General features: G+C 66.6%; 100 protein-coding genes, 2 pseudogenes and 1 riboswitch (2 of these 103 running past the window's edge). Of the genes and pseudogenes, 36 read left to right on the top strand and 66 right to left on the bottom strand.

Translation table 11 applies throughout. The annotated features are described in order from the left end of the window. The 13 genes from SB764_RS21710 to SB764_RS21770 form a co-directional block, all read right to left on the bottom strand. A protein-coding gene (locus tag SB764_RS21710; protein ID WP_183716523.1) for an NAD(P)/FAD-dependent oxidoreductase crosses the window boundary here: on the bottom strand, positions 1-767 show its 5' portion. It extends 475 nt beyond the left edge of the window; only the first 767 of its 1,242 coding nucleotides appear in the window; its start codon is at positions 765-767; its stop codon lies beyond the left edge, outside the window. After that, a complete protein-coding gene (locus SB764_RS21715) occupies positions 764-1,726 on the bottom strand; it encodes a VOC family protein (RefSeq protein ID WP_410864832.1) in 963 nt (320 codons plus the stop codon). The genes SB764_RS21710 and SB764_RS21715 overlap by 4 nt, the downstream gene beginning before the upstream one ends. 23 nt (positions 1,727-1,749) lie before the next feature. After that, positions 1,750-3,243 carry an aldehyde dehydrogenase gene (locus SB764_RS21720; protein WP_065057810.1) on the bottom strand — a complete coding sequence of 498 codons (1,494 nt, stop codon included), beginning with the start codon at positions 3,241-3,243 and terminating at the stop codon, positions 1,750-1,752. An 89-nt stretch (positions 3,244-3,332) separates the two neighbouring features. Next, positions 3,333-4,166: an aspartate dehydrogenase gene (locus tag SB764_RS21725; protein ID WP_410864834.1), complete on the bottom strand. Its 834-nt coding sequence runs from the start codon at positions 4,164-4,166 to the stop codon at positions 3,333-3,335. Continuing rightward, on the bottom strand, positions 4,159-5,817 hold the full coding sequence (locus tag SB764_RS21730) for a thiamine pyrophosphate-binding protein (RefSeq protein WP_410864836.1): 1,659 nt from the start codon (positions 5,815-5,817) through the stop codon (positions 4,159-4,161). Before SB764_RS21730 ends, SB764_RS21725 begins: the two co-directional genes overlap by 8 nt. After that, positions 5,810-6,628 carry an SDR family oxidoreductase gene (locus tag SB764_RS21735; protein ID WP_065057807.1) on the bottom strand — a complete coding sequence of 273 codons (819 nt, stop codon included), beginning with the start codon at positions 6,626-6,628 and terminating at the stop codon, positions 5,810-5,812. The genes SB764_RS21730 and SB764_RS21735 overlap by 8 nt, the downstream gene beginning before the upstream one ends. After that, complete coding sequence (locus SB764_RS21740; protein WP_065057806.1) at positions 6,625-7,509, bottom strand: IclR family transcriptional regulator; 885 nt, start codon at positions 7,507-7,509, stop codon at positions 6,625-6,627. Before SB764_RS21740 ends, SB764_RS21735 begins: the two co-directional genes overlap by 4 nt. Before the next feature lie 14 nt (positions 7,510-7,523). Further along, a complete protein-coding gene (locus SB764_RS21745; RefSeq protein WP_321854698.1) occupies positions 7,524-8,420 on the bottom strand; it encodes an alpha/beta hydrolase in 897 nt (298 codons plus the stop codon). Between the two features lie 51 nt (positions 8,421-8,471). Beyond that, the gene (locus SB764_RS21750; protein ID WP_176081643.1) at positions 8,472-9,008 is read right to left on the bottom strand and encodes a cupin domain-containing protein; all 537 of its coding nucleotides are present in this window, start codon (positions 9,006-9,008) and stop codon (positions 8,472-8,474) included. A gap of 58 nt (positions 9,009-9,066) precedes the next feature. Beyond that, positions 9,067-9,822, bottom strand: coding sequence for an SDR family oxidoreductase (locus tag SB764_RS21755; RefSeq protein ID WP_410864924.1), 756 nt, complete (start codon positions 9,820-9,822; stop codon positions 9,067-9,069). 37 nt (positions 9,823-9,859) lie between these two features. Next, on the bottom strand, positions 9,860-10,945 hold the full coding sequence (locus tag SB764_RS21760; protein WP_065057804.1) for an aromatic ring-hydroxylating oxygenase subunit alpha: 1,086 nt from the start codon (positions 10,943-10,945) through the stop codon (positions 9,860-9,862). Between the two features lie 37 nt (positions 10,946-10,982). Further along, on the bottom strand, positions 10,983-11,294 hold the full coding sequence (locus SB764_RS21765; RefSeq protein ID WP_065057803.1) for a recombinase-like helix-turn-helix domain-containing protein: 312 nt from the start codon (positions 11,292-11,294) through the stop codon (positions 10,983-10,985). A 1-nt stretch (position 11,295) separates the two neighbouring features. After that, a complete protein-coding gene (locus SB764_RS21770) occupies positions 11,296-11,610 on the bottom strand; it encodes a non-heme iron oxygenase ferredoxin subunit (protein WP_065057802.1) in 315 nt (104 codons plus the stop codon). Between the two features lie 452 nt (positions 11,611-12,062). On the opposite strand from SB764_RS21770, the gene SB764_RS21775 reads away from it, so the two are divergent. Beyond that, on the top strand, positions 12,063-13,136 hold the full coding sequence (locus tag SB764_RS21775; RefSeq protein ID WP_410864840.1) for a porin: 1,074 nt from the start codon (positions 12,063-12,065) through the stop codon (positions 13,134-13,136). Positions 13,137-13,204: 68 nt separating this feature from the next. Here SB764_RS21775 and SB764_RS21780 read toward each other — a convergent pair whose 3' ends face one another. Both SB764_RS21780 and SB764_RS21785 read right to left on the bottom strand, forming a co-directional pair. Further along, a complete protein-coding gene (locus SB764_RS21780) occupies positions 13,205-14,164 on the bottom strand; it encodes an IclR family transcriptional regulator (RefSeq protein WP_410864842.1) in 960 nt (319 codons plus the stop codon). A 202-nt stretch (positions 14,165-14,366) separates the two neighbouring features. Continuing rightward, on the bottom strand, positions 14,367-15,920 hold the full coding sequence (locus tag SB764_RS21785) for a methyl-accepting chemotaxis protein (protein WP_124261585.1): 1,554 nt from the start codon (positions 15,918-15,920) through the stop codon (positions 14,367-14,369). 435 nt (positions 15,921-16,355) lie between these two features. On the opposite strand from SB764_RS21785, the gene sbcD reads away from it, so the two are divergent. Then, positions 16,356-17,600: an exonuclease subunit SbcD gene (gene sbcD, locus SB764_RS21790; protein ID WP_321891184.1), complete on the top strand. Its 1,245-nt coding sequence runs from the start codon at positions 16,356-16,358 to the stop codon at positions 17,598-17,600. Beyond that, entirely contained in the window at positions 17,597-21,115 is a 3,519-nt protein-coding gene (locus tag SB764_RS21795) for an AAA family ATPase (protein WP_410864844.1), read from the top strand. The genes sbcD and SB764_RS21795 overlap by 4 nt, the downstream gene beginning before the upstream one ends. Positions 21,116-21,159: 44 nt before the next feature. Here SB764_RS21795 and SB764_RS21800 read toward each other — a convergent pair whose 3' ends face one another. Continuing rightward, positions 21,160-21,804 carry an FMN-binding negative transcriptional regulator gene (locus SB764_RS21800; RefSeq protein ID WP_410864846.1) on the bottom strand — a complete coding sequence of 215 codons (645 nt, stop codon included), beginning with the start codon at positions 21,802-21,804 and terminating at the stop codon, positions 21,160-21,162. A gap of 303 nt (positions 21,805-22,107) precedes the next feature. Between SB764_RS21800 and SB764_RS21805 the strand changes: the two genes are divergently transcribed. Further along, positions 22,108-22,476 (top strand): nuclear transport factor 2 family protein, encoded by a 369-nt coding sequence (locus tag SB764_RS21805; RefSeq protein ID WP_410864848.1) that lies wholly within the window; start codon positions 22,108-22,110, stop codon positions 22,474-22,476. Positions 22,477-22,479: 3 nt separating this feature from the next. Here the strand turns inward: SB764_RS21805 and SB764_RS21810 are convergent, their stop codons facing one another. From SB764_RS21810 to SB764_RS21825, 4 genes are all read right to left on the bottom strand, one after another. After that, a complete protein-coding gene (locus SB764_RS21810; protein ID WP_065057794.1) occupies positions 22,480-23,277 on the bottom strand; it encodes a DeoR/GlpR family DNA-binding transcription regulator in 798 nt (265 codons plus the stop codon). Positions 23,278-23,401: 124 nt separating this feature from the next. Continuing rightward, positions 23,402-24,400, bottom strand: coding sequence for a 4-hydroxythreonine-4-phosphate dehydrogenase PdxA (gene pdxA / locus SB764_RS21815; protein ID WP_065057793.1), 999 nt, complete (start codon positions 24,398-24,400; stop codon positions 23,402-23,404). Beyond that, entirely contained in the window at positions 24,397-25,869 is a 1,473-nt protein-coding gene (locus SB764_RS21820) for a four-carbon acid sugar kinase family protein (RefSeq protein WP_183040560.1), read from the bottom strand. The genes pdxA and SB764_RS21820 overlap by 4 nt, the downstream gene beginning before the upstream one ends. Continuing rightward, on the bottom strand, positions 25,866-26,891 hold the full coding sequence (locus tag SB764_RS21825; RefSeq protein WP_065057791.1) for a 2-keto-3-deoxygluconate permease: 1,026 nt from the start codon (positions 26,889-26,891) through the stop codon (positions 25,866-25,868). Before SB764_RS21825 ends, SB764_RS21820 begins: the two co-directional genes overlap by 4 nt. Before the next feature lie 33 nt (positions 26,892-26,924). On the opposite strand from SB764_RS21825, the gene SB764_RS21830 reads away from it, so the two are divergent. Then, positions 26,925-27,233: a hypothetical protein gene (locus tag SB764_RS21830; RefSeq protein ID WP_410864851.1), complete on the top strand. Its 309-nt coding sequence runs from the start codon at positions 26,925-26,927 to the stop codon at positions 27,231-27,233. Positions 27,234-27,293: 60 nt separating this feature from the next. Here SB764_RS21830 and SB764_RS21835 read toward each other — a convergent pair whose 3' ends face one another. After that, a complete protein-coding gene (locus SB764_RS21835) occupies positions 27,294-27,692 on the bottom strand; it encodes a hypothetical protein (RefSeq protein ID WP_322055742.1) in 399 nt (132 codons plus the stop codon). A gap of 265 nt (positions 27,693-27,957) precedes the next feature. Here SB764_RS21835 and SB764_RS21840 point away from each other — a divergent pair, with 265 nt between their 5' ends. Beyond that, positions 27,958-28,986: a helix-turn-helix transcriptional regulator gene (locus SB764_RS21840; RefSeq protein ID WP_065057789.1), complete on the top strand. Its 1,029-nt coding sequence runs from the start codon at positions 27,958-27,960 to the stop codon at positions 28,984-28,986. Positions 28,987-29,101: 115 nt separating this feature from the next. Here SB764_RS21840 and SB764_RS21845 read toward each other — a convergent pair whose 3' ends face one another. From SB764_RS21845 to SB764_RS21880, 8 genes are all read right to left on the bottom strand, one after another. Then, on the bottom strand, positions 29,102-29,794 hold the full coding sequence (locus SB764_RS21845; RefSeq protein WP_231957416.1) for a M24 family metallopeptidase: 693 nt from the start codon (positions 29,792-29,794) through the stop codon (positions 29,102-29,104). Between the two features lie 104 nt (positions 29,795-29,898). Then, positions 29,899-30,600, bottom strand: a complete 702-nt coding sequence (locus tag SB764_RS21850) for an ABC transporter ATP-binding protein (RefSeq protein WP_065057787.1) — start codon at positions 30,598-30,600, stop codon at positions 29,899-29,901. Between the two features lies 1 nt (position 30,601). Next, positions 30,602-31,330 (bottom strand): ABC transporter ATP-binding protein, encoded by a 729-nt coding sequence (locus SB764_RS21855; protein ID WP_065057786.1) that lies wholly within the window; start codon positions 31,328-31,330, stop codon positions 30,602-30,604. Beyond that, complete coding sequence (locus tag SB764_RS21860; RefSeq protein WP_110326557.1) at positions 31,317-32,345, bottom strand: branched-chain amino acid ABC transporter permease; 1,029 nt, start codon at positions 32,343-32,345, stop codon at positions 31,317-31,319. Before SB764_RS21860 ends, SB764_RS21855 begins: the two co-directional genes overlap by 14 nt. Before the next feature lie 13 nt (positions 32,346-32,358). Next, positions 32,359-33,231 (bottom strand): branched-chain amino acid ABC transporter permease, encoded by an 873-nt coding sequence (locus SB764_RS21865; RefSeq protein ID WP_065057785.1) that lies wholly within the window; start codon positions 33,229-33,231, stop codon positions 32,359-32,361. Positions 33,232-33,289: 58 nt separating this feature from the next. Then, on the bottom strand, positions 33,290-34,525 hold the full coding sequence (locus tag SB764_RS21870; RefSeq protein ID WP_183707258.1) for an ABC transporter substrate-binding protein: 1,236 nt from the start codon (positions 34,523-34,525) through the stop codon (positions 33,290-33,292). Positions 34,526-34,683: 158 nt separating this feature from the next. After that, a complete protein-coding gene (locus SB764_RS21875) occupies positions 34,684-35,904 on the bottom strand; it encodes an ABC transporter substrate-binding protein (protein WP_234774832.1) in 1,221 nt (406 codons plus the stop codon). A gap of 299 nt (positions 35,905-36,203) precedes the next feature. After that, on the bottom strand, positions 36,204-36,815 hold the full coding sequence (locus SB764_RS21880; protein ID WP_231957414.1) for a hypothetical protein: 612 nt from the start codon (positions 36,813-36,815) through the stop codon (positions 36,204-36,206). A gap of 720 nt (positions 36,816-37,535) precedes the next feature. On the opposite strand from SB764_RS21880, the gene SB764_RS21885 reads away from it, so the two are divergent. Then, the gene (locus tag SB764_RS21885) at positions 37,536-38,717 is read left to right on the top strand and encodes an acyl-CoA dehydrogenase family protein (RefSeq protein WP_065057782.1); all 1,182 of its coding nucleotides are present in this window, start codon (positions 37,536-37,538) and stop codon (positions 38,715-38,717) included. A gap of 184 nt (positions 38,718-38,901) precedes the next feature. Here the strand turns inward: SB764_RS21885 and SB764_RS21890 are convergent, their stop codons facing one another. The 4 genes from SB764_RS21890 to SB764_RS21905 form a co-directional block, all read right to left on the bottom strand. Beyond that, entirely contained in the window at positions 38,902-39,444 is a 543-nt protein-coding gene (locus SB764_RS21890; protein WP_410864856.1) for a cysteine hydrolase family protein, read from the bottom strand. Positions 39,445-39,673: 229 nt separating this feature from the next. Next, complete coding sequence (locus SB764_RS21895) at positions 39,674-40,441, bottom strand: SDR family NAD(P)-dependent oxidoreductase (protein WP_065057781.1); 768 nt, start codon at positions 40,439-40,441, stop codon at positions 39,674-39,676. Between the two features lie 82 nt (positions 40,442-40,523). Then, on the bottom strand, positions 40,524-41,714 hold the full coding sequence (locus SB764_RS21900) for a thiolase family protein (protein ID WP_183040664.1): 1,191 nt from the start codon (positions 41,712-41,714) through the stop codon (positions 40,524-40,526). A 131-nt stretch (positions 41,715-41,845) separates the two neighbouring features. Then, positions 41,846-42,106 carry a hypothetical protein gene (locus SB764_RS21905; RefSeq protein WP_124261577.1) on the bottom strand — a complete coding sequence of 87 codons (261 nt, stop codon included), beginning with the start codon at positions 42,104-42,106 and terminating at the stop codon, positions 41,846-41,848. Between SB764_RS21905 and SB764_RS21910 the strand changes: the two genes are divergently transcribed. Genes SB764_RS21910 through SB764_RS21925 form a run of 4 tightly spaced genes read left to right on the top strand, consistent with a single transcriptional unit; the run spans position 42,105 to position 46,754 of the window. Next, a complete protein-coding gene (locus SB764_RS21910; RefSeq protein ID WP_080180320.1) occupies positions 42,105-43,001 on the top strand; it encodes an IclR family transcriptional regulator in 897 nt (298 codons plus the stop codon). The genes SB764_RS21905 and SB764_RS21910 overlap by 2 nt on opposite strands. Next, the gene (locus tag SB764_RS21915) at positions 42,980-44,539 is read left to right on the top strand and encodes an acyl-CoA synthetase (protein ID WP_410864858.1); all 1,560 of its coding nucleotides are present in this window, start codon (positions 42,980-42,982) and stop codon (positions 44,537-44,539) included. Before SB764_RS21910 ends, SB764_RS21915 begins: the two co-directional genes overlap by 22 nt. Positions 44,540-44,581: 42 nt before the next feature. Then, complete coding sequence (locus tag SB764_RS21920) at positions 44,582-45,712, top strand: acyl-CoA dehydrogenase family protein (protein WP_176081656.1); 1,131 nt, start codon at positions 44,582-44,584, stop codon at positions 45,710-45,712. A 31-nt stretch (positions 45,713-45,743) separates the two neighbouring features. Next, complete coding sequence (locus tag SB764_RS21925) at positions 45,744-46,754, top strand: CaiB/BaiF CoA transferase family protein (RefSeq protein ID WP_410864860.1); 1,011 nt, start codon at positions 45,744-45,746, stop codon at positions 46,752-46,754. A 60-nt stretch (positions 46,755-46,814) separates the two neighbouring features. Here SB764_RS21925 and SB764_RS21930 read toward each other — a convergent pair whose 3' ends face one another. After that, positions 46,815-48,929, bottom strand: a complete 2,115-nt coding sequence (locus SB764_RS21930) for a putative bifunctional diguanylate cyclase/phosphodiesterase (RefSeq protein ID WP_065057777.1) — start codon at positions 48,927-48,929, stop codon at positions 46,815-46,817. Positions 48,930-49,325: 396 nt separating this feature from the next. Beyond that, positions 49,326-50,267, bottom strand: coding sequence for a LysR family transcriptional regulator (locus tag SB764_RS21935; protein ID WP_410864862.1), 942 nt, complete (start codon positions 50,265-50,267; stop codon positions 49,326-49,328). 159 nt (positions 50,268-50,426) lie between these two features. On the opposite strand from SB764_RS21935, the gene SB764_RS21940 reads away from it, so the two are divergent. Both SB764_RS21940 and SB764_RS21945 read left to right on the top strand, forming a co-directional pair. Further along, positions 50,427-52,277, top strand: coding sequence for an acyl-CoA dehydrogenase (locus SB764_RS21940; protein WP_124261574.1), 1,851 nt, complete (start codon positions 50,427-50,429; stop codon positions 52,275-52,277). A 647-nt stretch (positions 52,278-52,924) separates the two neighbouring features. After that, positions 52,925-53,041 (top strand): annotated as a pseudogene (locus tag SB764_RS21945) (ESPR domain-containing protein); the annotation flags it as partial. 131 nt (positions 53,042-53,172) lie between these two features. On the opposite strand, the pseudogene SB764_RS21950 reads toward SB764_RS21945, so the two are convergent. The 5 genes and pseudogenes from SB764_RS21950 to SB764_RS21970 all read right to left on the bottom strand — a co-directional run. Next, positions 53,173-53,313 (bottom strand): annotated as a pseudogene (locus SB764_RS21950) (filamentous hemagglutinin N-terminal domain-containing protein); the annotation flags it as partial. Positions 53,314-53,464: 151 nt separating this feature from the next. Beyond that, positions 53,465-55,009, bottom strand: coding sequence for a methyl-accepting chemotaxis protein (locus SB764_RS21955; RefSeq protein WP_110330039.1), 1,545 nt, complete (start codon positions 55,007-55,009; stop codon positions 53,465-53,467). A gap of 311 nt (positions 55,010-55,320) precedes the next feature. Continuing rightward, complete coding sequence (locus SB764_RS21960; RefSeq protein WP_167371438.1) at positions 55,321-55,476, bottom strand: hypothetical protein; 156 nt, start codon at positions 55,474-55,476, stop codon at positions 55,321-55,323. A gap of 101 nt (positions 55,477-55,577) precedes the next feature. Next, complete coding sequence (locus SB764_RS21965) at positions 55,578-55,826, bottom strand: DUF4148 domain-containing protein (protein WP_110330040.1); 249 nt, start codon at positions 55,824-55,826, stop codon at positions 55,578-55,580. Positions 55,827-56,087: 261 nt separating this feature from the next. Continuing rightward, the gene (locus SB764_RS21970; RefSeq protein WP_410864865.1) at positions 56,088-56,408 is read right to left on the bottom strand and encodes a hypothetical protein; all 321 of its coding nucleotides are present in this window, start codon (positions 56,406-56,408) and stop codon (positions 56,088-56,090) included. 44 nt (positions 56,409-56,452) lie between these two features. On the opposite strand from SB764_RS21970, the gene SB764_RS21975 reads away from it, so the two are divergent. Beyond that, on the top strand, positions 56,453-57,625 hold the full coding sequence (locus tag SB764_RS21975; protein WP_065057510.1) for a porin: 1,173 nt from the start codon (positions 56,453-56,455) through the stop codon (positions 57,623-57,625). A 139-nt stretch (positions 57,626-57,764) separates the two neighbouring features. Continuing rightward, a riboswitch (yybP-ykoY riboswitch) is annotated at positions 57,765-57,950 on the top strand. Between the two features lie 94 nt (positions 57,951-58,044). Continuing rightward, on the top strand, positions 58,045-59,052 hold the full coding sequence (locus SB764_RS21980; RefSeq protein WP_065057509.1) for a sodium:calcium antiporter: 1,008 nt from the start codon (positions 58,045-58,047) through the stop codon (positions 59,050-59,052). A 40-nt stretch (positions 59,053-59,092) separates the two neighbouring features. Here the strand turns inward: SB764_RS21980 and SB764_RS21985 are convergent, their stop codons facing one another. Next, complete coding sequence (locus SB764_RS21985; RefSeq protein ID WP_110330042.1) at positions 59,093-60,514, bottom strand: sensor histidine kinase; 1,422 nt, start codon at positions 60,512-60,514, stop codon at positions 59,093-59,095. Positions 60,515-60,841: 327 nt separating this feature from the next. Here SB764_RS21985 and SB764_RS21990 point away from each other — a divergent pair, with 327 nt between their 5' ends. From SB764_RS21990 to SB764_RS22010, 5 genes are all read left to right on the top strand, one after another. Further along, positions 60,842-61,132: a hypothetical protein gene (locus SB764_RS21990; protein WP_124262198.1), complete on the top strand. Its 291-nt coding sequence runs from the start codon at positions 60,842-60,844 to the stop codon at positions 61,130-61,132. 254 nt (positions 61,133-61,386) lie between these two features. Further along, complete coding sequence (locus tag SB764_RS21995) at positions 61,387-62,457, top strand: iron ABC transporter permease (RefSeq protein ID WP_321871815.1); 1,071 nt, start codon at positions 61,387-61,389, stop codon at positions 62,455-62,457. Between the two features lie 15 nt (positions 62,458-62,472). After that, positions 62,473-63,357, top strand: coding sequence for an ABC transporter ATP-binding protein (locus SB764_RS22000; protein WP_410864868.1), 885 nt, complete (start codon positions 62,473-62,475; stop codon positions 63,355-63,357). 170 nt (positions 63,358-63,527) lie between these two features. Continuing rightward, the gene (locus SB764_RS22005) at positions 63,528-65,549 is read left to right on the top strand and encodes a TonB-dependent receptor (protein ID WP_202035054.1); all 2,022 of its coding nucleotides are present in this window, start codon (positions 63,528-63,530) and stop codon (positions 65,547-65,549) included. Further along, on the top strand, positions 65,549-66,574 hold the full coding sequence (locus SB764_RS22010) for an ABC transporter substrate-binding protein (protein WP_410864870.1): 1,026 nt from the start codon (positions 65,549-65,551) through the stop codon (positions 66,572-66,574). Before SB764_RS22005 ends, SB764_RS22010 begins: the two co-directional genes overlap by 1 nt. An 80-nt stretch (positions 66,575-66,654) precedes the next feature. Here the strand turns inward: SB764_RS22010 and SB764_RS22015 are convergent, their stop codons facing one another. From SB764_RS22015 to SB764_RS22030, 4 genes are all read right to left on the bottom strand, one after another. Further along, positions 66,655-67,371, bottom strand: a complete 717-nt coding sequence (locus tag SB764_RS22015) for an MIP/aquaporin family protein (protein ID WP_065057506.1) — start codon at positions 67,369-67,371, stop codon at positions 66,655-66,657. 110 nt (positions 67,372-67,481) lie between these two features. Continuing rightward, the gene (glpK, locus tag SB764_RS22020) at positions 67,482-68,987 is read right to left on the bottom strand and encodes a glycerol kinase GlpK (protein ID WP_065057505.1); all 1,506 of its coding nucleotides are present in this window, start codon (positions 68,985-68,987) and stop codon (positions 67,482-67,484) included. A 114-nt stretch (positions 68,988-69,101) separates the two neighbouring features. Then, positions 69,102-70,673, bottom strand: coding sequence for a glycerol-3-phosphate dehydrogenase (glpD, locus tag SB764_RS22025; RefSeq protein WP_410864872.1), 1,572 nt, complete (start codon positions 70,671-70,673; stop codon positions 69,102-69,104). 450 nt (positions 70,674-71,123) lie between these two features. Beyond that, positions 71,124-72,545, bottom strand: coding sequence for a DHA2 family efflux MFS transporter permease subunit (locus SB764_RS22030; protein WP_074987809.1), 1,422 nt, complete (start codon positions 72,543-72,545; stop codon positions 71,124-71,126). Positions 72,546-73,105: 560 nt separating this feature from the next. Here SB764_RS22030 and SB764_RS22035 point away from each other — a divergent pair. After that, positions 73,106-74,026, top strand: coding sequence for a helix-turn-helix domain-containing protein (locus SB764_RS22035; protein ID WP_082991640.1), 921 nt, complete (start codon positions 73,106-73,108; stop codon positions 74,024-74,026). Positions 74,027-74,069: 43 nt separating this feature from the next. Here SB764_RS22035 and SB764_RS22040 read toward each other — a convergent pair whose 3' ends face one another. The 14 genes from SB764_RS22040 to SB764_RS22105 form a co-directional block, all read right to left on the bottom strand. Next, a complete protein-coding gene (locus SB764_RS22040; RefSeq protein WP_410864875.1) occupies positions 74,070-75,602 on the bottom strand; it encodes a methyl-accepting chemotaxis protein in 1,533 nt (510 codons plus the stop codon). Between the two features lie 82 nt (positions 75,603-75,684). Further along, positions 75,685-76,710, bottom strand: coding sequence for an amidohydrolase family protein (locus tag SB764_RS22045; RefSeq protein WP_074986271.1), 1,026 nt, complete (start codon positions 76,708-76,710; stop codon positions 75,685-75,687). A gap of 62 nt (positions 76,711-76,772) precedes the next feature. After that, a complete protein-coding gene (locus SB764_RS22050) occupies positions 76,773-77,753 on the bottom strand; it encodes a LysR substrate-binding domain-containing protein (RefSeq protein WP_074987495.1) in 981 nt (326 codons plus the stop codon). Between the two features lie 199 nt (positions 77,754-77,952). After that, positions 77,953-79,035 (bottom strand): hypothetical protein, encoded by a 1,083-nt coding sequence (locus tag SB764_RS22055; protein ID WP_260183909.1) that lies wholly within the window; start codon positions 79,033-79,035, stop codon positions 77,953-77,955. Positions 79,036-79,405: 370 nt separating this feature from the next. Next, positions 79,406-81,325, bottom strand: a complete 1,920-nt coding sequence (locus SB764_RS22060) for a hypothetical protein (protein WP_322008233.1) — start codon at positions 81,323-81,325, stop codon at positions 79,406-79,408. A gap of 276 nt (positions 81,326-81,601) precedes the next feature. Next, entirely contained in the window at positions 81,602-83,680 is a 2,079-nt protein-coding gene (gene scpA, locus SB764_RS22065) for a methylmalonyl-CoA mutase (RefSeq protein ID WP_410864878.1), read from the bottom strand. A 19-nt stretch (positions 83,681-83,699) separates the two neighbouring features. After that, a complete protein-coding gene (locus SB764_RS22070) occupies positions 83,700-84,575 on the bottom strand; it encodes a Pnap_2097 family protein (RefSeq protein WP_065059868.1) in 876 nt (291 codons plus the stop codon). After that, positions 84,559-85,857 carry an MSMEG_0569 family flavin-dependent oxidoreductase gene (locus SB764_RS22075; RefSeq protein WP_321893579.1) on the bottom strand — a complete coding sequence of 433 codons (1,299 nt, stop codon included), beginning with the start codon at positions 85,855-85,857 and terminating at the stop codon, positions 84,559-84,561. Before SB764_RS22075 ends, SB764_RS22070 begins: the two co-directional genes overlap by 17 nt. 20 nt (positions 85,858-85,877) lie before the next feature. Then, positions 85,878-86,159, bottom strand: coding sequence for an MSMEG_0570 family nitrogen starvation response protein (locus tag SB764_RS22080; RefSeq protein WP_065059870.1), 282 nt, complete (start codon positions 86,157-86,159; stop codon positions 85,878-85,880). Positions 86,160-86,209: 50 nt separating this feature from the next. Further along, on the bottom strand, positions 86,210-87,241 hold the full coding sequence (locus SB764_RS22085) for a sll0787 family AIR synthase-like protein (protein ID WP_410864880.1): 1,032 nt from the start codon (positions 87,239-87,241) through the stop codon (positions 86,210-86,212). Next, entirely contained in the window at positions 87,241-87,780 is a 540-nt protein-coding gene (locus tag SB764_RS22090) for an MSMEG_0567/Sll0786 family nitrogen starvation N-acetyltransferase (protein ID WP_260183912.1), read from the bottom strand. The genes SB764_RS22085 and SB764_RS22090 overlap by 1 nt, the downstream gene beginning before the upstream one ends. Beyond that, positions 87,777-88,928 (bottom strand): MSMEG_0568 family radical SAM protein, encoded by a 1,152-nt coding sequence (locus SB764_RS22095; RefSeq protein WP_410864883.1) that lies wholly within the window; start codon positions 88,926-88,928, stop codon positions 87,777-87,779. The genes SB764_RS22090 and SB764_RS22095 overlap by 4 nt, the downstream gene beginning before the upstream one ends. Further along, entirely contained in the window at positions 88,849-89,904 is a 1,056-nt protein-coding gene (locus tag SB764_RS22100; RefSeq protein WP_074987489.1) for a Nit6803 family nitrilase, read from the bottom strand. Before SB764_RS22100 ends, SB764_RS22095 begins: the two co-directional genes overlap by 80 nt. An 18-nt stretch (positions 89,905-89,922) precedes the next feature. Next, a complete protein-coding gene (locus SB764_RS22105; RefSeq protein WP_065059874.1) occupies positions 89,923-90,405 on the bottom strand; it encodes an MSMEG_0572/Sll0783 family nitrogen starvation response protein in 483 nt (160 codons plus the stop codon). 366 nt (positions 90,406-90,771) lie between these two features. Here SB764_RS22105 and SB764_RS22110 point away from each other — a divergent pair, with 366 nt between their 5' ends. Continuing rightward, positions 90,772-92,163: a PLP-dependent aminotransferase family protein gene (locus tag SB764_RS22110; RefSeq protein WP_321858606.1), complete on the top strand. Its 1,392-nt coding sequence runs from the start codon at positions 90,772-90,774 to the stop codon at positions 92,161-92,163. Between the two features lie 26 nt (positions 92,164-92,189). On the opposite strand, the gene SB764_RS22115 is transcribed toward SB764_RS22110, so the two are convergent. Then, a complete protein-coding gene (locus tag SB764_RS22115) occupies positions 92,190-92,606 on the bottom strand; it encodes a DUF934 domain-containing protein (protein WP_410864885.1) in 417 nt (138 codons plus the stop codon). Further along, the gene (locus SB764_RS22120) at positions 92,603-94,411 is read right to left on the bottom strand and encodes a nitrite/sulfite reductase (RefSeq protein ID WP_410864887.1); all 1,809 of its coding nucleotides are present in this window, start codon (positions 94,409-94,411) and stop codon (positions 92,603-92,605) included. The genes SB764_RS22115 and SB764_RS22120 overlap by 4 nt, the downstream gene beginning before the upstream one ends. A 383-nt stretch (positions 94,412-94,794) precedes the next feature. Here SB764_RS22120 and SB764_RS22125 point away from each other — a divergent pair, with 383 nt between their 5' ends. Continuing rightward, complete coding sequence (locus tag SB764_RS22125; protein WP_110329694.1) at positions 94,795-96,216, top strand: PLP-dependent aminotransferase family protein; 1,422 nt, start codon at positions 94,795-94,797, stop codon at positions 96,214-96,216. Between the two features lie 7 nt (positions 96,217-96,223). On the opposite strand, the gene SB764_RS22130 is transcribed toward SB764_RS22125, so the two are convergent. Both SB764_RS22130 and SB764_RS22135 read right to left on the bottom strand, forming a co-directional pair. Next, entirely contained in the window at positions 96,224-96,835 is a 612-nt protein-coding gene (locus SB764_RS22130) for a hypothetical protein (protein WP_124262190.1), read from the bottom strand. Between the two features lie 29 nt (positions 96,836-96,864). Further along, a complete protein-coding gene (locus SB764_RS22135) occupies positions 96,865-97,644 on the bottom strand; it encodes a DeoR/GlpR family DNA-binding transcription regulator (RefSeq protein ID WP_065059880.1) in 780 nt (259 codons plus the stop codon). Between the two features lie 167 nt (positions 97,645-97,811). On the opposite strand from SB764_RS22135, the gene SB764_RS22140 reads away from it, so the two are divergent. From SB764_RS22140 to SB764_RS22175, 8 genes are all read left to right on the top strand, one after another. Further along, entirely contained in the window at positions 97,812-99,848 is a 2,037-nt protein-coding gene (locus SB764_RS22140) for an arylsulfatase (protein WP_080180665.1), read from the top strand. A 10-nt stretch (positions 99,849-99,858) separates the two neighbouring features. Then, a complete protein-coding gene (locus SB764_RS22145; protein WP_065059881.1) occupies positions 99,859-100,902 on the top strand; it encodes a formylglycine-generating enzyme family protein in 1,044 nt (347 codons plus the stop codon). Between the two features lie 26 nt (positions 100,903-100,928). After that, the gene (locus SB764_RS22150; RefSeq protein WP_322008243.1) at positions 100,929-101,735 is read left to right on the top strand and encodes a MetQ/NlpA family lipoprotein; all 807 of its coding nucleotides are present in this window, start codon (positions 100,929-100,931) and stop codon (positions 101,733-101,735) included. Then, positions 101,732-102,670, top strand: coding sequence for a flagellin N-methylase (locus tag SB764_RS22155; protein WP_410864927.1), 939 nt, complete (start codon positions 101,732-101,734; stop codon positions 102,668-102,670). Before SB764_RS22150 ends, SB764_RS22155 begins: the two co-directional genes overlap by 4 nt. A 212-nt stretch (positions 102,671-102,882) precedes the next feature. Beyond that, positions 102,883-103,938, top strand: a complete 1,056-nt coding sequence (locus SB764_RS22160) for an ABC transporter substrate-binding protein (protein WP_321893591.1) — start codon at positions 102,883-102,885, stop codon at positions 103,936-103,938. A gap of 221 nt (positions 103,939-104,159) precedes the next feature. Further along, positions 104,160-105,491: an MFS transporter gene (locus SB764_RS22165; protein ID WP_065059884.1), complete on the top strand. Its 1,332-nt coding sequence runs from the start codon at positions 104,160-104,162 to the stop codon at positions 105,489-105,491. Positions 105,492-105,524: 33 nt separating this feature from the next. Then, a complete protein-coding gene (locus SB764_RS22170) occupies positions 105,525-106,202 on the top strand; it encodes a response regulator transcription factor (protein ID WP_065059885.1) in 678 nt (225 codons plus the stop codon). 32 nt (positions 106,203-106,234) lie between these two features. Then, complete coding sequence (locus SB764_RS22175) at positions 106,235-107,599, top strand: sensor histidine kinase (protein ID WP_065059886.1); 1,365 nt, start codon at positions 106,235-106,237, stop codon at positions 107,597-107,599. A 20-nt stretch (positions 107,600-107,619) separates the two neighbouring features. Here SB764_RS22175 and SB764_RS22180 read toward each other — a convergent pair whose 3' ends face one another. The 3 genes from SB764_RS22180 to SB764_RS22190 all read right to left on the bottom strand — a co-directional run bounded on the left by SB764_RS22180 (position 107,620) and on the right by SB764_RS22190 (position 110,017). Next, complete coding sequence (locus SB764_RS22180; protein ID WP_156773739.1) at positions 107,620-107,760, bottom strand: hypothetical protein; 141 nt, start codon at positions 107,758-107,760, stop codon at positions 107,620-107,622. Then, positions 107,757-108,998 (bottom strand): MFS transporter, encoded by a 1,242-nt coding sequence (locus SB764_RS22185; RefSeq protein WP_124262188.1) that lies wholly within the window; start codon positions 108,996-108,998, stop codon positions 107,757-107,759. Before SB764_RS22185 ends, SB764_RS22180 begins: the two co-directional genes overlap by 4 nt. 110 nt (positions 108,999-109,108) lie before the next feature. After that, on the bottom strand, positions 109,109-110,017 hold the full coding sequence (locus tag SB764_RS22190; protein ID WP_410864891.1) for a LysR substrate-binding domain-containing protein: 909 nt from the start codon (positions 110,015-110,017) through the stop codon (positions 109,109-109,111). 93 nt (positions 110,018-110,110) lie between these two features. On the opposite strand from SB764_RS22190, the gene SB764_RS22195 reads away from it, so the two are divergent. The 5 genes from SB764_RS22195 to SB764_RS22215 form a co-directional block, all read left to right on the top strand. Then, positions 110,111-111,142, top strand: a complete 1,032-nt coding sequence (locus tag SB764_RS22195) for an alpha/beta fold hydrolase (protein WP_410864893.1) — start codon at positions 110,111-110,113, stop codon at positions 111,140-111,142. A gap of 165 nt (positions 111,143-111,307) precedes the next feature. Next, complete coding sequence (locus SB764_RS22200) at positions 111,308-112,303, top strand: alpha/beta fold hydrolase (RefSeq protein WP_410864895.1); 996 nt, start codon at positions 111,308-111,310, stop codon at positions 112,301-112,303. A 231-nt stretch (positions 112,304-112,534) separates the two neighbouring features. Further along, positions 112,535-113,050: a sigma-70 family RNA polymerase sigma factor gene (locus tag SB764_RS22205; RefSeq protein WP_410864897.1), complete on the top strand. Its 516-nt coding sequence runs from the start codon at positions 112,535-112,537 to the stop codon at positions 113,048-113,050. Then, complete coding sequence (locus tag SB764_RS22210) at positions 113,047-114,240, top strand: FecR domain-containing protein (RefSeq protein ID WP_234774978.1); 1,194 nt, start codon at positions 113,047-113,049, stop codon at positions 114,238-114,240. Before SB764_RS22205 ends, SB764_RS22210 begins: the two co-directional genes overlap by 4 nt. A 205-nt stretch (positions 114,241-114,445) precedes the next feature. Further along, on the top strand, positions 114,446-115,343 hold the start of the coding sequence (locus SB764_RS22215) for a TonB-dependent siderophore receptor (protein WP_321905943.1). 1,613 nt of this gene lie beyond the right edge of the window; 898 of the gene's 2,511 nt are visible here — the first part of the coding sequence; its start codon is at positions 114,446-114,448; the stop codon falls past the right edge of the window.

Here is a 115,343-nt window from a genome sequence, read left to right on the forward strand (position 1 = left end):
GTGTGCGGTGCGAGGCCGATGCCCGCGACCGCGAAGTCGGCGTCGAGCGTGCTGCCGTCCGCGAAGGTCGCGCGCACGCCGCCGTCGGCGTTGTCGTCGAGCGAGACAAGCGCCGCGTTCAGACGCACATCCACGCCGTTCGCGCGATGCAGTTCGAGCAGGAAGTCCGAGACTTCATGGGGCAGCGAACGCGCGCACAGACGCGGCGCGCCTTCGATCACCGTCGCCGCCACGCCGAGCTTGCGTGCCGTGGCCGCGACTTCGAGGCCGATCCAGCCGCCGCCCACTACCAGCACACGCTCGCTGCGGCGCAGGCGTTCGCCCAGCGCCATCGCTTCGTCGAGCGTGCGCAGATACGTCACGTGCGCGCTCTTCGCCACGCTCGCGGGCAGCTTGCGCGCCGCGCCGCCCGTGGCGATCACGAGCTTGTCGTACTTCACCGTGCGGCCCGAGCGCGTCGTGACCGTGTGCGCCGCGCGATCGATCGCGCTCGCGCAATCCGGTTGCCACGCTTCGATGTCGAGCGCCGCGAACTCGTCGGGCTTCGCGATGCGCACCGTTTCGATATCGGCCTCGCCTGCGAGCACCGCCTTCGACAGCGGCGGGCGCTCGTAGGGCAGATGCGTTTCGTCGGCAATCATCACGAGACGGCCCGCAAAGCCTTCCTTGCGCAGCGTCTTGACGACCCAGCCCGCGGCCTGGCCGCCGCCGATCACGACGACCGTGCGCGGCGCGGCGTGTTCGCCGGATTCGATTGCGTCGCTCATGATTTCTGCTCCGTCATGAACTTGCCCTTCGGCGCTTCGGCGTTCTTCTGGCGGCGCGTATTGCCGTCGAGACCGCCGTCGATGGCCCATTCGGCGAACACGGTCGGGCCCGGTTCGAAGTCGCGCGGCTCCCAGTCGGGCGTCAGCACGTCTTCGTCGGCGTAATACTCGATCAGGCCGCCGGCCGGATTCTTGAAGTACCAGAAGTACGCCGACGACACCGGATGGCGGCCTGGCCCGAGTTGCGTGGTCCAGCCGCAGCGGCTGATATGCAGGCCGCCGCCGAACACTTCGTGAATGTCGCGCACCGTGAACGCCACGTGATTCAGGCCCTTCTTGCCGTCGGGCAGCGCGAGCAGGAACAGATCGTGGTGGCCGCCGTGCGGCGCGCAGCGCATGAACGCGCCGCGATTCGGATAGCGGTCCGAGGTCTCGAAGCCGAGCAGTTCGTGATAGAACGCTTCCTGCTCGGCGAGGCAGTTCGTGAAGAACACCACGTGGCCGACTTCCACCGGCTCCGCGCGTTCGTAGACCGGCGACGGCGTATCCACGCGCAACGTTTGGCCCCAGACGTTCGACGGCGAACCGGCGACGTCGAGTTCGCGCTTGCGCGTCACTTCCACGCGAATCGCCATGCCGGCCGGGTCGAAACACCCGACGCCGTTTTCATCGCTGTGATAGCCGGGCTGGCCTTTGAGGCGTTCGCGCAGCGCGTCGAGTTCTTCGCACGTCGCCACGCCCCACACCACTTCGCGCAGCGTCGGGCCTTCCTCGAAGGCGGCGGGCAGCGACGCGTCGTTCGCGTCGACGGCCAGCACGGTGCAGCCGTTGAGCGTTTCGAAGCGCGCGCGCGTTTCGTCGTGCGCGGTTTCCTTCAGGCCCCAGTCCGCGAAAAAGCGGCGGCAGGTGGCGAGATCCGTCACGCCGTAGGTAATCTGTTCGATGCCGAGAATCGTCATGTTCATTGCTCCGTTGCGCGCGCTCAGGCGTTGGCCCAGGGCAGCGGCGCGTCATTCAAGCCCCAGTAAAGGCTCTTTTGCTGCATGTATTCGCGAATGCCGAGCCGCCCTTTTTCGCGGCCCATGCCGCTTTCCTTCCAGCCCGAGAACGGCGTGGAAATCGAAAACAGCTTGTACGTATTGATCCAGACGGTGCCCGCCTCGATCTTGCGCGCCACGCGCCAGGCGCGTTTGTAGTCGCGCGTCCAGATGCCGGCGGCGAGACCGAACACGCTGTCGTTGGCTTCCTCGATGAGCGCCGCTTCGTCGTCGAAGGGCATGGCCACCAGCACCGGTCCGAAAATCTCTTCCTGGCAGATGCGCGCGCGATTGGTCAGACCTTCGAGAATCGTCGGCTGATAGAAGCAGCCCTGTTCGCGGCCGTCGCCGACCGGACGCTCGCCGCCGCACAGCAAGCGGCCGCCTTCTTCCAGGCCGATCGCCACGTAGCGCTCGACCGATTCGCGATGCTTCGGCGTGATCAGCGGACCCATCTGCGTTTTCTCGTTCGACGGATCGCCCACGCGCAATTCGCGCGCGGCCGCGACGAGGCGCTTCATGAACGTGTCGTAGATCGAGCGCTGCACGAACAGACGCGAACCCGCGATGCACGCCTCGCCCGACGAGCTGAAGATCCCGTATAGCACGCCATTAATCGCATGATCGATGTCGGCATCCTCGAACACGATGGTCGGCGACTTGCCGCCCAGTTCGAGCGAGACCGGCATGAGCTTGTCCGCCGCGATGCGCGCGATGCCGCGGCCCACTTCGGTGCCGCCCGTGAACGAAACCTTGCGCACGAGCGGATGGCGCACCAGCACGTCGCCGATCACCGAGCCCTTGCCCGGCAGCACGCTCAGAATGCCCTTCGGCACGCCGGCTTCCTCGCAGATGCGCGCGAGCGCGAGCGAGATCAGCGGCGTGACTTCGGCGGGCTTGAGCACCACCGCGTTGCCGCCTGCGAGCGCGGGCGCGAGCTTCTGCGCGTCGGAAGCGATCGGCGAATTCCACGGCGTGATCGCGGCGACCACGCCAATCGGTTCGTACACGCTCATCGTCAGATAGTCGCCGCGCGAAGGCGTGACTTCCTCGTCGAGCGTTTCGAGGCAGGCCGCGAAATAGCGGAACGTGTTCGCGGCGCTCGCCACCAGCACGCGCGTCTCGCCGATCGGCTTGCCGTTGTCGCGGCGCTGCAATTGCGCGAGCGCTTCGTGGCGCTGCATGATGAGGTCGGCGATGCGGTACAGCACGAGCGCGCGCAGATGCGGCTTCATGCCCGACCACGCGCCCTGCTTCCACGCGGCGTGCGCCTTTTCCACGGCTTCGGCGGCGTCTTCGGCGCTCGCCGTCGAGACCTCCATGTTGAGCGACTGGTCGGCCGGGTAAAGGCTCGCGAAGGGCGCGGCGCGGCCCTGGCGCCATTCGCCGCCGACGAAGATGTCGCCGTTGGGAACGAGGCTCGTATCGAAGGGAGTCATGTCAGAGGTCTCTTTGTTTCATTGCGGGCGATACCTGTGCATCTGCACACGTATCGCCTTTCATCACAGCTTGTGCGCGAGGCGCGCCATCAGATCACGCAACGCGCGGCACGGTTGCGCAGCGCGCGAATCGCGCTGTACGCCGTGAGCGCCGAGGTTTTCGGATTGTCGGGCAGCGGCTTGCCGCTCATTTCCAGCGACATCTCGCCGAACACGCCGCGCGCCACGATGCGATGCACGTTGCGCTCGACCGCCGGATCGGCGATCAGGCGCACCGTCGTGTGGTCGAGGCCGAGGCCCGCGAGCGCGATGGTCGCCGCCACGTTGGCGTTCTTCGGAAAGAGCCGCGCCGCTTCGCGCGCGCTGCCTTCGAAGATCACCTGCTCTTGCGTGAGCGTACGCAGATCGCAGACCTTTTCCGCCGGCGTGTCGAGCCAGCCGAGCGGCGGCTTGCGGCCCGTGTACAGCACTTCGTCGAGGCCGCCGAGCTTGGCCGCCGAGAGCGCGTCGATGCCGCCGATCGCGCCCGACAGCAGCGTGACCGTCGCGTCGCCTTCGTCCGCCGCGAGCGACAGACGTTCGAGCAGATCGACGTCGGACAGCGCGCCGATCGACGCCACCGCGCAATCGGTGCCGCTTTGCAGCAGCGGCACGACGTGATCGAGCAGCGCGGCGTGACCCGCGCATTCGAGCGCGAAATGCGGCTTCGTCGACAGACGATCCACCGACGACACCACTTCCACCGCGCCGTCCACCTGGGCGCGCACGGCGTCGGCGTGATGCTCGGGCACGATCACATGCGAGACGTGTACGAGCGGATCGGCCGCGACCGCGCGATAGACGGTCTGACCGATCGCGCCGAAGCCGATCATCGCGATGTCGATCGGCGCGTGAGCGGCGTGGCCGCCATGACCGTTAAGCATGTTGCGGCTCCTCCTTGCGCACCGGCGGGCCGGCGAACACGGCTTCGAAGCTGCCGACCGACTTCATGTCGACTTCGAGCAGCACGGGGCCGTCGAACGCGATGCCTTCGCGGATCACGTCGTCGGCGTTGTCGAGCGACGAGAGGCGGAAATGCTTGAGGCCGAGGCTCGCGCAGAACTGCGAGAATTCCGGCTGGTGCAGATCGACGAACATGCGGCGGCCGCCGTACTGCGCGTCCTGAATGTTGCGGATCACGCCGTAGCACTGGTCGTTCATCAGCACGATCATGACGTTGGCCTTTTCCTGCACGGCCGTCGCGAGTTCGCCGACGTTCACCATCAGACCGCCGTCGCCGACGAGGCAGACCGTCTTCGCGGCCGCGTTCGCAAGCGCCGCGCCGATCGCCATCTGCATGCCCTGGCCGATGCCGCCGCCCAGCGCGTGCACGCCCGCGCGCGGCGTGAAGATCTTCAGCAGGCGGTTGCCCCACGTGCTGTTCGAAATCGTGACGTCGCGCACCCAGTTGTAGTCGCGGCCCACGGCGCGTTGCAGCGCTTCCACGAGGCGGCGATACGGGCCGAGACCCTTGGCCGTTTCACTCACGGCGGTTTCGCGCGCGGCGGCGAGATCGGCGGCGAATTGCGGATCGACCTTGAGCTTGCCTTCGAGGCGCGTGGCGAGTGCGTCGAGCACGCGCGCGGCGTCGCCGTGCACGAAGAGTTCGTTGCGATAGCCGCGGTTATCGGCGAGCGCGTCGGCGTCGATACGATAAAGCGGCTGCGGCAGACCGAGCTTGTACTTGAGCGTTTCGTTGCCGCGCAGACGCGAGCCGACCACCAGCATCGCATCGCAGGTCTTGTAGAAGCGCTCGACCGAACCGCTCACGTTGAACGCACCGAGCGTCGCCGGATGATCTTCGGGCAGCACGCCGCGGCCCTGCACGCTCGTCACCACGCCGAAGCCCAGCGCCACCAGACGCTCGACCGCGCTGCGCGCGTGGCGCGTGCCGCCGCCGAGCCACAGCAGCGGACGCTTCGCCTTCGTGAGCGCGTTCGCGAGTTGTTCGACGCGCGCTTCATCGTGCGTGAGCGTCGTGAGATGCGGCGCGGCCAGATCGGCGGGCCATTCGGTCAGCGCGGCCTGAATATCGATGGGAATCTCGACGCTGACCGGACCGCTCGGCGCGGTCTGCGCGACGCGCACGGCTTCGCGGATCGTCGGCAGCGCGGTTTCGACCGAACGCACGCGGAACGCGGCCTTCGAGATCGACGAGAGCATCGACAGTTGATCGGGCGCTTCGTGGATGTACGCGAGGTCCTGATCGAGATATTCGGTTTCGATCTGGCCGGTGATGTGCAGCAGCGCCGTGCCTGCCGTGCGCGCTTCGACCATCGCGCCCGCTGCGTTGCCCGCCGCCGTGCCCGTGCTCGTGAACGCCACGCCGAGGCCGCCCGAGACGCGCGCGAGGCCGTCGGCCATGTTGACCGCGCCCGCTTCGCCGCGCGCGCCCACATAGCGGATGTTGCCGCGCACGCCGATGGCGTCGAGGATCGGCATGTTGTGAATCGAAATCACGCCGAACGCGGTTTGAACGCCGCATTGTTCGAGGAAGGCGGCGATCAGTTCGCCGACGGTGGTTTTATTAGACATGACGTGCTACGCCTCCAGATACATCGATATGACTGCCCGTCGTATAGGACGACAGGGACGTGGCCAGATAAAACAGGGCTTGCGCGGCTTCTTCGGGCAAACCGAAGCGGCCGAGCGGAATGTGCTTCTTGCGGGCGAGTTCGCCGGTCCAGTCCTGCCAGCTTTGACCGGCGGCCTGCGCGGCGGCGTCGTTGTCATAGCGGCGGCGCCACTGACCCGACTCGACGATGCCGATCAGGATCGAGTTCACGCGGATGTGCTCGGGCGCGAGTTCGACCGCGAGCGACTTGATGAGGCTCAGCACGCCCGCGCGCGCCGACGACGTCGCGACCATATGCGGCTCCGGTTGGATCGCGAGCAGCGAGTTCACGCAGACGATCGACGCGTTTTTCCCTTGTTTTGCGGTGCTTTTCAGCATCGGCAGGAAGGCGCGCGTGGGGCGGATGATGCTGAAATACTTGAGGTCCAGTTCTTCGCGCCACGCTTCGTCGGTGGTGTCGGCGAAGGTGGAGACGCGGCCCTGGCCCGCGTTGTTCACGAGCATGTCGGCGCGGCCGAAGCGCTGCTCGACGGCGCTCGCGAAAGCGGCCACGTCGGTTGCGTCGAGCACGTCGCAACGCGCGGCCAGCAGTTGCGCCTGCGGATGACGCTCGCGCAGTTCGCGTTCGGCGCGTGCGAGGCGGTCGCTGTCACGGCCGCAGATCGCGACCGAGGCGCCCGCCTGCAAAAAGAGTTCGGCGGTGGCGAGGCCGATGCCGGACGAACCGCCCGTGACCACCGCGACCTGGCCGCGCAAATCGAGTTGAATCATTTGATCCCCAGTGCCTTCATGTACGACGTTTTCTTGCTGCCCGCGGCCTGCGAAGATTGACCGCGGTAATTGAGGCGCTTCGACAGTTCATCGGCTGCGTGGCGCACCTTGTCGATCAGCCCGCCGTCGAGCAGCGAGGTGTCGATGCCCGGACGCGGAATGGTGGTCGTCACCACGGCGGCGATGCGGCCCGTGTCGTTGCGCACGGGCGCCGACACCACCGAAATGCCGCGCTCGAACGACGATTCGCTCACGGCATAGCCGCGCTCGGCGTCTTCGCGAATGCGCGCGAAGAGTTCTTCGACCGTGTCCGGCGTCGAGGGCGTGAAGCGTTCGAGAGCCGGCTCCGGATAAAGCGCGCGCAGTTCGTCGAGCGTGAGATCGCCCATCAGCACCTGGCCGTGCGTGGTGGCGTGCGCGGGCAGACGCGTGCCCACGTTGACCTTCACCGAGCTGAAGATCGGCGCGTGGCTTTGCGCCTTCGCCACGAACACGATGTCGCGTCCGTCGCGAATCACGATGTGCGTCGTGAGGCCGGTGGCGTCACGCAGCGCTTCGATCAGCGGCAAGCCGAGGTCGGTCAGTTCGAGCGAACTCAGATATTCGAAGCCGAGGCGCAGCACGGCCACGCCCAGGCGGTAATTGCGGTCGCGGTCGGCGCGTTCGAGAAAGCCGAGCGATTCGAGCGTCTGCAACAGACGGAACACCGTCGTGCGCGGAATGCCGAGGCGGCGCGACAGTTCGGGTGCATCGAGCACCGGCTCGCGCGGCGAGAATTCGGTGAGAATGCGCAGCCCCCTTTCCAGACCCGGCACGCGATAGCTGGTGTCGTTGCGGTCTTCGTCGGCGTCGGGGGACGCGCTGGCGAGGTCGGGTGTCATTCTTTAAGGGTTCCTTAATGTGCGCGGCAAAAGGCGTCGAGCAGTGCGCTGTACGCCGCCGGTTGCTCGATGTAGCCCGCGTGGCCCGCGTGCGGCACGATCTGAAACGGCGCCTGTGCGACTTGCGCGAGACGTTCGCAGGCTTGCGGCGGCGTGATGGTGTCGTCGGCGCCGACGGCCACGGCCATCGGTACGCGGTTCACGCAGCGCGCGAGGTCGGCGGCGAGGTCGGCGTTCGCGAGCAGATGCGTGGCCTGCGCGTAACCGTGCGGCAGCACGCGCGCCATGTTCCAGCGCACCCACGCGCGCGACGCGTCGTCGGCGTGTGCGGAAAGCATGTTGGCACTGCGTTTTTCGGCGAGACCTTGCGGACCGAGATCGGCGAGCATGGCCAGACGCGCGTCGCGCTTGTCGGCGCGCACTTGCGGGTCCGCCGCGCCATAACCGGCCGCAGGAGAAATCAGCAGCAGACCGCTCACGCGCTGCGGATGCGCGGCGGCAAATGCGCCCGCGATGATCGCGCCGAGCGAATGGCCGACCAGCACGCAGCGTTGAATATCGAGCGCGTCGAGCCAGTCCGCCAGCACGCGCGCGTAGTCGGCGGCGAGCGGCGAGGCGTTCGCGACCGGCGTGGACGCGCCATAACCGGGCGCGTCCCAGGCGATCACGCGACGGCTCGCGCCGAGCGTTTCCATCTGTTGCACCCACGAAGCCGCACCCGAACCGATGCCATGCAGCAGGACGAGCGGCAGCGCCTCATTGCCGTCCTCGCTGCCCGCGCCGGGCGCTGCGCGATAGCTCACGACGGCCTCGCCCGCTTGCACGTGGCGCGGCGCAAAGCGCGCGAGCCGCGTATCGAGCGTGTCAAGCGTGGCGGCTGATGAGGCGTCGGTGAGCATCGCGTCGTTCATGGCTTCGGTGTTCGTGTGCAACTTCGTCGGGTGTTCAGATGAATGACAGTCTTACTTCTGTTCGCGCTTGATCTTCGCGAGCGGCGAATCGGGCGGATACGTCGGCGTGATCGGCTTGGACGAACCGAGCATCACGCACATCAGCGCGTCTTCTTCGCCGATGTTGATTTCCGTGCGATACACGCCCGGCGGCACCGAGATCAGATCGCGCTCGCCGAGCACGGCTTCCCACGTTTCACCGTCCTTTTCGCAGATCACTTTCATCTTGCCGCGCAGCACGAAGAAGATTTCTTCGACGTCGATATGGATGTGGCTCGGGCCGATGTTGCCGGCCGGAATCACCATCGTCGAGAACGTGAAGCCGCCCGACGGCACGGTGTTGCTGTCCTTCGCCACGCCGGTGCCGCCCGTGCCCACGTAGCGCATTTGCGCGCGGCGGTACTTCGGGTCGTAGTCGGCCTGGAACTTCAGCGCGTCCCAGTCGTAGCGGCGCGTTTCATAGCGCGCGACGCGGCTGTTCATCCAGTCTTCAAAGCTCGCTTCGGCGGGACGGTCCCACGACTTGCGTTCGAGATCGGCATCGGCCATCGTTTTCTCCTTGTGTTCTTTCAAACGTTCTCGCGAACGGATAGTCCATTCGTCGACATCAATTCATCACGAAGCCGCCGTTCACGGGCAGCAATTGCCCGGTCACGAAACGCGCGGCGTCGGTCAGCAGAAACAGCACGGGGCCGGTCACGTCCTCGGGCACCTGGGCGCGTTGCAGCGCGCGGCCGTCGAGGTAGAACGCGTGGCGCTCGGCCGGCACGTAAGCGGTGGCTTCCACTTCCGTGAGGCCCGGCGCGATGGCGTTGACGGTGATGCCCTGCGCGCCGAACTCGCGCGCGAGCGAATGCGTCATCGCGATCACGGCGCCCTTGCTGGCCACGTAGGCGAGCAGCTTGGGCGCGCCCCACAGCGCGGTGTCCGAGGCGATGTTGACGATCGCGCCGCGGCCCGAATCGGCCAGGAAACGCTGCGCCGCCGTGCACATGAGCCAGGTGCCGCGCACGTTCACGTCCATCACGGCGTCCCACGTCGGCACGCTGATCTCGTGCGCGAACTTGCCGCCCGAATTGGTGATGGCCGCGTTGTTGATGAGCGCGTCGATGCCGCCCATGCGTTGCGCCGCGTGTTCGACAAAGGCCGCGATGCTGTCGGGCTGCGCGAGATCGAGCGCCGCGAACGCCACGTCGTGACCTTGCGCCGCGAGCGATTGCGCGAGCGCCTCGCCCGCTTCGTGCAGCACGTCGCCGAACACGACGCGCGCACCGGCTGCCGCGAGCGTCGTGACGAAGTCGGCGCCAAGTCCACGCGCGCCGCCCGTGACGATCACGCGACGGCCCTCGAGCGCGCCTTGCATCGCGCCTTGTGCCGCGCTTTGTGCCGATGCTGCGGACTCACGCATGGCTGTGGCTCTCGGCTTGCGCTTGCGCGCCTTGCTGCGCGCGGAACGCGTCGAGATCGGCGAAATGCTGTTGCGCGCGCTGGCGCAGCATGCGGCGCACGCGCGTCATGCCGACGTCGTGCTGATAGAGGAATTCCTGATCGCGTGCATTCGGCGCCATGCTTTCGAGCACGTAGCGGTCTTGCTCGAGCACGGCCCAATGCAGACCTTCGAGGCGGTTGCGGTACATGAAGCGCCATGCGTCGCGCTGCCAGCCCTGCACCTTGCGCGTGCGCCAGAAGTAGACCTGGCAGTTGTCCGCGTCGACGGGCACCGCGAAGCCGATGATGCCGAAGTTGCCGCCGGGGCCGAACTTCTTCTTGTACGGAATTTCCAGACGCATCCACAGGCAGCCGGTTTCGCCGAGTTCGACCCAGTCGAAGTTGACGTCGCGCTGGCCGACCTTTTCGAACACGAGGCCCGAGTCGGTTTTACGCACGCGCATGTCGGCCTGCTTGTCGCCTTCGGCCATCGAGTGCGACGTCGCGTGCAGATACGCGCCGTGCATCGGGTCCATGACGTTGTCGATCGCGTACTGGTAATTGCACTTCCAGTTCGACATGCACAGGAAGCTCGCGTACTCCTCGCCCACGAGTTCTTGCGGCAGTTGCAGCGGCGCGGGTTCCTTGTGCGCTTCGTCGCCGAACCACAGGAACACGGCGCCCGCATGCTCTTGCGCCGGGTACGACTTCACGCACTTCTGGCCTTCGAGCGGGCATGCCGACACGGCCGGCACGCTCTGCACGGTGCCGCTGCCGTCGACTTCGATGCCGTGATACCAGCACGCCACGCGGTTGCCCAGATTCCAGCCGAGCGAGAGGCGCGCGCCGCGGTGCGGGCAGCGGTCTTCGAGCGCGTGGACCTGGCCGTCCTGATCGCGCCACAGCACGATCTGTTCGCCAAGGCGCGTGATGCCGATGGGCGCGTTGCCGACTTGCCAGCTCGGCGCGACGGGATACCAGTAGTTTTTGATGCCGCGGTCGAGATAGGCGCGGATCGGGTCGGCGCTCGCCGGGGTTTCGGTCGTGGGGGACGTCATGATGAGGACTCCGTATTCTTGTGGGCCCGACGCGCGCTTATTCGGCGAGCAGACGGAATTCGGCGGCGAGGCGCTCCGCGTTCCAGGCCGCGCCTTCGGGCGTGCGAAAGCCGATGCGGTTCAAACCGGCGACCACGTCGTCGAGTTCGGCGGCGCCCGCTTCGAACACTTGTTCGAGCGCGTCGCCGAAGTCGTTTTCGTATTGCGTCGGCTCGGCCTTGCGGTTTTGCCAGATCATGTTTTCGCTCTGGCCCGGCTGCTCGATCACGCCTTTACCGGCGACGTTGTTGGGTTGCGGCGCGACCCAGGGCTTGAGCATCGGATTGAAATTCACAGGGACTTCACGCATGTCATTCCACCTTGATCTGGATTTCTTCACCGGCGAGACGCACGGCGTATTGCTTCAGCGCGCGGCCGCCCGGGCCTTTGATGCACTCGCCGCTCTTGATGTCGAACACCGCTTCGTGCAGCGGGCATTCCACCGTGCCTTCGTCGACGAAACCTTGCGTCAGCAGCGCGTACGCGTGCGGGCAGACGTTCTCGAGCGCGTAGACCTCGTCGCCCACCTTGTAGATGCCGATTTCGGTGCCGTCGAGCTTGTACTCGATCGGCGCGTCTTCGGTCAGATCGCCGGCATGCCCGGCACAGCGCCATTGTTCAGCCATTTCTCACCTTTCCTGGAGCAACTGTGTTCCATACGCGGAACAGTAGTTTATGTATGGTCATTATAGGAGTCTGGCGCGGAGGACAAAATAAAAATCCAGCGCTCCTGGGGAAAACACCGAGCCTGTCTTCAAAAGGATCGGCAAGGCGCTCGTGGAGGATGCCGAAGCAGTTGCCAAAACGCTTACGGTCCAAGTGCTTAGGTAGCCATGACCGGTTTGCCCGCGCTTGCCCACCCAGGGGAACCACTCTCCTGAAAAAGTATTTTGGCGTCTCGTGCAAGTCTCTATACTTTCCATAGGCAGCACGTTTGTCCATAGGTGAAACATACGACGGACAAAAAAGAAAAGCAAAGCCGCCATCGCATCGAGGGGTTGGGTCTAGCGGTTCCGGACGGGCTTTCAAGGCCATCTCACCGGAACCGGTCATTCGTCATACGATCAGGAGTCCAAAGTTGAAGCACTTCATTGCCGCGGGGTTGACGGGTCTGTGCGCCGTCACGTCTGCATGGGCGCAAAGCAGCGTCACGCTATACGGCAGCCTGGATGCCGGGGTAGCCTACGTCAGCAACGTGGGCGGACATTCGAAGTGGATGGAAGAACAGGGCAACATGCAGCCCGACCGCTGGGGCCTGCGTGGTCAGGAAGATCTGGGCGACGGCCTGAAGGCGATCTTCCAGCTTGAAAACGGCTTCTATACGAACACGGGCGCGATGGCGAAGGCCAACACGCTGTTCAACCGCCAGGCGTATGTGGGTCTGAGTTCGGACCGTTTCGGCACGCTCACACTCGGCAATCAGACGCCGTTCTCGTTCGACACGCTCGGCCCGCTCAGCACCGCGTATCTCGCGGCGAGCTGGTACGCGTTCCATCCGGGCAATATCGATCAGCTCGCCGATACGGGCGTGGTGCCGTACAACAATTCGGTGAAGTACCGCTCGCCGAACTGGTATGGCTTCACGGCAGGCGCGATGTTCGGCTTCGGCAACAGCACGAACTTCTCGAATGGCCGCACGATGGGCTTTTCGATCAGTTATGCGAACGGTCCGTTCAAGGCCGGCGCGACGTGGTCGAACGAGCACAACCGCACGGTGTCGATGTCGACCACGGGCATCACCACGTTCCAGGGCCAGGCCGCCGCGAGCTATATCGCCGACAAGGTCGAGAACATGGGGATCGGCGCGTCGTACTCGTTCGGCAAGGTGCTGGTGCACGGTCTGTATACGCGCACGAAGCTGCAATCGAACGGCTATTCGGACACGTTCCAGAGCTACGACGCGGGCGCGAACTATCAGTTGACCAGCGCGAACTCGATCGTCGGCGGCGCGGCCACCACGTCGCTGTCGGGCCGACGCTGGACGCAGTTGATGATCGGCGACGTCTATGCGCTGTCGAAGAGCACGCAGGTCTACGTGAACGCGCTCTACGAGCACGCGAATTCCGATGCACAAGCGGCGTTCTTTACGGCGGGCGTGTCGAGCGGACGCAATCAGACGATCGTGCTCACGGGCATTCATCACTCGTTCTGATCGCACAGAAGAAAAAAGCGCGCCGCATGACGCGGCGCGCTTTTTTTATTCAGGCTGGCGAAGCGGACTCAGCTCGCGTGCACGCTGCCGCCATGCGCGGCTTGAGCCGCCGTGGGATCGCCGGGCAGCGGCCGGTAATTCAGACGCGCCGACAAATCCAGCGCCGCCGCGCACACCGCCGTGACGAGCGGCGCGCGCTCGGCTTCGCTGCCGATATCGGAGCGCGGCACCGTGGCCGTGAGCGCCGCGACGATGCGGCCCGACTGGTCGCGCACAGGCGCGCTCACCACCGAAATTCCCGTTTCGAACGACGCCTCGCTGAGCGCATAGCCCTGCTCCGCGAATTCGCGCACGCGCGCGTAGAGATCCGCGACCGTGGCGGGCGTGCGGTCCGTATAGCGTTCGAGCTGCTTCTCGGGATAGAGCGCGCGCAGTTCCGTGAGCGAGAGATCGCCCATCAGCACCTGGCCGTGCACCGTGGCGTGCGCGGGCAGGCGCGTGCCCACATGCACCTTCACCGAGCTGAACATCGGCTCGCGCGTTTGCGCCTTGGCGACGAACACCACGTCGCGCCCGTCGCGGATCAGCAGATGCGTGCTCAGGCCGGTCGCGTCGCGCAGACGTTCGAGCACCGGCGTGCCGAAATCGGTCAGTTCGAGCGAGCTCAGATACTCGAAGCCGAGCCGCAGCACCGCCACGCTCAGCCGATATTGACGGTCGCCGTTCGCGCGTTCGATGAAGCCGAGCGCTTCCAGCGTCTGCAGCAGACGAAACGTCGTAGTGCGCGGAATGCCGATGCGGCGCGACAGTTCGGGCGCGCCCAGCACGGGCTCGCGCGCGGAAAATTCGGTGAGGATGCGCAGGCCGCGTTCGAGGCCCGGCACGAGATAGGTCGAGGCGTCAGCGGCGTCGGCGAGATCGGCAGGGTCGGCGCTCTGCGCGGCGTCGCGGGTCTCCTCGGGCGGCGCGGCGCGCTTGCCCGGCGCCGGGCTGCGTCGGGCGGCGCCTGTCGTGTTCTTGGTGGCCATGGCGGCTGGAATCTGCTGAAGTCGGTCGATAAGTGGAGGCAATGATAACGCGAAGCGCCGTCCGGACTTAAAGATCGCGGGTCGGGGCGACATGCTGCCGCCCCGCTCGACCGCCCGCTTCCGCCCGATTCGCCTCCCGGCCGGGCGCAAAACGCGCGCGCCGGCGCCGCTGACGCCCCGTCTCTACGCGACGACCCGCGCCTCAGGTGCGGAACACCGCCACCGCCGTGGCGAGCCGCCGCGCCTGATCCTCAAGCGACGCCGCGGCCGCGGCCGCCTGCTCGACGAGCGCGGCATTCTGCTGCGTGACCTGATCCATCTGCGCGACCGCGAGATTCACCTGATCGATGCCGGTGCTCTGCTCGGTCGCCGCCGACGCAATCTCGCCCATGATCGCGCTCACGCGCCCGATTGCGCCGACGATCTCCTCCATCGTCGTGCCCGAGCGCTCGACCAGCGTCGCGCCGGTTTCCACGCGCGCCGTCGAGGCGTCGATCAGCGACTTGATCTCCTTGGCCGCGCCAGCGCTGCGCTGCGCGAGCGAGCGCACCTCGCCCGCCACGACCGCGAAGCCGCGCCCTTCCTCGCCCGCGCGCGCCGCTTCGACCGCCGCGTTGAGCGCCAGAATATTGGTCTGGAACGCGATGCCCTCGATCACGCCGACGATCTCGGCAATGCGCCGCGAGTCGTCGACGATGTTCTGCATCGTGCCCACCACTTCGCGCGCGAGTTCGCCGCCGCGCGCCGCCAGGCCGGACGCACCGTGCGCCAGCGAACTCGCCTCCTGCGCGTTACCCGCCGTCTGCTTGACCGTCGACGTCAATTGTTCGATGCTCGCCGCCGTTTCTTCGAGCGAGGCGGCCTGCTCCTCGGTGCGCTGCGACAGATCGGTGTTGCCCGCGGCGATTTCGCTCACGCCCGTATCGATCGATTCCGCGCCCGCGCGCACCGTGCTCACCATCGTCACGAGCGCGGCCTGCATGCGTTGCAGGGCGGCCGAGAGCTTGCCCATTTCGTTGCGGCTCGCCACGGCCACCGCCGCGCTCAGGTCGCCCGCCGCGATGCGCTCGAACTGCGCGACGGCGGCGTCCACCGGATGCACGATCGCGCGCATCAGCGCCGCGCGGCCGAGCCACGCGCACAGCAGCGCGAACACCATGCCCACGGCCACCGCGACGCTCACCGCCTTGAAGCGCGTCTGCGCGTCGCGATAGCGCTGCGCGCCGTGGTCGATCTGACGCTGTTCGAGCGCGAGCATCGCCTTTTCGAAACCGTTGTAGAGCGCGGGCAGCTTGTGCGCCTGCAATTCCTGGAAGCCGTTGCGGTCGCCGCTCTTGAGCGCCGCGAGCGCCGGATCGACGCCCGCGTGCAGGAAATTGTTGCGCTTGTCCTGCATGTCGGCGATCAGGCGGCGATCCTCGTCGTCGTTGCTGGCGAGCGAGAGATAGTGATCGAGCCGATCGTTGGAAATCTTGAGGTAGGTGTCGAAGCGCTTGAGGACGGCGTCGGCGCCGGTCTGATCGCCGAGATCGGCGAGCGACGCATAGGTGGCGAGCGCGAGCCGCAGCCGCAAGAGCTGGCCGGCGCTGCCTTCGAGGTCGGCCACGGCGGGGGTGTCCACCGTGTACATGTCCTGCATCGCGTCGTTGCCCGCGCGCATCGACAGTAGCCCCGCCGCGGCGCCGATCACCAGCACCACGCCGAAAAACGCCACCATCAGGGTCAAACTCGCGCGTATCGAAAGCTTGTTGAGCATTCTGGTCTCCTGGAACGCGGCGCGAAAGCGCGATGCGCAGCGTTCCCTCTGTTCAGCCGGCGCCGGTGCAGGGCGTCGGACGTATCGTCCGCCCTGTCGCGAAGCGTGCGCGGGCGGCTCTATTCGGGTTGGTGTAGTCTCGATGCGGCTTTTTTGGGGCTTCAAACCGGGTCAACGGCAGCGCGGCGCAAAAACTTTAGGCACGTGCTTAATGCATCGCGGCGCGCGGCTTGACGTGAAGCATGGCGCGATGCCGAACGCGTGCCAGCCTTGCGCGAACCTTTCGCCGACGTTACACCGCTCCCGGCGCGCGCCGCCCCTGCTCTACAATCGTCCACTTGCGCCCGCCGCCTCGACATCCGCGCGGCCAGGCTGCCTTCGAACCCAACTCGCGACGTTCGCCGCATGCGCGAACGCCGCCACCATCACGCCCCCATGCGCCTCCTCCACACCTCAGACTGGCATCTGGGCCAGAACTTCATGGGCAAGAGCCGCCAGGCCGAGCATCAGCAGCTCATCGACTGGCTTGTTACCCAGCTCGACGCCCATGCGGTCGACGCCGTCCTGATCGCCGGCGATATTTTCGATACCGGCACGCCGCCGAGCTACGCGCGCGAGCTGTACAGCCAGCTCGTCGTGCGCCTGCACGCCGCGGGCGTGACGCTGCTCCTGCTCGGCGGCAATCACGATTCCGTGGCGACGCTGCGCGAAAGCAGCGCGCTGCTCGAACGCCTGTCGGCCCAGGTCGTGCCGCACGCGGACGCCGCGCCCAACCAGGTTCGCGTGCTGCCGCTGCGCGGCAAGCCCGACGAAGCGGGCTGCGTGGTCTGCGCGATTCCGTTCATCCGCGCGCGCGACGTGATGCAGGGCGAAACCGGCCAGAGCGCCGAACAGAAGCAGCAGTCGCTGCAACAGGCGATTCAGGCCTACTACCAGGCCGTGTTCGCCGCCGCCGAGGCGCGCCGCGCGCAACTGTCCGCCGAACTCGGCCGCCCGGTCCCGCTGATCGCCACCGGCCATCTGACCACCGTGGGCGCGAGTGCGAGCGAATCGGTACGCGAGATCTACGTGGGCGCGCTCGACGCGTTCCCCACCAGCGCATTTCCGCCGGCCGACTACATCGCGCTCGGGCATATTCATCGTCCGCAGAAAGTGGGCGGCCTGGAGCACATCCGCTATAGCGGCTCGCCGATCGCGCTGAGCTTCGACGAAGCCACGCAGCGCAAGGAAATGCTGCTCGTCGATGTCGGCGCGAACGGGCTGGACGCCGTCACGCCACTCGCCGTGCCCGCGTTCCAGACGCTCGCCGCGCTGCGCGGCAATCTGAAGACGCTGCCCGCCGCCTTTGCCGAGATCGCGCGCGACGCCACGCCCGAGCGCCCCGCGTGGCTCGAAGTAACCGTCGCCGAGGACGACTATCTCGCCGACCTGCCCGCGCGCATCCAGGCGATGACCGAGGATCTGCCGCTCGACGTGCTGCGCATTCGCCGCGAGCGCGGCAACGCCGCCGCGCAACTTTCCGCCGACTCGGGCGTGACGCTCGACGAACTCGATCCGCTCGACGTGTTCGCGCGCCGCCTCGCGCACGAAACGCTCGACGACGACGTGCGCGGCGCACTCACCGACCGCTACAAGAACGTACTCGCCGCCATGCAGGCCACGCCGGAGGACGACGCATGAAAATCCGCAGCCTGCGCCTCAAGAATCTCAACTCGCTGAAGGGCGAGTGGCGCATCGACTTCACGCAGCCGCCGTTTTCGGAGAACGGCCTGTTCGCGATCACCGGCCCGACCGGCGCGGGCAAGTCGACGCTGCTCGACGCGATCTGCCTCGCGCTCTATCACGAGACGCCGCGTCTCAAGACGGTGTCGGCGTCGGCGAACGACATCATGACGCGCCATACCGCCGACTGCCTCGCCGAAGTCGTGTTCGAAGTGAAGGGCGCGGTCTATCGCGCGTTCTGGAGCCAGCGCCGCTCGCGCGACAAGGTGGACGGCGCGTTGCAGCAGCCGCGCGTCGAACTCGCCACGGTCGAGCACGACGACGGCAGCGGCACGATCCTCACGCAGCACATCAACGAGAAATTGCGGCGCGTCGAGGAGATCACGCGGCTCGATTTCCCGCGCTTCACGCGTTCGATGCTGCTCGCGCAAGGCGGCTTCGCGGCGTTCCTGAACGCGAGCGCGAACGACCGCGCCGAACTGCTCGAAGAACTCACGGGCACGGAAATCTACGGCGAAATCTCGCGTCAGGTCTACGAGCGCGCGGGCGCGGCGCGCGATGCGCTCAAGCAGTTGCGCGCCCGCGCGGACGGCATGGAATTGCTGACGCCCGAGCAACGCACGGCGATGGAGCAGGACATCGCCGCGCTCGCCGACCAGTCGAACGCGCTCGCCACGCGCACGAAAACGCTGCACGCGCAGCGCCAATGGCGGCGCGATCTGAGCCAGGCGCAAGCCGACGCGCAAACCGCGCACACGCGGCTCGCGAGCGCGAGCGCCGCGTACGAGGCCGCCGCGCCCGAGCTTGCGCGCCTCGCCGCGAGCGAGCCCGCCGAAGCGCTGCGCGCGGCGCATCAGCACGCGCAGCAAATGGACGCTGCCTGCAAACAGACCGATGCCGATCTCGCCGCGTCGCGTCATCGCCGCACGGGGCAAGTCGCGGCGCAGCGTCGTCAAACCGGCGCGGCCGCCGCGCTGGCCGCGCGCATCGTGCGCGACGCCGAGCGTCGTCTCGCGCAACTCGACGCGGAGAAGCAGCAACTCGATCGCTACTGCACCGCGCACGCGGCGCACGCGCAACTGGGCGAACGCATCGGCGCGTGGCGCGAGCAGTTCGAGCAGCGCGCGCGCCGTCATGCGGATAGTCGCGCGCGCGAAACGCAGCAGACGGCCCTGCAAAAGCAACTCGCCGACGCCCACGCGCAGCGCGAACAGCACGGCAAAACGCTCGCGGATTGCACGCGCGCGCAAGCTGAATCGGACTCGCAACTGCGCACGTTGAGCGCCGCGCAGACCACGCGTCTCGCGGGCCAGACGCTCGCGCAGCTACGCGACGCCGCGCAGGCGGCGCAACGCGCGGTCGAGCGCTGGGCGCAGTTGCAGACGCTCGCCGCCCGCCGCCGCCAGCTCGCGACGGAAACCGCGACGCTCGCGGCCAGTCTCGCGCGCAGCGACAGCGAGATCGCCGCGCAAGATAGCGCGCTCGTCACGCTGCAACGCGCGCACGCCGAACTCCAGGCGCGCGCCGCCGACAAGCAGACGCTGCTCGAACAGGAACAGGTAATTCGCAGTCTCGCGCAGCATCGCGATGCGTTGCAGCCCGGCGAAGCGTGTCCGTTGTGCGGCTCGCACGATCATCCGGCTATCGCTGCGTATCGCGCGCTCGATGTGTCGGCGACGCAAGGCGCGCTTCAGGCGATCCGCACCGATCTTCAGGTATCCGAACAAACGTTGCGCGGCGCGGCTGAGAAACTGTCCGCGTTGCGCGCGACGCAGGCGCAGCAGCGCGCGCAACACGATCAGCTCGCCGCACGCGACACGCAGGATCGCGCGGACTGGCAGGCGTTGTCGGCGTCGCTCGCTTCGTCGCTGGTTGCGTCGCTCAGGCTCGACGCCGACGCATGGCAGGACGCCGATGCGCTCGCACAAGCAAGCGAGGCCGCCGCGCAATCGGCGCAGCAAATCCGCCAGCATCTGACCGAGACCGAACGCGCCGAGGAAGCGCTCGCTCAAGCACGCGAAGCGAATACGCGCTGCGCCCAGGCGCTACAAGCGGCACAGGCGCGCGGCGAGTTGCTCGAACAGTCGATCGCGAGCGTGCAGGAGCGCCGAGCGGAAACCGAACGCGAACTCGCGGCATTGCGCGTGCGTATCGAAGAAGAAGCGCAGGCTTTGCTCGCCTCGATGCAGACCGGCACGCAAGCCGACAGCGCGCCGCTCGCGGCGCTGCCCGACGATCCGCGCGCGTGGCTGCACACGCGCGACGGCGAATGGCGCAAGTGGCAGGAGACGCAGCGCCGCCTTCACACGCTCGCGGAATCGCTCGCGCACGAACGCGCCCAGGCCGACGTCGCGCGCGCGCAACTTCAGGCGTGGCGCGAACGGTGCGCATCGATTGGCGCGGAAGTCGCGCAAGCGGCGCAGAGCGTGCCGATGGATTCGCTATTCGACGACGAAGACGACGCGCCCGGCGAAGACTTCGCCACGGCCGCCGCACGCGCCGACGCGCTCACGCGCGAACTCGCGGCGCTCGACGGCCAGATCGCGCAACTCGAACGCTCGCTCGCGCATCAACGCGACGCCGCCAGCCAGGCCGCGCAAACGTGGAGCGCGGCGCTCGCGGCGAGTCCGTTCGCGCAGCAGGACGATTTCCTCGCCGCGCTCCTGCCCGCCGAGGTACGCCAGCGCCTGCAAGCGCTCAAGCAGCAGCGCGAACAGGAACGCGACACGGCCACCGCACTGCTGAACAGCGCGCGCGAGAAGCTCGCACGACTCGAAGCGATGGTGGAAGCGACGGCGCAGACCGAAGCCACACTCGCCGAACTCGACGCGCAGATCGACAGCGCGGAAAGAGATAACGCGACGCTCAACGAACGGCTCGGCCATCAACGCGGCCTGCTCGCGCGCGACGCGCAGCAGCGCGACAGCCAGCGCGCGCTGTTCGCGCAGATCGATGCGCAGACGCAGGACGCCGATCTCTGGCAACGTCTCGACGCGCTGATCGGCTCCGCGAAGGGCGACAAGTTCAGCCGCTTCGCGCAGGGTCTCACGCTCGATCATCTGCTCGCGCTCGCCAATCGCCATCTCGACCGTCTGCATGCGCGCTATCTGCTGCGCCGCAAATCGACGGGCGAACTCGAACTGGAAATCGTCGACGGCTGGCAGGCGGACGTCACGCGCGACACGCGCACGCTCTCGGGCGGCGAGAGCTTCCTCGTGAGTCTCGCGCTGGCGCTCGCGCTCTCCGACCTCGTGAGCCACAAGACCTCGATCGACTCGCTGTTCCTCGACGAAGGCTTCGGCACGCTCGACGGCGACACGCTGGAAATCGCGCTCGACGCGCTCGACACGCTCAACGCGAGCGGCAAGATGATCGGCGTGATCAGCCACGTCGACAGTCTCAAGGAGCGCATCGCCACGCAGATCCGCGTGGAAAAAGGCGGCGGCATCGGCCACTCGCGGCTGGTGATCTAGCCGCGCAACGCACGCGCGCAACACAAAAGAACGCGCCGCGCGCCTCAGCCCTGTTCGGTCTTGCGCGCGGCGATCTCCAGCATCGGTTCGCCGATCTCGCGTTCGCCGCGCGCGACGAGCGCCTCGCCCGCGCCGCGAATATCGCGTGCGTCCTTGTTCTGCGAAAGTTTGCGCTTGCCCGTGAGCCGCGTCATCTCGATCTCGATGCCGACGATGGCCTTGAGCATCGTGTCGAGATAGTCGACGGGCGCATCGCCCATCTTCCACGGCTGCGGCTCGCTTGCTTCGTGCGTGCGCGTGAGCCGCGCGACCACGCCACGCACGAACTTCTCGTCGTCGCGCACGCGAATGCGGCCATGTGCGTGCACGACCGCGTAATTCCAGGTGGGCACCTGCTTGTGGTGTTCGTGCTTGCTCGGATACCACGTCGGCGAAATATAGGCGTCGCCGGCGCGGAAGATCGCGAGCACCTCGTCGCCGTCCGCGACGTCCTGCCAGAGCGGATTCGCGCGCGCGACGTGCGCGTGCAGCGTGCCGAACGCGCCCTCGCCCGCGAGCAGTTCGAACGGAATGTGATTGGCGTCGAGTCCGCTCGCGCCGTGCGTGACCAGCGTGCCGAACGGGTGCTGCGCGATGAAGGCGTGCAGCGCCTCGGGGCGGGATTCGTCGAAATGGGCAGGGACGTACATGGGGGCTCCGCGTGGCGCTCTCGGCTCAAGGCGCGCGCATCGAACGTCAAAAAACCTATTGTCACGCCAAAACGGCCAACGCTGTAGAGCCAGCGGGAACGGCATTCGGGGAACCAGGCCCGCGTGCAAAAGCGGCGCAATCCGCTCGACGCGTTGCGCGTGCCTGCGACGAGCACCTCGCAATTTCAACCTTACGATTGCTTGACTTCGCGGGGCCGCCTTCTATGCTTGAACGATCGCCCATTCACGGCGCATCGCCGCGAGGCCTGGCAGACCTCGCGGCGTTCGAACAGGGAGGCGGACATGGAAGCCGGCGACGCGTTCGCGCAAATCGCGGCGACGATCGAGCGTTTTTTCATCGGCATGCACAACGGCGACGCGCGGCGTCTGCGTTCGGCATTCGATCCGCACGCCCAGCTTTGGGGCTATTACCACGGCGACTTCTATCGCCAGTCGCTCGACGAGTGGATCGCGGAAATCGAAGACATGGACAAGCCCTCGGAAAGCGGCGAGCCGTTCGACATGCGCATCGTTGCGGTGGACGTGACGGGCCGCAGCGCGGCGGTCAAAACGGCCACGCTGTATCAGGGCTTGCGTTTCACGGATTATCTGACGCTGGTGGAATTCGACGCCGGCTGGAAAATCGTCAACAAGACTTACCACCACGATTGACGATCAAAGCGCTCGCGTATCGGGCGCATCGAGCGCGTCCACCACTTCCACCTGCACGCCGAGCAGCGCGCGAAACGGTTCGAGCGCCGCTTCGCCCGCGCTCGCGGCGGTAATCAGACGCCACTCGCGCTCGATCGGCGTCCAGTGCTGCTGGCGCGCGCGGCCGAGCTTGTCCGAGTCCGCCAGCACGATCACCTGCGCCGCGCGCCGGATCATGCAGTCCTTGAGCGACGCCTGCTGCGCGCTCGCTTCGCACAGACCGAATCCGGCCACTACGCCGTCCGCGCCGAGAAACGCCGTATCGACGCTCACGCGCGTGAGCAGCAGTTCCGCGAGCGGGCCGAGCGTGCTCATGCTGGAGCTGCGCAGATCGCCGCCGAGCAGCGTGACCTGAATGCCGGGCGCGTTCGCGAGCGTGGCGACCGCGAGCAGATTGTTGGTGACGACATGCAGATCGCTGCGCGCCAGCAGATGACGCGCGAGCGCGGCGCAGGTGGTGCCGCCGTCGAGCATGACGGTGTCGCCGTCGCGCACGTGAGCCGCGGCCGCCAGCGCGATGCGCTCCTTCTGCTCGCGCTGCGCCGCCTTGCGTTCCTCGAGCGAGGCCTCGGGTTCGTGCACGCCGACCAGCGCGGTCGCGCCGCCATACGTGCGCACGAGCCGGCGCTGCTTGTGCAGCACCGCGAGATCGCGGCGGATCGTGGCTTCCGACACGCCCAGCGCCTCCGTCAACTGTTCGACGTTGGCCTCGCGCGTCTGCACGAGTTCGAGAATGGCGCGGTGACGGTCGGACGCTTTCATTGCTAAAAAGTGAGCTGCGGGAACCCGGCGATCTTACACGATGGCACGTGCGCGCCGGGCCGCGCGGCCCATGACGGCGGCTTGGCGTTTAGCGGCGCGCCTCGTGTCGCGCCGGGTGTCAAACTTAACGGCGCGTCGCCAGCTCCGCGCCCTGACGCAGCGCTTCGAGCATGCTGCCTTCGTCCACGACGCCCTTGCCCGCGATATCGAACGCCGTGCCGTGATCGACCGACGTGCGGATCACTTCGAGACCCACGGTGACGTTCACGCCCGCTTCGAGGCCGAGCACCTTCACGGGGCCGTGGCCCTGATCGTGATACATCGCCACGACGAGGTCGAAGTCGCCGCGGCCCGCACGGAAGAACAGCGTGTCGGCGGGTAGCGGGCCGGTCACGTCGAGACCGCGTTCCTGCAGCAGCTTGACCGCCGGAATGATCTTCTCTTCCTCTTCGCCATAGCCGAACAGACCGTTTTCGCCCGCATGCGGATTGATCCCGCACACGCCGATGCGCGGCTTCGCGATGCCCGCCTTCACGAGCGTGGCGTTGCCGCGCTCGATCGTGCGCTGCACGAGGCCCGGCTCGATCTTGCGGATCGCGTCGATGATGCCGATGTGCGTCGTCACGTGAATCACGCGCAGTTGCGGCGCGACCAGCATCATCGAGACTTCGTCGACGCCCGTGAGGTGCGCGAGCATTTCCGTGTGGCCCGGATACTTGTGGCCGCCCGCGTGCAGCGCTTCCTTGTTCAGCGGCGCGGTGCAGATCGCGTCGATCTGCTTCGCCTGCGCCAGTTCGACGGCGCGCGCGATATAGCGGTAGGCGGCGTCGCCCGCGAGCGGCGACAGTTCGCCGAACGGCAGATCTTCGGGAATCAGTTCGAGGTCGATCACGTCGATCGTGCCTCGTTCGTAGCGCGCCTGCGACGGATCGGCGATGCGGCGCACGTCCATGTCGAGCTGGCAGATGACGATCGCGTGCTCGAGCCGGCGCGCGTCGCCGATCACGAGCGGACGGCATTGTTCGTAGACCTGCGCGTGCGTCAGGCTCTTGACGACGACTTCGGGGCCGACGCCGGCGGCGTCGCCCATCGTGATGCCGATGACAGGGATATAGGTGCTCATACGTTCCTCGATGGTGCGGTGGGCGCAACGGCGTCCGGCGCCGTTGGCTCGTGTTTTGTGCTGTTGTGTTGCGTGCTGTCCGGTTCGCCCGGTGTGCGAGCTTGCGTCTCTTCGTGCGGCGTGCCGCGCAGGTGCAGCCAGGCCGCGTACAGCGCCTGTTCGGTGCCGAACGCGCCCGCCTTCGTGACGACGGCGGGCCGGTGCGCGCGCGCGGGCGCATGCGGACGCGCGACCGCCACGCCCGCTTCGATTTCGGCGATCAGACGCAGGCTGCCGATGCCGGCCGCGTCGAGCATCGCGCGCGCGGTCTCGCCGCCCGTCGCGATCAGGCCCGCGGTCTGCGTGAAATGCGGTGCGACGAGCGCCGCGAGCCGCGCGGACAGGCGTGCGCCCTCGGCGGGATCGAAGGCGTCGTCGCGACCGATGCGCAGCAGCAGATCCGCGCCCGCCGCCAGCGTCGCGCCGATGCGCGCGTCCCACTGCGGCCAGTGCGCGTGCGTGTCGCCCGCGCGCAGCACGGCGGGCGGCACGATCAGTTCGGCAAGTCCCGCGCGCTCGCGCAGGACCGCGCATTGGCGCTCGCCGACCGCCGAGAGGCTGCCGACCAGCACCAGAATCGGGCCGGGTCCGCTACCGCCGAGGTCGGGCGCCGAAGGCTTGAGTGCGCTGGCATCGTCCGCTTGAGTTGCGGTCTGAGTGGCGGCTTGCGCTGCATCCAGCGTCGCCAGTTCGCGCGCGAGACCGCCCGAGCCGACCCAGAAAAACGCGCTGTCGAGCGCGAGCGTGGCGCGCGCGAGTGCGCGCAACTCGTCGGCGCTCTGGGCATCGACGATCAGCGCCCGCGCGCCGTCTTCGCCTTCCGCCGCAATCAGCGCCACGCGGCGCGCGAGCGCGCGCGGGTCGGCGTGCAGCGTCGCTGCGTCGAAACGCTCGCTGCGCAGGCCGGCCGCCGCCAGCATGACGGCCATGTCGGCGGGACGATCGGCGTGTTCGAGACGCCACGTCTCGGTCTGCGCGAGCGGCACGCCATGCACGAGCAGCGCGCCGTCGCGCACCGTGCGACCGGTCGCGGGAAACGCGGGCGCGACGATCGCGAGACCGGCGCGCGCCTGCAAGGCCGCGACTTCGGCGGCCCAGTTGCCGCGCAGCGTCGAATCGATTTTCTTGTAGAGCTTGCGCTGCGGCGCGGACGGTTCGCCCGCGCCGCGCAGCGCCTCGAACGCCTGCGCCGTGCGCGCCGCCGCGTCGGCAGGCGTGAGACGGCGCGTGTCGGTGTCGGCGGCGATCACGTCGGCGGCGAGTGGCGTGTCGTCGTGCGGCACGTCATCCTGCGCGGTCGCGACGTTGGCCGCACCTTCGTCCGCGCGCGACGCGTCGAGCGTCACCAGCGTGCGATGGCCCGCGTTGGCGAAACCAATCGCGCAATCGGCGGCGCCAGACAGATCGTCGGCAATGATCAGCAGCTTCATTGCGCGACCCGTTTCGCGTCCGGTGCGTCAGCCTGATTCTGGACTTGCGCCTCGCCGCGGCGCGCGAGGCGCGCATTGGCGCGCTTCGCGACCCACGCGGTCAGCACGGGCGAGACGATCGCCGAGACCACCACGGCCGCCGCCACCAGCAGCGTCGCGCTCTGCGCGGCCGGTTCGTAGACCGGATTGGCCGCGGCCACCAGCGCCGGAACCGCCGCCGCGTTGCCCGCGGTGTTGGCCGCCGCCACGCCGGCCACGCCCGTGCCGCCGGTCGCGCGATCGGCGAAATAGAGCGGAATACCCGTCACGACCACCACGCCGATGCCAAGCCCGATGCCCAGCAGGCCCGCCTGCCAGACCTTGTGCAGATCGAGGCCCGCGCCGAGCGCCAGCGCGAAGAACGGAATCATCACCGGCACGGCGCGCGCGAGGAAAGCGCGCATTTCGCGGTCGAGATTGCCGAGCAGCATGCCCGCGCACAGCGGCAGGATGCTGCCGACCAGCGTCTGCCACGGAAACGCCGAGAGGCCCGCCACGCCGAGCGTGACCATCGTGAGAAACGGGCCCGATTCGAGCGACATGATCGTGTACGCGCCCACGTCTTCCGAGCGGCCGTACTGGCCCATCAGCGCCATATAGAGGCCGCCGTTGGTGTCGTTCATCGCGGCGATCACGGCCAGCGTGGAGAGACCCGCGAACAGACCCGAGGCGATCGGCGCCTCGCCGAGCAGATGCCCCATCACGATGCCGACCAGGATCGCCGCGCCCACCTTGGTCGCGAACAGCGCGCCGCCCTTCTTGAGCAGATAGGGCGTGGCCTTCACGTCGATGCTCGCGCCCATGCACACGTAGAACACGGCGAGGATCGGCAGCGAGCCGGTGAACAGCGCATTCGTGAACGAGCCGAAGAATTTCGGCAGACCGGGCGCAAAGGTCGCGACGAGCGAACCGAGCAGCAGCGGCACGATCATCATGCCGCCGGGAACGCGCTCGATCGAACGCTTGATGGGAATCTGAGCCATGGGGAGTCTCCTCAATGATGATCCGATCGGCGCATGACCCGGGACGACGCGCCCGGTTTGAGCGTTTTGATCGGTTTGATCACATTTTTGATTGAAACGATCATGGCGGAGTGTAAACGCGCGCTACGTTTTGCGCAATTCGATCAAACGAATGATCGAAACGATCAAATTGGGGACGATAGACCGCGCGACGCGCACGCGCGAGCGCGCCCGGCCGCGGGGTGCGGCGTGCAGGATAAAACGAAGGGAGCGGCGTTGCTGCCGGCGTTACGCGCGCGGGTGTTGATCGACGTGGGCGGCGTGGGCGGCGTGGGCGAAGTGGGCGGCGTGGGGCGGTGCTGAAAGGCGCGGGGCGGCGTGTGCGGACGCCGTCCGCGTGCTGACGGGATCAGGCAGACCGCGTCAGGCCGCGAATTCGCCGCGCGGCGCGACGAAGCGCGCAGCCGGATCGACCTCGGAACGCGTGAGAGCGTGCTCGAGCGTCGTCGAGCCGACGCGCTCCAGCAGATGCAGCAGCTTGGCGATACGCGACCGCTGGCTGGCGACGAGATCGTGCGTCTGCTCCAGCGTCTGCAGCCGCTTGCGGCAGTATTCGCGGTCGATGCCGCGCGTCGCATTGGCCACCGTCGCGAAGCTGAGAAACTGCACCATGCGCTCGACGTGATCGAGTTGCGCATCGGCGAGCCGCGCGGGCAGCAGGCCGGCGTTTTTTGCCGACGTCGCTGCCGGCTCGTTAGTTGATTTTTTTGCCGGTACGGCCGACGGCTGCGGCGGTTTTCGGCGGGTCTCACTCGTACTCATTAAAGGCCCCTGGTCGTTTCTGTCCTGCGTCCCGGCTTCGCTGGAAAGCGCCGCGGCAGGCCGACTTCCCCGGACCGGCCGTCTCGACGCCACGCTGCTCCCGCCCGGCCGGACGCCATTGCCCGAACACAGTGCGAAACCCGACTATTTGTCGTACGACAATACCTGGTAATGTTTGGTAGGCTTGACCGTCCGTCTCAAACGCATCCGTTGACCGAGATCGACACTGATCGACACCGAATCGACACTCAACCGCCGCCACGCCGTGAACGCACCTCCCGCCCCGGGCGAACTCGCCCGCGAACCCGCCAGCGGCGCCGTCCTTGCGGCGAGCCGGTTCAGCACGCACGCGCAGGCGCGCGGCGAGCAGCTGATCGCGTGGCGCGAGCGCGTCGGGCATGTCGTGGACGTGGTGCCGTCGCGCGGCCAGATCGAAGGCGGCTTTCGCGGCCAGATCGACCGCTACGCGGCGGCCGGCTTCTCGTTCACCGATTGCACGACCGACGCGCTGGTGCTGGAACGCCCGGTCGCGCGTGTCTCGACCGACCGGCGGCGCGACTTCGCGTTCCATCTCTACGCGCAGGGCGACTCGGGCCTCACCACCGGCATGCGCCGCAAACGCAGCGCCGACGAGACGCCCACGCGCATCATCGCGATGGACATGAACCAGCCGTTCCGCGTGGAACGGCCGGCCTGCCGCGTACTCAGCGTGTTCGTGCCGCAGGAAACCGTCGACGCCAACCTGCCCTACGCCGAGTCGATCCACGGTCAGGGCCTCGCGCCGCACACGCCGCTCGCGCAATTGAGTCTCGCGCACGCGCTCGCGCTGGCCGACACCCTGCCGCAACTCGACGCCGCCCAGGCCGCCGAAGCCATGCAGGTTGCCGCGCAGTTGCTGCTGGCCGCGTATCGCGGCGAGGCGCGCCTCGGCGAACGCGGGCGCGCCGCCGCGCAAGCCGCCGTGATGAACCAGGTGCGCCGTTACGTCGATGCGAACCTGCATCATGCCGATCTCACGCCGAGCACGGTGGTCGCGGCGCTGCAACTGAAACGCGCCACGATCTATCGCTGGTTCGAGCAGGAAGGCGGGCTGGGCGCGTATATCCGCCATCGACGGCTGCGCGAGGCCGCCGACGACCTGGTGCGCTTTCCGCATCTGCTCGTCACCGAGATCGCGTACGGGCTGGGCTTCAACAGCGCGTCCGATTTCACGCGCGCGTTCCGGCGCGCATTCGGCATGAGCCCGCTCGACATGCGCGCGCGGGCGCTGGAGCTGCGGCGCGCGACGGCGTGACAGACGTAAAGCGCGCGCGAGGCGCAGGCTATGACGGCGGCAAGCTGATGGTGGCCGGCGACGCGCTGAGGGGGTGAAGTGAAAGCGCGGGCTCAACGGACCGCGCTATCAAGGTTCAATACAACAGATCCTCGTAGAACGCGCCGAACGGCTTCGTCGGATGCGCGATCTGGATTTCGAGAATCCACAAGCCGGCGTTGGGGCACGCGTCGAAATCGCCGAGATCGCCTGCGCGATAGATCGCATGCGGAAAGTCCGAGACGCGATGGCCCTTGATGTCGAGATTCAGACGCCAGCCCAGCGCTTGCGCGCGCTCGTCGGCATAGGCATAGAGCGCCGTGCCCGCCGCGCCCGTTTTACGCCAGTGCTGCTCGACGTCGTCGAACAGTGTTTTCGCGGCCGCGGCGCAGGCCTGCATTTCCGCATCGTCGCCGACGACGAAGGTCGCGCCCGCATCGCCCTCGTGCGCGCCCCAGACCACGCCGAGATCGAGAAAGAAGATGTCGTTGGCCCGCAGCACCGGATCGCCGACTGAGCGCTCCTTGAACATGCGCAGCGTGTTCTCGCCGAAACGCACGATCGTCGGATGCCAGATGCGATCCATGCCGAGCGCTTCCATCTCCGCCTTGCACAGCGCCGCCGCTTCCGACTCGCGCATGCCCGGCACGACGCGCGGCGCCACGCGCTCGATCACCTGCCAGGTGCGCTCGCGCGCCGTCTGCATCTGTTCCTTTACATACTTGCTGCCTACCGCTTCCTTCGCCGCTTGGGTTGCCTGTGCTGTCTGGGGACTTGTTGTCGTGCTCACCGTGGTCTCTCCGCTTCGATATATCTTTTTGAATATATCGCGCGAGACCGCGCATGTCCATTCGACGCGCGGCCTCGCGGCAGGCAGCGGGAGACGCCCGAAAGTCAGCGCGCGAAGTACATGTCGTGCAGTTCGTCGACGTTCACGTCCTTCGCGCGCGCCTCGAACGTCACCTTGCCGCCCTGCATCAGATAGACCTGATCGGCGAGCCGCAGCGCCATGTGCGTGTTCTGCTCGACGAGTACGATGGTGCGCCCCGCCGCCTTGAGCCGTTCGAGAATCGCGAACACTTCCTGCACCATCACCGGCGCGAGACCCAGCGACGGCTCGTCGATCAGCATCAGTTGCGGCGACGACATCAGCCCGCGCCCCAGCGCAAGCATCTGCGCCTGGCCGCCCGACAAGGTGCCGGCGGGCAGCGCGCGGCGCTCCTTGAGCAGCGGAAAGAGCCCGTAGACTTCTTCGAGTTGCCGCGCCGCGCCCGCGCGCCGCGACTTCGCGAACGCGCCGAGCATGAGGTTTTCTTCGATCGACATGTCGCGGAAAATCATACGCCCCTCCGGCACCATCGCAATGCCGCGCTGCGCCATGGCCCACGTCGGCACACCGGCGAGCGGCGCGCCGTCGAACGCGATCTCGCCGTGCGCGAGCGGCACGAGGCCCATGATCGCGCGCAGCAGCGTGGTCTTGCCCGCGCCGTTCGGCCCGACGATCGTCGTCACCTCGCCCTTCGCCACCGCGAGCGAGACGTCCCAGAGCACGTTGATCGCGCCGTAACCCGCGCGCGCGTGGCGAATCTCGAGCATCTCAGGCATGAGCGGCCTCCCCCGTATAACTGCGCACGACTTCCGGATCGCGGAACACGTCGGCAGGCGGACCATCCGCGATCAGCTTGCCGAAATTGAGCACCGCCACGCGGCGGCACAGGTTCATCACCGTTTCGATATCGTGCTCGATAATCAGGATCCCTACGCGATAACGTTCGTGCACGTCGAGGAGCGTCTTCATGAAGCGGCGCTTGGTGGCCGTCTCCAGGCCGCCGAGCACTTCGTCGAGCAGCAGCAGTTTCGGGCCGGTCGCCAGCGCCTTCGCCACTTCAAGCGCCTTGAGTTCGGTGAGCGCGAGTTCGGTGGCCGCGTCGCGCTGCGCCTTGCCCGCGAGCCCCATGAAGTCGAGAATCTCGTCGATGCGCGCCTCGTCCACGCGGCCCGCGCCGAAGCGTTGCGCGACGATCAGGTTCTCGCGCACCGTGAGTTCGTGCAGCGGTTGCGGCACCTGGAACGTGCGCCCGATGCCAAGGCGCGCGCGCCGGTACAGCGGCGTCTTAAGCAGGTCGACGCCCTCGAAGCGGATCGCGCCGCTCGTCGGCCGCACGAGTCCCGAGATCGCGTTGAACAGCGTGGTCTTGCCCGCGCCGTTCGGCCCGACGAGACCCACCACGTCGTGTGTGCCGAGCGTGAGCGAGACGCCGCTCACCGCCGTGAGTCCGCCGAAACGGATCGACACATCCTTGAGTTCCAGTTCAGCCTGCTGCATGGACACCTCGCCCGGTACGTTTGAAGCGCAGCGCGGTCAGCCCCGCGGGACTCACGATGATCATCGCCACCAGCAGCATGCCGAGCACGATCTGATGCCCCGTCGGCAGCAGGCTCTTGAGCACGAGCTGATCGATCAGATAGACCGATACCGCGCCCACCAGCGGCCCGAGTATCGTGCGATAGCCGCCGCAGATCGCCGCGATGATCGGCACCACGGCCCAGCTCGCGTTGAACGCGTAATCGGGTTCGAGAAAGTTGATGTAGTGCGCGTTGAAGGCGCCGACCAGCCCCGTCATGAGCGCGGAGAGCATCAGCATCGCGAGCTTGAGAATCACGCTGTTGACGCCTACGACACGCGTGGCGTCCTCCGATTCGTGCATCGCGCGCAGCGCGAGCCCCACGTTCGAGCCGCGCAGCTTCGCATAGAGCAGCGCGAAGGCGAGCACGAGCGTGAGGATCACAACGTAGCCGCCGCTCTTGCTGCCGAAGTCCACACCGAGCAGCTTCGGCAGCGCCGGAATGCTGGACAGGCCGCTCGCGCCGCCTGTGAGCCCGGACCATTCCGTCGCAACGATGCGGAAGATCTGCGCATACGCGAGAATCGCCAGCGCGAAATACGGGCCTTTCAGACGCAGCGCGGGCGCCATCGCGAGCGAGGCGACGCTCGCGCCCACGCCGCCCGCAAGCATCGCGGGAAACACCGGCCAGCCCGCCTTGAGCGTGAGCAGCGCGGAGATATACGAGCCCACGCCGAAGAACGCGCTGTGCCCGAAGCTGACCATGCCGCCGAGATTGCCGAGCAGCGCCCAGGCGAGCGCGATGCCCGCGATCGTCAGCGACGCGACCGCGAGACTCATCAGATAGAGGTTCTGCCCGAGCGCGAGCGGCACGGCCGCATAGAGCACGACGAGCGTGGCAACGAGCCCGGCGATGCGTTGCGCGGACCAGACCGGCTTCGCGCGCGCGTCGGCGCTCGTCGCGGCGGCGGGCGTGTGAGTGGTGGTGGTGTTCATCGAGTTTCCCCCGTCATCCTCGTCTTTTCGCCACGCCGAACAGGCCGTTGGGCAGCACGTACAGCACGATCAGGAACAGCAGCATGCCGGCCAGTTCCTGCAACGCCGAACTCGCGAGCGTGACGGTGAGCGCCTCGGCCACGCCGAGCAGCAGCGCGCCCGCGAGCACGCCCGGAATCGACCCCACGCCCGCCAGCACGGTGATGATGAAGGCTTTGACCGTCAGCGCCTCGCCGATCGCGGGCTGCACCGCGCTCGACGCATAGATCGACACGCCCGCGCACGACGCCAGCACGCCCGCGACCACGAACGACACCAGTTCCACCTTGCGCGGATCGATGCCCATCAGGCGCGCCGCGTCGCGATTGCTCGAAATCGCCCGCACCGCGCGCCCGTACCACGAGCGCGTCAGCCACCACCAGAGCGCGAGCATCAGCAGCACGCTGATGCCGAACGACATCACTTCGCTGCGCATCGACAGCAGATCGCCGAGCATCACGCTGTCCTGCAGCCAGGCGTCGTTGGTCGAGCGCACGTCGGCGCCCCAGCCGAGCAGCACGGCGTTCGTCAGCACGATGCCGATGCCGTAAGTGAGGATCAGCGAATTCAGCTCGCGGTCGCGCTTGATGCGGCTCACCAGATACCACGCGAGCGCGGCCGCCGCGCACACGACCGGAATCGCCACGGGAATCGCGAACACCGGATTGATGCCCAGCCGCGTTTCGAACGTATAGGCGATATACGCGGCCAGCAGCACGAGTTCGCCGTGCGCGAGGTTGATGATGCGCATCGAGCCGAACACCAGCGCGAGCCCGAGCGCGACGAGCGCATACGCGCCGCCCACCAGCACGCCCGAATACAGCGACTGCAACACGAGTTCGCTCATCGCGATCTCCCTATCGATAACAGCGTCGAAAACAGCGCACGAAGCGCGCAGCGCGCGATCACCACGGCAGCGCCGGGAAGTTGAGCTTGCCGGTCGCGCGTTCCTTCGGCCACACGAGCACGATGCGGTCGCCCTGGATCTGCGCCATGTTGTTGAGGAACGACGGGTTGTCGCCGTTGGCCGCGAAGCTGACCTTGCCGATCAGCGTGTCCTGCGGCTTCGCGCGCAGTTCGGCGGCGATGCCGTCCTTCTTGAGCGTGCCCGCGTCGGCGGCGCGCGCCATCGCGTTGAACAGCAGCACCGACTGCACGAAGGCGAACTCGGCGACGTAATCGGGCTCCTTCTTGTAGGCCGCGACGTAGGCGTCGACGAAAGCCTTGCCCTCGGCCGTGCCGAACTGCGCCGGATGCGGCAGCATCGCGCAACCGATCACGTTGTTGACGAGGTCCGGAAACTCGCTGGCCATCTTCGGCGTGGCGAGCGACCACGCGCCCATCACCGCCTTCAGTTGCGGCTTGAGCACCTTGGCCGCGCGCAGGATGCCGATGTAGTCGTTCTCGTAGCCGATCATCAGCATCACGTCGGGCTTGTCCTGCAGGCGGATCTTGTTGACGACCGGCTTGAAGTCGGTCATCGACGGCTCGAACATATGCACCGTCACTTTCACGCCCTGCGCGCGCAGCTTGTTGGCGACGTCGCTGCTCACGTCGGCGGTCGCCTGTCTCGTGGACGCGACGATGGAGACCGACTTCGCGCCCATCGCGTCGAGCTGGCCGAGCATCGCCTTCGAATAGCCCGATGCGGGCCCGACGCGGAAGAAGCGCTTGAGCCCGCGCGAGGTGATGCCGCTGTCCACTGCGCCCGAGGTGATGTAGACGAGACCGGCCTTGTCGGCGGCCTCCGAGGCGGGGCTGACCGAGTTCGAGCCGTAGCCGCCCGTGATCGCGAGCACGCCTTGCGAAGCGAGCTTTTCGACGGCGGAGACGGCCTTGGCCGGTTGCGCCTCGTCGTCGATCACGGTGAGCGCGACCTTGTGCTTGCCGGTGCCGCCGAAGTTGCCGCTGTTGAACAGGTCGGCCGCCACCTTGATGCCTTCGAGCTGCGCGGTGCCCGCGCGCGCCATCGAACCGGTGAGCGGCAGTTCGACGCCCACCGGCAGGACTTCCGCGAACGCGGCGGGCGTCGCGCCCAGCAGCGCGAGCGCGCTCACGCTCAGGTTGACGAAATAACGGATCGCGGCGCGCGACCCGGCGCGCCGCTGGCGAGAAGCGTTATGTGCAGTGCTGCGATCCATCGTGCCTCCAAACCGGCTTTTATGGTTTCATGCGCGCCCTGGCCGCGGGCGCGTCGTTCGTTGCGCGTCGTTCGTTGCGCGTCGTTCGTTGCGCGTCGTTGTGCGCGTTTTTTATTTAATTCGGATACCGTATTGTTTTTATTTCGCTTGCAGGCCGCTCACCACGGCACGCCCGGATAGGCGGGTTTTGCAGTGGCCACCTGCTGCGGCCAGACCAGCGCGAGCTTGCCGTCGCGCGCGAACTGCCCCATGTGCGCGACGTAGTGCGGATTGTCGCCGCGCGCATCGAAACTCACCTTGCCGAGGAAGGTGTCGTCGCGCTGCGTGGCGCGCAGCGTATCGGCGAGACCGCCCTTGTCGAGCGTCCCGGTCTTCTGCGCCTGCGCGATGGCGTCGAACAGCACCTGCGCGTAGACGAACGAAGTCTGCGACTGATAGTTCGACACGGTCTTGAAGAGACGCTGATACGTCTCGGAGAAGTCACGCTGATCCGCCGAGCGGTAATCGGCCGGCGACGCCAGCACCGTCGCGCCATACACGTTGGGTACGAGGTCCGGGAAGGACTGCGCCATCTTCGGGCTCGCGAACGCCCACGGCGCGGCGATCGCCTTGAGGTCGGGCTTGAGCACGCGCGCGGCGCGCAGAATGCCCACGTAGTCGTTCTCGTAGCCGAGCATCGCGAGCGCGTCGGGCTTGTCCTGCAACTTGACCTTGTTGACGAGCGGCTTGAAGTCGCTGATCGACGGATCGTAGGCATGCAGATACGTCTTCACGCCCTTGGCCTTGAGCGCGGCGTCGAGCTGGCGCGCGAGGTCGCTGGTGGCGTCTTTCGTCGAATAGAGAATGGCCACCGACTTCACGCCGAGCGAGTCGAACAGGCCCGTCATGCCGCGGGTGTAGCCCGGCGTGTTGCTCACGCGAAAAAAGTTCTTGAGGCCGCGCGACACCATGTCGTCGCTGGTGCCGCCCGACGTCATGTAGACGATGCCCGCCTTGCTCGCCGCTTCCGAGGCCGGGCCCGCGCAATTCGAGTTGGCCGCGCCCGCGATCGCCACCACGTGCTGCGAGGCGAGCTGTTCGACGGCGGCGACGGCCTTGGCGGGATTCGATTCGTCGTCCACCGTCACCAGCGTGATCTTGTCTTGCGGATGACGGCGGTTATACAGGTCGGCGGCCACCTGAATGCCGCGATACATCTCCGTGCCGGCTTGCGCGAGCGGGCCGGTGAGCGGCAGCTCGACGCCGACTTTCCATTCAGCCGCGTGCGCCATGGCGGGTGCGAACGCGCCGCTTAACGTCAATGCCAGCGCCCAGCCCAGCGCGCAAGATGCGCGGGACGTGCGCGATGCACGCCCCATCCGCGTGGTGATGCGAATCATGTCTCCTCCGTGGCCTTCAGGCTTTTTACGAGGTCTTTCTTGTACGCCGCAGTGCGCCGCTCACAATGCTTCGGATGACGAATCAATGAAGCGCGATCGACCGCGGTCCGGCGCGTGAACGGATGAGCGCCGTGGCGAATCGATCGAACTTATCGGGCAGGTGCCAGTGTGGGTGAGCGCCGCGAACCTAACAATTTGTTTTCGGAGAAGTCGGCGTTCGGCGCGGTGGAAGTCGGCATTTGTCCCTATGGAACGCGGGGACGGCAGGAGACCGTGGCGCTATGGGAAAACCCGCGCGCTCAAGGCTCGCGCGGACGCCACTCCGAAAACGTGACGGGCCGCTTCGAATCGCTGTCGGTCACGGTGGCGGGATCGGCGATCAGCGCGTCGCCGTCGGGCTTGTCGTTCAGACGCCAGGCCTGCGAGATCTCCTTGTGAAAGACCCAGTCCTGACGTTTCGGATCGAAGCGGAAGGTGATGTAGTCGGTCCAGTGCGCGCCGCACGCCACTTCGTTCTGCACCGTGAAGTAGCGGTTCTTGATGACGAGGCCGTCGGCGCTGTCGTTGAAGGGATCGCACTGGCCGCCGTCGTCGGCGCGCATGACCACGAGGTCGTTGCGTGCCGCCAGCCGGTAATGGCCATCGGGCTTCTGCACGAAGATCAGCAGCGGACGCGGCGTCGGCTGCTCGCGCGTGTCGCCCGCGCCGTGCACGGCGACGAGATAATCGGTGCGCGGCGAATCGGTGAGCTGTCCGGCCGCATAGGTGATGACCACGTCGCCCTTGGGCAACTGGCGCGCGATCTCGTCGGGCAGCGGCGGCGCGGCGCTCCCGGACGACTCCTGCGCCCAGGCGGGGGCGTGCGACAGACTGGCCGAAACCAGCAGCGACAGAACGGTAATGCGTTTCAACGGGCGGCCTCTCGATGCGTGAAGCCCTGCAGGGTAACACCGGATCATGCCGAAACGGCTGTGACCAGGCGCGACTCGGGGACCGAACACCACCGGTGAAACGCCTCGTCGATACCCCGGCGCGCGCATGTTCGCCGCTCAATGCTTGCATACGCAACCTTTATTCCGTGACAGCGGCGCGGACGCTGCGTTCGCCGGGATCGCCGACGCAATCGCGACACGCCTTCGTGCCCGGTTGGCCCGACTCGCGCCGTCATTGCTGTTCCGGCAATGAACTGATTCGCCAATCGGAACAACCCGACGACGCGCGCGGTACGGCCTGGCGCGCTGCCTGGCGTATACCCCCAAGCCTTAGCGGCAAGCCCCGGCGGACGGGCGATTTCCCGTTTCGAATCAACGCGGCGATACACGAAAAAAAAGCCGTAAAAAAATACTCACGCGAATAAAGGCCTGAATGTCGGGTTTTTTTCGGGTTGCCTCACCTGGGAGGCGCTTCTAGAATCAGAGCGGATTTCGAGCGCGTCTTCGCCATCGGCGCGAAACCGCTCTGCGCAGCCCGCGCTCGCTCGCGTGGCGCGAGACAAAGACTTCAGGAGGACGACACATGATCATTGCGCACCACGATGCGCCGCTGCCGGGCCGCAGCGCGAAGGGACACGCAACGGAACACGATGCGGAACACAGCGCGGGACACGAGGCCGGCGCGGGCCAGGGCCGCTCATGACGCGCCCCGGCCATTCGTCGGGCGGCTTCGATGCGGCGCGCTGCGGCAGCGCGAGCGCACGCACCTCGCGCGCCGCTTCGCCCGGCGCGTCGAACACGCCTGAACGCAGCCGTCACGAACGCCCGCGTTCGCGCCTCGCGCCGGTCGGCGCGCTCCATGCCGAGGGAAACATCATGAACGACACGCTCACTCGCGCGGCGCAGTCCGTGCTGGCCGATCTCTGCACGCCGCAATTCGTGCGCGGCGTGGAAACGGCCCACGACCGCCGCGCGGGCCACGCGCTCTGGTGCCAGCTCGACGAACGCGGTCTGCTCGACGCGCTCGTGCCGCGCGCGCAAGGCGGCGCCGATCTGCCGCTCGCCGCCGCTGCGGGCGTGCTGTTCGCGTTCGGTCAGCATGCGTTGCCGCTACCCGCCGCCCACACGATGATCGCGCGCCACCTGCTCGCGGCCGCGCAGCTCGACGCGCCGCGCGGCCCGATCGCGCTGGCCATCGCCGACGCCTCGCAGTGCACGGCCTTCGTGCCCTACGGCCAGGTCGCCGACGCGGTCGTGGTCGAAACCGCCAAGGGTGTCTGGCTGGTGCCGCTCGACACCGCGCGCGTGGAAAAGCACGGCGACGGTCTCGACGCCACCGTCTGCTTCAGCACCCGGACGGCGCGCGCGCTGCCCGCCTGCAGCATCGCCGAACTGGGCGCGATGATCACGGCCGCCACGATGGCGGGCGCGATGCAGCGCGTGCTCGACGTGACCACCGCGTGGGTGCGCGAGAGCACGCAGTCGGCCGCTTCGCAGGCCGGACGCGACACCACGCAGCGCCAGCTCGACGCCATCGCGGCGCACGTCGCCGCCACGCGCACCGCCGCGCAGCAGGGCTGCGCCGCGCATCGCAGCGGCGAGCAACGCCTCGCCAGCGCGATCGCGAAAGCGCGCGCGAGCCGCGCCGCGCCGCTGGTCGCCAATGGCGCGCATGGTCTCGCGGGCGCGCTCGGCATCGTGCCCGAGTTCGATCTGCAACTGTTCACGCGCCGCCTGCACGCGCAGCGCCTGCAATTCGGCTCGGAATCGTTCTGGGACGAGATCGTCTGCACGCACGCGCAGGGCCGCTCGCACGGGCTCGCCGACGACGCGAGCGGGATTTTCGACGCGCTCGACGAGGCAGCGACGGCGGCGCATTGATACCGTCATCACCGCGCTCGTTACCCGAATGAACCACGCGCCCCTGTCACGGGGCGCGTTTCGTTTTTGCCGCCCATCCCGCCCGGCTGTACCTTCACGATCCACGGACAGCTTCACGCGCACGGCCGAACTCGCGCACTGCGCATGAACCGACAACGACACGCCGGCGCACCTCGCCAGCGCCTTAAAACACGTAGTCGGCGGCGCGCGCGAGTTTGACGAACGGCCCGCTCAGCACGCGGTTGTGATGCGCCACGATCGCCTGCGCGCTGAGACCGGGCGCGTCCGTGGTCGTGTGCGCGTCTTCGATCAGCACAGTCCGCCAGCCCAGTTCGCTCGCCGCACGGCAGGTCGTATCCACGCAATACTCGGTCTTCATGCCGACGATCGCGAGTTCGTCCACTTTCGCGTCGCGCAGCCACTGCGCGAGACCGGTGCCCGCGAAACAGCTCGGACGCGTTTTATCGAAGGTGACATCGCGTTCTGCATCCACGTGCAGATCCGCCAGCAGTTGCGTGAGCGCACTGCCCGGCTCGATCGGCGAACCCTTCGGGCCGGTGTGGCGCGCGGCGAAGATCGGCGCATGGGTGGCGCGCGCCCGCGCGATCAGCAGATTGATGTTGTCGAGCACGCGCGCGCCTTCGTGAGGCGGTTCGGCGCCGTTGAACAGACCGCGCTGCATGTCGACGATCAGCAATGCACGGCGGGATTGAGCGAGGTAGGACACGACGTTTCTCCATGTGTAGAGCCGATGGCGGACGGAGAAACGACAAGGCCCCGTCCGGATTCGGCGGGGCCTTGGGTTCGATACGAGGATGCTCGGTGACTTGCGCGCGTATCGGCCTCACGACCCGCCGGAGGCGGTCGTGGTCGTGGTGGTGAGCGGGCGCGCGATGCAGTTCATGTGAACGATGATGCAGCAAACGCGCGACACGCGTCAACGTGAATGTGCGCGCTCAACGCGGCTGCATGCGGATCGCGCCATCGAGCCGTATCGTCTCGCCGTTGAGCATCGGATTGTCGAGGATCTGCATCGCGAGCGCGGCGAACTCATCGGGCGCGCCGAGGCGCGGCGGGAACGGCACCATCTTGCCGAGCGAATCGCGAATCTCCTCGGGCAGCCGCGCGAGCATCGGCGTATCGAACAGACCCGGCGCGATCGTGCACACGCGGATGCCCTTGCTCGCCAGATCGCGTGCGGCCACCAGCGTCATGCCCACCACGCCCGCTTTCGACGACGCATACGGCACCTGGCCGATCTGCCCTTCGTACGCGGCCACCGACGCGGTCAGCACGCACGCGCCGCGCTCGCCTGCCGCGTTCGGTTCGTTGCGCGCCATCGCCGCCGCCGCGAGACGCAGCACGTTGAAGGTGCCGACGAGGTTCACGCGCACCACGTTCTCATAGGCTTCGAGCGAGCCCGGCGAGCCGTCCTTTTCGATCAGACGCACCGCGCCGCCGCGTCCCGCGCAATGCACGAGCGCACGCAGCGAACCGCGCTGCGTGGCGGCGTCGATCACGGCGGCCATCTCGTCGCCGTTCGTGACGTCGGCGGCCACGAAGCTCGCCGCCGGTCCCAGTTCGTCGGCCACCGCCGCGCCGCGCGAATTCGGCAGATCGCAGATCACCACCTGCGCGCCCTTCTCCAGCAACTGCTTCGCGCTCGCGAGGCCCAGCCCCGATGCGCCGCCCGTTACTATCGCCACCGCTCCCTTGAGGTTCATCCGTGTGTCTCCTGTCGTCGTTGCCTGTATGGATGTCGCTGTCGCTGCGTTGCTGATGTTGCTTGCATTGCTTGCGTCGCGCTCAAAGCCGCTCGATGAGCGTCGCGTTCGCCATGCCGCCCGCCTCGCACATCGTCTGCAAACCGTAGCGGCCGCCGCTGCGTTCGAGCGCGTTGAGCATCGTGGTCATGAGGCGCGCGCCCGACGCGCCCAGCGGGTGCCCGAGCGCAATCGCGCCGCCGGCCGGATTGAGCCGCGCGGCATCGGCGCCCAGCGCTTTTTGCCACGCGAGCGGCACCGAAGCGAAAGCCTCGTTCACTTCGAAGTGCGCGATATCCTCGATCTTCAGACCGGCCTTGCGCAGCAGATGCTCGGTCGCCGGAATCGGCGCGGTCAGCATCATGAGCGGGTCGTCGCCGCGCACGTCGAACGAGACGATGCGCGCGCGCGGTTTCAGGCCGAGCTGCGCCGCCTTGCGCTCGCTCATGACGAGCAGCGCCGCCGCGCCATCCGAGATCTGCGAGGCATTGCCCGCCGTCACGTTGAAGCGGATGCCAGGAAAACGCGCGGCCAGCGCGGCGTCTTCGAACGACGGCGCGAGGCCCGCGAGACGCTCGACGGTGGTGCCCGCGCGGATGGTTTCGTCGGCGTCGATGCGGCGCGCGCCCTGTTCGTCGCGCACTTCGATCGGCACGATCTCGCGCGCGAAGTGACCGGCGGCGCGCGCGGCGTCGGCGCGGCGATGCGACTCGGCCGAATACGCATCGAGCGTCTCGCGCGCGAGGTCCCACTTCTGCGCCACCAGATCGGCGCTCACGCCCTGGCCCACGAGCCCCTGCGGATAACGCGCATGAAAGCGCGCGCCGTATTGATCGCGGCCGAGGCGCGAACTGCCCATCGGCACGCGGCTCATCGACTCCACGCCGCCCGCCACCACGATCTCGTTGACGCCCGCCATGATGGCCTGCGCGGCGAAATGCACGGCCTGCTGGCTCGATCCGCACTTGCGCTCGACCGTGGTGGACGGCACGTGTTGCGGATAACCGGCCGCGAGCCACGCCACGCGGCCCGGCGTGGTTGCCTGCTCGCCCACCTGGCTCACGCAGCCGATGATCAGGTCGTCGACGGTACCGGGGTCGAGGTCATTGCGCTCGACGAGTTGCTGGATCACCTGCGAAAGCAGGTCGGCCGGATGCAGGTCGACGAAGGCGCCGCCCGCCTTGGTCCGGCCCATGGGACTGCGCACCGCGTCGACGATAACCGCGCTCTGGATCATGGTTCGCTCAATCCTGGAGAAGTGTGGATGATGAAAAAATGAATCTCGCGAATCAAAATACACCACACGATCTCACTATTTCAATAGTGGTAAACATTTTTCGATCCTTATGGATCATTTAATTCCATTCATGCGACGATAGTGACATACCGATAGCGGCCGAGCGAGCCTGAGAGTCCGAATTCCCGAAGTTGCGCGCAGTCAGATGTGTCGATCAGGTAGCCCGGACACGCCGCGGGCGCGGCAAAGCGTCGCAATTTCACGAAAAATGAGCCAGTCGTCTTGAAAAATTGTTCCGCCACGAAGGGGAAAGCTAGAATGCCGGGTTTGCCAAAAGGCGCCCCGTGTTTGTCCGGCGCGCCCATCCCCCCGAAGAAGGAATCCGACATGACCGACCAGGCCACCTCACGCACCGACGACGCCGCTGTTTCGTCCAGCGACTCGAACAACGAGTTGAGCAACGAGACAAGCAACGACTCGCAGCTCGTGAGCGCACTCGCGCGCGGCATCCGGATCCTGCAGTGCTATTCGATGGGCGCGTCCGAACTGTCGGCGCGCGAGCTGGTGGAGCGCACCGGCCTGCCCAAACCCACGGCGCTGCGGCTCATCAATACGCTGTGCGAGTTCGGCATGCTGCGCTACTCGGAGCGCATTTCGAAATACGTGCTCGGCACCGAGATGCTGAGCCTCGCCGCGCCCGCGCTCGGCCGCATGACGATCCGCCAGATCGCGCGGCCGATGATGCAGGAGCTGGCCGATTACTGTCAGGGCCAGGTGACGCTCGCCGTCGGTTACCGCCTGAACCTCGCTTACGCGGAAGTCGCGCAGGGCGCGGGCAGCGCGGTCTATCGCTCGGAGATCGGCACGCGGCTTTCGCTGTCGCGCACGGCCTCGGGCCGCGCGTATCTGTGGACGGTGCCGGGCGCCGAACGCGAACGGTATCTGCAGGAAACGCTCACGCGCGATCCGGCCAAGGGCGAACTGCTCGCGCAGCGCCTCACGCAGGCGCAGCAGGAATTGCGCGAGCAGGGCTGCACGGTGTCGCACGGCGACATGCAGCGCGAGATTCACTCGGTGGCGATTCCGCTGGCGTCGCCCATCGACGACGAGTACTGGGTTTTCAGCTGTTCCATTGCGGTATTCAACATCAGCGGCAACCAGTTGACCGACGACATCGCCCCGCGGCTGATGTCGCTGGTCAGGCGCGTGGAGGCAGCGCTCGGCAGCATGACTGGCGCCGCGCACGATATGGAGACGAGACCGTGGAGCGTGTCCGCGAACTAGCAGCCGCAGCACCCGGCAAGGAAGCCTTGCGCCTTGCCGGCACCAACGAGGTCCTCACTTACGCCATCCTGAACGAACGCGCAGACCGGGTTGCGCACTGGCTGATCCAGCTAGGCCTGCAACCCGGCGACGGCATCGCGCTACTGTTCGAGAACCACCCTGCTCTGGCCATCGCGGCCGTCGGCGCCGAGCGCGCCGGTCTGTATTTCACCCCCATCAGCATCCAGTTGAAAACACGCGAAGTCGCGCACGTCCTCAAGGACTGCGGCGCGCGCGTGCTGATCGTCTCGCAGGCGATGCGCGAACTCGCGCAGACGCTCGCCGACGAAGGCGCGCTGCACGGCGTCGCCTGCTATATGACGGGCGCGCTTCCCCCGCCCGGCTTCGCCTCGCTCGACGCCGCGCTCGACGAGACCGACACGCGCAAGCCGCTGCCCGAGTGCGAACAGGGCCGCGATTTTCTCTATTCGTCGGGCACGACGGGACTGCCCAAAGGCATCCTCAAACCGCTCGTGCCGTGGGATCGCCGCGCAATCGACGACACCGAAACGGCCTCATGGCGCAAGAGTTTCGGATTTAATCAGGACTCCGTGTATTTGAGCACGGCGCCGCTCTATCACGCCGCGCCGCTGCGCTATCTCGTGCGCATGCTGCGCACGGGCGGGCGCACCATCGTCATGCAGAAGTTCGATCCCGAGGCCGCGCTGGCCGCCATCGAACGCTATCGCGTCACGCACAGCCAATGGGTGCCGACGATGTTCGTGCGCCTGCTCGCGCTGCCCGAACCGGTACGCCGCCGCTACGACGTGAGCAGCCTGAAAGTGGCGATTCACGCGGCCGCGCCCTGCCCGCCGCTCGTCAAGCAGCAGATGATCGACTGGTTCGGCCCGGTGATCTACGAGTATTACGCGGGTTCGGAAGGCGCCGGGCTCACGGCGATCGACTCGCACGAATGGCTCGCGCATCGCGGCTCGGTGGGACGCGCGAAATTCGGCACGCTGCATATCGTCGACGACGACGACCGCGAGCTGCCCGTGGGCGAGATCGGCCGCGTGTTCTTCGAAGGCGGCCCGCCGTTCGAGTATCACAACGATCCCGCCAAAACTCGCAGCGTGCGCAACCGGCACGGCTGGGCCACCTATGGCGATATCGGCCACGTGGACGCGCAGGGCTATCTCTATCTGAGCGACCGCCGCACGGATCTCATCATCAGCGGCGGCGTGAACGTCTATCCGCAGGAGATCGAGAACGTGCTGAGCGAGCATCCGGCCGTGGCCGACGCGGCCGTGATCGGCGTGCCGCATGCCGAGTTCGGCGAGAGCGTCAAAGCCATCGTGCAGTTGCGCGAGCGCGACGCCGCCAGCCCGCAGCTCGCCGACGAATTGATGGCGTTCTGCCGCGAGCGTCTCTCGCATATCAAGGTGCCGCGTTCCGTCGATTTCGAGGACGCGCTGCCGCGTCACGACAACGGCAAGTTGCTGCGCCGGCTGCTGAAGGAGCGCTACCGGAGCATCGAGAATCCCGGTGCCACGATTTAATTCGGCATCCGAAATAGACTCAGACAATCAAGGAGACAACCCATGCGTAACGTATTCCGCGACGATCACGAATTGTTCCGCGAGCAGGTTCGCCGTTTCGTCGAGCGCGAGATCGTGCCGTTTCATCAGCAGTGGGAAAAGGACGGCATCGTGCCGAAATCGGTGTGGCGTCGCGCGGGCGAAGAAGGCCTGCTCTGCTGCACGATTCCCGAGGAATACGGCGGCGGCGGCGGCGACTTCGGCCACGCGGCGATCCTGATCGAAGAACTCGCGCGCGTGAACGCGAGCGGCATCGGCTTCCCGCTGCATTCGGACATCGTCGCGCCGTATATCCACGCTTACGGCACCGAGGAGCAGAAGCGCGAGTGGCTGCCGAAGCTCGCGAGCGGCGAGCATATCGGCGCAATCGCCATGACCGAGCCGGGCACCGGCAGCGACCTGAAGTCCGTGCGCACGACCGCGCGCCGCGACGGCAACGACTACGTCATCAACGGCCAGAAGACCTTCATCACGAACGGCCAGAACGCGAGTCTCGTGATCGTGGTCTGCAAGACCGCGCCGGACCTCGGCAGCAAGGGCGTCTCGCTGATCGTGGTCGAGGAAGGCACGCCGGGTTTCGAAAAAGGCCGCAAGCTCGAAAAGATCGGCCTGCGCGCGCAGGACACGTCGGAGCTGTTTTTCGAGGACGTGCGCGTCTCCATCACGCAGCGGCTCGGCGAGGAAAACGCGGGCTTTTCTTATCTGATGCGCGAACTCGCGCAGGAGCGGCTGGTGATTGCCGTGCGCGCGGTGGCGTCCATCGAAGGCATGCTCGCGCGCACGATCGAGTACACGCGCGGGCGCAAGGTGTTCGGTCAGGCGATCTTCGATTTCCAGAACGCGCGCTTCAAGCTCGCGCACGCGCGCGCGAAAGCGGAGATGGTGCGCATTTACGTGGACGACTGCATCGCGCGGCATCTGCGTCGCGAACTGTCGCCCGTCGATGCGGCCATGGCCAAGCTCAACGCCACCGAATTGCAGAACCAGTTGCTCGACGAATTCCTGCAACTGCACGGCGGCTACGGCTATATGTCGGAGTACGTGATCGGCGGCGCGTGGGTCGATGCGCGCGTGATGCGCATCTACGGCGGCACCGACGAGATCATGAAAGAAATCATCGCGCGTACGCTCTGATGCCCACATTCATTTCACGCGGAGACCGCGCATGATCCAGCCGCTGCAAGGCGTGCATATCGTCGAGTTCGCGGGGCTCGGGCCCGCGCCGTTCTGCGGCATGCTGCTGGCCCAGATGGGCGCACACGTCACGCGCATCGGCCGTGCGGGCGAGGCGCTGCCCGACGGCCCGCTCGCGCGCGGGCGCGAGCACGTCGCGCTCGATCTCAAGTGCGCCGAGGACGTGGCGCATGCGCTCGATCGGATCGCGCGGGCCGACGCGCTGATCGAAGGCTTCCGGCCCGGCGTGATGGAGCGGCTCGGGCTCGGTCCCGATGCGTGCCGGCTGCGCAATCCGTCGCTCGTCTACGGACGCATGACGGGCTGGGGCCAGCGCGGACCGCTCGCGCACACGGCGGGCCACGACATCAACTACATCGCGATTTCGGGTGCGCTGCACGCGGTCGGCGAGGCGGGCGGCGCGCCGGTCGTGCCGCTCAATCTGGTCGGCGACTTCGGCGGCGGCGGCATGGTGCTGGCGTTCGGCGTGGTCGCGGCGATCCTGCGCGCGCGGGCGAGCGGCAAGGGCTGCGTGGTCGATGCGGCGATGACCGACGGCGCGGCCATGCTGATGAGCATGATGTACGGCTTTCACGCGGCGGGGCAGTGGCGCGACGCGCGCGGCGAGAATCTGCTCGACGGCGGCGCGCCGTTCTACCGGACCTATCGCTGCCGCGACGGCGGATGGCTTGCGGTGGGCTGCATCGAGCCGCCGTTTTATGCCGCGTTTCTGAAGGGAATCGGCGCGCAGGATCTGCTCGAACTGCCGCAGCGCGACCGGACGCATTGGCCCGCGATCGCCGCGCGCATCGAGCAGATTATCGCCACGCGCGAGCGCGACGCGTGGGTTGCGCTATTCGAGGGCAGCGATGCGTGCGTGTCGCCGGTGCTGGGCTTGAGCGAGGCGCCGCATCATCCGCATAACGCGGCGCGCGGCGCGTTCACGCAAACGGACGGCGCGTGGATGCCGGCCTGCGCGCCGCGCTTTGCGGCGTTCGAGTAAGCGAAAGCGATTAACCGAGTCGATTAACCGAGTCGATTAACTGCGTTCGATTAACTGCGTTCAGCCCGCCGCCGCATAACGGCTGCGCGGCTGCACCAGCTTGATCTGCCCGCTCTCCACCAGTTGCGCGAGCGGCGCGGGGCGGCCCAGCAGGAAGCCTTGCATCTCGTCGCAGCCCTCGCCCGCCAGCAGATCGAACTGATCCTGCGTTTCGATGCCTTCCGCCAGCACCGGAATGCCGAGGCTCTTGCCGAGCGCGAGCACCGCGCGGATGATCGCCGTCGCCTGACGGCTCGATTCGGCTTCGCTGATAAACGACTGGTCGAGCTTGATCTTGTCGAACGGGAACGTGCGCAGCGTATCGAGCGACGAATAGCCGGTGCCGAAGTCGTCGAGCGCGAGGCTCACGCCGAGCGCCTTGATACGTTGCAACACGTCGAGCGAGCGCTCGCGATCGGCGAAGATCGTCGATTCGGTCAGTTCCAGTTCGAGCCGGTCGGGCGCGAGACCGGTCTCCGCCAGCACTTCGCTGACGAGCGCCGGCAGGTCGGCGTGCGCGAACTGCACGGGCGACAGATTCACGGCCACCTTGTACGGCGGCTGCCACGTGACCGCGCGCGTGCAGGCCTCGCGCAGCACCCAGGCGCCGATGCTCAGGATCAGGCCGTTTTCCTCCGCGAGCGGAATGAACACGCCCGGCGAAATGAAGCCCTGGCGCGGATGCTCCCAGCGCAACAGCGCTTCGTAGCCGCAAATCGCGCCGCTCACCGCCGTCTGCACCTGATAGTGCACGCTCAACTGGCCGCGCGCGATCGCGTCGCGCAGATCGGCGGCGAGCGTGCGGCGCGCGCGCGCCGTTTCGTCCATCTTCGGCTCGTAAAAGCACACCGTGCGCGTGAGCGCCGCCTTCGCGCGGTACATCGCGAGGTCGGCGTTGTTGATCAGCACGGCCTTGCTGCTGGCGTCGTCGGGATAGATCGCCACGCCGAGACTCGCGCCCGACACCACTTCCCAGTCGTCGTAGCGGATTGGGCGGAACAAGGCGTCTTCGAGACGGCCGAGGAAGTCGTCGAGCGCGTCGCGATGGGAGTAACGATGCAGCGCCACGAACTCGTCGCCGCCCACGCGCGCGACGAATTCGCCCTCGCGCACGAGGCTCGTGAAGCGGCGCGCGAGAATGCGCAGCACTTCGTCGCCCGCGTGATGGCCGCGCAGGTCGTTGATCTCCTTGAAGCGATTCAGGTCGATGCCGACCAGCGCGAGCTTGCCGTGCTCGGCGGCGGCGCGCGCGATTTCCACGTCGAGCCGGTCGTTGAAGCTCGCCCGGTTCGGCAGGCCGGTGAGCATGTCGCTCAGCGCCATCGTGCGCAGATGCTCGACCGATTCGGCGCGCACGGTGTCGTCGAGCAGATAGCTCACGAGACCCGCGCCCGCGATGATGAACGCCATGCCCGCCACCGAGAGCGCCAGCGCCTGCAAGGCAGCCGGGTTCGAAAATTCGCCCGCGATCCGCAGCGGCGTGACCGTAAAGGCGCACATGCCCGTGAAATGCAGCGTGGCGATGGCGAGCACGAGCAGCAGCGTGACGCTGGCCACCGAACCCGTGTCTTTCGCGGCGGGTCTCGCGCTCTTGTCCATGCCCTTGTCCGCGCCGATATTTGCCCGCACGTTCACGCCGCGCGCCGCGCGGTCGAGCGCGAGCGCGCCGAACACGACCGACAGCACGATCGACGCGACCAGATAGGTGTGATTCCACGACACGACGCCCTGCACGCGGTACGCCATCATGCCCGTGTAGTGCATCAGCGAAATGGCGAGCCCGACCAGCGCCCCGCCGATGGCCGGCGCCGCGCGCGTGAAGCCGCTGCCCGCCACGGCGAAGGCCGCGAAGCTGCCGCCCAGCGCGATCAGCAGAGAAACGATGGTGAGCACGGGGTCGAAGCTGACGGGCACGCCCGGCTCGAAGCCGAGCATCGCCACGAAATGCGTGCACCAGATGGCGACGGCCGCCGTCACGGACGCAAGGAACTGCCAGCCCGCGCGCTGCAGGCCGCGCGTCGCGAACACGCGCCGCACGAGCCTCGCAGTGACCCACGAGCCGCCGCCGCAGATCAGCACCGCCACGATCACGAGCCACAGATTGTGCTTGTAGACGATGCAGCCCAGCACATTCATCACAGGTCGGCCTCCTTTGAGCCTGAATTTTTGCGCGTCATGCGTTTTGCATGAAGCGGCAGGACAATAGCATGGCTTCAGGCCATGCGCGGCGGTCTCTCATGGACCGGGCGGACGGCGCCTTCCAGCCTGGGCGCCGGGCCGCCTAGCCGCGCAAACGAACGAGGACTATCGGAGCGGGCGGATCGGACCTTCGAAAAACAGAGGAGCGCGAAACGACGCGCGCGCCCGCGCGCAAGTCTACGGCACAATCGCGTGAAAACTTTATAAAACCCCTTTTCCGACAAGCATTTGCAAACGTTTGCCGAAGTGAAGCCCGAAGCGCCGCTGACAAATGACTGACGCGCATCGGCAATGCCTGGGGCGTTCGATGCGTTGCTGAGTTCAGCCCCTCGTTCAGGACGGCGCGACGCCGATGCGAGCCGCCTCGATCCGCGCGCGCAAACGCGGCGTCGCGAAGTCGAGAAACGCACGCAGTTTGAGCGGCAGCGGCGTCTGTCCGCCGTGCACGAGGCTCACCGGCCAGGGCGCGGGCTCGTACGCTTCGAGCAGCAAGTCGAGCCGCCCCTCGCGCACCGCCTGCGCCACCTGATAAGACAGCACGCGCGTGACGCCCACGTTCATCAGCGCGGCGTCGATGGCGGCTTCGGCCGTATTGACCGCCAGACGCGAGGCGACCGGCTGCACGAGCGCGGTTTTCGCTGCATCCCTGGACAAATCCTTATCGCTGCGAAAGATCCACGTGCGCCCTTCCACGCCCTCGAAAGTCACGCACTGATGCGCACTCAGATCACGCGGATGCCGCGGCACGCCATGCCGCGCCAGATACGCCGGACTCGCGCACACCACGCGGCGGATCGCGCCCACGCCCACGGCGACGAGCGCGCTGTCGGGCATCGCACCGATGCGCACGGCCGCGTCCACGCGCTCCTCCATCAGATTGACCACGCGGTCCGCCAGCGCCAGCCGCACGTCGATCTCCGGATACTGCGCGAGAAATTCGGTGACGACCGGCAGCACATGAAGCCGCCCGAACACCACGGGCGCGCTCAGCGCGAGTTCGCCTCTAGGCGACGCGTACTCGCCAGTCGCGGCGCGCTCGGCCTCGCCGACGTCTTCGAGAATGCGCCGGCACGCGGCCACATAGGACGCGCCCGCCTCGGTCAGCGCGAGCTGGCGCGTGGTGCGCGTGAGCAGGCGCGTGCGCAGATGCGCTTCCAGTTCGTTGACCTTGCGGCTGACGGTGGCGAGCGGCATGCCGAGCCGGCGCGCCGCCGCCGAAAGACTGCCCGCCTCGACCACGGCGACGAGCACGGACATGGCGTCGAGTCGATCCATCGACATCTCGCATTTCGGAAGGATGAGCGCCGATGATGCCGGATTCTCCCTCCGCACTGAAGCACGCTACGCGCGCGGCGAAGCTGGAGAAATCACCAATAGTACGGTCGTTCTATTTTAGGTAATCTAAACGCCTTCCCAACCGAGAGCCCGCCCGCCATGTCGCTGATCTTCTCCCGCCGTGACCTGAACTTCCTGCTCTACGAATGGCTCGACGTCGAGCGGCTCACGCGCATCGCGCGCTATGCGGATCACTCGCGCGAGACCTTCGACGCCGCGCTCGACACCTGCGAGAAGATCGCCACCGACCTGTTCGCGCCGCACAACAAGAAGAACGATCAACACGAACCGCATTTCGACGGCGAGACCGTCACCCTCATCCCCGAAGTGAGGACGGCGCTCAAGGCGTTCTGCGACGCGGGCCTGATGGCGGCGGGCCAGGATTACGCGTACGGCGGCATGCAGTTGCCGCTGGTGGTCGAGAAAGCGGGCTTCGCCTGGTTCAAGGCGGCCAACGTCGGTTCGAGCGCGTATCCGTTCCTCACCATCGGCAACGCGAATCTGCTGCTCGCGCACGGCAGCGAGAAGCAGATCGACACTTTCGTGAAGCCCGAACTCGAAGGCCGCTATTTCGGCACGATGTGTCTTTCGGAGCCGCAGGCCGGATCGTCGCTGTCCGACGTGGCCACGCGCGCCGACTTCGAGGGCGACTCGGCGCTCGGCGCGCAGTATCGGCTGCGTGGCAACAAGATGTGGATTTCGGGCGGCGAGCACGAACTCACGGAAAACATCGTCCACCTCGTGCTGGCGAAGATTCCGGGCCCGGACGGCAAGCTGATTCCCGGCGTGAAGGGCATCTCGCTCTTTATCGTGCCGAAATATCTCGTCAACGAAGACGGCTCGCGCGGCGAACACAACGACGTCGTGCTCGCGGGCCTCAATCACAAGATGGGCTATCGCGGCACCACGAACTGCCTGCTCAATTTCGGCGAAGGCACGAAGTACGCGCCGGGCGGCCGCGCGGGTGCGATCGGCTATCTCGTGGGCGAGCCGCACAAAGGCCTCGCCTATATGTTCCATATGATGAACGAGGCGCGCATCGGCGTCGGCCTCGGCGCGACCATGCTCGGCTACACCGGCTATCTGCACGCGCTCGATTACGCGCGCAATCGTCCGCAGGGGCGCGGCATCGGCGCGGCGGGCAAGGACCCGGCGTCGCCGCAGGTGAAGCTCGTCGAGCACGCCGACGTGCGCCGCATGCTGCTCGCGCAAAAGAGCTACGTGGAAGGCGCGCTCGCACTGAATCTGTGGTGCGCGAAGCTCGTCGACGAAGCGGGCGGCGCCGCCGACGACGCCGCCCGCGAGCCGCTCACGCTGCTGCTCGATCTGCTCACGCCGATTGCGAAAAGCTGGCCGTCGCAATGGTGTCTCGCCGCCAACGATCTCGCGATCCAGGTGCACGGCGGCTACGGTTACACGCGCGAGTACAACGTCGAGCAGTTCTATCGCGACAACCGGCTCAATCCGATTCACGAAGGCACGCACGGCATTCAGGGCCTCGATCTGCTGGGCCGCAAGGTGGTGATCAAGGACGGCGCGGCGCTCAGGCTGTTCGCGCAGCGCGTGCAGGCCACGCTCGACCGCGCGCATTCGAGCGGCGACGCGCAGGACGCCACGCATGCGCGTGCGCTCGACGCGGCCATGAAGCGCCTCTTCACGGTGACGCAGCAGTTGTGGGCCGCGGGCGATGCGAATGTGACGCTCGCGAACGCTTCGGTGTATCTCGAAGCGTTCGGGCATGTGGTGGTGGCGTGGGTGTGGCTCGAACAGGCGCTCGCGGCGCGCACGGCGCTTAAACAGGCACAAGGCGATGACGCCGATTTTTATCGCGGCAAGCTCGCGGCGGCGCAGTACTTCTTCGCGTGGGAGTTGCCGAAAACCGGCGCGCAGTTCGATCTGCTTGCTTCGCTTGATCGGACTACTTTGGATATGCAGGACGCGTGGTTTTGAAATGCCGGTTCGATTGACTGACTCGCGGCGCGCGAAGTCGTTCGGATGGTCGTACCGGCCAGGCCGGACGCGCCATTGAGCGGCGCGCTGAAAGAATCGAGCTTGTGGTGATCTGGCTGCAAACAAGGGACTGTCGCGCGGAGGTTTGCGAAACAGGCATCCGGCATTCGCCATGGACGTAACCGACTTAACCCTGCACGCCCGCATTCGCGGGCGTTGCTCTTTTGAGGGCTGAGTCGTGAGTTTCAGCTGAAACGCAAAACACCTCAGGCATCTGTCTGGTTGGGCGCGTGGCGAAATGCTCGAGCGGGTGTGCCCCAATGCGAACGGCAAGCGGCGCGCGTGTGAGCCAGCAGGTGTCGAGAAATCACCGCCGTAGATCACGATCATCCGCAACGGGTGCCCAGATTGCCGGTCATCCCTTGACGCCTGTCTTAACGATATGCGTACCCATTCGCGATGACGCCAGACCCTGCATTTCTCGGGTTTTTCGCATGGCGTCAGAACCCACTCGATCTCAAAACGGTGGGCAATCAGAAAAGTTCGATTTGCCGAAAACCGTTGTTTCTCGCGCGATGCGACATCGACCGGCGCGAGTGCGCAGCTAATTTACGGATCGCACAAATTAGCTGGGCGAATAACTAAAAGTGAACAAGACACGCTATCGACTCGTATTCAACCGAACGCGAGGCATGCTCGTTGCCGTCGAGGAAACCGCCACGGGGGCGGGCAAGAAAAGTGGACAGACACGCGCGCATAGCGCTTCGTCTCGCGTGCTTTTCACGCTAAGGCAGCTTGCGTTCGCGGCGCCCGCGCTGGCCATGCCGGCACTGTCCAGCGCACAGATTGCGGGCGGCGGCGCACACGCACCCAACGTCATCCAGACGCCGAACGGTATCCCCGAAGGATTCGCCAGAATCACATTCGCGCGCTGGCCCGCGACTTCAAGCGCGCCATTGAACTGCGACGCGCTCGCGCTGTTGACCTGATTGACGATGACCTTCGCGGCCTGTCCCGGCGCGAAGTTCGGGTTGGCTGAGCGGACATTGGAGATCGACGTGTGGAAGCGAAAGCATCAACCGCTTTCGCAGGTGTGACGGCCTTGCTGCTCCCGGCCCATCCCGCGCGCGAAGGCCGCGTTCACCCCACCTTCGCGTATGCAGCACGAACACTCCCTAAACGCTGCTTCAAGCAACCTTGAACACGCCCACCGCGTCGCGCAACGCGTCGGTCTGCTCGGTCAGCGACATGGCCGCGGCCGCCGCTTCCTCGACGAGCGCCGCGTTCTGCTGCGAGACCTGATCCATCTGCGAGACGGCGAGATTCACCTGCTCGATGCCGTCGCGCTGCTCCTCCGAAGCGTTCGCGATCTCGGTCATGATGGTCGTCACGCGGCCAATCGACTCGCCGATCTCGGTCATCGTCGTGCCCGCCGAGCGCACATATTGCGCGCCCGTCGCGACGTGCTCCACCGATTCGCCGATCAGCGTCTTGATGTCCTTCGCCGCCGCCGCCGAACGCTGCGCGAGCGAGCGCACCTCGCCCGCGACCACCGCGAAACCGCGTCCTTCCTCGCCCGCGCGCGCGGCTTCCACCGCGGCGTTGAGCGCGAGAATATTAGTCTGGAACGCGATGCCTTCGATGATGCCCGTGATCTCCGCGATCTTCTGCGAGCTGCGGTCGATGCGATCCATCGTCTGCACCGCGTCGCCGACCACCAGCGCGCCGCGTTCCACCACTTCCTGCGCGCTGCCCGCGAGCGACTGCGCCGTGCGCGCGTGCTCGCTGTTCTGCTTCACCGTGGCGGTCAGCTGCTCCATGCTGGCCGCCGTCTGCTGAATCGACGCGGCCTGTTCCTCGGTGCGCTGCGAGAGATCGTCGTTGCCCGCCGCGATCTGGCGCGTTGCCGACGCGATCGATTCCGAACTGTGCGAGACCTTGCGCACCGTGCGCGCCAGTTCTTCCTGCATCGTCTGCAGGCCCGCAACGAGGCGGCCCATTTCGTCGTGCGAGCGCGCGTCGAGGCGCACCGTCAGGTCGCCTGCCGCGATGCGCTGCAGCGCGCCCAGCAGGTTCGCGAGCGGCGCGGCAATCGCGCGATGCAGACCGACCGCGCAGATCAGCGCCACGCCCAGACCGAGCGCGATCAGCGCGATGCTGCCCGCGCGCAACGCGGCGTAGAAGTCCTGCGCGCCGTCGAAGGTCTGCTGGCCGTGCGACTTCTGCCATTGCTCGAGCGCCGTCGAGGCCTTGGTGAGCGCCACCGACAAAGGCGGAATGCGCTTCATCGCGATGTCGTCCTGCGCAGCGCGGTCGCCCTGCTTGACCGCGGCCATCAGCGGCTGAATGCCTTGTTCGAGCATCGCGCCGAGCGCGGTCTGCACCTGCTCGGCGAGCGCCTGTTCGTCGGCGTCGTGCGGCAGCGCGCGATAACTCTCCCACGCCTTGTGCGAGGTGTCGAGATAGCCCTGCGCCTTGTCGAGCAGTTGCGGCACGTCGGGCGAGTCGGGATGCAGCAGGATGCGGTCGAGCGTGGTGCGCGCGATGGTCAGATTGAGATTGGACTTGCCGATGTCGATGGCGGCGGCAAGCTGATTGGAATAGGCATAGCCGAGCGCCGCGTTGGAATGCGACATACCGATCAGACCGGCGACACCGGCCGCCACGATCAACGCGGCCAGCACGCCGACCGCGATGCGCAGGCGAACCGAAATAGAGAGTCGGGCAAACACGGCGAGAGCTCCAGGCGCCTTTGTGGGGCGACGTTTATCGAATATCAGGAATGGGTGGTCTTGACGCGAGCGCGTGCCAACCGTCACACCGATGGACTCGCCCGCGCTCGCCTGTGTTAACGGCTTGCAAGGGAGGAACTGAAGCGAAGGAGAAAGGGACGGAAAGACCGGGTAAGACGCGAATTAGTCTGATGAAACAAGGGCGTCGCGACAGCCCAAAATGCGCGCGGCGCGCGGGCGTTTCCCCCCGCGCGCCGCGTCGGCGACGAAGCTGTCTGCGTGAACGACAGCCGGCGTTTTACCGCCTCGCTTTACGAGCCGAAGAACGGCACGCAGTAGTCGGGCGGTCCGACGCAATCACCGGGACCGTTCGGCTGCGGATGCAGGCTGGCGCAGCCCGACATGGCGGCGGCGGCGGCGACGCACAGCGCCGCACGCACAACATAAGTGACAATGCGTGATTTCATGGGTTCGAAACTCGAATTAGCGGCCGCGCCTGCGGATTGCCGTCACGACGCGCGGCCTGGTCTGTCGTGACGCTGCATGAAGTACGCCTCAACGTTTCATGTCAGTGATGCGCGTAAATCGTGCTGTTGAGCGTTTTCAGCTCGCCGTCCTGCTGCGCCTGCACGAGTTCGCGACGAACCTGCGCGCGCGTGACAGGCGCCGTGCCACCCGCATTCCACGACGCATTCGCGCTCGCCGACGTTTGCTGCACGGGCGCGTTCGCCGCGGCCGGCGCACTCGCCTGTGCATGCGCGAGCGCCGACATCGACACCATCAGCGCGGCAGCCGCGCCCTTCCAGCTCTTTTTCATCTCGTACTCCTCTGCGGCTTCTCGCCGTCGACATGGATCAGTGCCGTGCGCAACCTGCGCCGGTTCCCTGTGCATTGCGCTGTTGCAACGCAATTCATGGCGCAAGGATAGAGGCGCGAACCCTCGCGAATATCCGCAGGAAAATGAAGAAATGTTTAGACAAGACGATGCATTTCGATAGCGCATTGATGAAACTGCGCTAGCACCGCGCTTGCGTCCGGCTTTCATCGCGAAGCCGGTTATCGACGAATACGAATACGCTCAATACGCACTCGAATAACCTTCGCCACCACGTCGATACGCGCTGAAACTCGCGCCGATCTGTGCGTATGCACCCATCGGCATGCTGCAAATCAGGCCTGAAAAGCCGCACGAATCTCGCGCGAACACCCCGCGAACAGCCGCAAAAAAACAACACCTGCTCGATTTAACGCTTTGCGGCGCCGTCCACACGGCACCTGCACGCAGATGCATTTTCTGAAACTCAGTCTTTCCGTTTTTCAAATTCGCCAAACGGACACCGTACGCATAATCGCCGCTGAATTCGGCTGGATTGCCTGCCTGGCCGTCTTTCAAATACATGAAGCACACGCTCTCTCACGCAACTTTTTAATGAAGACCAATCAATGAAAAAAACCGCTCTCGCCCTCGCCGCCACGCTGGCTTCGATCGCCGGCGTCGCGCACGCGCAAAGCAGCGTCACGCTCTACGGTGCACTCGACACGTCCGTCGCGTTCTTCGGCAATCAGAAGGGCAGCAACGGTTCGGGCAACACGTTCCAGATGATGTCGGGCAACATGTCGCCGAACCTGTGGGGCTTGAAGGGCACGGAAGACCTGGGCAGCGGCCTCTCCGCGATCTTCAAGATCGAGAGCGGCTTCAATATCGATAACGGCAAGTCGGGCCAGGGCGGCCGTCTGTTCGGCCGTACCGCGATGGTCGGCCTGAATTCGACGCAAGGCGGCACGGTCTCGCTGGGTCGTCAGTACGATCCGCTGATCGACCTGCTGCAGCCGATGACCGACGACGTCACGTTCGGCTCCGCGTTCGCCACGCCGGGCGACATGGACAACTACGACAACAGCTACCGCACCAGCAACTCGATCAAGTACACGAGCCCGAACTACGCCGGCCTGCAGGTCAGCGCGATGTACGCGTTCGGCGGCCAGGCGGGCAGCATGGGCGCGGGACAGACGTGGGCCGTCGCGGCCGCGTACAACCACGGTCCGTTCGGCTTCGGCGCGGGCTACTTCAAGGCCAACAGCAACAGCGGCACGGCTGCGACCTTCGACGGCCTGAACCCGAACACCGACGTCAACGTCGACTCGTCGGCGATCACGGGCGGCTTCGTCTCGGCGAACTCGCTGCAGATCATCCGCGCGGTGGGCGACTACAGCTACGGCCCGATGACCTTCGGTCTCGCCTACAGCAACGTCGACTACGCGAACTACCAGAGCGCGGCCGGCGCGAACAGCGACACGAAGTTCAACACGGGACAACTGTTCGTGAACTACCAGGTCACGCCCGTCGCCGTGGTCGGCTTCGGCTACAACTACACGAAGGGTAGCGGCAACGGCGTGAACGCCAGCTACAACCAGTTCAGCCTCGGCGGCGACTACTTCCTCTCGAAGCGCACCGACATCTACGCGCTCGCGGGCTATCAGAAGGCGTCGGGCCGCACGATCGACGCGGACACGGGCGCGCTCGTCAACGCGAACGCTTCGTTCGGCGACTTCGGCAACGACGCGACCACCAACAAGCAGGCGATGGCGATGGTCGGTATCCGCCACCACTTCTGATCGCGGCTGACGGGTTTCCGTTGCTGTCCACGCGCCGGGCGTCACACGACGCCCGGCGCGTTTTTCCTTGTTGCGCCGATTTGTCGCCGACTTGCCAGCGACGCTCCACCGACTCGGCAACGCCATCAACCTCGGTTATAATGCGCGGGTCTTAGGGGAGTAGTCTGCTTTGCGCGCGACGCGCGAAGCGCCGCCGTCAACATAATTGGCACCCAATGCCATGGCGCCGGCAGCCGTTCTTCGGCCTGACGAGACCTATGACGTCTTCCTCCGCACCCGGGCTGGGCGGGAGGATTGCGTCATTGGTCCCAAACGTCCGGCCCGTGGAATGTCAAAACAATAATGTCCCCGACTCTCTGCACGGATCCCTGCAAGGATCTCCGCACGACCCGCAGCACGGCCGACCTGGAGCGCACGTCATGATCTGGACGTTCGCCCTGCTCATTGCCGCAGCCGGCATCATCTATCTGTCCTGCGAAACCTTCGTCAACGGCGTCGAATGGCTCGGCCGGAAGCTCAACATCACGCAGACCGCCACCGGCACGATCCTCGCCGCGTTCGGCACCGCGCTGCCCGAGAGCGTGGTCACGCTCGTCGCGGTGGCATTCGGCACCGATGCCGCGCATAAGGAAATCGGCGTGGGCGCGGCCATTGGCGGCCCGCTCGCGCTGAGCACGGTCGCCTACGCGGTGGTCGGCTTCGCGCTGCTCGCGACGGCCAGACGGGTGGGCCGCGCGCGCGCCGCCGCCGTCGACGCCGACACGCGCCGCCTGCGCCGCGACCAGCTCTGGTTCCTCGCGATCTTCGTCGTGAAGATCGGCATCGGTCTCGTGGTGTTCCAGTTCAAGCCGCTGCTCGGCATTGCGTTTCTCGCGGCCTACGCGTTCTATTGCTGGAAGGAACTGAGCGACGACAGCGGCGACGAGGAAGACGGCATCGAACTCGAACCGCTCAAGCTGCGCCCGCGCGACGCCAATCCGTCGATGGGCTGGATCGCGTTGCAGGTGCTCGGCGCGCTCGCCGTGATTTTCTTTGCCTCGCACCTGTTCGTGCAGCAGATCAGCGCGGTCGGTCCGTGGCTGGGTTTGAGCCCGCAACTGACGGCGCTGCTGTTCAGCCCGATCGCGACCGAACTGCCGGAAATCATGAACGCGATTATCTGGGTGCGCCAGGGCAAGGAGCGGCTCGCGCTCGCCAACATCAGCGGCGCGATGATGATTCAGGCGACCATTCCGACGGCGTTCGGCCTGTTCTTCACGCCGTGGCATCTCGGCGCGCCGTCGATTCTCGCCGCCACGATGACGATGCTCGCGATCCTGTTCCTGCAATGGTCGTTTCGCGCGCCGCAGGTCAAGAGCCGCCAGCTCACTTATGTGGGCGCGCTGTACGCGGTGTTCGCGGCGCTGCTGTTCGTGATTCCGCAGTAAGCGTGGCCACGCGCGGCGGCCGCTGCGTTCAGTTCTGCGGTCAGATTGTTTCCTGATCGCGTGAACGCGCCGCCGTCGCGCCGCCCGTCGCCAGCGTGGCGACGCCCGCATACGCCCAGCAATCGAGCGTTACGCGCAGACCCGGCCGCGCGTCCTCCAGTCCGAGGCCGAAGCCGTGCATACGCATCACGGCCTGCACGAGCGAGAGTCCGAGCCCCGAGCCCGGCGTTTCGCGCGTGCGTTCGCTGCGATAAAAGCGCTGAAAGACGGCGAGGCGTTCGGCGTCGGGAATGCCGGGACCGTTATCGCTCACCTGCACGCTCGGCCCTTGCGCGCCCGTCGCGAGGCGCAATTCCACGCGGCCGCCCGGCGGCGTGAACTTGATGGCGTTATCGAGCAGATTGGCGAGCGCCTCGAACATCAGCGCGTAGTCGGCGCGCACCGTGCTCACGCGCGTCAGTTGCAGCGACAGTTCGACGGCCTTGTCGGCGGCAAGCGGCTGATAGAGATCCGCCAGTTCGCGGCACAAGGTTTCGAGCGCGACGTCGCCGAATCCCGCACGCCGCCGCATGGCTTCGATCTCCGAAATACGCAGCATCGCCGAAAAGCGTTTGAGCACGTCGCTCACGCCATGCGAGGCCTTTTCGATCAGCGTGGCGTGCTCGCCGTCGAGCGTGTCGAGCGGCACGCGCGCGAGATGCGTGCGCACGTGCACGAGCGGCGTGCGCAGGTCGTGCGCGATGCCGTCGCACGCGCCCTTCACTTCGTGCATGAGACGCGAGACTTCGTCGAGCATGTGATTGACGATCTGCGAAAGCCAGCTGATTTCGTCGCGGCCGCCCGCGGGCAAACGCGCGTCGAGGTCGCCGTCGGCAATACGCTGGGCGACGCTGCGCACCGCCTTCACGCGCCGCAATTGCGCCGCCGACACCAGCACGCCCACGCCAAGCCCGCCGAGCATGACCATCGCGGCGCTGCCCGCGAGCCCGCCGAGCATGGTCTCGCGCAGCCGCGCCATTTCGCCCACGTCGCGCGACACCACCAGCAGATTGCCGTCGGGCAGACGCGTCGCGCGCGTGCGCAGATATTGCGGACGGCCCGACGTGGGACCGGTCAGCGTGAGCGGACCCCAGACGCCCACGCCGTTCGAGGCGAGCCGCGACGGAAACACGCCGATGTCGCCGGCCAGCCAGCGCCGGTCGGGCGAAAACAGGCCGTAGAAGTTCACGGGGCGCTGCAACTGGCTGCGGATGTGCGCGGCGAGTTGCGCCTCGACCTGTTGCGGCGGCAGCGCCGAGAAGTAGGCGAACTGCCAGTTGATGTTGTAGTCGGCTTCGCGCGCGGTATAGCTGGCCGACTGCCAGTAATTCAGATAGACCAGCGCGGACATCGAAGCCGAGAACACCAGCGCATAGATCATCAGCAGCCGAAATGTCGTACTGCGCCAGAGACTCATTTTCATCGTATTTCCCCGCGTAGCTGCCCAGTATCGCAAACCGGACTCACCCGAACATGAAAAAATATTTAATCTTCGATAATCAACGCAAATTCCCCGATTTGCGCCGAACGACACAATAAATAAAGTTTAATTCGCAGGCAATGAAGCCGTCGTGACCGAGGCGGACAATACCGAATCACGAGCCCCGCAATCGCGGATTTCGATCCGGAATATGACCCGATTTGAACGCCATATCGGCGCGGATTTGATCCGGATTTGATGCGCTTTCGCGCTCGTATTGGTGTCCGGTTTTCCGGGCCGTCCGCTTAATCGATCCACAGGAAATCCGTCATGAAACGCACGCTTATGCTTGGCCTGATCTCACTCGCCACCGCCCTGCCCGCCGTCACCGCGCTGGCCGCCGCCAACCCCGCCGGGCGCCACGGCGTCGAGCCCATTCAGGTCAAAGCGCAGCTTTATCGCGCATGGCTAAGCGGGACCACCGCCGCCGACGAAAAAAATTCCTATCCGAATGCGCCTTCGGACCGATCCTCAGTATCGGCATCGCGTTGTGGTTATGTGCTTGACCATCCTGGCGCATCGGAATTTCCAGCGATCACACGATCGGTTTGCGCCCAATAACGGTGCGTTATTGAGCGTCTTTGATTATTGGCGTGCTAATTTGTCGCAGGTTTCCTCTGTCGCCATTCGATATATCCGATAAGATATCTCGATTTTCGGCAAGAGAGACTTGTCGATTCAAATAAGCATCATGGCGCTCGCGCGCCATATCGCCCGCCGCAATGCCGATATCGAAGACGCGTCAATTCTTTCAATTCGCTTTAAGCCCGTTTTATCAATCCGCTCGAATTGGCTCGCGCTGTGTTTCTCGCGTGATGAGCGGATTCGCGGCGCGATTCGGTGCGCGTCCCGCATTCGCGTTGAGCGTGGCCGCGCTGTGTGTGCCGCTGGCCGGCTTGATCGGTCTGTGCGCGGGACGCTACCCCCTTGCACCGGAGCAAGTGGCGTTGACGGTGCTCGCCGCGCTGCATCTGCATGCGTGGCCCGCGCACGGGGCGCTGCTGCACGCGGTCGTCATGGAGGCGCGGTTGCCGCGTCTCGTGGCGGCGGCGTTGATCGGCGCCGCGCTGTGCGTCTCGGGCGCGACCTGCCAGGCGGTGTTCCGTAATCCGCTCGTCTCGCCCGGCATGCTCGGCGTGCTCAGCGGCGCGGCCTTCGGCGCGGCGCTCGCGATCGTGCTGGGCGGCGCTGTGGTGCATCGTCTCTGGGTCGAAGCGGGGGCGTTCGCGGGCGGCGTGGCGGCGATGGCCGTGGGCGTCTCGGCGGCCGCGATGCTCGGCGGCGAGCCGGGCGAAGGCGCGCTCGCACGTGGCGGCATCCTCGCGCTGCTGCTCGGCGGCCTCGTCAGCAATGCGCTGTTTTCCGCGCTGGTCTCGCTGCTCAAATACGTCGCGGACCCGCTCAACCAGTTGCCCGCCATCGTCTACTGGTTGCTCGGCTCGCTCGCGCAAACCGGCTGGGCCGATCTCGCGTGGGCCACCGCGCCGCTCGCACTCGGCACGCTGCTGTTGTGTCTCGCCGCCCCGCTGATCGACGGCCTCACGCTCAGCGACGACGAAGCCCGCAGCCTCGGCGTGCCCGTGCAGGCGATTCGCTTCGCCGTCATGGCGCTGGCCACCTTGATCGCCGCGCTGACCGTCGCGCTTGCGGGCATGATCGGCTGGATCGGGCTGCTCGTGCCGAATCTCGTGCGGCCGCTCGTCGGCGCTTCGAATCGCGTGGTCCTGCCGATGAGCGCGCTGGTCGGCGCAATCGCGCTGATGCTCGCCGACACCTGCGCGCGCAGCGTCGCGAGCGCCGAAATTCCGCTCGGCGTGATCACCGAAATGGGCGGCGCGCTCGCCTTCGTGTTCGTGCTGCGCGCGTTGCGCCGCCGTGCGCGCTGACGGCGAGGCGCGACGATGAACCTGCGCTCCAACTGGGACACACTGCCCGCCGCACTCGCCTGCCGCGACGTGACGGTACGGCGCGCGCACGCGACCGTGCTCGACGGCGTGAGCTTCGCGGTGCGCGCGGGCGAACTCGTCTCGCTGCTCGGCGTGAACGGCGCGGGCAAGAGCACGCTGCTGCGCGTGCTGCTCGGACTGATCGCACCCGATGCCGGCGAGGTGCTGCTGCACGGCGAAGCGCTGCATCGCCAGCGGCGTCGCGCAATTGCGCGGCAGGTCGCGTGGGTGCCGCAACATCACGCGCCGCAATTTCCCTACACCGTCGAGCAGATCGTGGCGCTCGGCCGTCTGCCGCATCTTGGCATGGGCTTCGCGTTGTGGCGCGCGCCGCGCCCGCACGATCGCGACGCCGTGCACGCGGCGCTCGACGCCATGCAGATCGGCCATCTCGCGCAGCGCGATTACGGCGCGCTCTCGGGCGGCGAACGCCAGCGCGCCCTGCTCGCCCGCGCGCTCGCGCAAGGCGCGCGCGTCCTGCTGCTCGACGAGCCGTTCAGCGGCCTCGACTACGGCCACCATCTGCGTCTGCTCGATCGGCTCGCGCGGCTCGCGGCCGACGGCTACGCGATCGTCAACACCACGCACCGCCCCGACGACGCCTGCAACGTCTCCATGCGCGTGGCGCTGCTCGACGGCGGCCGCCTCGTTGCCGACGGCGCGCCGCGCGAGGTGCTCGACGCGCGCGCCGTGAGCGCGCTCTATCGCGCACACGTCGAACAGATCGACGTGGACGGCCAGCGTTTCTTTCGCGCGGCGACCGATACGTTCGCTACGGACGATGACGCCGACGCCACCGCCCCACTCGCTTCTTCCCACCCGCCAGCCTCCACCCGATGAATCACCGTCTCCCGTCCCGCTGTGCCGTTTTCGCGTTCGCCGCTACCTGTGCCTTCACTGCCTCACGCAATGCACATGCAGAGGATACCGAAACAACCCCGCCGGCAAAGCGCGTCACCACACCCACGCAGAACCAGGCGACCCAGACCGCCACACTGCCCACCGTCGCCGTGAACGCAAAGGCCAACACTGCCGATACAGCCGACACGCCGCGCAGCACCACCGCGAGCCTCGGCCCGCTCGGCAACGTCAAACGCGTGGACACGCCGTACACAGTCAACGTGGTGACGCAGGAAGTGATCGCCGACCAGCAGCTCAAGAGCATTCCCGACGCGCTGCGCCTGCTGCCTTCGGTGCAAGGCGACGGCGCGCGCCCGCAGAGCCGCGGCATTCAAGGCAGCGTGGTACAGAACAGCCGCATCGACGGCCTCAACGCGGTCTCGACCACCGACTATCCGCTCGAAGAATTCGACCGTATCGAAGTGATGAACGGCCTCGCGGGCGCGCTCTACGGCCCGGCAAATCCGGCGGGCACGTTCAACTTCATCCAGAAGCGTCCGACCGACGACCGCCAGCTTCACTTCATGCTCGGCTACGGTTCGCAGACGCGCTTCCTGCGCGGGCTCGACGTTTCGGATCGCGTGGGGCCGTCGAAGGCCATCGGCTATCGCCTCACGCTGCTCGACGAAACCGGCACGGGCTATACCGACCACAGCTCGCTGCGCCGCCAGCTCGCGAGCGTCGCGTTCGATTTCCATCTGTCGCGCGACACGGTGATCGAGGCCAACTACAGCCACTATCACTACGTGACGAAGGGCTTTCCCGCAACGTTCGCGCTCGCGAGCGGCGTGCATTTCCCGGCCGCGCTCGATCCCACCAACGCGGCCTACGGCTCGTCCAACGGCGGCAACGACGACACGACCGACACCGGCACGCTGCGTCTGCGTCACGACTTTTCGCCGAACTGGCATCTCGAAGCGGCCGTGCTGCGCCAGATCGCCGACCGCGAATCGACCACGCCCACCAACACGCTGATCGACAACGCGGGCGACTACAAGACCACGATCTCCACCGCAACCGCAAGCCGATTCACGATCACGAGCAACCTGCTCTATCTGCGCGGCCACGTGGATACCGGCGCGATCCAGCACGACGTGAGCATCGGCACGAGCGGCTTTCTGTGGGACAACTTCAATCCGGTCGCGGGCGGCACGGCCACGCTCGGCAGCGCGAGTCTCGCGAATCCGCAGTCGTTCGCGGTCACGGGCGCGCCCGATTTCGAGCATCGCTATCAGTCGGCGCAGAGCGCGCAGCAATCGCTGATCGCGAGCGACGACATCACCGTGTCGCCGCACTGGTCGGTGCTGCTCGCGGGCAGCCAAAGCTGGCTCTCGACGCACAACTACAACGTGAAGGGCGCGCAGACGAGCGAGTCGGCGAATCAGGGTCTCTCGGGCGCAGCGAGCCTGATCTTCAAGCCGCGCGCGAACCAGAGCCTCTACGTGACTTACGCGGACAGTCTCCAGCAAGGCGACACCGCGCCCGCCGGTTCGACCAACGCGGGCAACATTCTCGATCCGTATCGCAGCAAGCAGTGGGAAGTGGGCTACAAGCTCGCACTCGCGCGCCTGAACGCGTCGGTGGCGGCGTTCCGCATCACGCGCCCGTATGCGTACACGCTTGCAGACGGCACCTACGGCACGGCGGGCAATCAGGTGAATCGCGGCGTGGAAGTCATGCTCGACGGCAACGCCACGCGCAATCTCACGCTGTTCGGCGGCTTCACGTGGCTCGATCCGCGACTGTTCGATACGGGCAGCGCGAGCACCGAGGGCAAGCGCATCGTCGGCCTGCCCGAATTCGCGCTGAACGTGCTGATGCAATACAAGGTGCCGCAGGTGCCGGGGCTCTTCACGAATCTCAACGTGCACTACGTGGGCGCGCGTCCGACCGATAACGCGAATACGTGGTCGGTCGGTTCGTACACGACGCTCGATCTCGGCGTGGGCTATCTCGCCGACATCCTCGATCGCGCCGTGACGTTCCGCCTCTCCGTCGATAACGTCACGAACCGCCATTACTGGACCAATATCGTGCCGGGCGGCCTGAACGGCTATACGGGTTCGGGCAACGCCACGGCGCAGCTCGGCGCGCCGCGCACGGTGACGGCTTCGGTGGAGTTCGATCTGTGATGACGTCTCGCCTTTTCCACCAACTCACGCGCGCCGCCGCCTCACTCGCGCTCTGCGCGTCGATGCTTGCCGCGAGTCTCGCGACAACGCCCGCCTATGCGCAGCCCAAAACCCGTATCGCCGATCTCTGGTTCGCGCACAACGCGGTGGTGATGATGCTCGGCTCCGCGAACGACGTGGTCGCGACGGTCGCGCGCAAGCAGGCCTTGCCGTGGATGTTCCGTGTCGCGCCCGCGCTCGCGCAGGCGCAATCCGTGAATGGAGCGACAGCGAACGCCGAAGACCTGCTGCGCCTGAACGCCGATGTCGTGTTCGCCAGCACCGGCGACCCGACGATCGCCGCCATGCGCCGCCTCGGCCTGGACGTCGTGCCCGTCGGTTTCGACGATTACGCGTCGATGCTCCGCTGCGTCGATCTCACCGCGCAAACGCTCGATACCCCGCTCGCACGCGAGCGCGCGCAGGACTATCGCGCGTATCTCCAGAGCACGCTCGACGACACGGCGCATACGCTCGCCACGCACGGCTCGCACGCACAGCCGCGCGTGCTGCATGTGGCGTCGCTCGCGCCGCTCAAGGTCGACGGCGCGGATACGATCGTCGATCAGTGGATACACGCGGCGGGCGCGCGCAACGCCGCCGACGGCCTCACCGGCAATCTCAAGCCGGTCTCGATCGAGCAGGTGCTCGCGTGGCATCCCGACGTGGTGATCCTCGCGGCCAACGCGGGCTCGATCGCGCAATCGCCGCAACGCGCGCTGTGGGAGACGCTCGACGCCGTGCGCGCGCAGCGTGTCTATCGCAATCCGATGGGCGTGTTTCCGTGGGACCGCTACGGCCCCGAAGCCGCGTTGCAGATCCGCTGGGCCGCGCGCACGCTGCATCCGGAAGCGTTCGCGGGTGCAGGCGCGAACGATACGCTCGTCGCGCAAACGCAGCACTTCTATGCGCGTTTCTATGGCTACGCGCTGTCCGCGCAAGACGCGCAGCGCATGCTCGCGGGCGAACCGCCGCTGCCGGACTGAGGCACGCGCGCACAAACAAAAAGCCCGCGAACGCAGCACGTTCGCGGGCTTTTTCGTTGCGGCAACGAGGGATGAAAACCTCAATGCATCGCGTGCAGATACAGATACAGCGTCGAAGCGGCCACGCCGCCGACGAGCGGCCCGAGGACCGGAATCCACGCATAGCGCCAGTCGCTGTCACGCTTGCCCGGAATCGGCAGCAGCGCGTGCATGATGCGCGGCGAGAGATCGCGCGCGGGGCTCATCGCATAGCCCGTGGGACCGCCCAGCGAGATGCCGATGCCGAGCACCAGCAGACCGACCGGCAGCGCGTCGAGTGCGCCGAGGCCCACTTGCGGCGCGGCCAGATACAGCACGCCGAGAATCAGCACGAAGGTGGCGATGGCTTCGGTGATCACGTTGTGACGCACGCTGCGGATCGCGGGCGCCGTGCAGAACACCGCGAGCTTCAGATCGGCGTCTTCCTCGTTGGCGAAATGCTGGCGATACGCGAGCCAGACGAGGAACGCGCCGGCCATGCCGCCGAGCATCTGCGCGGCCACGTAGCCGCCCACTTTCGACCACGCGAACTTGCCCGCCAGCGCGAGGCTGATGGTCACGATTGGGTTCAGATGCGCGCCGCTGTACGAAGCCGTCACGTAGACGGCCACGAACACGGCCATCGCCCAGCCCATCACGATCACGATCAGGTCCGCGCCGCGGCCCTTGGTTTTCGCCAGCAGCACGTTGGCCACGGCGCCGTTGCCGAGCAGCACGAGAATGGCTGTGCCGATAAATTCTGCAATATAGGGTGACATGTCGTCTCTCTCTTCCGCGGCGGGCGTCTACCGTCTACCCGCTCGCGGATATGATTTTGATTATTTATTTCGGGTTACTGATCAATGGCGCGAATTGCGCCATGCCGGTTTCATTTCCCGTCGTCGGCCCAGGCCTTGGCGGCGCGCACCGCACGCTGCCAGCCCGCGCGGCAGGCGTCCACCTGCGAAGCGGCCATCGCGGGCGAGAAGCGGCGATCCACGTGCCACTGGCTTTGCAGCTCGTCCACGTTCTTCCAGTAGCCGATCGCGAGACCAGCGAGATACGCGGCGCCCAGCGCCGTGGTCTCGGTGATCTGCGGACGCACCGCATCCACGCCGAGCAGGTCGGCCTGGAACTGCATCAGCAGATTGTTCGCGCTCGCGCCGCCGTCCACGCGCAGCTCGCCCACGCTGATGCCCGAGTCCGCTTCCATCGCGGCCAGCACGTCGAGCGACTGATACGCGATCGAGTCCAGCGCCGCGCGCGCCAGATGCGCCGAGCTCGTGCCGCGCGTCACGCCGAACAGCGAACCGCGTGCGCGGGCGTTCCAGTGCGGCGCGCCCAGACCCGCGAAGGCGGGCACGAGATACACGCCGTCGGTGTGCGGCACGCTCGCGGCCAGCGCTTCGATTTCCGCCGCGCTCTTGATGATGCCGAGGCCGTCGCGCAGCCATTGCACCACCGCGCCCGCGATGAAGATGCTGCCTTCGAGCGCGTAATTCACCTGGTCGCCGATCTGCCAGGCGATGGTCGTGACGAGGTTGTTCTTCGACTCGATGGGCTTGTCGCCCGTGTTCATCATCAGGAAGCAGCCCGTGCCGTAGGTGTTCTTCACCATGCCGGTGTGCGTGCACATCTGGCCGAACAGCGCGGCCTGCTGGTCGCCCGCGATGCCCGCGAGCGGAATCTTCGAGGCGAACACCGTGGTCTTCGTCGGCCCGTAGATTTCCGATGACGAACGCACTTCGGGCAGCATGCTGCGCGGAATGTCGAGCGCGTCGAGCAGTTCGCTGTCCCACTGGCGCGTGTGGATGTTGAAGAGCATCGAGCGCGACGCATTGGTCACGTCGGTCACGTGCAGTTCGTGCTTCGTGAAGTTCCAGACCAGCCAGCTGTCGACCGTGCCGAACGCGAGCTTGCCCTGACGCGCCTTTTCGCGCGCGCCTTCGACGTTGTCGAGAATCCAGCGGATCTTGGTGCCCGAGAAGTACGAGTCGATCGGCAGACCGGTCTTCGCGCGCACTTTCTCTTCGAGGCCTTGCGCCTTGAGCTGATCGCAGAAGTCGGCCGTGCGGCGGTCCTGCCAGACGATGGCGTTGTAGATCGGATGACCCGTTTCGCGGTCCCACACGATGGTGGTTTCGCGCTGGTTCGTGATGCCGATCGCGGCGATGTTGGTGCCGTTCAGGCCCGCGCGCGTGACGGCCTCGGCGGCCACGCCGGCCTGCGATGCCCAGATTTCCTGCGGATCGTGCTCGACCCAGCCCGGTCGCGGATAGATCTGCTCGAATTCCTTCTGGGCGCTCGACACGATGCGGCCCTGGCGGTCGAACAACATGGCGCGGGAACTCGTGGTGCCCTGGTCGAGCGCGAGGATGTACTGTTGATCCTGCATGTCTCTCATCTCCGTCCGTACGTAGTTGTGATTCGCGCCGCTTGAGCGCGGCGCGTTGGGGTTACTGCCATGCGGTACTTACTGCCGATGACTGCCGATGCAACCGCGGCCGCGTCAGTGCGTGACCGACACCGGCGGGAGCGGCGACATCGGCGACATCGGCGCGCGGCTCGCGGCAAACCACGCTTCGAGCGCGGCGGCAACCGCGTCGAGCGTGCCGGGCGCCACGTGCAGGCCGAGCTTCGAGCGGCGCCACAGCACGTCCTGCGCACAGGTCGCGAACTCGGTGTCGCGCAGATAACGCAACTCGGCTTCGTAAATGCCGGGAGCGATCTGCGCGCCCAGACCGTCGAGCGACGCCGCGCCGCCAATCAGACGTTCGGCGCGCGTGCCGTAAGCGCGCGCGTAGCGCTGCGCGAGCGGCGCGGGCAGCCAGGCGAAGCGCTTCGTGAACGCCGCGGCGAACGCGTCGAAACGCGCATTGGCGATATCGCCGCCCGGCAGCGGCTGGCCCGCCGTCCATGCGCCCGCCGTGCTGCCGAGCGCGCGGCACAGCATGTCGCCGGCCTCTTCCGCGAGCTTGCGGAAGGTCGTGATCTTGCCGCCGAACACCGAGAGCAGCGGCGCGCCGTCGGCTTCGTCGAGTTCGAGACGATAGTCGCGCGTGACCGCCGAGGCATCCTTCGCACCTTCTTCCTCGAGCAACGGACGCACGCCCGAGTAAGTCCAGTGCACATCGGAGGGCGAGATCTTACGCTTGAAATAGCGATTGATCGACTCGCAGAGGTAACGCGTTTCATCGCCGTCGATGGCGACCTTGGCCGGATCGTTGCGATATTCCACGTCCGTGGTGCCGATCAGCGTGAAGTCGTGCTCGTACGGAATCGCGAAAATGATGCGCTTGTCCGGGTTCTGGAAAATGTAGGCGTGGTCGTGATCGAACAGACGCTTCGTCACGATATGGCTGCCCTTCACGAGGCGCACGCTGTGTTGCGCGCCTTGTCCGAGCGCGCCGTGCAGCACCTCGCCCACCCACGGACCGGCCGCGTTGGCGATGGCGCGCGCGCGCACGTCGAAGGTGCTGCCGTCGGCGCGGCGCAGCGTGGCGAGCCATTCGCCGCCCTGCGCGTGCTTCACGCGGCGCGCGTCCACGAGCTGCGTGCGCGTGAGAATGCGTGCGCCGCGTTCCTGCGCGTCGAGCGCGTTGAGCACGACGAGACGCGCGTCGTCCACCCAGCCGTCCGAATAGACGAAGCCGCGCTTGATCGAATCGATCAGCGGCGCGCCGGCCGCGTGACGGCGCATGTCGATGCCGCGCGAGCCCGGCAGCAATTCGCGCTTCGCGAGGTGATCGTAGAGAAAGAGACCGAGGCGGATGAGCCATGCGGGGCGCAGATTCGGCATGTGCGGCATGACGAAACGCAGCGGCCACATGATGTGCGGCGCGGCGCGCAGCAACGTTTCACGTTCTTGCAGCGCTTTGCGCACGAGACCGAATTCGCGGTACTCGAGATAGCGCAGACCGCCGTGAATCAGCTTGGTGCTGGCCGACGAGGTATGCGAGGCGAGGTCGTCCTGTTCGCAAAGGAGCACGGACAGGCCGCGCCCGGCTGCGTCGCGCGCGATGCCCGCGCCGTTGATCCCGCCGCCCACGACGAGCAGATCGTACCGATTCTCTTGAGTCACCTGCGTTTCCTGATAGTGGCCGAGGCGGCACCCGGAGCGACGCAGTCGTCGCAACATCGAGTGCCGGATCGCCTTGCGCCCCATGTCGCCATGGGCGAACCCGAAATGTTCGAATCCGAAATCTAACGAACAAAATCGAAAAAGTAAAGTTCGTTTTGGCGAGCACAGGCGAAATGCGGGAAATGCGCCCGAATTGGCGCAGAATCAGCGGAAATTTAGGGGTTTTCCCGGAAGAAACACCGAAAGTGGCGCTACAAAAGACGCGCAAAGCGAACCGGATGGGCGCCGGAAAGGCGACAAAACGAACACATTCAGCTTTCGAATGTGTTCGTCTGATGTTCGTTTTGGGCTGAGGAAGTGCTTGAAGCAGCGTCCGCGCGCTTCGCGAACGCGCGCTTCGACCGCAGAGCGCGGTCGGTCGGGCAATGAATCAGCCTATGGATCGGGCGCTTAGGTCGAGCGCGTAATGAAATGATCGGCGGCGCCCTTGGGCAGTCGAATCGCGTCGACGATACTGCCGAGCGCCACGATGCCGATCAGCACGAACGCCACCCGATATTCGATGCCGCTGCCATGCCAATCGGCGTGAAGCGCAACGAAATGACCGAGCCGCACGCCCAGCGCGCCGAGCGTGATGCCGGCCGCCATGGCGATCTGCGATGCCGTATTGAAGAGACTGTTCGCGTCGGACATGCGTTCTTTCGCGACATCGGCGTAAGCGATCGTGCCGAGCACCGTGAACTGCATCGACCGCGTCATACCGCTGAGGAACAGCAACAGCACCGTGATCGGCACGGGCGTGTCTTGCTGGAGCCACGCGCACGCCGCGAGGCACACCGCGCAGAACACGCCGTTCCAGATCATGACCGGACGATACCCGAAGCGTTGCAGAATCGGCGTGGTGACCGACTTCATCGCGAGATTGCCCGCGAACACGGCGAGCACGAGCAGGCCCGAATGAAAGGCGTCGTAGCCGAAACCGACCTGAAACATCAACGGCAGCAGAAACGGCGCGCTGCCGATCGCCATGCGCGCGAGCGAACCGCCGCGCAGCGCGGCGCGAAAGGTTGGAATCGAACACGCGGACAAATCGACGAGCGGATCGCGCGCACGCATCAAATGGCGAATCGCCACGATCAGCAGCGCGATGCCGACGGCAAGCATGGCGAAGGCCATGGCGTCGAGACGCGCATCGGCGCGTTCGAGGCCCGTGAGCAGCGTGAACGTTCCCGCGCCGCTCAGCAGGAAGCCGGTCCAGTCGAAGCGGCGCTCGCGCGCTTCCCGCGCGTCGGGGATGATGAAACACGCGACGACCAGCGCGATCAGACCGATCGGCACGTTCAGGTAGAAAATCCAGCGCCAGCCGAAATGCGTCGTGATAAAGCCGCCGACCGGCGGCCCGAGCACCGGCGCGATCAGCGCGGGCCAGATGAGCGACTGCATCGCGGCCATGAGCCGCTCCTTCGGCGTGGAGCGCATGACCACGAGCCGCCCGACCGGCACCATCAACGCGCCCGCAATGCCCTGAATCACGCGCAGGACCACGAAGCTCACGAGGCCGTTGGAGACGCCGCACAGCGCCGATGTCAGCGTGAACAGGGCGATCGCGAAAGCGAACACGCGCCGCGCGCCGAAGCGGTCGACCACCCAGCCGCTCGCCGGCACGAACACGCCGAGCGCGAGCAGATACGCGCTCACGCCGATGTTCAGCGCGACCGCCGTGGTGCCGAATGAACGCGCCATCGCGGGCAGCGCCGTGGCGATCACGGTGCCGTCGAGAATCTCCATGAAAAGCGCGCCGGTCACGAGAATCATGATCGCGCGCACGCGTGCGGCGGGTGGTAAGGGCGTGGCGGGTGACGGAGGGGGCATACGGTCAGCGGGTCAGCGAGTCAGTGCGCAGGCGCGTCGATCCCTGAAGGGCCGCGGTCTGCGCATCGACCTGAATTATCGAAAAACATATCGTACGATATTTTTTCGTCTTTTGCTGCCGCGTGCGGAGGATTCTTGCGGCGACGCGCCATGATCGGGCGATGATCGCGCCCCGATCGCGCCTCGGCTCCGCTGGAATCGATCGCAGTCCAAACCGATGATCCGAAAAATCGTACTCGCGTGCGACGATCGTCGTAGCAACGCTGCGAGCCTTGCATGCAACGAAAGCCTTCGATCAGAAAACGTAAGCCGGGCACGCATGCGCGACGACGAACAAACAGGGCCCGCGCTGAAAGCTAAAACACGGCGCTCGGGGTATATCGCCATTCGCTTGTCACGTCGTTTATGCAAAGATACGACGATATTCACAGCGCTTTTCTCAAGGCGCCAATCGAGAAAGTAGAGAAAGTCGCCCGCGTGCCTTGCCTGAAAGGCGCTGCGTACCGGCGAAGTTCCAAATGCAATGGCGGCCGCGCGTGACTGGCCGTTCAGGAGACAGCATGACCCACGGCGTAATAATCAGTAACGCCCCTCGCCTCCCACCCGACGAGCGCCGCGTCGGCGCGGTTCCCAAAGTCCGGCTCTATGTCGAGCAGCGCAAAGAAGAAAACTGGTTCGTGCACGTCGGTCACGTGACCGAACGCGGGCGCTGGCGCACCGAGCCGCACGCGCATCCGGGCTACGGGCAATTGATCTTCGTGCGCAACGGCTGCGGCGTGATGAATCTCGAAGGCCGCAGCGTGGCGTTTGAAGGCCCCTGCGCGCTGATCGTGCCCACCGACTGCATCCACGGACTCGACTACAAGGTCGATGTCGACCGCTGGGTCGTCACGATCGAAGTGTCCTGGCTCACACAGGTCAACGCGAAGCTGCGCGAGTTCATCGCACTCTGGTCCGCGCCGCGCATGATTCCGTTCGTTCATTGCGGCGATGCCGCCAACGAAATCTACGCCATCGTTCAGCGCCTGAAACACGAAATCGAAACGAATGCGGTCGGCCAGATCGCGGGCACCGAAGCCTTGCTCACGATGCTGCTGCTGACGCTGATTCGCACCGCGCGCCTCGAACCGGCCACGCACGACAGCATGCCGCGCCACGACGTGCGCCTCGTCGAGCGTTTTCGCAAACTGATCGACGAGCATTACCGCAGCAATCTGCCGCTTCAGGACTACGCGTCGATGCTCGCGGTTTCGCTGGTGCAATTGCGCGCCGCGTGCGCCTCCGCGAAAGAAAAGAGCCCGACTAAAATGATTCACGCGCGCATTATTACCGAAGCGAAGCGCGAACTCATTTTCGGCGATATGTCGGTCGAGCAGATTGCGTTCTGGCTCGGCTTCGCGGATGCCGCCTATTTCACGCGCTTCTTTCGCCGCGAAGTCGGACAGACGCCCAGTCAGTTTCGAACCGAAGCACGGCGCTGATGTCGAAGCGCGGGTGACGCGCGGCAGGGCCACGTTCATCGCCTCACAGCCGGAACTGTGCGACGCAACCGACCAGATTGTCGGCCTGCTGTTTCAGGCTCTCGGCGGCAGCGGCGCTTTCTTCGACCAGCGCCGCGTTTTGCTGCGTGCTCTGATCCATCTGGCTGACCGCTTCGCCGACCTGTCCGACGCCCGCGCTTTGTTCCCCGCTCGCGTGGCTGATCTCGGCGACCAGCACGCTCAATCGCTGAATCGCCTCGACGACCTGCGTCATCGTCGCGCCCGCTTCGTCGACGAGCGCGCTGCCGCGATCGACGCGATCCACACTCGACACGATCAACGCGCGAATCTCGTGCGCCGCCTGCGCGCTGCGTTTGGCGAGCGAGCGCACCTCGGTCGCCACGACTGCGAACCCGCGCCCCTGCTCGCCGGCGCGCGCCGCTTCCACTGCCGCGTTCAGCGCGAGAATATTGGTTTGCGCCGCAATGTCGTTGACGATGCCGATAATCTCGCCAATCTTGCGCGAGCCCTCGTTGATGCCCTTCATCGTCTCGACGATCGCGCCCACCACGCTGCCGCCCTGCACGGCGATCGACGACGCGCCCGTTGCAAGCTCGCTCGCCTCAAGCGCATTCGCGGCGTTCTGCTTGACCGTCGCGCTCAACTGCTCCATCGAGGCCGCGGTTTCCTGTAGCGCGCTCGCCTGCTCCTCGGTGCGCTGGCTCAGATACGCGTTGCCGGACGCGATTTGCGCCGAACCGGTCGCAATGGCGTCGCTGCTCATCCGCACCTGCTCGACGATGCCCGCGAGCGAACCCGTCATCGCGCGCATCGCGGCCATGAGACTGTCGTTGTCGCCGGGACGCACATGAACGTCGACGTCGAGATTGCCCCGCGATATCTGGCGCGCGGCTTCGCACGCGTCGTCGGGTTCGCCGCCGAGCTTGCGCGTGATCGCCTGCGAGAATTTCAGCGCGGCGGCAATGCCCGCGAGCACGATGATCGCCATGACGCTCACGCTTTCGAGCATGGCGCGCGTTTGCTCGGCTTTCGCCCGGCCGATGGCGGCGGCGGTCTGCGCGACGATCGCTTCGCCGGATTCGCGCAAGGTAATGGCGGAATCGCGATCGAGTCCGTCGACCGCCCGGTCGCCCACGGCGATATCGAAGCCCGACGCTTCGAACTTGCCGAGCGCCGCGCGAAACGCCACGCCCATCTGCTTGTGCAACACGTTGAAGCGTTCGATCTTCTCGCGCGCCTCGCCGGGCGGCAATGCCTGCGCGAGCTTTTCCGTGGTGTCCTGCGCCGCCGCTTCGTACTTCTCGAACGCACCCCAGTACTTCTGGAAGTGCGCCGGGTCCTTGCCGCGCACCAGAATATCCTTGCCGTTTTGCACCTGGTTCTTGAACGCGACCAGCGCCTCGTCGACCGCGCGGGCCTGCGCGTCGTCGACCGAAACGAGCCGCTCATAGGTGTGCGCGGCGCGGTTCATCTGCAACACGCCAAACAGCCCCGCGCCCGCGGCGACCAGCAGCGCGGCGCCCAATGCCAACGGCAGTTGATGGACCAGTTTCATGCTTGCCGTTCGCCGGATCGCGGTGCGCGGCGAGCGAGCCGTCGCGCAGGACGCATGTCGATGTCGTTCATAACGGGCGCGATTACAGGCCGCGGGACTTGAGAAGCGCATCGAGGCGCGGATACACACGGCGCGCGTTGCCTTCGAAAATCGCGTGACGGTCGGCATCGCTCAGCGCGTCGCAGGCGTCGACGTAGCGCTTGGTGTCGTCGAAATACTCGCCGGTATCCGGATCGCGGCCGCGCACGGCGCCGATCATTTCCGAACCGAACAGCACGTTGCTCGTCGGCACGACCTTGGTGAGCAATTCAACGCCCGGATGGTGATACACGCAGGTGTCGAAGAAGATGTTGTTCAGCAGACCTTCGAGCGGGCGATCCATCATTTCCAGCGACATGCCGCGATAACGACCCCAGTGATACGGCACCGCGCCGCCGCCGTGCGGAATCACGAGACGCAGCGTCGGGAAATCCTTGAATACGTTGCCTTGCAGCAGCTGCATGAAGACCGAGGTATCGGCGTTCAGATAATGCGCGCCGGTGCCGTGATGGCAGGCGTTGCACGACGCGGCCACGTGAATCATGGCGGGCACGTCGAGATCGCAGAGCGCTTCGTAAAGCGGATACCATTCGCGGTCCGTCATCGGCTTGCCGGTCCAGTAACCGCCGCTCGGATCCGGATTCAGATTGCAGCCGACAAAGCCCATTTCCTCGACGCAGCGGCGCAGTTCGGCGACGGAGTTCTTCGGCGGCGCGAGCGGCGATTGCGGCAGCTGGCAGACCGGCACGAAGTTGTCCGGATAGATATCGCAGACGCGGCGCACGAGGTTGTTCGACACTTCGGCCCATTCGAGGCTGGTGCGCTCGTTGCCGAGGTGATGGCTCATCAGGCCGGCGATCGGCGAGAACAGCGTGAGGTCGCCGCCGCGCTCTTTTTGCAGGCGCAACTGGCCGTTGCCGACGCCTTCGCGGATTTCGTCGTCGCTCACGTGCGCGCCCGAAAGCGGCGGCGCGTTGGCCGGGTCGTTGGCGGCGGCGATCTGCTTCGCGCGCCAGTCGCGGAACGAAGCGGGAACGGTCGTGAAGTGACCGTGGCAATCGATGATCATGTTGGGTTCCGTCCGGAAATCAAACGCAGCGTTTCCGAGTATTGAATGAGTTCGAGTGTGAGTCAGCCAGTGGCTAAAGAAACCGCCGGCACCGCGCGCGCGCTCACCGCCCCCGCTTCCAGCTGTTCGGCAATCTCTTCGAGGCACGACAGCATGCGCCGCGCGCCGGGCGTCAAGCCGCGATTGCGATTCCACAGCACGCCGGCGGGCCGCAGCAGTCGCGGCAGCCGCAAGGGCAGCGTGTGAAACGGCTGGGCCGCGTCGCCGCCGGGCGTGCCCGCCATCACGGCGATGAAGTCGGAAATTTGCAGTTGAACGCGCGCGACATGCATCGAAAGCGTCTCGATGTAGTTGTTCGTCAGCGGCACGTCATGCGCTTCGAGCGCGCGTTCCAGCGGATCGCGCAATATCGAACCGGGCGGCGGCAAGATCCACGGAAAGGGGCGCAGATCCGACCAGTTCAACTGCTTTTTCCGCGCAAGCGGATGGTGGCGGCCGACCATCAGCGTCACGGGTTCCTCGAGCAGTTCTCGCTCTTCGAAACTGCCGAGCGTATCGGGCGGCGGCAAGCGGCCCACCACGAGATCGAGATGGCCTTGCCAGAGTTCGGGCAGCAGCGACGCCGTTGTGCCTTCGGTCACCATCACGTTGGTGCCCGGCGAACGCTGCTTGAGCAGGCTCAGCGCCTGCGGCAGCAACACCGAGGCCGAGGCCGGCAACATGCCGATATGGATCTTGCCTTCGGTGCCCGAGCTCAACGCCTTCAGTTCGTCGCGAGTCTGATTCAGATTGGTCAGCAGTTCGCGCGCGTGGCGGATCAGGCAATCGCCGTACTGGGTGGGCACGAGCGCGCGCGCCGTGCGCGTGAACAGCGTGAGGCCGAGCCCGCGTTCGAGTTCGGCAAGGGACTTGGAAATGGCCGGCACCGTCACGTTCGTGACGTCGGCGACCTGAGTCAGATTGCGATAAGTGTCGATCGCCACGAGCAGGCGCAGATGCCGCGCCTTCAGGTTGGTCTGCAGGTACGAGTCGAGAGCGGACACGTCATGGACCTCAGCAATGTCACCGGTGCGTTAAAACGAGGCCCGTGGCCTTCGGCGGCGCGATGCCTGTGAGTCGCTTCTTCATCATTCCCATTCCTCTCTTTATTGTCGATTTTCGTCGGCGCCGGACCGATCGCATTGCCGGCCATCGCCTCCCAGTCCCCTGGGTCGACGATGGCCGCGTTGAATCGCGGACCGATCAGAAGTGGATTTCCGCCACGAACATCGGGACCGAGGTCTGCGTCGTGCCCGGCTGTTCCGAAGAGCGCGTGCCGTACATGTTGTGCCAGTATTCGTAACCGAGACCCATGTAGGCCGTGCGCGGATGACCGACGAAGGAACCGACGTCCGCCAGCAGATAGGCGCGCGTCAGGAATTCCGTCGTGGTCTCCACGCCGAAGCCATCGCGGCCCTTCGGCCCGGTGACGCTGGCGAAACCCTTGAATACCAGCGGCACGGGACCGAGACGGAACGCGTAGAGCCACGAACTTTCGAGGTGAACCGCCGGGTTGAAATGCACCTCGACGTTCGTGATGCCGTCGTGATTGCTCTCGGTGCGCACGCCGAGCGTGACGTTCCAGAAGCCATTCGGAATCGCGAAGTCGATGGTCGGCCCGACCACCACCATGCGAGCCCGTTCGGCGTAGGCGTCGTTCTTGGTGCCGAATTCATAGCCCACGGTCAGCCCGAAATCGCGCATGACGCCATACGAAAACGGCCGGCCGAAAATCTTGCTCGCGCTGAACGTGACGCGGCCGACGCTATAGACTTCCTGCGCGCCGCCCGAACCTGCCGTCGCATAACCGTAGGCATTGGTCGGTCCCGCTTCCGGGTTCGCCATGCTGGAGACGAGGTAGTCCACGTTGAACGCGTAGCTGCCGTACTTGAAGCCGCCCGTGGTCGTCAGATAGCCGATGTTCTGCGTGATCTTCGCCGGCGCGCCGGATGCCGTTCGCACGCCGGGATAGTAGAAGTTGGTGCCCACGCGATAGCCGATATACGTGTCGTTCCACGAGGTCGGCGGCGTGTAGAGGCTCGGCGGCGGCGAGAGCGGCGCGGTCACCGTGCTGGCCTGGGAGAGCGTCAGAGGCGCGGCGCTGGAGATCGAACCGCCTGCCTGGGCGACCTGGGTTGCGCTCGATGAATTCGATGAATTCGATGTGCTCGATGCAGTCGATGCGCCTGCTGACGGATCTGCTGCATGAGCGGCCCCCGCACCAGCCAGCAAGCCGACGAAAGCCACACCCAACATCGGCATGCGGGTAGCGTTTGATTTTTTCATGTCTCCTTCCATATTTGTCGATATGCAAGACGCGGTCGATTTTCGACTCGATTTTTCGCACCGTCGGCTACGCGTTCCGTGAAGTTTCGTGAATCGCGTTAGTCAAAGCCGGCTGCGGTGATAGGCAATTTAAGCGATAGCAGCGTGGTTGCCTTTACACAAAAGTGATTTTCGCTGGCACTTTTTAGCGATCTGAGGGGGCACTCGGGTAAGTCTGGATTCGCGAAGTCGCCCATATTTCAGGCTATTTCAAGGCATTTTTTCAATTAATCAGGAATCCGATGCTATGGCGTCGATAAGAACGCGATGAAAACAAAAAGGCACCGTGCCTGAACACGGTGCCTTTGCGGATTAAAACTTCAGTGCGTTCTTATTGACGGGGAATATACAGCGGCATCGAGTCTTCCCACAGCGTGTCGGTAATCGCATGACGATCGCTGCCGTCCGCATTCATCACCCAGTTCTGGCCGTCGGGCTGGAACGTGTCGTCGTAGAGCGAAAGCTCGTCGCGGAAGCCATATTCACCCGAGCTGTACGCAATGCGGCCGTCCCACGTCCAGGTCGCGTGCGCCTGATTCGAACCCGGCGTCGTGACGCGCTGCACGTCGGAGCCATCCGGATGAATCGTGTACACGTCGTAGTGGAACTTGTTCGGATCGGTCGGATTGACTTCCTTGCGCGTGAACACGATCCGCTGGCCGTCCGGCGACCAGCCGGGCAGATTGTCCGGCTCGGTGGTCAGCACCGTGGTCTTGTGCGTCGCGAGGTCGAGGATCCGCAGGCCCTTGTCCGTCTCGCTCCACACGCGGTAGACGATGCGCGTGCCGTCCGGCGAATAGCTCGGGAAGCCCGCGTTCTCCTTGCCGTCGGTCAGCACTTCCGGCTTGCCGTTCATGCTGCCGTCGGCCTTGATGCGCATGATGCGGCCCGGCATGTGATCGCGCGTGAAGAACCAGCCGCCCACGCCGAACGCCACCCATTGCTTGTCCGGCGACCACGTCGGCTGGAACGCGCCCGCAAGACCCATCTGAATCAACTTCGGATCGAGACCGCTGGTGGCCGGGTCGTAGATATGGCGCGCGTCGCTGAAGTCGGCATTCGACACCACGATCGACGAACCCACCGCCTTCTCCGTGTACACGAGCGACTTGCCGTCACGCGAGAGTTGCGGGAAGACATCGACGAAACGGTAATTCCATTGCGGATCGAAGCTGTAAAGCGGCGTGCCGTTCGGATGGAACGGTTTTGCATACACCACTTTCTCGTAGACGACCTTCTTGCCGTCGGCCGAGTAATGCGGCGAGCGAATGCCGCTGCCCGCCGTCACGCGCGACTGGCCGCTCGTCGTGTAGAGGCCTTCCTGCGGGCCGTTCTTGATGTGCCACGCGACGTCGTTCGCGCCCACGTACTGCGGGAACACCTTGAAGCCCGGCGAACTCGTCAGCTCCTTGCGCTCGCCCGTCGCCACGTCGACCTGCACGATCTGCGTATCGACCTTGCCGATGGCTTCGGGACGGTGTGCGCCCCAGGTCGATTCGACCGGCGTTTCGTAGAACACGACGTGCTTGCTGTCCTGCGACCACGACGGCGAACCTTCGGTATAACCGGCGCGCGCGGAAATCTGCTTGAAGCCCGTACCATCCGGATGGATTTCGTAGATGCTGCCTTCCTGGGTGCGCTCCCACCCGACCGGCAGGTTGTGCCCGCGCCATTCGCTGCCGATATCCGACGACAGCGCAATCCACTTGCCATCCGGCGACCACGACGGCCGGAAGAAGCTGTGCGGCTTGTCCGGATCGAACTTGATGTTGCCGGTCACGTTATGCAGCGCGCCGGTCTTGATGTTGAGCGTCCAGATATTCGTGGTGCCCCACGTATTCTTGCCGCGACGCGAGGAAACGAACGCGATGACATTCGAATCGGTCGGATTGAAGACCGCGGCGTCGCTGATGCCGGTCCAGTCGGTCAGGCGCTGCAGGCCCGTGCCGTCCACCCGCACGCGATACAGGCTCGCATGGCCGAGGCCGTCGCGTTCGGACGTAAAGACGACCCACTTGCCGTCCGCCGAGAATGCACCGTGATAGTCGAAACCATCGGATTGAATGAGCCGATGTTCGTCGCTGCCGTCGGCATTGGCGACGTAGAGTTCGGAGGTGGTGGGGCCGATCCGGTAAATCAGCAGGTCGCCTTTGGTCGTCGTCGCGGGTTCCGCTGCGTGAGCGAGCGCGACGGCGGTGGCAAGAGAAAGGCAAGTCAGGATTTTCGTTTTCAACTGAAGCGAAGAACGCACAGTACTAGTCTCCATTTTTTATCAGCGTCACAGCAAAGCGCAAACCGCCAGGCTGATAGGAAGATAGGCCCGAGGCGCGGACTTGTCCCTATACAAATTGCAGATTCGCTGGCACTTTTTGGGAACGGGCGTTGCGCGGCGGGGCCTGCCGAATCGGCTGGAAAGTCCGCCGGTCGGGCGTTCCGGGGCGTGCAGGCGCATGCCCCGCGACGGTGCGGCGCGCGGGCAAGCCGCCGATGCTGGTACTTTGGTGCGGCCGGTGCGCCGCGCGCGCTTTCAGCAGGGCGAAGGCTGCGCCTGCGGGCTGAGCGCCCGGAGCACGTCGAGAACGATCCGGTCGAGCGGCGTATCCGGCCCGACGATCCGCGCCACGCCCGCCGCGAGCAGGGCCTCGCGATGCGCTTCGGGCACGATGCCGCCGAGCACGAGCGGCGCGTCGCAGCGATGCGCCCGCAACGCGTCGAGGAGTGTCGGCACCAGCGCGCCATGTGCGCCCGCCAGCGTCGATACGCCGACGATGTCGGGATCGCACGCGTGCGCCCACGCGGCAACCTCTTGCGGTGTCGTGAACAGCGGCCCGAGGCGCACATCGAAGCCCGCATCCGCGAGCCCGCCCGCCACCACGCGCACGCCGCGGTCGTGGCCGTCGAGGCCCAGCTTCGCGAGCGCGATGCGCGGCGCGCGCCCTTGCAACGCGGTCCACTGCGCCACGGCGTGGCGCGCCGCGTTCCACGCCGCATCGTCGCCGCGCGTCGCCGCGTAGATCTGCGCCTCGCTCGCGAGCGCCCGGTGCCAGCGCGGCCACACCCGCTCCAGCGCCGCCGTGCATTCGCCCACGCTCGCGCGGGCGCGCATGGCGTCGATCGTCAAGGCCAGCAGATTGCCCTCGCCCCCGCCTTCGCCTTCGCCCGCGCCATGCGTGAGCGCATCGAGCGCAGCGCGCACGCGGGCGGCATCGCGACTCGCACGTAACTGGCGCAGTCGTTCGATCTGCACGGCGCGCACTACGCGTGCGTCGACGTCGAGCCATTCGCTGTCCGTGGGCGGCGCCGCGCGATCGCGGTTCACGCCGACGATCACCTGCTCGCCCGAGTCGATGCGCGCCTGGGTTTGCGTCGCCGCGCGATGAAGTTGCGCCTGCACCCAACCCGACTCGATCGCGCCGATCACGCCGCCCTGCGCGTCGATGTCGGCGAGCCTCGCCTTCACGGCGTCGATCGTGCGCGCGGTCAGCGCTTCGACCATATACGCGCCGCCCAGCGGATCGGCCGTCTCGCACAAGCCCATTTCGTGCTGAAGCATCCGCTGGGTGTCGCGCGCCAGCGTCGCCGCGGCCTCGCCGGGCAGCGAGAGCGCTTCGTCCCAGGCGTTCGTATGCAGCGACTGCGTGCCGCCGAGCACGGCCGCCAGCGCTTCGATCGTCGTGCGCACGATGTTGTTGTGCGCATGCTGGGCGTGCAGGCTGGAGCCCGCCGTCTGGCAATGCATGCGCAACTGCGCCGCGCGTGCCGAACGCGCGCCCAGCGAACGCGCCAGCTCCGCCCACAACACGCGCGCCGCGCGCAGCTTCGCGATCTCGCCGAAGAAGTCCGGGCCCACGGCGAAAAAGAAACTCAATTGCGCGCAGACGCGATCGGCATCCGCGCCTGCATCGACGAGCCGCCGCACATATTCGCGCGCGTTAGCGAGCGTGAGCGCCAGCTCCAGCACGCCGTCCGCGCCCGCTTCCTGCAGGTGATAACCCGACACCGACATCGCGTTGAATTGCGGCAGATGCGCGAGCACGTGCTGCACCACATCCGTCGCGATGCGCATCGACGGTTGCGGCGCGAAGATCCACGTGTTGCGCGCCATGAACTCCTTGAGGATGTCGTTCTGGATCGTCCCGCGCAGGCGCGCAGGTTCGACGCCGGACTCTTCCGCCGCCACGATGAAGGCCGCGAGCACGGGCAACACCGCGCCGCTCATCGTCATCGAAACGGAGACTTCGTCGAGCGCGATGCCCTCGAACAAGCGCTTCATATCCTCGACCGAATCGATCGCGACACCCGCCATGACAACATCACCGCCGATTGATTCGTCATCCGAATCATGTCCGCGATGCGTCGGTAAATCGAACGCAACCGACAAGCCGCGCGCGCCGCTTTCTATCGCACGCCGATAGGCGAGATTCGTCGCGCTCGCGTCGGCGTAACCCGCGTATTGGCGGATGGTCCACGGCCGCTGCGCGTACATCGTCGCGTGGATGCCGCGCACGAACGGGAACTCGCCGGGGCGCGCATCGAGCCACGGCACATCGGGCAGATCGGCGCGCGTGTAGAGCGGCTTGCGCGGCACGGAATAGGCGTCATTCATGCGGATTTGTCATGCGGAATCATTCGTGCGACCAGCGCTTGTGCGTCACGACGTCGGCGATTCGCATGCCGTCCGCCGCGCGGGAAATGGCGCACCAGTGCGAGAGCCCCGCGTGATCGGCGTGACGCGCGCCGAACGCGAGCACGAGCTTGTCGCCGACATTCGCGTTGCCGTAGAACGCCATCTCGCGCTCGACGAGCGAAGGCGGCGCCGTGTGCTGCGTCGAGCGCCAATGCCACTCGGCGCGGTCGACCATCGACTGGAAACTCGCGAAATACAGCAGATGCGCGCCGTTGAAATCGAGCGTCGGGCACGGCAGATAGTCGACCACGTGCTCGACCGCGTGCGCGTTCCGGTCAAGGCGTCCGTGCTGCGTCCATTCGCCTGCGCGAAGCCGCCTGCTTTGTTCGAGCATGGCTTGCGCGGCGGCGGGCGGCGGCGCGGTCGTGACCGGCAGGCGATCGAACGAAGCCTTGCAGACCGAGCGGTTGTCGCCGCTCGACGCGCGCCGCACGAAGGTCGATAGCATCTCGACCTTCGCAATTGCGCTCTCGGTCGTGAACACGCGAAACTCGCCGAAGTGACGCGCGCCTGCAATGCGGCGCACGTCGGCCTCGATGGCGAAGCGCTGGTTCTCGCTCACGTCTTCCAGCCGCGCCTCGCGCACGCGTATCGCCGTGAACGCGGCGTAGGACTTGCGGCCCGCGTCGTCGTAGAAGTCGGGCGCGGCGAGGCGCACCTGATCCGCGAGACCGTTCCAGTGCAATTGCCCGCAGGTGCGCAACAGCCATTGCTCGGACAGCCCGGAAAAAGCCAGCTCGGGCATGCCCGCGAGATAGTGCGTGCGGCCAGGCGCGGGCGGCTTCGCGGGCGCAACGTCACGCCGCGCGCGCATCGGGCCTCGCCAGCTCGACAATACGATCGGCCAGAAACGCGGCGTCGCGCGCGATGCCGGAGAAGCGGCCCGAACCCCACGTATGTAGCCACGGCAGGCCCAGAAAATAGAGTCCTTCCTGCGCGGTGACGCCGCGCGCGTGGCCCGGATAGCCACGCCCGTTGAAGATCGGCAGATCGACCCAGCTGAAGTCCGGACGAAAGCCGATGCACCAGACGATGCTGCCGATCCCGCTCGACGCAAGATCGAGCGTGCTGCGCTCCGCCTGCGGTTCCCACACGGCGCGATAGATCTCGCCCGGCGGCGCATCGATGCCCTTCTGCGCGATGAACTTGTCGATCGACGCGTTGATGCGGTTATAGGTTTCGTCGGCGCTATCGAGATTCGCGCGCAGATTCGGCCTGAAACGCAGCGCGCCATCGACGTAATCGTCGAGCGCGCCATAGAGCGCCATGCCCTCGCTCGCGAACTTGCGCAGGTCGATATCGCGGCCGCCATCGCGGCCCGTCACATAGTGATTGGTGTTGTCGCGCACGCCTTCGCGCAACGGATGCGCTTCCACGGGCATGTCGTAATACTTCATGTCCGCGAGCCAGTCGACCACGTCGCGGCCGCGATAGAAACGCGCGCAACGCGGCGCTTCGCCGACCGCGAGCACGACCTTGCGTCCGGCCAGATGCAGATCCTCCGCGATCTGCGCGCCCGACTGCCCCGAGCCGACCACGAGCACCGCGCCTTCGGGCAGCGCGCCCGCATTGCGATATTCCGACGACTGGATCTGCACGACCGACGACGGCAAACGCTCGGCCATGCGCGGCACGATCGGCGTGTGATAACCGCCCGCGGCCACCACGACCTGATCGGCGCTCAGCGTGCCCGCGCTCGTCTGCACGACGAAGCCGCCCTGCGCGCGCCGCGTCACGCGCGTGACCGCCACGCCTTCGCGCACGGGCGCGTCGACGTGCTGCACGAAACCGTCGAGCCACGCGATGATCTCGTCCTTCTTCATGAAGCCATGCGGATCGTCGCCGCGATACGGATAATCGGGCAGCGCGCATTGCCAGTTCGGCGTGACGAGACAGAACGCGTCCCAGCGCTGTTCGCGCCACGTATGCGTAACCGTGTGCTTTTCGAGCACGACATGATCGATGCCGTACTGCTTGAGGCAATAGCTCATCGACAGACCGGCCTGACCGCCGCCCACCACGACGACGCTCACATGCTCGTCGCAAAGGGGCGTCGACGTCGGGGCGGACGTGGCCGCGTGCGTCTGGGTGGACATGCGTTTCTCCTTATGACGGTTCAATCGATCTGCACGACAGTGACGACCTGGGCGTCCTGTGTGCGAAAGGGTTCGGCGCGGCGTTCGAGCGCCGCCCATTGGTCCATCGCCGACGAGCACGCGTAACCGAACTTCGCGCGCACGCGTTCCGAGGCCGCCGCGAGTCCGTCGCGCGCCTGCGCGAGAAAGACGTCGAGCGGATAGTCGCCGGGGCGCAGATATTCGCGCACGACGGTCGACGGCGAATAGCAGCGCTCCTCTTCGCCGTCGGGCCAGCGCACGACGAAATGCGTAACGGGCATCGCGTTCTCCTGGGGTTCAACTTTCAAACGGTGGATTCAAAACGGTGGAATCAGACTGCCGGCGCGTCCCACGCGCGGGTCGCGCGCCGGTCGGCCGGAACGATGAAGGCGCGCTCGTCGAGACGCCATGCCGTGCGCGTCTCGCCGCGCCATTGCAGATCGATCGTCGGTTCGGCGTGCACCTCGCCGATGGTCGCGCACGCGATGCCGCGCGCGTCGAAACACGCGCGTACCGCTTCGACGTGATGCGGCGCGACGCTCAGCAGATAGCCGAAGCTCGGGAACACCTGCATCCAGCGCGACAGTGCGACGCCCGGCGGACGCGGCACGGCGTCGAGATCGATACGCACGCCCACCTGCGAGCACTCTGCGAGCATCATCGCGGTACCCGCGATGCCGGCCATGCTGATGTCCTTGGCTGCTTCGCACAGCCCGTTTTCGGCGAGCTGCGCGAGCACGGCGAGATCGCCGCGAATGCGTTCGGCGGGCGCTTCCGTGGCCGCATTCCAGTACGGATACGGCTCCACGAACGCGCCGCGCAGATCGACCGCCATCATCAGCCGATCGCCCGCGCGCGCCGCGAAACTGGAGAGCAGCCGCTTCGCTTTGCCCAGAATCGCCACGGCAAGCTGCGTTCGTTCGCTGCGCGCGTTGCTGTGGCCGCCGACGATCGGCACGCCGAGCTGTCGCGCCGCCGCCGCCATGCCTTCGAGCACCGGCGTCGCGTTCGCCAGGCCGTCGCTCCAGATCACGTCGACGACCGCAAGCGGTCGGCCGCCCATCGCGCACACGTCGCTGACGTTGACCAGCACCGAGCAATAGCCCGCGAACCACGGCATCGCGTCGATCAGATCGCTCACCATGCCTTCCGCTGCGAACAGCAGATAGCCGTCGCCATCGGGCAGCGCGGCGCAGTCGTCGCCCGCGCCGATGACGGCGGACGCGTCGGCGTCCGCGAACGCCGCGAGCACGGGCGCGATATCGGTCTTGTGCGCTACGCCTCGACTTGCGCGCACGCTCGCCACGAGGTCGTCGAGCGTCGTTGTATCGACGGTCGTGTCAACGGTTGCGTCATCGGCCATCACGCGGCCCTCCGCTGATCGACCACGAAGCCGAGATAAGGCGTCGCGCACGGCGGATAGTGCGCAAGGTCGGCCTGCATCCGGTGATGTTCGAGCCCGAACAGCATCGCCACGTCGAGCGTGCGCCAATGCAGACGCTGAAACAGCGGCGCATTCTGCGCCTGCACGTGCGCAAGAAAGGTCTCGCAACCGAGCGCATGCGCGCTGCTGACCGCGAGCCGGATCAGCGTCGCGCCGATGCGTCCGTGACGGCGGAAGGCTTCGCTCACGGCGAGGCGCGAGCCGAACCATGTCGTGCCGCAATCGGCCGCGTCGCGCCGATGAATGCGCACGGTCCCCACCACGCGCGCGTCGCACACCGCGACGAGCAACTGCGCGTGGGCGTCGACGGCATCGAGATCGTCGTGCTCGAAAAGCCCTTGCTCGCGGCAGAACACCTCGCGCCGCAACGCATACGCGCCGTCGATCTCCCAGCGTTCGCGCGCCCAGCGCACCACGATTTCCGGGCTCGAATCGATTCCACGATAGACGCCGCTCATGCCGCCACCTTTTCGAACGACGACAACGACGAGCACGCGCCGCATTTGCCGCAACCGGCCTTGATCTCGTCGGCGCGCAAACCGGCTTCGCGCACCATCGCGCCGAGCGGCGCGAGAATCGCGCGCATGAAGTCGGGCGTGGGCGGCGCGTGATCTTCGAGCGGCGTGCCGGAAATCGGCACGAACGGCACCACGAACGGATACACGCCGAGCGCGACGAGGCGCTGCGCCGTGTCGAGAATCCGCTCCGGCGAATCGCCCAGACCGGCGAGAATATAGGTGCTCACCTGGCCGCGTCCGAACACCTTTACCGCCGCCTCGAACGCCGTCATATAGCGGCTCACGGGCACGGTCGCCTTGCCCGGCATGATGCGTTCGCGCAGCGCGTCGCCGAGCACTTCGAGATGCATGCCGAGCGTATCGATACCGGCCTCGCGCATGCGCGCGAACCACGCGTCGTCGTCGGGCGGCTCGCACTGCGCCTGGATCGGCAGATCGACGGCGCGCCGGATCGCGCGCGCGCTGTCGCACAACACGGCCGCGCCCCGATCGGGCGTGGGCGGCGTGCCGGTCGTCAGCACCATGTGCTTGACCTTGTCGAGCAGCACGGCCGCGCGCGCGACTTCGGCCAGTTGCTCGGGCGTCTTGTGCGCGACCGTGCGGCCTGCCGCCAGCGACTGCCCGATCGCGCAGAATTTGCACGCCTTCTTGCGGCTTTCGTAGCGAATGCAGGTTTGCAGCACCGTGGTCGCGAGCACGTCGGTGCCGTGCAGCGTGGCGATGTGCGAATACGGCACGCCGTCGAGCGTCTGCAGCTTGTAGAAGCGCGGCGTCTTCGCGAACGCGATCTGCGCGACCGGAATGGTGCCGCGCGCGAGCACGCTGACGCCGTTCGCATCGGGCGCCTCGGCCACGAACGCCGATTGATGCGCGCCGTGCGTATGCACCGGCACCATCAGCGTGACGCCGTCGATCACCACGGCCTTGTGATCGGACGGTCCCACGCCGCCGCGACGCGAGAGTCCCGCCGCGTCCGGCGCGGCGAGCCGCAGTCCGCTCGACTGCAACTCAGTCAGCAGTTGCAGTTTCGACTCGGGCAGTATCGACTCGGGCCGTGTCGTTTCCGGCAGATTGACGCTGGCATTCATGCTGAGCACTCCAGGAAGGGGCGGCGCCCGCTTCGTCGAAAGAAACCACGGGCGCGGCGGGCCGCTCGTTGATCGCGAGACTGAGGAGTTCGGGACGCGCGTAGTGGCCCACCGAATCCATCATGCGTTTGCGTTTGGTGATGAGCGCCATGTCGAGATCGGCGATCACCATGCCTTCGCCTTCGCGCAGCGGCGCGGCGAGATGCTGGCCCTCGGGCGAGACGATCGCCGCATTGCAGCCGCCGCGCAGCGCTTTTTGCAGTTTGGGATCGGGCGTGATCGATTCGATCTGCGCGTCGCTGAGCCAACCCGTTGCGTTGACAACGAAGCAGCCCGATTCGAGCGCGTGATGACGGATCGTCACCTCGATCTGTTCGGCGAAGATCGGACCGACCAGCGAGCCCGGAAACTGGCTGCAATGAATCTCTTCGTGCTGCGTCATGAGCGCGTAGCGCGCGAGCGGGTTGTAATGCTCCCAGCACGCGAGCGCGCCCACTCGACCGACCGCCGTCTGCGCGACCTTGAGACCGGCGGCGTCGCCCTGCCCCCAGATCATGCGTTCATGAAACGTCGGCGTGAGCTTGCGGCGCTTCACTTTGAGCTGGCCGTCCGCGTCGAAAATCAGTTGCGTGTTGTAGAGACTGCCGTGATCGCGCTCGTTCACGCCGAGCACGATCACCATGCCGTGCTCGCGCGCCAGTGCGGCCACGGCGTCGGTCACGGGTCCGGGTATCGTCACCGCTTCTTCGTAGAGCCGCAGATGTTCGGCGCCCGATTGCACCGGCGGCAGCACGAACGAGAAGTACGGGTAGTACGGCAGAAAGGTTTCGGGAAACACCGCGAGCTGCACGCCCTGACGCGCGGCCTCGACGATGGCGTCGCACACGCGCGCGAGCGTGCCGGCGCCCGAGGTGAGATCCGGCGCGATCTGCACCGCGGCGGCGCGCACGATGCGCTTCGAAGATGGAGTCGACATGGCGATACCCGTGCGTGCTCAAACGGTCCAGGTATCGATCACGAGCGCGTTCGACTTGCGATGCAGCAGCTTCAGATCGAGCACGTCGAGCGGATTGATCGGGCGCACGCCTTCGATCAGCGCCTTCTCGGTCTGGCCGTAGAGCGCCTGCAAGGCGAAGCGGCAGGCGTAGACCTTGCCGCCTTCGGCCATGAATTTCATCAACTGGTTGTTGAAGTTCAGGTGGCCCGGAAACGCTTCGGCGCCGAGCGTCGGGAAGCCGCGCTGGACGCCGAGCATCACGCCGGGACCATAGAGCAGGATCGAGGTTTCGAAGCCCTTGCGTTGCAGACGCGTGGCTTGCAGCATGTTGACGAAGCCAATCGAGCCTTCGAAAGCAACGGTATGGAACGTGACGAGCGCTTTCTCGCCAGGCTCGGCTTTGACGTCCTCGAACACCTTCTCTTCGTAGTCGACGAGGAAGTCGCCGGTCTTGTGGGCAGGCGTGGTGATGGCGGGCATTGCGTGACTCCGTTCAATGATTGAGGACTGGTCCGACCGGTGGCCGGCGTCTCTCATTTCGCAACGGCTATGCCATCAAACGTCGTGTGCCATGCGATCAATTTCCAATCATTGCCGCCTGTCGCGAATGATCCAGGCAAATTTTTCTGCGCGCGCGGCTCGCGTGCACCGGCACACCGTGGACGCCGCGATGCTCTTGATTTAAAGGCCGCCCGCGCATGGGGCAGAGAATCGTCGAATCGGTGCCTGCATGCATCAATTCGGATCATTCGATGCAATCACGCGCGATCAATTGATTTATTTTCCGGCGACGATCGTCACTAGAATGAAGAGGCTCATTCTTCACGCGATTGCTCGCGCACGTCCATGTCGAACGTTACCGCCCATTGGCTCAAACGGCTCGCCGAAAGCGACAAGCCGGTTTATCAGACGATTCCCGATCTCATCGAGGAAGACGTGGCGAGCGGACGCCTGCGTCCGCGCGATCGGCTGCCGGCGTTGCGCGATCTTTCGGATGCGCTGAAGATCAACTACACCACGCTCGCGCGCGGCTATGCCGAAGCGCGCAAGCGCGGCCTGATCGATTCGCGCGCGGGCAGCGGCTCGTATGTGCGCGGACGGCCGCCCGCCGTGCCGCTGCGCGCGGGCACGGCGCTCGAAATGACGATGAACATGCCGCCCGAGCCGCCGGAGATGACCGCGCTGCTCGCGGAATCGGCGGCGCAGATCATCGGCGCGGCGGACGCCTGGTCGATGCTGCGTTATCAGGATTTTGGCGGCACGCAATTCGAGCGCGGCGTGGCGAGTCAATGGCTGCGCCATACGGTGCCTTCGCATCGCGCCGACGCCGTGCTCGTCTGCCCCGGCATTCATAACGCGCTGGTGGCGTTGCTGTTGCGGCTCGTGAAGCCGGGCGAGACGATCTGCGTCGATTGCGTGGCGTATCCGGGCCTGAAGGTCATCGCCACGCAGCTCGGCATGACGCTCGCGCCGCTGCCGCGCGACGACGAAGGGCTCGACGCCAACGCCTTCGAAACGCTCTGCAAGACGCGCAAGCCCGGCGTGCTCTATTGCAATCCCACGCTGCAGAATCCCACCACGCGCACGCTCTCGCAGAACCGCCGCGAACATATCGCCGATATCGCCCTGCGCTACAACGTGCCGATCATCGAGGACGACGCCTACGGCATGCTCTGCGAAGCGCCGCCCGTCGCGCTCGCGACGCTCGCGCCCGAACTCACCTACTACGTGACCGGCATGTCGAAGTGCTTTGGCGCGGGTCTGCGCGTGGCGTATGTGGTCGCGCCCAGTTCACGCCATGCTGAACGGCTCTCGGGCGCGCTGCGCGCGACCACCGTGATGGCGAGCCCGTATATGTCGCATCTCGCCGCGCGCTGGATCGAAAACGGCATCGCGCAGCAGATGCTCGCGGCGATTCGCGACGAGTGCGCGGTGCGTCAGCATATTGCGGCGCAGGTGTTTGCGTCGCGCGAGATCGAAACCTCGAAGCAGTGTTTTCATCTCTGGCTCACGGTGCCGCGCGAATCGGGTTGGAGCGCGTCGGAACTCGCTTCGCATCTGCGCACCAAACAGATTGGCGTGGTGTCGGGCGCGGCCTTCAGCACCGACGGCAATCCGCCCAATGCCGTGCGGATCTGTCTCGGCGGTCCCGGCGATGCGCTCGCGATGGAAGAGTCGCTGCATCTCGTCGCCGATATGCTCGATCATCCCGATCATCTGCATTCGCCGATGCTGTGAGCGCATGAGCGGCGCGCGCCGCAAAGTCAAACGTCGTGCCGTTCGCGAGCGCCGTCGTGAAACGGCGCACCCGCCGTGACGTCGCCCTGATAGAAGCCGCCGAATCGCATCAACTGCGTGCGCGCTTCCTCGCGCGACACGCCGTCTTGCAGCACCGCGCTCGAAAAGCCCGTGCGCGCGATCTGCAGCACCTGATCCGGCAACACGTCGCCGCATGCACGCAGATCGCCTTTGAATCCGAGGCGACGGCGAATCAGATACGCCTGGCTGAATGCGCGTCCATCGGTGAATTGCGGAAAATGCAATTCGACGCGCTGCGCGGCGAGAATCGCCTCGGCGTGCTCGAAGGGATCGGCGTCGTTCGGCAGCGTCACGACCGCGTCGCGTGCTTGCGCATCATGCTCGGCGCGCTGGAGCAGCGTGAGTTCGAGACGCGGCTTCATGCGAGGCTCCGTTGCTGTGCGCGCGCGGCATTGGCCGCCGTCTTGAACGGCTCCAGTCCGACGCGCCGCACGGTATCGACGAACTTCTCCGCGCCTGTGCCGTCTAGCGGCTGGCGCGTTTCGCGATAGACGCGCAGCATCGCCTCGATCGCATCCGGCACTTCGCTCGCGGAGAACGACGGCCCGATCACCTTGCCCGCCTGCGCGACGCCGCTCGCGAGCGTGCCGTCCGAGCCGCCGAGCGTGATCTGATACCACTCCGCGCCGTCCTTGTCCACGCCGAGAATGCCGATGTGTCCGCTGTGATGATGGCCGCACGAGTTGATGCAGCCGCTGATATGGAGATCCACTTCGCCGATGTCTTCCAGTTCGTCGAGATCCTGATAGCGCTCCATGATGGCGTCCGCGATGGGCAGCGAGCGCGCATTCGCCAGCGCGCAAAAATCGCCGCCGGGGCACGCGATCATGTTGGTCAGCAGATCGACGTTCGCGCTCGCGAGACCGGCTTGCGACGCCGCTTCCCACAACGCCGCGAGGTCGTCCTCGTGGACCCACGGCAGCACGATATTCTGCGCATGCGTCACGCGCGCTTCGCCCGCGGAAAAACGATCGACGAGATCCGCCACGCGTTCGAGCTGCTCGGCCGAGGCGTCGCCGGGCGCCTGATGCAAACGCTTGAACGACAGCGTGACGATGCGCAGCGACGGCTCCTTGTGGGCCGCGACGTTGCGTTCGAGCCAGCGCGCGTAGCGTGGCGTTGTCGCTGTGCTTGCTGTAGCCGTTGCAGTCGCGCGCGACGACTCGGCAGCATCGCGCGATGCCGTGCGCTGCGCGAGCGCCGCGGGCGGCTCGAAGCAGGCGCGCACGCGTTCGAGTTCGCTCAGCGGAATCGTGTGCGGGCCGCCGTCGCGCTCGACGATCTGCCGGAACTCTTCTTCGACTTCGTCGATATAGCGCTGCCCCTCGGCCTTCACGAGCATCTTGATGCGCGCCTTGTATTTGTTGTCGCGCCGCCCGTACTGGTTGTAGACGCGCACGATCGCCTCGATGTAATTCATGATCTGATGCCACGGCAAAAACGTGCGGATCACGGTGCCGATCATCGGCGTGCGTCCCATGCCGCCGCCCACGCGCACGCGAAAGCCCAGTTCGCCGGCCGCGTCGCGCACCAGTTCGAGGCCCACATCGTGCCAGGCCGTCGCTGCGCGATCGTCGTGCGCGCCGGTGATCGCGATCTTGAACTTGCGCGGCAAAAACGCGAACTCGGGATGCAGCGTCGTCCACTGGCGCATGATCTCCGCGAAGGGTCGCGGGTCGGCGATTTCGTCGGGCGTCACGCCCGCGCGTTCATCGCAGGAAATGTTGCGAATGCAGTTGCCGCTCGTCTGAATGCCGTGCATATCGACGGTCGCGAGCAGATCCATGACGTCCGCCGCCTTCGACAGCGGAATCCAGTTGAACTGCACGTTGGTGCGCGTCGTGAAATGCGCGCAATGCGTCGGCAGGCGTGTGGTGCCGAGTTGCCCTTGCGCCGCCATGGCGGACGCGTAGACCTCAGCCGGTGGATCGTCGTACTCGCGCGCGATCCGTGCGAGCACACGCAGTTGCGCGCTCGACACTTCGCCATACGGCACCGCCACGCGCAGCATCGGCGCATGACGCTGTACGTACCAGCCGTTCTGCAAACGCAGCGGGCGGAACGCGTCTTCGCCGAGACGGCCGTCGCTCCAGCGTTCCAGTTGATCTCTGAACTGCGCAGCCCGTTGCCGGAGAAAGGCACGGTCGAATTCTGTGTAGCGGTACATGTCGCGCGTCGAACCAAAATGAAGCGCAGAAGTTACGCCGATTCGCCGCGCCGCGACAGTAGCAGTTGGCGACGAAATGAGCGCAGCAGATTCGGCTCACGAGCACGCGCACATAACGTAGCGCCCACGAAAAATGCCCTCGGACATCGCTGTCCGAGGGCCGGCGTTCGCCGCGCTACAGGCAATACAGAGCCGCGAACACTGCGGGTTTGGGTGATGAACCGGGCACTCGCGCAGTAATCCCCGCCCCTTGCAGAACAACCTCAGTGCGTCGGGGCGCTGAACGGCATCATGCGCGCATTCGAGATCCACGCACAGAAGCAGTCGGCGATAAAATCGCCGTAGCAGATCGATCTCGCACGCCTTCGCTCACACCGACACCTATGACCCGCTACGAACGCCTCGCGCAAATCATGGCGACCGAAATTCGCTCAGGCAACGTAGCCGCCGGCTCGCGCATGCCGTCGCTGCGTCAGATCATCGCCCAGCACGGCGTGAGTCAATCGACCGCCGCGCGCGCGTATTACCTGCTCGAACAATGGGGACTCGTGCGGGCCGCCGAACGCTCGGGCTACTTTGTCGCGCCGCGCCCCGTGAACGGCAAGGCCACGCAGGCGGTCACGGCCGATGAAGATGAAGCCACCACGGTCGATATCAGCGAACTGGTGTTTTCCGTGCTCGATGCCGCGAAGCAGCCGGGCATCGTGCCGCTCGGTTCCGCGTTTCCCTCGCCGACGTTTTTCCCGCTGTCGCGTCTGGCCAAATCGCTCGGCCACGCGGCGCGCAGCGTGAGCCCGTGGAGCACGGTGGTCGATCTGCCGCCGGGCAATGAGAATCTGCGCCGCCAGATTGCGCTGCGCTACATGCGTATCGGCATTTCGCAGCCCGCCGACGAAATCGTCGTGACCAATGGCGCGCTCGAAGCGCTCAATCTCTGCCTGATGGCGGTGACGCAGCCCGGCGACGTCGTCGCGGTCGAATCGCCCGGTTTTTATGCGGCGCTTCAGGCGGTCGAGCGGCTTGGCTTGCGGGCGGTGGAGATTCCCGTCGATCCGCAAACGGGCCTCGATCTCGACGTGCTGGCGAACACGCTGCGCAAGCATCCGGTGCGCGCCTGCTGGTTCATGACCAACTTCCACAATCCGACCGGCGTCACGCTCAGCGATGCGAAGAAGAAGGCGCTGGTCGACCTGCTCGCGCAACACGACGTGCCGCTCATCGAAGACGACGTGTACGGCGAACTGCATTTTTCACCGGACTATCCGAAGCCCGCGATGGCCTTCGACCGCCACGGCCTCGTGATGCATTGCAGTTCGTTTTCGAAGACGCTCGCGCCCGGCTATCGCGTCGGCTGGGTCAGCGCGGGCCGTTTCGCGGAACGCGTGCAAAGACTCAAATTGATGACCACGCTGTCCGCGAGCATTCCAGCGCAGGCCGGCATCGCCGACTATCTGGAACACGGCGCGTACGAGCGCCATCTGAAGAAAATGCGGCTCGCGCTGCGCGACCAGCGCGACGCGCTGTGCGCCGCGATCCGCCGCTGGCTGCCCGCGGGCACGCAATGGACGATTCCGGATGGCGGCTACTTTTTGTGGCTGCGATTCGACAAAGCGATCGACGCGATGGAGTTGCATCGGCGCGCGATCGGACGCGGCATCAGCGTGGCGCCCGGCCCGATTTTCTCGGCGACCTCCGCGTTCGAGCATTGCATCCGCCTGAACTTCGGGCATCCGTGGTCGCCTCGCATCGACGCGGCGATCCGCACGCTGGGGGAAATACTCTCGGAGACGGTGAAGGGAGCTTGAGCGGTCGTCAGACCTTTGCGCGCGCTTCCGACGCTTCCGACGCGTCGATCGCCTTGCCCAGCGCAATCAGATAGCGCTTCGCCGCAGCGACATCGCCGCGCCAAAGCCATTTCAGGCAAGTGAGCAGTTCCCACGCGAGACCGCGATCGCCATAGCCATACGCCGACGACGCGTCCCCGACGCTCGCTGCCAGGCGGCTCACGCTGCGCGATTCCAGATAGCGATCGCGATTCACGATCTCCACGAACGGCTGTTCCAGTACGAGTTGCGTGGCCGGCGCGATGACGTGAAATTCAATCGACGTCATATCGTCGAAGATGAGCTTCTGGAACGGGCTCTCCGCATCGTGCGCGCCATCGAGCGTGAAAAGCGCTTGCGACGTCGCGACTTGCTGTTCGATCGCCTCAAACAGCGCCCGGCCTTCGCCTGGCGCGCAAAAGGCGACGAGGTCGAGGTCCGAGAGCCGGTCAGCGGATTGCTTCGCAAATGAACCGACCAGCACCGCGCCGAGGCATTGCGGCATCTCGCGAAGCGCGGCCGCCATCGGCACGAGCCGCTCGATCTGCAATGACGTCGAGGGATCGTTTTGCCACTTCCGGAGAAACGCTTCGAAGTCCATCGCAGGCTCCCTGGCCGTGACGCGTCACGTCACTGCGCGATATACACGGCCGTGCCCGCCTGCGCGATCGTCTCGCTCATCGCGTCGGGCAGCGGTTTATCGGTGAAAAGCGCGTGGATCTGGCTCAAATGCCCCTGGCGCACGAGCGCGGGGCGGCCGAACTTCGAATGATCGGTCACGAGATAAACCGTGCGCGCATGCTCGATGATCGCCTCGGCCACGCGCACTTCGCGCGTGTCGAAATCGCGCAGCGTGCCGTCGAGTTCGATCGCCGAGGTGCCGATGATCGCGTAATCCACCTTGAACTGGCGGATGAAATCGATCGTCAGTTCGCCCACGATGCCCTTGTCCCACGGCCGCACGATGCCGCCCGTGATGAGCACTTCGCATTCGGGGTAGCCGCTCATCATGCTCGCGACGTTCAGATTGTTCGTGATCACGCGCAGTCCGCGATGGTGATTGAGCGCGCGCGCGACCTCCTCGGTCGTGGTGCCGAGGTTGATGAACAGCGAAGCCTGATCGGGAATGTGCGAAGCCGCGAGCGCCGCGATGCGCCGCTTCTCTTCGTGGAACATGTGCTGGCGCGCGCCGTACGAGACGTTTTCCGAACTCGTGGGCAGACTCGCGCCGCCGTGATAGCGGCGCAGCAGATTCATGTCGGCGAGCCAGTTGACGTCGCGGCGAATGGTCTGCGGCGTGACGTCGAAATGCGCGGCGAGATCGTCGACGGTCACGAAGCCGTCACGCTGCACCCATTCGAGCAGCTCCTGCTGGCGCGCGTTGAGGGTGAGGCGGGGGTCTCGTGTCATGGTCTCGGAACGGGCGGGTGAGCAACGCCCCTATTGTAAGGGGTGACGCGGCCGGCGTTGCGCGGCTTAGCAGTTCTCGCGCGAAGCAACTGACGAATCGGACTTTGGCACGCACACAGCCGCCGATAAGATCGCCGCTCCAACTTACAAAAAGTACTACAACAACGATGAGATACCCGGCCGCCCTTCGCGCATCCGCGCGTGCGTCACGTCGCGCACGCGCCACGCAATCCTCCGATACCGTCACCATTCGATCAGCACACGCAGCGGCAACGAACGCCTCGCTGCGTCTGCGCGTCGCCGCGGCCTCCATCGCGGGCGCGCTCGCGCTCGGCGCATGCGGCGGCTCGGATACGGTCACGACGCAGGCGAGCGCGTCGGCGTCGTCGCACAAACAGCCCAATATTCTCTACATCATGGCCGACGACCTCGGCTACTCGGACATCCACGCGTTCGGCGGCGAAATCAGCACGCCCAACCTCGACGCGCTGGTCGCCTCGGGCCGCATTCTCACGAACCATCACGCGGGCACGGTCTGCGCGATCACGCGTTCGATGCTGATTTCGGGCACCGATCATCACCTCGTCGGCGAAGGCACGATGGGCGTGCCCACCGACGAGCGCAAGGGTCTGCCCGGGTACGAAGGCTATCTGAACGATCGCGCGCTGTCGGTCGCGCAACTGCTCAAGGACGCGGGCTATCACACCTACATGGCGGGCAAGTGGCACCTCGGCTCGGGCATCGTCGGCAGCGCCTCGGGCAGCGGCCAGACGCCCGATCAATGGGGCTTCGAACACAGCTACGCGCTGCTCGGCGGCGCGGCCACGAATCACTTCGCGCACGAACTCGCGGGCTCGCAGAACTACACGGAAGACGGCGTGTACGTGCAGCCGGGGCAACCGGGCCAGCCCGGCGGCACGGGTGGCAATCCGGCCGTGTTCTATTCGACCAACTTCTATACGCAGAAGCTGATCTCCTACATCGACTCGCACAAGGGCGACGGCAAGCCCTTCTTTGCCTACGCCGCCTTCACGTCGCCGCACTGGCCGCTGCAGGTGCCGGACCCGTGGCTGCACAAATATGCGGGCGTGTACGACGCGGGCTACGACGCCATCCGCAACGCGCGCATCGCGCGGCAGAAAGCGCTCGGCCTGATTCCCGCCGACTTCCAGCCCAATCCGGGCCTGCCCGAAACGCTCACGCGCTCGGCCGCCACGGCCAACAACGGCACGGCGAGTGCGAAGTACATCAGCGCGGTGCATCCGGCGTCCGCAGGTTACGTCGATTACGGTCAGGGCAACGTCGACAAGGCGTGGTCGAGCCTGTCCGCCGACGAGCGCAAGTCGCAGGCGCGCTACATGGAGATCTACGCAGGCATGGTCGAGAATCTCGACTACAACATCGGACTCCTGATTCAGCATCTGAAGGATATCGGCGAGTACGACAACACCTTCATCATGTTCCAGTCCGATAACGGCGCCGAAGGCTGGCCGATCGACTCGGGCGCGGACCCCACCGCCACCGACACGGCCAACGCGCAGGAGCCCACCTACTCCGCGCTCGGCACCGACAACGGCAAGCAGAGCGCGCAGCGTCTGCAATACGGCCTGCGCTGGGCCGAAGTCAGCGCCGCGCCGTTCCGCTACACCAAGGGCTATTCGGCGGAAGGCGGCGTGTCCGTGCCGACCATCGCGCATCTGCCGGGACAGACCACGCAGGCGGCGACGCTGCGCGTCTTCACGCACGTCACCGACGACACCGCGACCTTCCTCGACGTCGCCGGCGTCACGCCGCCGAGCACGCCCGCGCCCGCACTCGTGAGCGCGCTCACGGGCGTCGACCAGAACAAGGGCAAGGTGGTCTATAACAACCGCTATGTCTATCCGGTCACGGGCAAGTCGCTGCTGCCGCTGCTCGACGGCACGAGCACGGGCGAAGTGCACACGGCCGCATTCGGCGACGAAGCCTATGGCCGCGCCTATCTGCGCAGCGCCGACGGCCGCTGGAAAGCGCTCTGGACCGAGCCGCCGCTCGGCCCCGTGGACGGCCACTGGCAACTCTACGATCTCGCCAGCGACCGCGGCGAAGTCAACGACGTATCCACGCAGAATCCCACCGTCATCCAGCAGTTGATCCAGCAATGGAACGACTACATGACGAACGTGGGCGGCGTCGAACCGCTTCAGCCGCACGGCTATTACTGAGGAAGCGGCAATGCGTTTCTGGCTCACCGGCGCGGCGGGCGGCGCCGCGATCTTCGCGGCGGCGTTCGCCTGGTCGTATGCGTCCCAGGCAAGCGCGGGCGCGGGCGGCTTCGATGCGCTCAACACCGGGCGACCGCTCGCGGCGCTCGGCAGCGAACGTCAGTGCGAGCGCTACGGCGGCCTGCCCGCGCGCTGGCGCGACGATCCGAAGGCGGGCATGGTGCATCTGCACGGCGGCGCGTTCGTGTTCGGCAGCACGCGCGGCTATCCCGACGAGCGTCCGGCCGGCGACGGCAACGCGCGCGTGAGCGGCTTCTGGATCGATCAGCACGACGTCACGATCGCGCAGTTCGCGGCCTTCGTCGCGGCCACGGGTTACGTCACGGAAGCCGAAAAACAGGGCGGCGCGGCGGTCTTTCACGTGCCCACGCGCGAGGAGATGAACGCGCGCGATCTGGCGTGGTGGTCGTGGGTGAACGGCGCGACGTGGCGGCATCCGCAAGGGCCGGGCAGCAATGTCGACGGCAAGGGCAACCTGCCCGTCACGCTCGTCACGCTGCACGACGCGCTCGCCTACGCGCACTGGCTCGGCCGCGATCTGCCGACCGAAGCCGAATGGGAATACGCGGGCAAGGCGGGCCATCAGGACGCGAGTCTCGACGCCGCGCCCGCCGACGCAAACGGCAAGCCCGCCGCGAACTACTGGCAGGGCGTGTTCCCGGTGCTGAACACGGCCGAGGACGGCCACGCGGGCCTCGCGCCCGTGGGCTGCTACGCGGCCAACGATTTCCGCCTTTACGACATGATCGGCAACGCGTGGGAGTGGACCCGGGACGCCTACAGCGGCCCGCATCAGTCGCACACCAACGGCGACACCTTCGCGGTCGCGCCCGCCGGCCGCCGCCATGACACGGCGATGGTCATCAAGGGCGGCTCATATCTGTGCTCGCGCGATTACTGCGTGCGCTATCGCGCGTCGTCGCGCGAGCAGCAGGAAGCGGATCTCGCGGCATCGCATATCGGCTTTCGCACCGTGCTGAGGGATCCGGCATGAGGCGCGCGATGGGGGTATCGACGATGATGCCGGCCGTGGTGCTGTGCGTGGCAGGCGCGCTCGCGCACGCGGCGGAACCGGCGCAAGCGACGCAACCAACGTCATCGCCCGCGTCCGCCGCAATCCGCGTGGGCGTCACGCCCGGCACGCACGCGCAGATCATGGACGAGGTCAAGCGCGTGGCCGCCGCGCGCGGTCTGCCGCTCGACGTCGTCGTGTTCGACGACCCCGCGCGCATCGACACGGCGCTCGCCGCGCACCGCATCGACGCCGCCAGCTTCGAGGACGCCTCCAGCCTCGATGCGACGCGCGCGGCGCACGGTTACGCGCTCGCGAGCGTCGCGCCGACCGTCACCTTGCCGATGGCGCTTTACTCGCGGCGTCTGCGCAATCTGAGCCAGTTGCGGCCCGGCGCGACCGTGGCGATTCCCGCCGACGCGCGCGGCGCCGCGCGCGCGCTCGTGCTGCTGCAGAACGACACGCTCGTGACGTTCCGCGACAGCGCGGGCCTGCACGCGAGCACGCGCGATATCACCGGCAACCGGCTCAAGCTGAAGCTCGTCGCGGTGCCGCGCGCGCAGTTGTACACGGCGCTCGATCACGCCGATCTCGTCGCGATGCCGAACGAGGACGCGGCGCGCGCGGGCCTGCAACCGGCGCGCGACAGCGTGAGCTACGAAGACGCGCGCTCGCCCTACGCCGACGTGCTGACGGTCCGCGAGTCCGACCGCGCGCAACCGTGGGTGCGCACGCTGATCGCCGCGTATCACTCCGACGACGTCGCGCATTTCCTGCTCACGCGCTACGCGGATTCGGTGCGGCGGCCGTGGTGATCGACACCGGCTCGCTCGCCTGCACCGCCTGCGGCCAATGCTGCAACAGCCCGCCCGCGCTCTCGCTGCGCGAGTGGTTCGCGCAGCGCGCGGTGTTCGTCGGCAGCATTGCGATCGAGCGCGTGCCGCGCCGTCGCGCGGGCGAGCGTCTGCACGCTGAAACCGACGCACGACTTCTCGACGATGACGACGTCGCGGACCACGACGCGCTCGCCAACGCGCTGTTTCATCGCGCGCCCGACGGCGGCTGGCTCGCGGTGACGCTGCAAGGCTACGACTATCCGTCGACGGCGCGCTGTCCGGCGCTCGCGGCCGATGGCGGCTGCACGCTGCACGACGCGGGCAAACCCGCGCGCTGCGCCGCCGTGCCGCTCGATCCGCTCGTGCCGGACCGCTGGCAGCCGCTCGTGCTCGCCGCGCGGCGCGCGAGCACGCAGGCGCCGCATTGGCGCGGCGCGGACTGCATCCGCGACGGGCTCGAAGCGGGCGCGACGCCGCTGATCGAAGCGGGCCGCGTGATCGACACACAGGCGCTCGCGCGCGAGCGCGACGCGCTGGTGTTCGAACGCGCGCTCTGGCGCGATGCGGTAGCGGCATCGCTCGTCGGGACGGCGTCGGCGCGCGCCTCGCTCAACGCGGTGCGTCCGGGCGCGCGGTTCACGATTGCGCCCGTTCCCGCGCTGCTCGCCGTCGCGCGGATTTCCGCGGCGTGCCGCGCCGCCGCCATCGACGTGATCGACCGCCAGCGCGCGCTGATCGACACCAGGGTCGCCGCCGCGCTCGCGCGCCGCCGCCTCGACGAACGCGCCATCACGCAGGAATTGCGCGGCTTCGCGCTGGTTCTCTCGCGCGCACGCGATGAACTCGCGAACGCCTTCGTGCAACCGTCCGCACCCTTCGCGCACGACGCCGAACGCTGGCTCGGTCTGCGCTGATCGTGCCACATCGCGCACACTCGCGCACACTTCCCCCGCCGATCCCACCCCAAATCGCGCCGCCGGGTTGTCCGTCGAGCCGCCCTCCGAGTCACTCGTCGAAAGGGTAAATACCGAGAAAATCCGTCGGCGCCGGAAAGCAATCAGAAGGGCTTGCTTTTTTATACTTGCACCCATTCGATCACAGTACCGCCACGAGGAGACACCCCCGCATGCTTTTCCGCGCCCAGCAACTCGGCCGCGCGCTGATGCTCTGCATCGCGCTGGGCGCCGCCGCGCAAGCGCGCGCGGAGCCGATCCGGCTGATGATGGGCGGCATGTCGAAGATCGTCTATCTGCCGGCCGTGCTGGCCGCGCAGCTCGGTTATTTCCGCGACGCCGGGATCGACGTCCAGGTCGTCTCGCTGCCCGCGGGCATCGACACCTCTACCGAACTGATCGCGGGCGCCATCGAAGGCGCCGTCGGTTTCTACGATCACACCATCGATCTGCAAAGCCGCGGCGAGGATGTGCTCTCGGTCGTGGTGTTCCAGCGCGCGGCGGGCCTCGCCGAACTGGCGTCCACGCGCTCCGCCGCGGGCCGCGCAATGCAGTCGATGGCCGACGCGCGCGGCAAGCGCTTCGGCGTGACCGGCTTCGGTTCGTCCACCTGGGTGATCACGCGCTATCTCGCCACCCGCGCGGGCGTGGCGCCGGGCGACTACACCGTCGTGCCGCTCGCGACCGACACGCGCTTCGCCGACGCCATCGAGCACGGCAGCATCGACGCGGGCATGGTCGAGGAACCCACGGCCACGCGTCTGCTGACGAGCGGCGCGGCGCGCGTGCTGGCCGACATGCGCAGCGTCGAGGGCACGCAGCACTGGCTCGGCGGCCCGTATGCGGGCGCGTGCCTCTATCTGCGCCGCAGCTGGGTGCGCGAGCATCGCCGCGAAACACAACAGATGGTGCAGGCGCTGGTGCGCGCGCTGCGCTACATCGGCTCGCATCCGGCCGCCGACATCGTCGCGCTGCTGCCGCCCGGCGTGACCGGCAGCGACCGCGCGGCCTACACGCGCGCGCTCGCCGACGCGCAGCCCGCGTTCTCGCCCGACGGCACGATGCCGCCCGGCGCGCCGCAAACCGTGCTGAACGTGCTGATGACGGCCGGTTCGCGCGTGAGCGCGAAGCACGTCGACCTGTCGCAGACGTGGACCGACGAATTCGTGACCGGCGTGCAGCCTGGCGTGCAGAGCGCACCGACGCCGACGCAGCAAACCACGCAGTAGAGACAGCAAAAGAATCACGCTAAAACGCACATAAAAAAGACCACCCCGGCAGACGGGACCCACCCGCCGCCCCCACCGACCGAACACGGCAGATCAACGCAACCGGCCCGCAAGACGGGCCGACACACCGGGCAACACCGGGACGCATCCCGCACCGGCGAGGCAGCCACGACGCATGCCGCGCCGCCCACGGACGCGTCCTTCAACCAAAGGTATTCGACATGACACCAGCCAGCAGCAGCGCCGCTCCGGCCCGCCCGACCTCCGGCACGGCCGCCCTCGCGCCCGAATCGAAAGCCCGCACCGTGTTCCGCGCGGTCAGCGGCAACTTCCTGGAAATGTACGACTTCATGGTCTACGGCTATTACGCAGCCGCGATCGCGTCGACGTTCTTCCCGGCCGACAGCGAATTCGCCTCGCTGATGCTCGCGCTGTCCGTATTCGGCGCGGGCTTCCTGATGCGTCCGCTCGGCGCGATCGTGCTCGGCGCGTACATGGACCGTCACGGCCGCCGCAAGGGCCTGATCCTTTCGCTGTCGCTGATGGCCGTCGGCACGCTGTGCGTCGCCGTGGTGCCGGGCTACGCCACCATCGGCATCGCCGCGCCGGCCATCGTGCTGATGGGCCGTCTGCTGCAAGGCTTCTCGGCGGGCGCGGAACTCGGCGGCGTGTCGGTCTATCTCGCCGAAATCGCCACCAAGGGCAACCGCGGCTTCTATTGCTCGTGGCAGTCGGGCAGCCAGCAGGTCGCCGTGGTGTTCGCCGCCGCGCTCGGCGTGGCGCTGCACGCACTCGTGCCCGCGCCGGAAATGCATAGCTGGGGCTGGCGCGTGCCGTTCGTGGTCGGCTGCATGATCGTGCCGTTCCTGTTCTACATCCGCCGCACGCTGCGCGAAACCGAAGAATTCGAAGCGCGCCGCCATCATCCGGGCATCGGCGAGATCGCGCGCGCCATTGCGAGCAACTACGGCATCGTGCTCGCGGGCATGGGCCTCGTCATCATGACGACGACCTCGTTCTACCTGATCACCGCCTACACGCCGACCTTCGGCAAGGTCGAGCTGAATCTCTCGTCGCTCGACGCGCTGCTCGTCACGGTCTGCGTGGGCGTGTCGAACTTCATCTGGCTGCCGATCGCGGGCGCCGTGTCGGACCGCGTCGGCCGCGCGCCGGTGCTGATCGCCTGCACGGCGCTCGCCATCCTCACCTGCTATCCGGCGATGCAGTGGCTCGTGGCCGCGCCCTCGTTCGGCGCGCTGCTCGCGGTCGAACTGTGGCTCTCGACGCTCTACGCGTGGTACAACGGTGCGATGGTCGTCGCGCTGACCGAACTGATGCCCGCGCACGTGCGCACCACGGGCTTCTCGATGGCGTACAGCCTCGCCACGCTCATCGGCGGCTTCACGCCGGCGATCTCCACGTGGCTGATCCACCTCACCGGCGACAAGGCCGCGCCGGGCGCATGGATGAGCGTCGCCGCGGTGTGCGGCCTCGTCGCCACGCTGTTCCTGTATCGTTCGAAGGCCACGCGCGAACAGTACAAGACCGCGTAACCCGCAACGGAAGGACCGAAGGACCGCCTGGGCATGAGACTTTTGCTCGTCGAAGACAACGAACAACTCGCGCATTGGCTCACGCGCACGCTGACCGATGACGGTTTCATGCTCGACCACGTCGGCGACGGCGAGGCGGCCGAGGACGCGCTGCGCGCGTCGTCGTACGACGTGGTGCTGCTCGATCTGAATCTGCCGCGCATGTCGGGCAAGGCGCTGCTGCGCCGCATGCGCTCGCGCGGCGACGCCACGCCCGTGCTGATCCTCACGGCCACCGGCGCTATCGACGAAAAAGTCGTCTGTCTGGGCGCCGGCGCCGACGACTACATCGTCAAACCCTTCGACGCGCGCGAGCTGGTGGCGCGCGTCAAGGTGCTGGCGCGCCGCCAGGCGCCCTCGCGCTCGAACCGCATCCGCTGCGGCGACCTGCTCTACGACATGGACAGCCGCCGCTTCTACGTGGATGAAGACGCGCTCACGCTCACGCCGCGCGAACACGCGGTGCTCGAAACGCTGATCCTGCGCGCGAAGAAAACCGTCTCCAAGGCCACGCTCGCCGAATCGGTCAGCGACGCCGACGCGCCCACCAGCGAGGACGCGATCGAAATCTACGTATCGCGTCTGCGCAAGAAGCTCGAAAAAAGCAGCGCCACCATCATCACGCTGCGCGGCCTCGGCTATCTGCTCGAAGACGCCGAAGCCGACGAATAACGCACGATGCACGCGCACGATGCCCTCCGCGGATGAAACCCACCAATAGCCTGCGCGTTCGCCTGCTGCTCTGGCTCGTGCTGCCGATGACGGTGTTCATCGCGGCGGCGGGCGTGATCACGCACGGCAACGCGTGGCGCACCGCGAATCTCCTGCAGGACGACGCGCTGCTCTCGGCGGCGCGCGTGATGGCGGGCGACATCGGCTGGGAAGGCAACACGCTGTCCGCGCCGATTTCGCCGAGCGCGATCGAAATCCTGCGCACCGCGAGCCGCGATCAGGTGTTCTTCCGCGTGCAGGAAATCGGCGGGCCGATCATCGCGGGCACGTCCGATTTTCCGCAGCGCGTGCCCGATGTCTCGCCGCAGTGGTACGACGCGAAAGTGGACGGCGTGCCGATCCGCGCGGTCTCGCTGATCCGGCCGATGTACGACGCGGGCGTGACGCGCCGCGTGGTGATTTCGGCGGGCCGCACGCTCAACGAACGCGACGCGCTGGCGCTCGCGCTCTGGCGTCCGCAGATGTTCTATTTCGCGGCTATCGTCGCGGCGGCGATCGTGCTCGTGAGCGTCGCGCTCACGCTCGAACTGCGTCCGCTCACGCGGCTCGCGCGCGGGCTGCCCGAGCGCGTGCGCACGTCGTCGGTGCGCATCGACACCGAGCCGCTGCGCACCGAACTGCGCCCGATCGTGAGCGCGTTCAACGAATGTCTCGACATCATCGAGCGCAAGACGGCCATGCAGCGACGCTTTATCGCCGATGCCGCGCATCAGTTGCGCACGCCGCTCACGCTGCTCGGCACGCAGTTGCAGTACGCGCGCCGCCAGCAGGACCCCGAGCGCCTGCACGAAACGCTCACGGCGATGCATCAGAGCAATCGCTCGCTGGTCGGTCTGACGAACCAGTTGCTCACGCTCGCGCAGGCCGAAGCCGCCGATTACACCCAGTTCGAGGGCGTGCGCGTGGACATGCGCGCGGTGGCCACGGGCGTGATCGAACAGCTCGCGCTGCTCGCGCAGCGGCGGCGCGTCGAACTCGTCGCCACGCTCGCCGAGCAGGCCGTGGTGATGGGCAACGAGCAGTTGCTCACGGTGCTCGTGTTCAATCTCGTCGATAACGCCATCCGCTATTCGCCCGAAGGCGGCACGGTGGCGGTGACGCTGGTGGGCGCGTCGGCGTCGGTGACGCTGTCGGTCGCCGACGAAGGCGCGGGCATTCCCGACGCGTTGCGCGACAAGGTCTTCGAGCCGTTCTTCCGCGCGTCGACGCAGCCGGGCAGCGGGCTCGGTCTTGCCATCGTGCGTGAAATCGCGCGCGCGCATCGCGCGGAGATCCGGCTGGAGCGCGGCGTGGAAGGACGCGGGACGGCGGCGGTGGTACAGTTTCCGGTGGGGTGAGAGGACGCGCTGCGGCTGGATCAGCCGCAGAAAGCGAGCCCCGACAGCAGGCTCAAAAGCGCCGCAGGCGTCAGATAACCGACGAACGCATACGCCACGAGCACGCTCACGAGCGCAAACGCGCAGACGCCCGAAACGTGCCGCTTCACACGCTCGCTCATACGGGCTGCGCCGCCAGCCTCGCCACGCGCCGATCGTCGATCGGCATATGCAGCAAGCCGGATATCACGCCCAGCGCCACCGATCCGTACCAGAGCGGCGCATACGAATGCATCGCGTCGAACACCACGCCGCCCAGCCACACGCCGAAGAAACTGCCGAGCTGATGGCCGAAGAACACGAAGCCGAACAAGGTCGCGATATAGCGCACGCCGAACACCTGCGAGACGATGCCGTTCGTCAGCGGCACGGTGCCGAGCCACGTGAGCCCCATCACCGCCGCGAAGACGTAGAGGCTCGCGGTCGTGAGCGGCAGCGTCGCGAACAGCGCCATCGCCGCCGCGCGCACGAAGTAAATGCCCGAGAGCAGCCATTTGCGCCGCAGCAATCCGCCCGCGTAGCCGCATAAAAACGTGCCCACCGTGTTCGCCAGCGCGATGATCGCGAGCGCCATGCTCGCCTCGCGCGCGTTCATGCCCTTGTCGAGCAGATACGCGGGCAGATGCGCGCCGATGAACGCGAGCTGGAATCCGCACGCAAAGAAGCCAAGATTGAGCAGCCAGAAGCCGCGATGCGCGAACGCCTCTTTCACGGCGGCGCGGATGCCGGTTTCGGATTCGGTGTCGTCCTGTCCATGCGTTGCGTCGGTGGCGTGGCCCGCCGGCCGGTCGCGCAACCACGCCGCGAGCGGCGCGCTCGCGAGCATCACGGCGGCGAACGCGAGGATCGCCGTGGTCCAGCCCGCCGCGCCGATCAGCGTCTGCGCGAACGGCACCATCACGAACTGCCCGAGCCCGCCGATGGTGCCCGCGACGCCGAGCGCCCAGCCGCGCCGATCGGCGGGAAAAAGCCGCGACAGCGCGCCATAGACCGCGCCGAACGCCGTGCCCGACAAGGCCACGCCGATCAGCACGCCCACGCCGAAGGTGTAGACGCCCGTCGACGCCGCCAGCGCCATCACGACGAGCCCGAGCGCGTAGAGCAGCGCGCCCGCGAAGATCACGCGCGCCGAGCCGTAGCGGTCGGCGATCATGCCGGTGAACGGCTGCGCAACGCCCCAGAGCAGATTCTGCAAGGCCAGCGCGAGGCCGAAGGTTTCGCGCGGCCAGCCGCGCGCGAGCGTGACCGGCAGCAGAAACAGGCCCTGCACGTTGCGCACGCCCAGCGCCGCGCCCATCACGATGCCGCCCGCGCCCACCAGCAGCCAGCGCCGCCGCCATGCTTCGTCTCGATCCCACACCGTCGCTCTCCTCGCGCGTGCTTGATTCACGCAGTAAAGCGCGCGAACGGGGCGGCGTTCAAGCCAGTTTTTAGCGCGATTCGCATGTATGAAACGCATGCGAAAGCCGTTCAGACGACGCCGGGCCGCGCCTCATCGAGTATCCAGTCGATAACGGCGCGCACGTGGTCGCGCGGCGCTGCGTCGGCGCGGCAGAGCCAGTAGGCGTAGCCGGTCGGACGCGTGGGCCACGCCGCGCCGATGGCGACGAGCCGTCCGTCGGCCAGCATCGGCTCGACCAGCGCCTGGCGTCCGAGCGCGATGCCGCGTCCCGCCAGCGCGGCCTGGATCACCTGATCGTATGTGTTGAAGCGCAGCACGCCGCGCGGCTGCGCCGCGTCGAGGCCGAGTTCGCCGAGATGATCGGCCCAGCGCAGCAACGGACGGCGCGGGCCGTCGAATTCGAGCAGCGCATGCTGTGCGAGCGTGGCCGCGTCGAGCGCCGCGACGCCCAGCGACGGATGCGCGACCGGCATCACGTATTCCTCGTAGAGCCGCGTCGCGTCGGGCAAGGCCGCGCTCGCGCCCGCATAGCGCAAGGCAAGGTCGATGCCTTCGGCGCGCAGGTCGAGCACTTTGTCGGAGGCCGCGACGCGCACGTCGATCTGCGGATGCCGCGCCTGCAGACTGCCGAGACGCGGCAGCAGCCACAGGCCCGCCACGCCCAGACTCGCGGTGATCGTGACCGGCTGGCGCGCGCGCGGCGCCATCAGCGCGCCCATCACGTCCTGCAACTGCGCGACCGCGCTTTCGGCCGTGCGAAACAGGCGCTCGCCCTCGGGCGTGAACGCGATCGAACGATAGCCGCGATGAAAGAGACGCACGCCCAGCAGGTCTTCGAGCGCGTTGATCTGGCGGCTCACCGCCGACTGCGTGAGACACAGATCCTCGGCGGCGAGCGTGATGCTCATGCGCCGGCCGACCGCCACGAAACCGCGGATGAAGTCGAGCGACGGCAGTTTGACGAGCGGCACTGGCATGCGTGATCCTCATGCGAACGGTGCGAGAAGATTGATTGATGCGCGCGGCGGGGTCAAGTGCAATGTCGGTTCCCGAATCGCTCCTGAAACGCCATGAATATCGACGACTACGACCCGCCGCCCGAGCGCATCGCGCTGATCGCCGCCGACGGTTACCGCCTCGGCGCTTATGTCTGGCGCGGTCGTCCATCGAGTGAGGCGAGCACGCGTCCCGTTGTGGTCGTCAATCCCGCCACGTCGGTGCGCTGCCGCTACTACTTCCGCTTCGCCGCCTGGTTGTGCCGGCACGGCTGCGACGTGCTGCTCTACGACTATCGCGGTATCGGTGAATCGCGTCCGCCCGACCTCGCCGCGCTCGACGCCAGCTGGCTCGACTGGGGCGAACGGGACTGCGAAGCCGCGCTGCGCTACGCGCGCGTGGCGTTTCCGGGCCAGCCGATCGACGTGGTCGCGCACAGCATCGGCGGCTTCGTGCTCGGGCTCGCGCCGTCGAACCGGCACGTGCGCCGCGTCTTCACGATGGGCGCGCAGTACGCCCACTGGCGCGATTACGCGCTGCGCAGCCGCCTCGCGATGCTGATGAAGTGGCACGTCGCGATGCCCGTGCTCGCGCATCTGTGCGGCTATGTTCCGGCGGCGCGGCTTGGCTGGATGGAAGACACGCCGCGCGGCGTCGCGCTCGCGTGGAGCCGCAGCCGCGCGCGTTTCGAGGATACCTACGCGCGCGCGCCCCTCGCCCGCACGCCGGAGCAACGCGCCGCGCTGGTCGCGCGCTTCGCCGGACTGCGCGCGACCACGCTCGCACTCAGCGTCACCGACGATCCGTTCGGCACGATTGCCGCCGTCGAACGCCTGCTGCGCTATTTCACGCACAGCCGCGCGACGCATCTGCGGCTCGCGCCCGCGCAGATCGGCGCGGCGCGCATCGGCCATTTCGCGTTTTTCAATGCGCGTTTCGACGCGACGCTCTGGCCGATCGCGCGCGACTGGCTGCGCGACGGGCGCCTGAGCGCGGCTACGCCCGGCACGATCGTGTCGGGCGGCTTCGACGGTGAAGCCGAAGCCGAGGCCGAAGCAAACTGCGCAAGCGCCGACGCCCTCGCCGATGCGCGCCCGTGGCGCTGACGTCATCGGCGAAATTCGACCGGTCGTTCTTTTTTCCACCGATTCTGCTATCGTGCACGAACCGTCCGGCCGCGACGGATTGAATCGCAGCGTCATCAAAACGCCATCGCGCCTTCGCCAGACTGCTTCGGTCGCCCCGACGCGCGTGGACCATTCGAGGACCTCATGAGCGCAGACTTCCAGCATCGTTACGCGTATACCAACGGCATCCGCATGCATTACGTCGAGCACGGCGAAGGTCCGCTCGTGCTGCTCTGTCACGGCTGGCCCGAGTCCTGGTACGCGTGGCGGCATCAGATCGAGGCGCTGGCGGCGGCGGGCTATCGCGTCGTCGCCCCCGATCAGCGCGGATACGGCGACACCGAGGCGCCGCTCGACACCGCCGCCTACGACATCCTCCATCTGACCGGCGATCTCGTCGGGCTCGTCAACGCGCTGGGCGTTCGCCAGGCGACGATCGTCGGCCACGACTGGGGGTCGATCGTCGCGGCCCACGCGGCGCTGCTGCGGCCCGACCTGTTCCGCGCGCTCGCGCTGTGCAGCGTGCCGTATCTGCCGCGCTCGCGCGTGCGCCCGGCCGTGCACTTCGCCAGCAACACGCAGGAGCATCACTTCTACCAGGAGTATTTCCAGACGCCCGGACGCGTCGAGCGCGAACTCGAAGAAGACGTGCGCCGCGCGCTGCTCGGCGTCTACTACACGGCGGGCGGCGAGAGCCGGCGTCATCCGGAGCACGCGCGCATCGGCTTCATGGCGTTCCCGAAAAGCGCGCGTTTCGTCGACAGCCTCGCGTATCCCGACACGCTGCCGCCCTGGCTCAGCGACGCCGATCTCGACGTGTTCGCCGCGCAATACCGCAAGAGCGGCTTTCGCGGCACCGTCGACTGGTATCGCAATCTCGATCGCAACTGGGCACTCACGCCTTTCCTCGACGGCGCGCGCATCCAGCAGCCGACGCTGTTCGTCGCGGGCGAGCAGGACGGCGTGATCCGCATGACGGCGAAGGCCTACGAAGCGCTCGAAACCAACGTGCCGCGCCTCTCGCGCAAGGTGCTGCTGCCCGAGGCGGGCCACTGGATCCAGCAGGAACGTCCCGCCGACGTCAACGCGCTGCTGGTCGATTTTCTGCGCAGCGAGGCCGTGCAGCGCGAGTTCGGTTAAGGCGCGCGCGGGTCGCGGCCGGGTCGTGCCGGGTCGTGCATTAGCAGAAAAAATCCGCGGGAAACCCGAAAAAAAACCGCCGTCGCGTGCGCCCCACGCGACGGCGGTTATGCGTTGCGCAAATCCGCCCGTCAGGTTATAAATGAAAATAATTCTTATTCAGTAACATGACTGAGCCGATCCATCGGCTGATGCGCCGGCCTGCCGCGCGGGGTGAAAAGGGGAAGTTCGATGTCCGCCGTCCAACTCGACGTGCAGCGGGAAGTGCATGCGCTCTACCGTGACCATCACGGCTGGCTGCATGGCTGGCTGCGCCGCAAGCTCGGCAACGCCTTCGAAGCGGCGGACCTCGCGCAGGACACATTCTTGCGCATTCTCGGCGCGCACGAGCGGCTTGGCGCGCTCGAACTGCGCGAGCCGCGCGCCTACCTCACCACGGTCGCGCGCCGCGTGCTGCTCAATCACTACCGGCGGCTGTCACTCGAACAGGCGTTTCTCGACGCCCTCGCCTGTCTGCCAGAGCCGCAGGCGCCCTCGCCCGAAGACCGCTATCTGATCCTCGAAACGCTGCACGAAGTCGATGTGATGCTCGACGGCCTCGCGCCGCGCGCGCGCACCGCGTTTCTGCTCGCGCAGCTCGAAGGGCTGACCTACGCGGAAATCGCCGAGAAGCTCGACGTCAACGTGCGCACGGTGAAGCGCTATATGGCGAGCGCGTTCGAAGCCTGCTTGCTGATGACGCTGTGAAGCCGCCGTACATCACGCATGCCGACGCGGGCAGCGACAGCGCCGCGCACGCCCAGCCCGAGTCCCTCAACGCGTTCGATTCCTTCGACGACGACGCGCGTCCGCTCGAACGCGCCGTCGCGCGCGCGGCCGCGCAATGGCTCGTGCGGCTCGCCGACAACCCGACGGCCGAGGACATCGCCGCCTGCTCGCGCTGGCGCGCCGCCGATCCCGAACACGCGCGCGCCTGGCGCCGCGCCGAACGCCTGAACGCGAAATTCCGCGCCGTGCCCGCGAACCTCGGCATGCCCGCGCTCGCGCGCGCCGAGCGCCGCGAAGGTGGCGAGCGCGTCGCGAACGGCGCGCGCCGCTCGGCGCTCAAGGCGCTGACCGTGCTGCTGGCCGCCGGTCCGAGCGCGTATCTCGCGTGGCGCGCGACGCCGTGGCGCGTCTGGACCGCCGACGCGCGCACGGCCACCGGCGAGCGCCGCACTCTCGTGCTCGACGACGGTTCGCGCGTCGACATGAACACGGCCACCGCGCTCGACGTGGCCTTCGACGCGCACGAACGCCGCGTGCGGCTCGACGCGGGCGAAATCTTCGTCGAGACCGCGCCCGACGGTGCGACCAACCATGCCGCCGATCGCACAGGCACGACGCCCGCGCAAGGCCGGCCGTTCATCGTGCAGACGGACGACGGCCGGATCCGCGCGCTCGGCACGCGCTTTGTCGTGCGCCAGCTCGGCGATGCGGCCACCGCAGGCGACGGCGACGGCACGCACGTCGCCGTGCTGCACGGCGCGGTCGAGATCACGCCCGCCGACGCGCCGCATCTCGTGCGCGTGGTCAACGCGGGCGAGCAGACGCGCTTCACGTCGCGCACCATCGACGCCCTCACGCCCGCCGATCCGCACGCCGCCGACTGGACCCACGGCGTGCTGTTCGCGGACCACGTACGGCTCGCCGACTTCCTCGCCGAAATCGGCCGCTACCGCAGCGGCCTGCTGCGCTGCGACCCGGCGGTCGCGGACCTGCGGATCTCGGGCGCCTTCCAGCTCGCCGACACCGACAGCCTGCTCACGGCGTTGCCCTCGACGCTGCCCGTGCAGGTGGTCTGGCGCACGCGCTACTGGGTGACGGTGGCCGCCGCGCCTGCTGCTGCCTCCATGCCCGCCGCGGGCGACAGCGCCGCGCGTCGCGAAACGACCTGATTCTCCGCGCCTGACCTGCCGACGCGCATTGACGGCGCGTCGTTCTTTCGCCGTCTTCGCACCGCTTCTTTTGCCTCCTGGCTCGCGCGCCTCACGCCATCGAAAAAAAATCGTCGCGCGCATGTTCCGCGTGTCCCCTTTCCGGCGTTCGCGTGTCAAGCACGTATCGACTCACCCAATTCAATTCGAACGATCAGGAGTTTTCATGTCCGAACGCCGGCCCCGCCGCGCCGCCCAGGCCGTTGCGCGCCACGCCGCCCGCTGCCGTCTTCACACGCTCGCCTTGCGCGCGATTCCGCTCGGCCTCGTGCTGGGCGGCCTCGCTACCGCGCCCGCCGCGTTTGCTGCAACCCCTGCCGCCGCCCCTGCCGCCGATCCTGGCGCTGCCGCCGCCAGCACGACGGCCGACGCCGCGAAGGCCTACGACATTCCCGCAGGCCCGCTCGGCACCGCGCTCTCCAATTTCGCCGTGCAGGCGGGCGTGAGCGTGCAGCTCGATCCGCATCTCGTCGACGGACTCAACACGCGCGGCCTGCGCGGCAACTACACGGTCCACGGCGGCTTTAGCGCGCTGCTCGCCGGCTCGAATCTGGAAATCGCGCAGAGCACGCCGGGCGTCTGGTTCGTGCGCCCGCGCAGCGCCCAGTCCGCCGCCGCCGACGACGCCAGCACGCTGCCCGCCGTGACGGTCGCGGGCCAGACCGACAACGCCTACGGCCCGACCGACGGCCTCGTCGCGAAGTGGAGTTCGACGGCCACCAAGACCGGCACGCCGATCGTCGAGACGCCGCAATCGATCTCGGTCGTCACGCGCGACCAGATGAATCAGCAGAACGCGCAGACGCTCAACGCGGCGGTGCGTTACGAAGCGGGCGTCACGCCCGAAACGCGCGGCAGCGTGGCCACGCGCTACGACATGCTCAACGTGCGCGGCTTCAGCGCCGACACGTACTGGAACGGCCTCAAGCAGATCGGCAACGGCATGTACTCGACGCCGCAGGTCGATCCGTATCTGATGGACCGCATCGAAGTGCTGCGCGGACCGACCTCGGTGCTCTACGGCCAGGCGCAGGCGGGCGGTCTGCTGAATCAGGAAAGCAAGC

The organism is Paraburkholderia sp. SIMBA_027 (assembly GCF_046535315.1).
Classification (GTDB): domain Bacteria; phylum Pseudomonadota; class Gammaproteobacteria; order Burkholderiales; family Burkholderiaceae; genus Paraburkholderia; species Paraburkholderia tropica.

What these genes read in the sequence shown, in the direction of transcription:
- SB764_RS21715 (WP_410864832.1), bottom strand. Translation starts at nt 1,726, where the DNA reads ATGACGATTCTCGGCATCGAACAGATTACCTACGGCGTGACGGATCTC.
- SB764_RS21720 (WP_065057810.1), bottom strand. Translation starts at nt 3,243, where the DNA reads ATGACTCCCTTCGATACGAGCCTCGTTCCCAACGGCGACATCTTCGTC.
- SB764_RS21725 (WP_410864834.1), bottom strand. Translation starts at nt 4,166, where the DNA reads ATGCTTAACGGTCATGGCGGCCACGCCGCTCACGCGCCGATCGACATC.
- SB764_RS21730 (WP_410864836.1), bottom strand. Translation starts at nt 5,817, where the DNA reads ATGTCTAATAAAACCACCGTCGGCGAACTGATCGCCGCCTTCCTCGAA.
- SB764_RS21735 (WP_065057807.1), bottom strand. Translation starts at nt 6,628, where the DNA reads ATGATTCAACTCGATTTGCGCGGCCAGGTCGCGGTGGTCACGGGCGGT.
- SB764_RS21740 (WP_065057806.1), bottom strand. Translation starts at nt 7,509, where the DNA reads ATGACACCCGACCTCGCCAGCGCGTCCCCCGACGCCGACGAAGACCGC.
- SB764_RS21745 (WP_321854698.1), bottom strand. Translation starts at nt 8,420, where the DNA reads ATGAACGACGCGATGCTCACCGACGCCTCATCAGCCGCCACGCTTGAC.
- SB764_RS21750 (WP_176081643.1), bottom strand. Translation starts at nt 9,008, where the DNA reads ATGGCCGATGCCGATCTCGAACGCAAGTCGTGGGACCGTCCCGCCGAA.
- SB764_RS21755 (WP_410864924.1), bottom strand. Translation starts at nt 9,822, where the DNA reads ATGCAAGGCGCGCTCGAGGGCCGTCGCGTGATCGTCACGGGCGGCGCG.
- SB764_RS21760 (WP_065057804.1), bottom strand. Translation starts at nt 10,945, where the DNA reads ATGACGTCCCCCACGACCGAAACCCCGGCGAGCGCCGACCCGATCCGC.
- SB764_RS21765 (WP_065057803.1), bottom strand. Translation starts at nt 11,294, where the DNA reads ATGCGTGAAGTCCCTGTGAATTTCAATCCGATGCTCAAGCCCTGGGTC.
- SB764_RS21770 (WP_065057802.1), bottom strand. Translation starts at nt 11,610, where the DNA reads ATGGCTGAACAATGGCGCTGTGCCGGGCATGCCGGCGATCTGACCGAA.
- SB764_RS21780 (WP_410864842.1), bottom strand. Translation starts at nt 14,164, where the DNA reads ATGGCCACCAAGAACACGACAGGCGCCGCCCGACGCAGCCCGGCGCCG.
- SB764_RS21785 (WP_124261585.1), bottom strand. Translation starts at nt 15,920, where the DNA reads ATGCTCAACAAGCTTTCGATACGCGCGAGTTTGACCCTGATGGTGGCG.
- sbcD (WP_321891184.1), top strand. Translation starts at nt 16,356, where the DNA reads ATGCGCCTCCTCCACACCTCAGACTGGCATCTGGGCCAGAACTTCATG.
- SB764_RS21795 (WP_410864844.1), top strand. Translation starts at nt 17,597, where the DNA reads ATGAAAATCCGCAGCCTGCGCCTCAAGAATCTCAACTCGCTGAAGGGC.
- SB764_RS21800 (WP_410864846.1), bottom strand. Translation starts at nt 21,804, where the DNA reads ATGTACGTCCCTGCCCATTTCGACGAATCCCGCCCCGAGGCGCTGCAC.
- SB764_RS21805 (WP_410864848.1), top strand. Translation starts at nt 22,108, where the DNA reads ATGGAAGCCGGCGACGCGTTCGCGCAAATCGCGGCGACGATCGAGCGT.
- SB764_RS21810 (WP_065057794.1), bottom strand. Translation starts at nt 23,277, where the DNA reads ATGAAAGCGTCCGACCGTCACCGCGCCATTCTCGAACTCGTGCAGACG.
- pdxA (WP_065057793.1), bottom strand. Translation starts at nt 24,400, where the DNA reads ATGAGCACCTATATCCCTGTCATCGGCATCACGATGGGCGACGCCGCC.
- SB764_RS21820 (WP_183040560.1), bottom strand. Translation starts at nt 25,869, where the DNA reads ATGAAGCTGCTGATCATTGCCGACGATCTGTCTGGCGCCGCCGATTGC.
- SB764_RS21825 (WP_065057791.1), bottom strand. Translation starts at nt 26,891, where the DNA reads ATGGCTCAGATTCCCATCAAGCGTTCGATCGAGCGCGTTCCCGGCGGC.
- SB764_RS21830 (WP_410864851.1), top strand. Translation starts at nt 26,925, where the DNA reads ATGACCCGGGACGACGCGCCCGGTTTGAGCGTTTTGATCGGTTTGATC.
- SB764_RS21835 (WP_322055742.1), bottom strand. Translation starts at nt 27,692, where the DNA reads ATGAGTACGAGTGAGACCCGCCGAAAACCGCCGCAGCCGTCGGCCGTA.
- SB764_RS21850 (WP_065057787.1), bottom strand. Translation starts at nt 30,600, where the DNA reads ATGCTCGAGATTCGCCACGCGCGCGCGGGTTACGGCGCGATCAACGTG.
- SB764_RS21855 (WP_065057786.1), bottom strand. Translation starts at nt 31,330, where the DNA reads ATGCAGCAGGCTGAACTGGAACTCAAGGATGTGTCGATCCGTTTCGGC.
- SB764_RS21860 (WP_110326557.1), bottom strand. Translation starts at nt 32,345, where the DNA reads ATGAACACCACCACCACTCACACGCCCGCCGCCGCGACGAGCGCCGAC.
- SB764_RS21865 (WP_065057785.1), bottom strand. Translation starts at nt 33,231, where the DNA reads ATGAGCGAACTCGTGTTGCAGTCGCTGTATTCGGGCGTGCTGGTGGGC.
- SB764_RS21870 (WP_183707258.1), bottom strand. Translation starts at nt 34,525, where the DNA reads ATGGATCGCAGCACTGCACATAACGCTTCTCGCCAGCGGCGCGCCGGG.
- SB764_RS21875 (WP_234774832.1), bottom strand. Translation starts at nt 35,904, where the DNA reads ATGATTCGCATCACCACGCGGATGGGGCGTGCATCGCGCACGTCCCGC.
- SB764_RS21885 (WP_065057782.1), top strand. Translation starts at nt 37,536, where the DNA reads ATGACGCGCCCCGGCCATTCGTCGGGCGGCTTCGATGCGGCGCGCTGC.
- SB764_RS21895 (WP_065057781.1), bottom strand. Translation starts at nt 40,441, where the DNA reads ATGAACCTCAAGGGAGCGGTGGCGATAGTAACGGGCGGCGCATCGGGG.
- SB764_RS21910 (WP_080180320.1), top strand. Translation starts at nt 42,105, where the DNA reads ATGACCGACCAGGCCACCTCACGCACCGACGACGCCGCTGTTTCGTCC.
- SB764_RS21905 (WP_124261577.1), bottom strand. Translation starts at nt 42,106, where the DNA reads ATGTCGGATTCCTTCTTCGGGGGGATGGGCGCGCCGGACAAACACGGG.
- SB764_RS21920 (WP_176081656.1), top strand. Translation starts at nt 44,582, where the DNA reads ATGCGTAACGTATTCCGCGACGATCACGAATTGTTCCGCGAGCAGGTT.
- SB764_RS21925 (WP_410864860.1), top strand. Translation starts at nt 45,744, where the DNA reads ATGATCCAGCCGCTGCAAGGCGTGCATATCGTCGAGTTCGCGGGGCTC.
- SB764_RS21930 (WP_065057777.1), bottom strand. Translation starts at nt 48,929, where the DNA reads ATGAATGTGCTGGGCTGCATCGTCTACAAGCACAATCTGTGGCTCGTG.
- SB764_RS21935 (WP_410864862.1), bottom strand. Translation starts at nt 50,267, where the DNA reads ATGGATCGACTCGACGCCATGTCCGTGCTCGTCGCCGTGGTCGAGGCG.
- SB764_RS21940 (WP_124261574.1), top strand. Translation starts at nt 50,427, where the DNA reads ATGTCGCTGATCTTCTCCCGCCGTGACCTGAACTTCCTGCTCTACGAA.
- SB764_RS21960 (WP_167371438.1), bottom strand. Translation starts at nt 55,476, where the DNA reads ATGAAATCACGCATTGTCACTTATGTTGTGCGTGCGGCGCTGTGCGTC.
- SB764_RS21965 (WP_110330040.1), bottom strand. Translation starts at nt 55,826, where the DNA reads ATGAAAAAGAGCTGGAAGGGCGCGGCTGCCGCGCTGATGGTGTCGATG.
- SB764_RS21970 (WP_410864865.1), bottom strand. Translation starts at nt 56,408, where the DNA reads ATGTATTTGAAAGACGGCCAGGCAGGCAATCCAGCCGAATTCAGCGGC.
- SB764_RS21975 (WP_065057510.1), top strand. Translation starts at nt 56,453, where the DNA reads ATGAAAAAAACCGCTCTCGCCCTCGCCGCCACGCTGGCTTCGATCGCC.
- SB764_RS21980 (WP_065057509.1), top strand. Translation starts at nt 58,045, where the DNA reads ATGATCTGGACGTTCGCCCTGCTCATTGCCGCAGCCGGCATCATCTAT.
- SB764_RS21985 (WP_110330042.1), bottom strand. Translation starts at nt 60,514, where the DNA reads ATGAAAATGAGTCTCTGGCGCAGTACGACATTTCGGCTGCTGATGATC.
- SB764_RS21990 (WP_124262198.1), top strand. Translation starts at nt 60,842, where the DNA reads ATGAAACGCACGCTTATGCTTGGCCTGATCTCACTCGCCACCGCCCTG.
- SB764_RS21995 (WP_321871815.1), top strand. Translation starts at nt 61,387, where the DNA reads ATGAGCGGATTCGCGGCGCGATTCGGTGCGCGTCCCGCATTCGCGTTG.
- SB764_RS22000 (WP_410864868.1), top strand. Translation starts at nt 62,473, where the DNA reads ATGAACCTGCGCTCCAACTGGGACACACTGCCCGCCGCACTCGCCTGC.
- SB764_RS22010 (WP_410864870.1), top strand. Translation starts at nt 65,549, where the DNA reads ATGACGTCTCGCCTTTTCCACCAACTCACGCGCGCCGCCGCCTCACTC.
- SB764_RS22015 (WP_065057506.1), bottom strand. Translation starts at nt 67,371, where the DNA reads ATGTCACCCTATATTGCAGAATTTATCGGCACAGCCATTCTCGTGCTG.
- glpK (WP_065057505.1), bottom strand. Translation starts at nt 68,987, where the DNA reads ATGCAGGATCAACAGTACATCCTCGCGCTCGACCAGGGCACCACGAGT.
- SB764_RS22030 (WP_074987809.1), bottom strand. Translation starts at nt 72,545, where the DNA reads ATGCCCCCTCCGTCACCCGCCACGCCCTTACCACCCGCCGCACGCGTG.
- SB764_RS22035 (WP_082991640.1), top strand. Translation starts at nt 73,106, where the DNA reads ATGACCCACGGCGTAATAATCAGTAACGCCCCTCGCCTCCCACCCGAC.
- SB764_RS22040 (WP_410864875.1), bottom strand. Translation starts at nt 75,602, where the DNA reads ATGAAACTGGTCCATCAACTGCCGTTGGCATTGGGCGCCGCGCTGCTG.
- SB764_RS22045 (WP_074986271.1), bottom strand. Translation starts at nt 76,710, where the DNA reads ATGATCATCGATTGCCACGGTCACTTCACGACCGTTCCCGCTTCGTTC.
- SB764_RS22055 (WP_260183909.1), bottom strand. Translation starts at nt 79,035, where the DNA reads ATGAAAAAATCAAACGCTACCCGCATGCCGATGTTGGGTGTGGCTTTC.
- scpA (WP_410864878.1), bottom strand. Translation starts at nt 83,680, where the DNA reads ATGAATGACGCCTATTCCGTGCCGCGCAAGCCGCTCTACACGCGCGCC.
- SB764_RS22070 (WP_065059868.1), bottom strand. Translation starts at nt 84,575, where the DNA reads ATGCGCGCGCGGCGTGACGTTGCGCCCGCGAAGCCGCCCGCGCCTGGC.
- SB764_RS22075 (WP_321893579.1), bottom strand. Translation starts at nt 85,857, where the DNA reads ATGTCCACCCAGACGCACGCGGCCACGTCCGCCCCGACGTCGACGCCC.
- SB764_RS22080 (WP_065059870.1), bottom strand. Translation starts at nt 86,159, where the DNA reads ATGCCCGTTACGCATTTCGTCGTGCGCTGGCCCGACGGCGAAGAGGAG.
- SB764_RS22085 (WP_410864880.1), bottom strand. Translation starts at nt 87,241, where the DNA reads ATGGCCGATGACGCAACCGTTGACACGACCGTCGATACAACGACGCTC.
- SB764_RS22090 (WP_260183912.1), bottom strand. Translation starts at nt 87,780, where the DNA reads ATGAGCGGCGTCTATCGTGGAATCGATTCGAGCCCGGAAATCGTGGTG.
- SB764_RS22095 (WP_410864883.1), bottom strand. Translation starts at nt 88,928, where the DNA reads ATGAATGCCAGCGTCAATCTGCCGGAAACGACACGGCCCGAGTCGATA.
- SB764_RS22100 (WP_074987489.1), bottom strand. Translation starts at nt 89,904, where the DNA reads ATGTCGACTCCATCTTCGAAGCGCATCGTGCGCGCCGCCGCGGTGCAG.
- SB764_RS22105 (WP_065059874.1), bottom strand. Translation starts at nt 90,405, where the DNA reads ATGCCCGCCATCACCACGCCTGCCCACAAGACCGGCGACTTCCTCGTC.
- SB764_RS22110 (WP_321858606.1), top strand. Translation starts at nt 90,772, where the DNA reads ATGTCGAACGTTACCGCCCATTGGCTCAAACGGCTCGCCGAAAGCGAC.
- SB764_RS22115 (WP_410864885.1), bottom strand. Translation starts at nt 92,606, where the DNA reads ATGAAGCCGCGTCTCGAACTCACGCTGCTCCAGCGCGCCGAGCATGAT.
- SB764_RS22120 (WP_410864887.1), bottom strand. Translation starts at nt 94,411, where the DNA reads ATGTACCGCTACACAGAATTCGACCGTGCCTTTCTCCGGCAACGGGCT.
- SB764_RS22125 (WP_110329694.1), top strand. Translation starts at nt 94,795, where the DNA reads ATGACCCGCTACGAACGCCTCGCGCAAATCATGGCGACCGAAATTCGC.
- SB764_RS22130 (WP_124262190.1), bottom strand. Translation starts at nt 96,835, where the DNA reads ATGGACTTCGAAGCGTTTCTCCGGAAGTGGCAAAACGATCCCTCGACG.
- SB764_RS22135 (WP_065059880.1), bottom strand. Translation starts at nt 97,644, where the DNA reads ATGACACGAGACCCCCGCCTCACCCTCAACGCGCGCCAGCAGGAGCTG.
- SB764_RS22140 (WP_080180665.1), top strand. Translation starts at nt 97,812, where the DNA reads ATGAGATACCCGGCCGCCCTTCGCGCATCCGCGCGTGCGTCACGTCGC.
- SB764_RS22145 (WP_065059881.1), top strand. Translation starts at nt 99,859, where the DNA reads ATGCGTTTCTGGCTCACCGGCGCGGCGGGCGGCGCCGCGATCTTCGCG.
- SB764_RS22150 (WP_322008243.1), top strand. Translation starts at nt 100,929, where the DNA reads ATGCCGGCCGTGGTGCTGTGCGTGGCAGGCGCGCTCGCGCACGCGGCG.
- SB764_RS22160 (WP_321893591.1), top strand. Translation starts at nt 102,883, where the DNA reads ATGCTTTTCCGCGCCCAGCAACTCGGCCGCGCGCTGATGCTCTGCATC.
- SB764_RS22165 (WP_065059884.1), top strand. Translation starts at nt 104,160, where the DNA reads ATGACACCAGCCAGCAGCAGCGCCGCTCCGGCCCGCCCGACCTCCGGC.
- SB764_RS22170 (WP_065059885.1), top strand. Translation starts at nt 105,525, where the DNA reads ATGAGACTTTTGCTCGTCGAAGACAACGAACAACTCGCGCATTGGCTC.
- SB764_RS22175 (WP_065059886.1), top strand. Translation starts at nt 106,235, where the DNA reads ATGAAACCCACCAATAGCCTGCGCGTTCGCCTGCTGCTCTGGCTCGTG.
- SB764_RS22180 (WP_156773739.1), bottom strand. Translation starts at nt 107,760, where the DNA reads ATGAGCGAGCGTGTGAAGCGGCACGTTTCGGGCGTCTGCGCGTTTGCG.
- SB764_RS22190 (WP_410864891.1), bottom strand. Translation starts at nt 110,017, where the DNA reads ATGCCAGTGCCGCTCGTCAAACTGCCGTCGCTCGACTTCATCCGCGGT.
- SB764_RS22195 (WP_410864893.1), top strand. Translation starts at nt 110,111, where the DNA reads ATGAATATCGACGACTACGACCCGCCGCCCGAGCGCATCGCGCTGATC.
- SB764_RS22200 (WP_410864895.1), top strand. Translation starts at nt 111,308, where the DNA reads ATGAGCGCAGACTTCCAGCATCGTTACGCGTATACCAACGGCATCCGC.
- SB764_RS22205 (WP_410864897.1), top strand. Translation starts at nt 112,535, where the DNA reads ATGTCCGCCGTCCAACTCGACGTGCAGCGGGAAGTGCATGCGCTCTAC.